The sequence below is a fragment of the Acinetobacter sp. AND/436 genome (assembly GCF_049546925.1).
GTDB classification, from domain to species: Bacteria; Pseudomonadota; Gammaproteobacteria; order Pseudomonadales; family Moraxellaceae; genus Acinetobacter; species Acinetobacter indicus.
The window spans coordinates 57,672-173,014 of the sequence record NZ_JBMXBO010000002.1 but is presented as its reverse complement, the minus strand read 5'-3'; the positions used below and the strand labels follow the sequence as shown (position 1 = coordinate 173,014).

The window sequence follows — 115,343 nt, the reverse complement described above, 5'->3', positions numbered from 1 at the left end:
GGATCTGATAAGACACTTCTGCCCATGCCTGTTGCAGGTCAGTACGTTCCAGCACCAAACCGTTTACCGCCAACTGGTCAGAATTGTTGACTGTACCGACAACCGCAATTGCATCTTTCAATGTCGACGCTGCAACTTCAGCTTGTAATGCTTCCCAATCTGCTTTGGTAATTTGCAGCACAGCACCAATTTCTTCAGCAAATAGACCTGCAACTGATTGATCTTCCAGTGCCACACCCAAGCGTGACGCAAACATCATCTCTGCAACAGTGGCCACCAAACCACCATCACCGATGTCGTGGTAGGCTTTAATCAGGCCACGGTTGTTCCAGTCTTGTACCAATGCGAAGAAGGCCTTGAAGTCATCGAAGCTGTCGACATCTGGTGTCACTGAACCAATCGCTTTGTACACTTGCGCCAGAATCGAACCGCCCAGACGGAATTGGCCTTTAGACAGGTCGATACGTACCAGTACAGATTCAAGATTTTTCAGTTCTGGTGTTAATGTCTTACGCACATCAGTCACAGGTGCAAATGCAGTGATCACGCCTGACATTGGCGAAGTGACAGATTTGTCTTCACCTTCGTCATTCCAAGTCGTACGCATAGACAGTGAGTCTTTACCGACTGGAATGGCAATGCCCAGTGCCGGACACATTTCCATACCAATCGCTTTTACGCCTTCGAACAGTGCCTGATCTTCACCTTTTTGTCCTGCTGCTGCCATCCAGTTTGCAGACAGTTTAATATCGCCAATCTGGTCAATTTTTGCAGACATCAGGTTGCTGATCGCTTCAGCTACCGCTAAACGTGCAGACGCTGCCGGGTTCAATAATGCCACTGGTGGACGTTCACCCATGGCCATCGCTTCACCGGTATAACCCACCAGGCTTGTGGTTGTTACTGCAGCATCCGCTACAGGCACTTGCCATGGGCCAACCATCTGGTCACGTGCCACCATACCGGTAATCGAACGGTCACCAATGGTGATCAGGAACGATTTAGAGGCAACGGTCGGGTTTTTCAGGACACGGTAAATCGCATCTTTCAGATCTGTCACTTGAGCTGCATCAAAATCATCGCCTTTACGCTCGATGCTTTCATATGAACGGCTCATACGTGGTGTACCGCCCAGCATCACCTGCATTGGCATATCCACTGGCTTGTTGCCAAAAAGTGGATCTTCAACGGTTAAATGACGCGCTTCAGTCGCTTCACCCAGTACCGCAAACGGACAACGTTCACGCGCACAGATCGATTCAAACAACGCTAGAGATTCTGGACGGATTGCCAGTACATAACGCTCTTGTGCTTCGTTAGACCAGATTTCCATTGGCGACATGCCTGGCTCAAGCGATGGAATCTTACGTAAATCCAGTACCGCACCGAGCTCATGATCGTTGACCAGTTCTGGCATTGCATTTGAAATACCGCCCGCACCAACGTCATGCACCGATACGATTGGGTTTTCATCTTCCATGCGCCAGCAGGTATCAATTACTTCCTGGCAACGGCGTTCCATTTCCGGGTTTTCACGTTGTACAGAAGCGAAGTCCAGGCTCTCCCCCATGGTACCGCTGTCTACAGAAGACGCTGCACCACCACCTAAACCGATCAGCATGGCTGGACCACCAAGCACGATCAGAAGATCGCCCGGTTGAATTGCATCTTTTTCGACATGATCCGGACGGATGTTCCCGTAACCACCAGCAATCATGATTGGCTTATGGAAGCCTTTGACTTCGCCATTGACGTTTTGTTCAAAGGTACGGAAGTAACCGTTTAGCGCAGGACGACCAAATTCGTTGTTAAATGCTGCACCACCGAGTGGGCCTTCAATCATGATTTGCAGCGGAGAGGCCATACGCGATGGCTTGCCGTAGTTATCTTCCCATGGCTGTTCAAAGCCTGGAATGTTCAGGTTCGATGTGGTGAAACCGGTTAAACCTGCTTTTGGCTTACCACCACGACCGGTTGCACCTTCATCACGGATTTCACCACCTGAACCGGTTGCCGCACCGGCAAATGGAGCAATTGCGGTTGGGTGGTTATGGGTTTCCACCTTCATCAGGATGTGAGCCGCCTGGCTCTTGTATTTATAAACGTATTGACCGTTTTCTTCTTGCGTTGGGTAGAAACGCTGGGTATCAAAACCTACAATCACCGATGCGTTGTCTTTATATGCTGACAATACATCTGTTGGTGATTCTTTATAGGTGTTCTTGATCATCTGGAACAAAGACAACGGCTGAACTTCGCCATCAATGGTCCATTCTGAACCGAAGATTTTATGACGGCAGTGCTCAGAGTTGGCTTGCGCGAACATCATCAGTTCGATGTCGTTCGGGTTACGGCCCAGTTTGGTGAAAGCTTCAGTCAGATAATCAATTTCATCTTCAGACAGTGCAAAACCAAATTCGTTATTGGCTTTAACCAGTGCTTCTTTGCCCTGCCCCAGAATATCAATCGAGTTTAACGGTTTTGGTGCGGTTTCCACGAACAGTGCGGCTGCATCTGCAATGTCAGTAAATACGCTTTCGGTCATGCGGTCATGCAAGATCTGTAATGCTTCTTTAGAAAGCGCTTTTACGCCTTTTAGAGTAAACAGCAATCCGCGCTCCATACGGTGCACCGGAATATTACAGTTGGCAAAAATATCCGTCGCTTTGGATGACCACGGCGAAATGGTACCGACACGTGGGGTCACTAAAATTTGGACTTCGTCACTGGCAGGCTGACGTAATTCAAAAGATGCGCCATCATTTAACAGCTCTAAAGCTGATTGTTGCTGCTGCTCGTTGAGCGCTTGGTCAAACAGATAGATCCATTGGCTATCGAAAGATTGAACAGAACTAATTGACGATAAACGTGATAATAGTTGAGTTTTCTTAAAAGAAGAATGTGCAGGTGCACCGGCCACGATAAACATGCTGATTTTGGCTCCACGGGCAGATCTTTTGGACCTCGCCACAATGTGACTTGAAGAGAGCGCATATTCTACTGTGAAATGAGCCAATCAGCTAGAGAGGATTTGATAAATCTGACAGCGAAACGATCAGAGTTTTGATAAAAAGCTGTTTATTTCCAGTCAAAAAAATTGAACCGGCCGCGCAGCTTATCATATTTTGTTTCATATCGAGTAAAACTGTATTGATAATTTTTTGCATCAGAAAAATTGTCTTATTTTTCAACAGTTCTATAAGCATGATGAAAGCTAGTCCTAGATTGTCTGAATAGCCTGCTGCAGAACCAGAAATTAAATTTTTTGTACGAATTAATCATCCTGAAAGCTGAGTACTCATATCCACCCGAAGAGAGCGTTGCTGTCATCCGCTCAGGATCCCTTTGGTCTTTGCCTTTGTGAACCTTGAACCCTGAGACTTCACCCTCTTAGATGGGATTTTTACGTTCAATATTTCTATTATTTTTCGTCCTGTATTCTCTTGAGTTTAACTTGATTTATTCACCTAAAAGAAAGAATGAAAATATGCAAATCCAACCCTTATAATCTCATACCACGAATATGTCACAAGAGTTTTTTCCATTATGTATTTCACTTCCTAATATCAGGGATAATCTAGTAGATAATATATAGATATTCTCAAGGAAAAAGCCCTATATAAATATCCACCCTAAAATTATCATTAGATTTCTTTCATAAGTCATTTTTTACTCAGCTCCAAGTTATAAATTCCAGCAATTAGATTGAATCTTAATGCTAGTCTTTTGCCTCGATTGCGATATCGCTCAGCAAGAATTTTGAAGGTTTTCAAACTGCCAAATACATGCTCAATTCCAATTCTTCTTTTATTGATTTCCTGATTATAGATTTTTAGTTCGGAATCCAGTTTACAGCGCTTCTTTGCTTTTAATGGCAACAAGCTATTTGGATACACTGTATAAATTCCCTGATAACCCTTATCCGCAAGGATAAATGCACCTGCAGGAATCTGATTCAAGTTACGTTTGAAGAGTTCGAAATCATGTACGGCACCACGACTCGTACATAAACTCAGGATTTTTTGAGTTTGATAATGAATGATGGCCTGTACTTTGAAGGTGTGGGTCTTTTTCTTGCCGCTATAGCTTTTCTTCTGTTTTTTTAGGCCTTTGGATTGGAATTTCTGTGGCATCCACGATCACAACATTCCAATCGATGCCTTCGCCCTCGGGTAAATCTTTGGATAAATTAAAGAGATTGGACCGAATCAGGCAGTCTTCAACATGACGGACAATTCTTGAGGCTGTGGGCTCTGACACGCTATAACTTGTTGCGACATGGAACAATGTTCGGTATTCACGCCAATAGCTTAGACAGAGCAGAACCTGGTCTTCCAGGCTTAACTTGGGCGGTCTGCCTTTGGCAGGGACATGTTTCTTCAATTGCTCAACCATTAAATCAAAGGTTGACCATGAGATGCCCGTGTATCGCTTGAACTGAGGATCAGAAAGCTTGTTTGAATCGATGTATTTCATCTGCAGATTATGCATGAATGCCAAGAAATCTGGAGTGCAAATATCAACCAAAAAGAAGATCGTTTTTTGATTTATGAAAGAGATCTATTGCATCTATTTGATAAATGATTACTTACCTTTCATAAAAAAAACTTGTCAATAATATGAAGAAATAACATTTAAAATAAATTTCATCCAATTCATTCTACAAGAATTGGTTTAAAATATAAGCTTTGACCAACAAGTAAAAATCGAAAAAATATGAATTTTTAATTTTTGTTACTTTTTTTAACATTTTAAATTAACGCAAACTTCAACAAGTTTTAATCCAATCTATAAATTACTGTAATCCCTAAAAAAAATATTCATATATTTGACCCTGCAAAATCATAGTTTTTTATCTAAAAATCACCCCTATATCAGCAAAAAACCTTACTTCCCACTGACTTCATCAGTGAATTTGATGGTTTTATGTTAAGCTCTAGCTCAATTGCTGAGGCAAGGTCCATTTTTGGACTCACCTACGTACATCTTTTTATGCTGTGGATCAAATATCGGCTAGATATTTAAACACCAGATTTCTCATTTTCTGCAGCTTTATGCTCTGCCTGTTTTAGAGCCTTAGTCCGTCACCAAAAGATTTGTTTTTTAAAATAAAGGTGCCTCGCTTAAGGAGTAATTATGTTTCAATTCACTAGTACAACCACTGTACTATTGATGGTGCTTTTTTACGGCATTACCTTTGTACTGTCGTTACGTATTAAACAAAAAAATGAAAATGTCGATGGCTATATGGTCTCGAATGGTTCTATTGGCTTTGGTATGTCTGCGGCCAGCATGACCGCAACTTGGATTTGGGCAGCGTCATTCTATGCAGCTGCCTCTTCAGGTTATAAATACGGCGTTTCCGGTGCCTTGCACTACGGCCTCTGGGGCGCGCTGATGATTTTGTTTATTTATCCTTTTGGTAAGCGCTTTCGTGAGTTGGCACCCAATGCACATACGCTGGCAGAAATTATGCATGCCCGCCATGGCAACCAGAGCCAGATGATTTTGGCAGGTTCCAATATTGTGGGAAGTGTCATCAGTTTGATGGTGAATTTTACTGCAGCAGGTGCCTTGGTCGAAATTTTATCTCCCCTAAGCTTTGTACATGGCGTCTTGATCACCGGGATTGGTGTGCTGTCTTATACCCTCTGGTCTGGCTTCCGTTCCTCTGTATTTACCGATTTTGGCCAGCTGGTGGCGATGATCGTGGCGGCGGTGATCATTATCCCAACGCTGTTCTTCACTTTGGGCGGACCGTCCCTGTTTCAAACGGGTATTCACAACCTGCAGCCTGAACAGCTCGATTTCTTCTCTAAAACTGCATTTCTAGAACAAGGTGCGCCTTTCTTCGTCGCAGTCCTGGCGTATACCATCGGTAACCAGACCATTGCCCAGCGTTTATTTGCGGTACGGGAAGACTTGATTAAACCCAGTTTTATTACGGCGACGATTGGTTATGCCGCGATTGTGATCGGGTTGGGGATGCTCGGCTTACTGGCCTTGTTTGCCGGAATTCAACCGATTGATGGCAACTTGAATAACCTGATTCCACAAATGGCAGCGACGTATCTCTCTCCATTTATGGTGGCCCTGTTATTTATCATGGTGATCGGTGCGCTGTCTTCAACGGCTGACTCGGATCTGTCTGCGTTATCTGCGATTGTGATGACTGACATTTATGGAAAACAGATTGCCAAAAACCAACCTAATCCCAAGAAAATGCTGTTTATTGGTCGTATAACCATGATTGTCGCCACCATGCTTGGGATCATTATCGCCACTTTAAAATTTGACATTTTATCAATGCTGATTTTTGTGGGTGCACTTTGGGGGTCTATTGTATTTCCGGTAATTGTCAGCCTGTATTGGGACAAAGTGAATTCTCGTGCCTTTAACTGGTCGGTCGGGCTCGCCTTCGTCAGCTTCCTGATTGTCCGTTTTGAATGGATTCCAATCCAGGGCTTGATTGCGCTTGGCTTTGAGCTACTTGCAACCCTGGGTATTGGTGTGGTGCTGGGTCTGATGACCTTTGGTTTCTTCGGCAAAAAAGTCGGTTTGGTGGTGGGTATCTTGGCCAGTATTGGCTTCATGCCATGGACCATCGGCTTCTTGCGTGAATACGGCACCTTATTAAGTTCACTGACTGCTTATGGCAGTAGTGCTCTGGTCTGTACTGTTCTGACCTTGGTCTACAGTAAAGAACGATTTGATTTTAAACAAATCAACAAGATGGTGATTGAATTTCACCAGCTATCTGAGAAAAGTAAATAAGGAGATTTCAGATGACTAGTCAATTATTGACCCTATATGTACTTTTTTGGCCGTTGATCGCAAGCCTGGTCTTGTTCACAATTTGCTTGAATGTCTATAAAGATGCACAACAAGCCAAGGAAACTGGTGAAGGGCTGGTGTAATTTTAACTCTTCATGAAAAAGCAGGCTCATTTGGCCTGTTTTTTTATGGCCGTTTCATATTGTTTGAATCACTTGTCTATATTGAGGAGCAAGATTTTTTCTGCTTTTCATTCCCATGACAATTCATGTCGCCTCACTCTAGTACTGGGCTTGGTTTTTTGGCATGATGCAAAGCAGTAAATAATTGAATAATGATAAATGACACAGATGCGTTGGTTAGAACTGCTTTCGACAGTTCGGATTGGTAGTAAAAAGCAAAGTACTGAACAGGCGCGTAGCCCGTTTCATAAAGATTATGACCGTATTATTTTCTCGCAGAGTTTCCGGCAGCTGAACCGCAAAACCCAGGTCCATCCGCTTACCCAACATGATGGTATTCATACCCGCCTGACCCATTCGCTGGAAGTGTCCTGTATTGGCCGTTCACTGGGGATGCTGGCAGCAGAAAAAATCAAGGATCAACTGCCTCCGTGGATTACCCCGGCCGATGTCGGCGCGATTATTCAAGCCGCCTGTCTGGCGCATGATATTGGCAATCCGCCTTTTGGTCATGCCGGTGAATATGCCATTCGTGAATGGTTTGATGATGCCTCGCATACCGACTTTTTAAAGGACCTAAGTCCGGAACAGGAAGCCGATGTACGCCAGTTTGAAGGCAATGCCCAAGGCCTGCGCCTGCTGACCAAAATTGACTATCATCCGCATGATGGCGGTATGCGTCTGACCTATGCCACCTTGGGTGCCTATTTAAAATATCCGTGGCTGTCGAAAACCATGGCCTCGCAGGGCAATCGTCCGGCCAGTCAGCGCGCCAAATTCGGTTGCTATCAGGCAGAAAAAGACATTCTGAAACAGATTGCCGAACAGCTCGGCCTGATTGAAATCGGACCTTATCGTTATTGCCGCCATCCGCTGACCTATTTACTCGAAGCCGCAGATGACATCTGCTATGCGCTGATTGATCTGGAAGATGGCATTATCCTGAACATGCTCAGCTATGATGAAGTCGAGCCGATTTTCCTGAACCTGATTGGCGATTATGGCATGCCGGAAGAACTGTCTTTGGACAGCACCACCTGGCAGCAGAAAATTGCCGCGCTACGTGGCCGGGTCATGAAACGTCTGGTCGATGAAGTCACCAGTGCCTTTGCCAAGCAGCATGACCAAATTCTTTCGGGCCAGCTGAAAGGGACCTTACTGCAATATTGCTCGGCCGATATTGAAATTGGCATTAACCGGGCCAAAGAACTGGCGCGTGATAAAATTTTTGAACATCCGCAAAAAGCCGGTCTGGAAATTATTGCCCATCAGAGCCTGCAAAGTATTCTGGATGCCTTTATTCCGCTGACCACACCGCATAAAACCTTAAGCTTTAAAGAGCAGCGGCTGATGGCGATTTTGCAGCGTTCCGGTGCCCATTTTGGTCCAGATCACTATGACAATATCATGCAGGTGCTGGATATTATCTCAAAATTCTCGGATCATCAGGCGTATAACCTGGCGCAGGAATTACAAGGCAATAAAGCCGGATTCTTTTAAGTACAGCCTGCCGTTTTGGGAGAACCTCCAAAACTGCTTTATACTTTTGCGCGTGCTGACATTGCTTGTGCAACACCCCGGCCCATCGGCTGTATATCGCAGAGCATCACAGAAAAGTGGATGACTTCAAGATGCAGACGACAGGCTCGGAACTGAAAAATTTAACCGAATAGAAGTGAATAAACTGAATGATTGGATGTCTGATTGGTGAGGTGTTTGCCCTCGAAGCCCCTACGGTCTTATTAAATGTCAATGGTGTGGGCTATGAAGTCGATACACCGCTGTCTACATTTTGCCAATTACAAAAAGGCCAGAAAGTCACCTTATGGACCCATTTAGCAGTCCGTGAAGATGCTCAATTGCTATATGGTTTTCTGGATGCGCAGGAAAAAACCATTTTCCGTACTTTATTAAAGGTCAACGGTGTTGGTCCGAAAATGGCTCTCGGCATTCTGTCAACCTTAAGCGTCGATATGCTGATTCACACGGTTGAACATGAAGATATTAACACCTTGGTCAAAGTACCGGGTGTCGGCAAAAAAACCGCTGAACGACTGATGATTGAATTGCGTGACCGTTTTAAAGCGATGGCTGCCGGCAATGCACCAAGCAACACCAGCAGCGCACAAATCCAGTTTATGGGCAACTCTGCCGTGGCCGAAGCCGAAGCTGCGTTACAATCCTTAGGCTACAAACCACAGGAAGCACAAAAACTGGTTAGCGCAGCCAAAGGTGACTTTACTGAAGCCAGCGACATTATCCGGGCAGCGTTAAAATCGATGAACAAATAGATAGCTCTATTTCATCTCAAGGCCAGCATGAGATACGCGAAAATGTCATTCGCAACTGTTTCAGGCAGGAAGCATTTGCATAAAAATGTTTCTGCGATATAGTCGAGACGAATCATCTTTTGACGAGTTTTGCGAATGACGATGGTTTTGCTTACTTTTGCCGAATGAGAAATATATTTCGCAAGGTAAGGCCAACCGCAGGTTATTCCCGAAATTTAATTTTCTTGGAACATCCGTCAAAAAGGCTTTTGACGTCTGCCCCATTAAACTGTATTTACCTGAAGTTTACATAATATATGCAAGACCGTCTTATCAGTGGTTCTGAAAAACCCGAAGATCAAATTGATCGCGCCATCCGCCCCACCTCCCTCGATGACTACATCGGTCAACCGGTGGTGCGTGAACAAATGGAAATCTTTATTGGTGCAGCGCGCGGCCGCGGCGAAGCCCTCGATCATACCCTGATTTTCGGCCCACCGGGCTTAGGTAAAACCACCCTAGCCAATATCATTGCCCGTGAAATGGGCGGCAACCTGAAATCGACTTCGGGGCCTGTGCTTGAACGTGCCGGTGACTTGGCAGCCATGCTGACCAACCTTGAAGAAGGCGATGTACTGTTTATTGATGAAATTCATCGCCTGTCACCAGTGATTGAAGAAATCCTCTATCCGGCGATGGAAGATTACCAGCTGGACATCATGATTGGTGAAGGCCCGGCAGCGCGTTCGATCAAACTGGACTTGCCGGCATTTACTCTGGTCGCCGCCACCACGCGGGCCGGTCTGCTCACTTCGCCGCTGCGTGACCGTTTCGGGATTGTGCAGCGTTTAGAATTCTACTCGGTGGAAGATCTGACCCATATCGTAAAACGTTCTGCCAGTTTAATGGATGTCCCGATGACCGAAGAAGGCGCGGCAGAAATTGCCCGCCGTTCCCGCGGCACACCGCGTATTGCCAACCGCTTGTTGCGCCGGGTACGTGACTATGCCCAGGTCAAAGGCACCGGCGAAGTCACCCATGCAATGGCCCAGCGCGCTCTGGATATGCTCAATGTCGATAAAGATGGCCTAGACACCTTAGACCGTCGCTATCTGTCGATGTTACTGGAACGTTTTGATGGCGGACCTGCCGGGGTTGAAGCACTGGCCGCAGCCATGGCGGAAGATTCAGGCACCTTGGAAGATGTGATTGAGCCTTATCTGATTCAGCAAGGTTATGTGATGCGTACCGCACGTGGCCGGATTGCCACCAATATGGCTTATTTACAGTTTGGCATGACCCCACCGGAACCCAAATAACAACCATCCCGGACCTTCATTGCCTGTGAGGTAATGAAGGTCTTTGATAAATAACAACTTGAATACATACTCGAACAACAATAATGATGACCGAACAACAACTAATTCAACACCTTCAGCAGCATTTTGATGAGCTGATAGAGCAATTGCAGCCAATCCGCCCCCTACCTTATGGCAAACCATTCCAGTTTTTCAGTGAATCTGAACTGAACTATCTGAACCAGCTTTTGCAAGGCGATCTCAGTCACTGGCTGAGCTTCGATTTTAAAAATGAACGCGGCAAAATCATTGATGCAGATCAAGCTGGCATTGAACAGATCGACCTGCATCGGCATGGGCACTGGTCTATCGACGCCATCCATTTTGATCAGCTATGCGCCATCCACTGGATTAGCCTGTATTTTTCCGAAGAACTTAAACCCTTTATTGAAACCTATACCCAACCATCCACTTCAGTAAAACCGAAACAGAAGCTTGCCCTGATTCTGACGTTACTGGCCGTGCTGGGCGGAATTGGTAGTTATCTGCTTCAAGACGCTGTAGGAATTGTCTTATCTGTGGCGGCATTCTTTCTTAGTATGATCTGGTATGGCTTACTCCAGCTACGACAATATTTTGCCAATAAACAGCCGCAGCAGTTTGAGCGAACTTTCGTGATCAGCAGCTATTTTGCCTTGCATCTACGTGATTATGCGGTGGAACGGCTGTACCTCGATCATCCGGACAGTGCCTAAAACCGCACTGGCAACAGTGCCTAAAACAGCACTGGCAACAGTGCTATCAAAATTGCCAATGACCAAGCACAGGCGGCATGGCAAAAAAAGGCATAAATCACGTGTCAATTCACCTAATTCAACCTGTACCGAACGATAAATATCCAATCTCGGCTCTACATTCTTTATACCTTTGCCACTGGATTTGACACCTTGTGCCATAGGAGCAAAAAGTCATTATGCTAAACTGCAAAGCCAACCCAGTCGGGCATTTGACAGAACCTCAGACAACTTCAATCCAGTTCTGTACGGCCCTTCCAGACCAAAACTGAAAATTGTAATGGAACAGTATCATGGCGAATAAATTTGAATTTCAAATTCGTATCTATATGGAAGACACCGATGCAGGCGGGATTGTATACCATGCCAATCATATTCGTTTCATGGAGCGCACCCGGACCGAATGGCTGCGTGCTTCCGGCGTCGATCATTATTGGCATCAAAACGACTATAACTTTGTCGTGCATAAAATTAATGTCAAATATATGCGTCCAATCTTAATGGATGATCTGATTACTGTTACAGCAAGTGTTGTTTCGTGTAAAGCAACGTCATTTGTATTGCAACAAAATATTTATCGTGGTGAAATCATGCTTGCTTCTGGTGAGGTGGAATTGGCATGTTTAAGTTCTGAAATGCGTCCACGTCGCCTTCCGGATGAAATTCGTGGCCTGATTCTAAAAGAGCTAGGACAGGACCAAGACTAAAAACTTATGGCACTACGTAACTATGGCAACACAATTAGAATCATCTCTACAAGTCTCTGATCTTATTTTGCAGGCAAGCCCTGTGGTACAACTGGTCATGTTGGTGCTGTTACTGGCCTCCTTGTATAGTTGGTATCTGATCGCCAAGTTACATCTCAGTTATAAAAAAGCCCAGGCCGATGATGATCATTTCCAGAAAATCTTCTGGTCTGGTGCTGAATTAAATACGCTATATAACAACGCCCAACTCAATTCCAAACGCACCGGCCTGGAAGATATTTTCTATCAGGGTCTGGGTGAATTTCTCAAATTGAAAAAACGTCATGCCCCGACTGCACAAAGTCTAGAAGGTACCGAACGTATTTTACGTGTCGGTTTAAGCCGTGACCAAGGCCAACTGGAACAAGGCTTAGGCGCGCTGGCCAGCATTGGCTCTGTGGCACCGTATATTGGTTTATTTGGAACCGTGTGGGGCATTATGAATGCCTTTATTGGCCTGGCCGATGTCGATCAGGTAACACTGGCTACCGTTGCACCGGGGATTGCCGAAGCGCTGATTGCCACCGCAATTGGTTTATTTGCCGCAATTCCAGCTGTACTGGCCTTTAACCATTACACCGCCAAAGGTGAAAGCCTCTATTCAGACCGTGCCTTGTTTGCTGAAGAGATGGTGGCCTTATTACAACGTCAGTCTTTGGGTTCAGCACGGGAACATGACTAATGGCCATTCAACGTTCCGGACGCTTCGAGCGTATTAAAAAGCCCTTAAAAAGTGATATGAACGTGGTGCCTTACATCGACGTGATGTTGGTGCTGCTGGTCATTTTTATGGTCACTGCCCCAATGATTACCAGCGGCATCAATGTCGATTTGCCGCAGGCCAATGGCAATCCGATTGAATCCAAAGATGCGCCAGCTGTGGTCAGTCTGGACAAAGACGGCCAGTATTTTCTGAAATACAAAGCCCAAAACTCCAGTCAGCCGCTAACACTCAGTGAACTGACTGCCGTATTAAGTGAAGCACAGCAACAGGCGCAAGCAGAAAATAAAGAACTGCATGTGGTGATTGAAGGTGAAAAATCTCGTGCGTATGGCGAAGTCATGGCCCTGATGAGCAGCCTTCAGGACGCCGGTTTAACTCAGGTTGGCTTACTGACTGAGCCATTAAAGTAAATGATGAAAAGATTGCAAAAACCACCGTTTCAGCAAAAGGCACTGGCGATTGGCTTCACGCTCGGCGTGCATGTCATTGCCGTGGTGGGTTTACTTTATCTGGGCATGAGCCAGCCACCGGAACCACCCAAACAGATTCGGACCGTGCTGATTAAACCGGAAGATTTACCCCCAGTTACTCGTGAAGAAACCGAGTTTGCTGAGACCGCACATAAAAATGTAGCAGCCGAGATTCAGCAAACCGCGACTCCGGTTGAAGATGCCCCGGTAATTCCGGTCGCACCGCCAGCTGCGCCTCACCCAGAACCGGCCAAAGCACAACCAAGCAATACTGCCGCACAGCAACAGGCCGAACAGCAAAAACGCCTAGAGGCTCGTGCGCAGGCGGAAGCAGAAAAATTACAGGCACAACAGGCCCAGCGCGCCAAGGCAGAAGCTGAACGTAAAGCCCAAGCCGCTGAAAAAGCCAAGGCCACTGCACAGGCCAAAGCCGAGGCAGAAGCCAAACGCCGCAGCGAAGCTGAAGCCCTGCGTAAGGCAGAAGCAGCAGAAAAAGCCAAACTTGATGCACGTCGTAAGGCGGAAGCGGAAGCCAAACGTAAAGCCGAAGCGGCAGATAAGGCCAAGGCGGATGCGGCAGCCAAGGCGAAGGCAGATGCAGAGGCGAAACGCAAAGCCGATGCTGAAGCCAAACGCAAAGCCGAGGCTGCGAATAAGGCCAAAGCAGAAGCAGCAGCCAAAGCCAAGGCTGAAGCGGAGGCCAAACGCAAAGCCGAAGCAGCTGAAAAAGCCAAAGCCGATGCAGCTGCGAAAGCCAAAGCCGATGCAGAGGCCAAAGCCCGCGCTGAAGCAGAAGCCAAAGCTTCGGCGGCCAAACAGGCGGCTGAAGAAGCGGCACAAAAGAAAGCTGAAGCCAAACGGATTGCCTCTACAGCCAAACGCGATTTTGAAAACAAGATCCGTCGGGCCTGGGATATTCCGGTCGGCTCTTCTGGCAAAACTGCCACGGCACGGGTTACGCTGACCGACAGCGGTTCGGTAGCCTCGGTGATTGTGAACTCCAGTGATCCGGACATGAAAGCCAGTGTCGAGGCCGCGGTACGTGCCGCTGCACCCTATCCAATGCCTTCGGACCCGGATGCACGCCGTGAAGCACGCAGTTTTACCTCCAGCTTTACTGCCAAATAAGCTGACTCGCCATCCTGTCAAAAGCCGGGATGGCCTGTTATTTTTCAGTTACACTGCACAACAAGCGACAAAATTTTATTCACTTTTCACAGTGTTATAACAGTTTGGTCATAATTCTCTGCTTTAAATCTCAAATAAGCATGGCATTATGTAGAACAATCACATCAACAAGAATTATGTTTTGAGTAAATAGCGAATGATGGAAATGAAGCCTAAACATCTACTTTACTTGGCAATTTTTACCGCTTTGGGTCCAATAATGGTCTCTCAAACCCATGCCCAGCTACATCTGGAAATTGCCAAAGCACCTGCAGAAGCCCCGAAAATTGCCATCATTCCGTTTAGTAATGATCAAAGCATTTACCCGATTGTTGAAAATGACCTGAACCGTTCCGGCAAATTCACCAGCTCATCAAAAAACTTGCCGGCAAGTGCAGCAAATAATAGTCCTAATGCCGCTGCCTGGCAGGCCGCCGGTGTACCTTATGTGGTGACTGGTACCAGCAAGCCAACCGCAGATGGTGGCTTTGAAATTCACTATCAGCTGTATGATGTGCAAAAGCAGCAGTATTTATTAAACGAATTACTGACTGTACCGGCTTCACGTACCCGTCAGGCTGCGCACATGATCAGTGACACCATCTATGAAGCACTGACCGGTATTAAAGGCGATTTCAGTGGTCGTATTGCCTATGTCTTGCGGAATCCGGCCACTCCGGAGCAGCGCTATACCCTGCAAATTGCCGACACCGATGGTGAACAGCCAAGAACCATTCTGACTTCACGCGATCCAATCTTGTCGCCGGCCTGGACGCCAGATGCCAAGAAAATTGCCTACGTGTCCTTTGAAACCAAACGCCCTGCGATTTATGTTCAGGATTTATCTACCGGTTCACGTGAAAAACTGGCCAGCTTCCGTGGCTTAAATGGCGCACCAAGCTTCTCTCCAGATGGTTCACGCATGCTGTTTACTGCTTCAATGCACGGCAATCCGGAAATTTACGAGATGGATCTGGGCACGCGTCAACTCAAGCGCATGACCAATGACAGCGCCATTGATACAGAAGCACGCTACGCACCCGATGGTAAATCGTTTATTTTTACTTCAGATCGTGGCGGCTCAGTGCAAATCTATCGCTATGACCTGAACACGGGCAGCAGCAAACGTCTGACCTTCCGCGGCGCATTTAATGCGCGTGGTACTTTAAGTGCCGATGGTAAAAAACTGGCGCTGGTTCATCGTCCAAGTGGCAGCAATTATAAAGTTGCGATTCAGGACATTAATACCGGCATTACCAATATCCTCACCCCAACCAGCCTGGATGAATCTCCAAGCTTCTCACCAAATGGACAGATGGTGGTCTATGCAACCCGTGAAGGTGCGCGTGGCCTGCTGTCCATTATGTCTTTAGATGGTCGTTTCCGTATGAATTTGCCAAGTGAACAAGGTGAAGTGCGTGAACCGGCTTGGGCACCAAAATAAGAGCAACTGAACAACCAAGTTTCATGGAGATGAAAATGAACGCAGTAAAATTATTTGTATTGCCTGTACTGGCCTCAGCGCTGGTGATGACTGGCTGTGCCAACCGTAAGCCTGCAACCGATGTTCAAGCAGGACAAACACCGACCTCTTCAACCACGGTCAATACACAAGGCTTAAGTGATGATGCAGCCTTGAATGCACAAAACCTGGCCGGTGCATCTGCCCAAGGTGTAACTGAAGCCAATAAAGCATTCTTGGCAAAACGTGTGGTGCACTTTGACTATGACAGCAGCGAACTGTCGAATGAAGACCTACAAACCCTACAGGCACATGCACAATTCCTGATGGCCAATGCCAACTCGAAAGTCGCGCTTACAGGTCATACCGATGAACGTGGTACTCGTGAATACAACATGGCCCTTGGTGAGCGTCGTGCCAAAGCAGTCGAAAGCTTCCTGGTCACCACCGGCGTGAATCCGGGTCAATTGGAACCGGTCAGCTATGGTAAAGAAATGCCGGTTAACCCAGGTCATGATGAAAGTGCCTGGAAAGAAAACCGCCGTGTTGAAATCAACTACGAAGCGGTACCACCTTTACTGCGTTAAAATTGCATGATTGAGCAGAGTTGCTCAATATAAAAAAGCGCTCCATCGGGCGCTTTTTTAATACTCAAACACAAGAGCTGAGCCAAATTCTATTTAAGGTGCATCTGCCTGTGCATCTTCTTCATCTTTGGCGGGTTGCATCGACTCAATCATGTCGTGCTTGTTAAATTTCTTGTACTCTGGTTTTGCTTCATACCCCTTCCAGGCCTCTTTGACCTTGTCGGCGCTAATTTCATCTAAACTAATGCCTTCGCTTGGGGTTGGAGTCGCATCAAACTTTAACGTTGTCATATGTGTGCTCCTATATACTGGTTGATTCTGTTCCTTCACATCAACATAGCACTTTCTAGCAGACTTGCAAGGGCAAAATCACGTCAAATAGTTGAGTTTAATTTTTCTTTTAAGCTGTTCTCATCTAAAATATCGGACAAAGCTTTTTTGATCATGCCCGATCGATTCTTATTCGGAGTTTTCCTATTATGTCTTATCGCACCCTGTCCCAATTTCTACAACAACAAAGCGGAAATTTAACCCCTGAACTTGCACAGGTGATTGAGACCATTGCCAATACCTGCAAAACTATTGATCAGGCTTTACAAAAAGGCGCCTTGGCTGGGGTTCTGGGCAGTGCACAAAATGAGAACGTGCAAGGCGAAGAGCAAAAGAAACTCGATGTCATTTCCAATGATTACCTGATTGATGCCTTACAGAAACATCCCAATGTCGGCGGTTTAGCCTCAGAAGAACTGGATGAATTCACTCCGGCACAGGAAAATGGCCAATATTTAGTGCTGTTCGATCCGCTAGATGGTTCAAGCAACATCGACATCAATATGTGTGTCGGCACCATTTTCTCGATTCTTCCGGCAAAAAATGCAGTGACCCAAGCAGCTGATTTCATGCAGGCCGGTGTTCACCAGGTTGCTGCCGGTTATGTACTGTATGGCCCATCAACCATGATGGCCTTAACCGTCGGTGCAGGTGTAGTGTTCTTTACCTTTGACCCGGAAACTCAGGAATTCCTGCTGACTTCGGAAAATATCCAGGTGGCAGCCGACACCAAAGAATATGCAATTAATGCCTCTAACCAGCGTCATTGGGAAGCACCCGTTCAACGTTATATTGATGAACTGCTAGCAGGTAAAACCGGTCCGCGTGAAAAAGACTTTAACATGCGCTGGGTGGCCTGTATGGTGGGTGATATTCACCGTATTCTGTGCCGTAGCGGGATTTTCATGTATCCATATGACCTGAAAGATCCGAAAAAAGCTGGCCGTTTACGTTTAATGTATGAAGCCAACCCGATGAGTATGCTCATGGAACAAGCCGGCGGTGCGTCGACAACAGGTCGTGTACGTATTCTGGAAATTGAACCGACCGATCTGCATCAACGTGTACCAGTGATCATTGGTTCTAAAAACGAAGTTGATCTTGTTACTGGCTACCACGCTTAATTTTTTCTGATAACACCTGTGGGTCTGTGCTCACAGGTGTGGATGTTCTCCATGCCTACCTTATTTCTCGAATCGAAAGATAATCCTAAAATTAAGCACCTACGTGGCTTGATTGAACAAAACAGCTACCGTAAAAAACAAGGTCAGACTGTGCTTGAAGGTTCGCACCTTTGTCTGGCATGGTTAGAACAAAACCGGAAAATTAACGCGATTTTCACCACCGAAAATGCCCTGAAACATCCTGATCTGAACGATATTCTGGACCAGTATCAGGGTACGGTGTTTGTAATTGGCGAGTCTTTATATAAAGATTTAAGTACCTTGGGCACCACCCTTGCCTGTCTGGCTATTGTCGATTTGCCAAGTTCCAGTCAGGCGCTTGACTATCAGGCCGATACCTTAATCTTGGAAAATGTCCAGGACCCGGGCAATGTCGGCACCCTGCTACGCTCGGCTGCTGCAGCCGGCATCCAGCAAATTGTCTGCACCAAAGGCTCCGCCTCGTTATGGTCACCACGGGTATTACGTGCCGGGATGGGTGCGCATTTTTCTTTGCAGACCTTTGAAAATATCCAGCTCGAGGAGATTCTGGAACAGTTTAAAATTCCGGTCTATGTCACCAGCTCACACCGTTCCACCAGCCTGTATGCCAAAGACTTAAGCCAGCCATGCGTATGGATTCTCGGTAATGAAGGTCAAGGTGTATCGGATTACGCACTAGCACATGCCGAAGCCGTTACCATTCCACAACCGGGCGGACAGGAATCTTTAAATGTCGCGATTGCCGGTTCAGTCTGTTTCTTTGAAATGGTACGTCAACGACTCTAATACGTTAATTTATATTAAATAGGCTGGCCCTATTAAAAAAATAGATTACACTAGAAAAATAATAACTTGTAATGTCAACCGAACCATTATTTTTAACGTTAATAGTGCCATGAAGTTAAAAATAATGGTGGGTATCCAATGACAGGATTTTCCATCTCTATGGATTTAGCACCCAAAAAGTCTCAACCTGAAAGTTTGAGTACTCTGAAGAGTACGGCTGAACAACGCCTGAAAACTTTTATGCACGAGGTCACCGGGCGCGCCTTAGTGATGATGGAAAGTGCCACTCAGGGACAGCATGGCATCGCGATGGATCTGGTTCAGGAAGCCTTTATTTCCCTGCACAAATCCTATGCCGATAAAAGCACAGATGAGTGGTATCCACTGTTCCACACCATTTTAAATAACAAATTACAGGACTGGCGACGTAAAGAAGCCCGTCGTGCACAACCCTTTTCATTTTTCCGCAAAGTCAGCCTGGATGACGATGATGTCGAACAAAATGATCTGGTCGATGAACGTGCACTCAATCCTGCTGAGTTTTTGGACCAAGCCATGACTGCTGAAGAAATTCAGGAGGCAATCGCCAAACTTCCAGTGCGTCAGCAACAAGCGTTTATGCTGCGGGCCTGGGAAGGGTTCGATACTCAGACTACTGCCCAGATTATGAATTGTTCTGAAGGCAGTGTAAAAACCCATTATCATCGTGCTATTCAGGCTTTACGCCAGACTCTGGCACATATGAATCCATATCTGGGAGGATCATCCGAATGAAACAAGATGATTTCTTAAAACAAGTGACTTCCAAACTTGATGGACTCGCCCACCACCACAAAGACAAAGCTGTGGTGATGAATCATGTTCTGGATCAGATTCAGGATAAGCAGACATCACGCTATGGCCTGTGGAAAATGTCCGGTTTTGCACTTGCGGCTGCCATTGCAGGATTCGTCATTTTACCAAATTCGGTAGAAATGACCGCGCAACCGCAAAATCAGGTGGTGGCTACGCCAAAACTTTCACCACAAATGATGGAAGATCTAGAAATGTTATTGGTGCTGGGTGAGGATAAAGTTCAACATGGCAGCTAAACGTTTAGCATTCGCCTTCTGTGCGCTGGGCTTTTTGCAAACCAGCTTTGCAGGCTTTGAGCGTTTCTGGATTTTCTCCAAAGATGCAGACACAAAAATTGTTGAAAGCTGGGAAACCCTCTCAGATGAAGAACAATTGGCCTTAATCAAACGTTATCAGAATTTAAAAGAACTGCCGTCCGATAAAAGTGCTTCTTTGCAACAGCGTATGGACTGGTTTATTCAGCTACCCGATGCAGAAAAGCAGAAAATGCGTGAAACCTGGCAAAAAATGAGTACCCAGGAACGCAAGGAACTCGGCCAAAGAATGCAGAAGGCCACGCCTGAAGAACGCGTGCTGATTCGTGAAGAATATATCAATAAATATATCACGCCGACAGAATACTAAGCGATTAAGCCACACATCAACCCAGTGCTGGTCCATAAAAAAGCCTCTTATCAGAGGCTTTTTTACATTCACTGGATTTATGATTTATGATTTAAACTGACGGCGTACACGATATACCGCCATGCCCAATAAACCAAATAATCCAGCAAGCCCTAGACTTCCACCACCGCTTCCTTCAGTATTGCTGTTTTTCGCGGTATTGATCAGGCTGATGGTCGCCTCATTAGACAGCTCCTGTTCAGCATCAAATACTGTGTATTTCAGCTCATAATCAAACGGGCTATAGCTGTTACGCACCTGAATCTGCAGGTTTCCGCCATAACAAGTTTCACGCACATAATCCCCTGGACATGGACCACTCCGGTCTGCCGTGACCAGTACACTTGAAGGTACATTGGTTAAACGGATTGGCAATTCAAGTCCATTGCTATCGGTATAAAAGGCCGGTTTATTTTGTCCAGACAGCAGTGTATTGACAGGTCCATCGCCATCATCACTGTCATTTTCCAGCGGATTGACATTAATTTTCAAATCCGAACCGTATTCAATGGTGTAGCGGTCGGCTTTGGCAATCGGTTTGATGTTCATGAATTTTGCCTCAAGCAAACCACTCGACTGAACACTTGGATCCGTCACCGAAGTAATGGTGTAGGCACAATAGGCAGAATCAATATTCTGGGTCACCTGATCATCGACACGATAGAACAGAATCCGTTTTACATCGGCATCCCATTCGCATTTCAGGTTTGGATCATGCAGCAGTTTACTGCGGTCAAAGGCCGCATCTTCTAAACCACCGCCAATGCCATAGACTTCTGTACTGATATTAAAGTGTTCCGGTTTTAGTTCCAGCAACTGTGCCACGCTACCATCGGCATTTGGTTCATCATGCTTGAGGGCTAATGCAAATGGATCGATATAAATAGTCCGATATTTCTGTTTTTCCTTGGAAAATTTAAGCAAATTTTCATAGTTTTGCAGATCTGCCTGATGTTGGGCCAACAGCTCTTTATTTTTCTCTGGTGCCTGAACCAGCGCTTTTAAACGGTCAATCTCCTGCTGATAGCTGTCAAACAAGGTCACATGCGACACGTTTTTCAGATTGACAATATCTGCTGCGGTCATACGCATGAGTTCAACCGAACCAATTTCACAGCTGTTTTTCTGTTCTGGATCTAAAATCAGGGTGCCATCAGTCACACGCTGTAAACCACGCTGATCTGACACTTCACAGCCAAATCCTTCGACATTGACCAGGTCCGCATCATTGTCCAGATTTTTTGGATAATATAACGGCAGGAATAAGTTATAGGCTGAAGCCGGCTGCATTGGATAGAGCACATCACTTAACTGCTTGCCACTTAAATTCACCGAGCTCATTGAGTTTTCTTCTGTGCTCGCGAGCGTTTCCGGCAGGTCACATACCCCCTGCTCTACACTTTGTGCATTCGGGAAAATTAGCGCATTGCGTGATGAGCTGATATTCGGTTGCCGCTCGGTTAAATTGCCATTATTCAACGCATAACGGCATGATTTTCCGGTATTAAATGCCAGCACATTAAATCTTAATACTTTGATGCCTGAATCATCATAATAGAAGGTGCTGGCGGCCTCATTTTCGACAATGGTATTGTTATTTAAACTGAAGACCGATTGCGTACTGAGGCGGTGCTCCGGGCCATTGGCCAGGTTAAAAATATGCCCCTGCGTTAAGTTCGCTTTATTTTTAGCCACTGTGGTATTGGTTAAAGTCAGACGCGGCTTGCCACAAAAATCAAAGCTACTCAGGCTGTTGCTGTTGCCATTTTGAATGACACTGCTTTGCTGAATGGTGATATTGGCCTGGGTATCTGCTAGATTTGCCGTACAGTCCATCGCCAGCACACTGCCGACACTGGCGCTGTTCCCCTGAATCAGGCTATTCACCACCGTAATTGGCTGTTCCTGATTATGGGCAGCAATATACAGTGCACCACCCCGCGCTGCCTGCGAATCCAGAATTGCGGTATTGGTCAAGGTCAACGGTCCGGCAACCAGTAAAGCCCCGCCCAGCCCATCGCTATAGCCATTTTTAAGGGTCAGATCGTCAAACATGACATTGGCCTGACTGTCGAGCGTATTAACAATACGATGCAGCCCCTGGCCGTTAATAATGGTCTGATGCGGTATCAGCGCCGGATAACGGTGGGTAATAGGATCTTTCTTGCTGTAATCAAGCGGTGTTGCGCCCATAATCCGCACATTGGACTGCGGGCGTAATTCAGCATTTAACTTGTATTCACCCGCTTGCAGACGGATATAATCCACTGCAATATAGTTGGTATTGCCGACACTACAGCCCCCAAAGGCTTTGTTCTGTTTGGCCGCCACCAAGGCTTCACGTAGCGAACATTTATCCGGGTTTTCACCATTTTCATCGGCAAATGTAGTGACATAAATAGTACGGTCTTCTGCGGCCATTAATGACATGGCACTGACAATCATGACTCCCAAGAGTGCTTTTTTATAATTTTTCATTCCCTTTCCCTGTTTTTATTTTTTACGGCGCCAAGCTACCAGTAACATCAATATGAGTACGCCATAGCCAGCCACTGCTCCGCCAGATGTTTTAATTTTGTCACTGTCCATGTGGTTTTCAGGTGCCTGAATCACTTGTACACGAATTTCTACATATGGTTTGGTGGTATTAAAACGTGTACTGGTGGTCACCAGTTTAATTTTAAAAACATCTGCGCCATGCCAGGCAGAATCCGGGGTATAAATAATCTTGCCCTGCTCATCAATCGTCAGTTGACCCTTGGAACTGGTCTGGGTCTGCTCAATCTGCACACAACCGGCCTGCCAGGCTTTCCCAGTCGGATTGCTGCTAAACAGACTGTCACAGAACTCGGCTGGTACCAGATCACTATCACCAATTAAATCGCTGACCGACATTTCGGCAATTTCACCGGCCAGAATATCCCGACCAATGAGACCTGAGGCATCAGGTACGGTAATTTCAATTGCACCACGGTCACACAAGGTATTATCCGAAGCTCGGTTCACCCCGCGCTGATCTGCCGAGGCACAAGTAACCTGCTCAGTGGTACCCACTTGTGCATAGCCTTTGTTGACGATTGGAGAGTCAGCCAGAGCCTGGTAATTCAGTAAAATACGTGGGCGGATATAGCCCAAGAACTGTTCTTCTTTAACCTGATACGGGCAGAATAAGGCGTCCTCATCTTCACTCAGCACTTTACAGGCGCCTTCCAGGATATTCCCGCTAAAAATATGGCTACCCTGCCAGATCTGGTTCGGGTAATTGGTATCACCCAGTCCACATTCTTCAGAGACCAGATTGTTTTGCAGCACGCTTTGATCGGCTGCCTCTTTGCTACAGTTAGCAGACTGCGCCGTCACAGGATGTGGATTGGCCAGCAGAATACTGTTGGCAATATAGCCTTTTCCTGCCGGGGCTTCTAAACGTACCCCTGCGCTATTGCCCATTAAAGTGACGTTATTGACCCCGATATTGTCTCTCAGGTTCAGCACATAGCCTTCATTGCGGTTAAAGGTCGTACTGCTGATGGTATTGGCAGCGGCCAGCAGCTTGAGATTTTCGACATCTTCTGTAGGTAACTGGGTGTAGAGGTTGGCAGATGCCAGATCGCTGGTTTTGTTGTCGCTAAACACCGCTGCATAAATCCGGAAGCTTGGCAGTCGGCTATAGATGGCGCCACCCTCGGTGGCATGGTTGTGCTGGATTAAACTGTTTTTAATTTCAATAAAGGCTGGCGCGATATTTTCTCCCACTTCAGCCAGATTATAGATGGCACCGCCCTGGTTGGCTCGGCCCTGACTCAGCTTGACATAATCCAGCACCAGGTATTCATGGTTCAGAATCAGGCCGCCCTGATTGGGACGGCAACTGTCGCTGCCACAGCCTTGCAGACTGACTTCGCTCAGGTTGACCTGAATACGTTTATCATCACTACTTTCAATATGAAAAATACGTTCATTACCGGCCATTTCGATAATGGCATTGTTCAGGCCTTTGATATTTTTTTCTTTCAGGCCGGTGTCATAGGTGGTTTTAATGCTTAAGGGTTGGGTGATTTTTAACTGCTGATTAAGTTTATAAACGGCGTGTTTTTCTAACAGAATGACATTGGAGGAATTTTCGCCACCGCAGCCATTATGGCCTTCTTCCGGCAACCCCAAATTAATATACTCGACTGCTTCGCGCAGTGAACATTCTTTATCATTGGCTTGAATATCTTCAGTGATGGTGACAACAATATTGCTACTATAAGCATGTCCCGCAATAAACAGCATACCAATGCCGATGCTCCGCTTGAGCATAAGCTTACTCCTTAACCTATTTATTCATTTTTATTTTTAAGTTGCAGCTTCCTTGCAACTAAGACTTATTTTGAGTGTAATTTGTCATAGCTAGAGTAATTACTCAAGTTTTTTTGTATTTTACCGATATTCGTCAATTAATGCGTAGATCTGACGCAAATTCGCACCGCTCAGTTTGGTTTTTTCGCCTTTTAGCAGCTGAATCAGTTGTTGCAGGCTTTGTAACAGCATTGAAGTCTGCTGCGGACCATGTAACAGCAAGTAGTCAATAATCTGCTGATCAATCTGAATACCTTTACGTTGCAGCACCGAAGTTACCAAAGCCTGACGGTCGGCAAACAGGCTGCCAGTCGGCACTTTCACACTCACAGCCTGAGTTAAACGGGACTGTAAATCGGGCAATTCCAGTTTCAGTTCAATCGGGGCAAAACGTGATGAAAACACCAATTGCCCGCCCATTTCATTGCTGTAATTGATTAAATGAAATACCGCGCGCTGCCAATGCGGCACGCCGCTAATCGCTTCAATATCATCCAGACAGACCAGATCAAAATGATCTAAAGAGGTAATGGCTTCGGTCGGGGCATCCAGAAGTTCCAGCAAAGAGACTTTAATCGCGGATTTGCCAATTTCCAGATAAGAATCGCAAATCGCCGAAAGCAGATGGCTTTTGCCTGTACCCGCACCGCCATAAACATAAAAACGGTTGACCAGCCCCGCATGCAACTGTCGTACTGCGTCAATTACATGGCCCCAGCCCGGACCAGAAAAATCACTGATTCGGGCATCGAGTTGAGGTTCTATATCAAGCTGCAGTTGACGCATATACAGAATAGGCCTTCGTTAAACATCTTTAGGATCAAGAGGATTCATCTTACTCGATTTTTCAGTCTGTTGCAGTGGCTTTGTCTGATCTTTCTCAAGATCAATATCGACATCCACCTGATCAGTTTCTATGCTGATACTGCCCGTTTGCTGGTCATGATGAATGATAGCCGTCGACTGTCCATACCACTGACTACGTTCATAGCAATCCCTGGCATGACGTAGCAAGACCACAATTACCGCGGCAACCGGCAAGGCAATTAGCATCCCGAGGAAACCGGCCAGTTGCGCACCGGCCAGTACGGCAAACACCACTGCTACCGGTGACAGTCCGATTTTATCGCCCAGTAAAAATGGTTGCAGTACATAGCCTTCTACCGCCTGACCAATCATAAACACCACCAGCACCAAGAACAGTTGCATCCAGTCGATACCAAACTGCAATAAGGTGGCAATGACCGCAGCAATAATCCCGACCGCAAAACCTAAATATGGGATGATACTGGCCAGACCTGCCACCATCCCGATAATCAGGCCAACGTCCAGACCAATCAGTTGCAGACCGGTGGCATAGACCACACCTAGGAGGATCATCACCAGGAACTGACCTTTGACAAACGCGCCTAATACGTTATGGCATTCATTCACAATATGCAGGGTGCTGCGCTCATACGGACGTGGAATTAAACGGCGCAGACTGTCCAGCATACGGTCCCAGTCGAGCAGAAAATAGAAGGCAATAATTGGAATTAAAACAATGGTCCCGCCAATCTGGATAAAGTTCAGACCGGACTGCGCCACCCGTAAAATCATGGCCTGAATGCTGTCGGCGCTGTAATTGGTCTGCACATAGTCCATGATAATGGTTGACATATGCGTGGTATCAATTTCCATCTCATCGACATTAAAGGTTTCAGAAATCCAAGGCAAAAAGGTGGTATTGATCCAGTTAATTCCGACCGGAATACTGTCGCGGGCAATCATCAGCTGTTTCCAGACCAGCGGAATGATGTACCAGACTGCCACGGTCAGTAGAATCCCGATTCCGACAAAAACGATGCTGATGGATAACCAGCGCGGCACCCCAACCCGATATAAAGTATCAACCAGTGGACTGAACAGATAAGCCACAAGAAAGGCGACAATAAATGGAATAACGACCGGCTTGAGTAAATATAAAATCCAAAAAATTAAAGCTATCCCGGCAAGGATAAAAATGCGACGTAAAGTACGATCTGCCATAGAATCTCGCCTTTTTGCAGTGTAATCGTTATATAAAGTAAAATATTTTAATAAAGATAGCATTTTAGCGCATAAATAACATAAGAGTTTCGTATATTCGGGTTATAATCCCCCGCGCGAATGCGGAGACTTCATTATGAGCAACTCAACTTCTAACCCTACCCCTGGTTTAAGCTATAAAGATGCTGGTGTCGACATCGAAGCCGGTGACGCGTTAGTCGATCGAATTAAATCTGTTGCGAAACGCACCACTCGTCCTGAAGTAATGGGCGGATTAGGCGGCTTTGGCGCACTTTGTAAAATTCCTAAAGGTTATGAAGAACCTGTTCTCGTATCAGGCACAGACGGTGTTGGTACAAAATTACGTTTAGCCCTTAATTTAAACCGTCATGACACTATTGGTCAGGATCTGGTGGCCATGTGTGTGAACGACCTGCTGGTTTGTGGCGCAGAACCACTGTTCTTCCTCGACTACTATGCAACGGGTCACTTAAACGTTGATGTTGCAGCCAATGTAGTTACCGGGATCGGTCAAGGTTGTGAGCTTGCGGGCTGTGCACTGGTTGGCGGTGAAACTGCTGAAATGCCAGGCATGTATGAAGGCGAAGATTATGACCTTGCAGGTTTCTGCGTAGGCGTGGTTGAGCAAAGCAAAATTATTGATGGCTCTAAAGTCAAAGCGGGTGACGTTCTGATTGGTGTTGCGTCTTCAGGTGCACACTCAAACGGCTATTCTCTGCTTCGTAAAATTCTAGACGTGAAAAACGTTGACCTGACTCAAATCGTAGATGGCCGTCCGCTGGCAGATGCAGCGATGGAACCAACCCGTATTTATGTCAAACCGATTCTTGAATTACTTAAATCTGTTGATGTTCACGCAATGGCGCACATCACCGGTGGCGGTTTACCTGGTAACTTACCACGCGTACTTCCAAATGGCGCGCAAGCGGTGATTAACGAATCATCTTGGGAATGGCCAGAACTGTTCAAACTGCTGCAAAAAGAAGGCGGTGTTGAACAATTCGAAATGTACCGTACCTTTAACTGTGGCGTTGGTATGGTATTGGCAGTGGATGCAGCAGATGCAGACAAAACTGTTGAATTGCTGAACCAGTTAGGCGAAAAAGCCTGGGCCATGGGTCACATTGTTGACAATGCAGAATCTGTTGAAGGTGCTGACGAAAAAATCCGTGTGATTTTTGCGTAATTGTCTATGTTGAAAATTGCTGTACTTGTTTCAGGCAGTGGATCGAACTTACAAGCCCTGATTGATGCCCGTCTTTCCGGACAAATTGTCGGGGTCATTTCCAACAAACCTGGAGCCTATGCGCTGGAACGTGCCCAAAAAGCCGGTATTGCCACTGCGGTAATTGAACACAAGCAATACCCAGACCGTGAAAGTTTTGATGATGTGATGCATCAACAGCTTTTAGACTGGGAGGTTGATCTGGTGGTGCTGGCAGGCTTTATGCGCATTTTAAGCGCCAAGTTTGTTAAAGCCTGGGAAGGGAAAATGCTGAACATTCACCCTTCTCTGCTGCCGCATTACAAAGGCATGCATACTCATCAACGGGTGTTAAACACGGGTGATGTCTATCATGGCTGTACGGTACATTATGTGACTGCCGAGCTGGATGCCGGTCAGGCGCTGGCCCAAGGGGTACTTACTGTATCGCATCAGGACAGCGTGGAAAGCTTGGCCAATCGTGTGCATGTGCTGGAACATCTGATTTATCCGCAAGTGGTGGAATGGATTTGTAGTGGTACGCTGCAGCACACACCAAACGCGGTGCTGTATCGTGGTCAGGTGTTAGCGCAACCGCTACAGTTCTGTCAGCGCTAAAATAAAAAGTAATATCTATAAAAAAACGCATCCTCGGATGCGTTTTTTTATGACCTGATTTTTCCCAAAAGTAATCTTAAGGTGCCTGATCCTGTAATAAGGATTTAATCATCTGTGCCACTTGCTCAGGCTGTTCCAGTGGGAACATATGACCGCCCGGCGCAACATGAAAAGGAATCCCGAATTTCTTCTCAATTTGCTGTGGAAACTTGCGGGCCAGAAACGGACCTTTCTCGGCCACTACCAATTGTGCCGGCACCTTCAGCTTGGCCTGTGGCAACCACCATAAAGATGGATTGGTACGGAAAATCTGTACTTCATCCATTTTAGGAATGGTAAGCGTCACCCCACCACGTACAAGATCTTCTGTCAGTGCATGGTCGATATAAGCCTGAAAACAGTCCGGATCAAAATCTTGATAAAAGCCTTTGGGTCTGAGCAGCTCGGCCGCCTGCTGACGTGACTCCCAATGATCACGGCGGCGTTTAGACAATCCCGCCGGTGACATTTTATCGAGGGCTTTCAGCTTCAACAGTTTCGCTACATGCATGACTAGCGCTTCTTTGCCCATGATCATTGGCGGATCAAGCATGATCAGCTGGGAAAACAGTTCCGGGCGTTGCTGCGCGGCCTGAAAACTCAGCACCGAACCAAGAGAATGACCCAGTGCAATCACCTTACGGCCTTGTGCCTGCCGCACAATACTGTCAATCACCTGCTGGGTCAGACTGTTCCAATGATTGTCGATTGGATAACGTTTATCTGGCCCGAGCAAAGGCACATCAATCATGTCATAATCATCTTGCAGATGCTGAAACAGTTTTTGATAGACCCGTGACGGTACGCCATTGGCGTGAGCAAAATGGATTAATGGTTTCATTGTAATTTGGTACTTTGTTCAGATTGAATCTGCTGCGATACAGCGCTGGCCATCCCCTGACCCACCGCAGTGCCCATACGACCCAGCATCGAATCCAGCGGATTATATTCAATGGTATAGTTGACGGTTTTGTCGACTTTTAATTCACGTTTTAACGTATTCATACTGCCCAGACGGTCAATAATACCCAGTTTCAACGCCTGATCACCGGTCCAGAATAAACCGGAAAACAAGGTTGGATCATTGGCTTTTAACTTGTTGCCACGGCCCTGTTTGACTGCAGTAATGAAATGCGCATGCACATTATCCAGCACACCCTGAACATGGGCTTTTTGTGCCGGATCCACCGGTTGTGTCATCGACAGCAGCGCCTTATTTTCACCGGAGGTCATGGTGCGATCTTCAACACCCAGCTTTTGCATTAAACCACTAACGCCATAATTCGGCATAATCACCCCAATCGAGCCAACCAGACTGGATGGATTGGCAATAATTTCATCGGCAGCTGAAGCAATATAATAAGCGCCTGAAGCGCCGGTATCGCCAATCACCGCATACAGTTTTTTATCCTGATGCTGCTGTTTTAAATACTGGATTTCCTGCCAGATTTCATCGGACTGAACCGGTGATCCGCCCGGTGAATTAATATTTAGCACCACCGCCTTACTGCCGCTTGCTTCATAGGCTTTACGCAGTGATTTAATGGTATTTTCACTATTGACGCTCTGTTTATCCGCTGCGATGGTGCCCACAATATCGACCACGGCAATATGCGAACTGCTGGTCACGGCCGTAGCAGAATTATTGCTACAGCTTTTACCCATAATCACCAGCAGAATAAAAATATAGGCAAAGGTCAGGAACTTAAAGAAAATTCCCCAGCGTCTGGCGCGGCGCTGTTCTTCAACAGAGGCTAAAACCGCTTTTTCCAGTAACTTCCATTCGTTTCCTGTCGGTTGTTGTGCTGTGGGTGGATGGCTATTCTTGATTTCATTTTCTGGTTTAGGCGGCCAATCGGACATAAAAACAATCCAAAACTCGAGTTAATTTTCCTCCATTATATACGCCGAAAAACTGATTGCTGTCTAAATTGAATGTTTTCCCCTATAATATTTTCATTTTTAACCTTTTCTTTAGATTTCACTATACTGAATGACTGATAAACTCGCCCCAACGACTATCTCTCGTTTACTTCATTTTGTCAGTCGACAACCCCTCAGCCTTTCACGTTGGGCGGCCCGCGTGTTGGCGGCATTTTTGAATGTCTTTCAGCTCAGCAAGACCTCTCAGGTCATTCGCCTCAATTTAAATATTGCCCTGCCGCATTTAGATACGACCCAGCGTGAACAGCTGGCGCGTCAGGCCATTCGCAATGAACTCACCTCTTATTTTGAGTTTTTTAATATCTGGGGCGCAGAAAACCACAAGAATATTTCCCGCATTCATCAGGTGCATGGCGAACAGCTGTTACATGAGGCACTGGCTGCGCAAAAAGGCGTGGTACTGATTGTGCCGCATTTTGGCACCTGGGAAATCATGAATGCCTGGGTGGCGCAGCACACCGAAATGACCATCATGTATAAACCGGTGAAAAATCCATCGGCTGATGAGTTTGTCCGTAACGCTCGCAGCCGTGAACAGGCCAATCTGGTGCCGACCAATGACAGCGGTATTCGTCAGATTTTTAAGGCACTGAAACAAGGCGGAACCACGGTAATTCTGCCGGACCACACCCCGCATTTGGGGGGTGAAATGATTCACTATTTTGGTCTGCCACTTGAATCCAGCAACCTGAGCGCCAAGCTGATTCAAAAAACTAAAGCCGCTGCCCTGTTTCTGTATGCACTGCGCAATGAACAGCAAGGTTTTGATATTTTCATTGAAGCCATGGACGCACGGCTCTACGACTGTTCTGCCAATGAAGGCACCGCAATGATTCACCAGAAGATTGAACAGCTGATTGCCCAGCATCCGGAACATTATCACTGGAGTTATAAACGCTTTAAGGCACATCCAGCCTTAAGACGGATTTATGATATTCCTACGGATGAAGCCTTGGCGTTAATTCAAAATACCAAAGCTAATTCCGCTTAATCACGCCGCAGCCAAACCCGCATATGCCGATACGGTAGCACCTCATTCTCAGTGGGATAAAACTGGATGCTACCCTGCTGCGCGGTCTGCCATAAGGGAATTTTTAAGGCGTTCAGTCGGGCTTTTACCTGCGTGCTCGGATGGCCATAACGGTTATTCAGCCCCGCCGATGCAATTGCCAGTTTAGGCTCCAGCTGTTTTAAAAACTGGTAAGATGAACTGTGCCGGCTACCATGATGGCCAAGCACCAGCACATCCACTTTTAAATCCGGATAATCCTGTAATAACTGATATTCAGTCGGCCAGCCTGCATCACCCATCAATAAAAAGCGAGAATAAGGCTGAGCCTGTGCAAACTCGACCAGCAGCACACAGGAACTTTCATTTTTCTGCTGTTCTACAGGATTTAACTGCTCCGGTTTCGGAGAGAGTACCTGTATCTGGATGCCCGGCTGCCACTGCCATTGCTGTCCTTGCTGGCAATAGTCAAAATGGCTATGAGGATTTACTTCAAGCTGAGCATTGGCATAGACCTGTTGCACCTGTAACTGTGGCTTTAAGGTCTGATAAGCGCCGCTATGATCCTGATCCAGATGGGTCAACCATAAATAATCTAACTGCTGCACGCCTTTGACACTTAAAAAGGCTGGATAATCTGCCGGCCGATACTCCATTTCTGTTCATCATAATGACCGCCCATATCAATCATCATGCTGTGTTCACGATAGCGTAAAAAGATTGCCTGCCCCTGCCCAACATCCAGCACAGTAAGTTCCACCTGCCGAGAAAACTGATCCTGAAACAGCAAAGGCAACAAGCACAGCGCTGACCAGGCTTTAGGCACTAGACCTGCGGGAAGAAATAAAATCATCAGTCCCAGCACCAGACTCAGCAGCATCGGTGGGCTCAGCGCAACCGGAATCAGTTGCGGCACAAACAGCAAATCCAGCAACTGCAAACAACCCAATAACAGACTTAGCGCCAAGTCATTGAGCTGAAACAGCAACTGGCTCAGCGGTTCCGCCAGATAAAAACTTAAACCGGCCAGAATATCCAGCGGTACAGTCACCAGACCGATCCAGGGAATGGCCAATAGATTACTCAGCGGCGCAATCCAGGCAATCTGCTTGAAGAAGATGATCATCAGCGGAAACAGCGCAATAAAAATTTTCCATTGCGATTCAAATAACAGCCGGAAGCCCTGCCACAATTTCTGCATCAACGTCTGCTGCGGATGCACCGGTTGTTGCCGGAGGGTCTGGTAAATCCTTAACAGCACAAAGCAGGCGCCATAAGACAGCCAGAATGCCGCCGACAGCACACTCAACGGATCAAGCAGCAGCAATAACGAAGCACTACCAATCAGCAAAGACAGCGGCTGTATCGGCTGCTTTAGCAACAGGCAGGCGCCTGCCACCAGACAAATCAGTAAAGTCCTGAGCGCAGGAATTTCAAACCCAACATAGGCACAATATACAAATACACAGCCCATAAACGGCAGCAACAGCAGATAACTTCGGGGCAATTGCGCATATAATTCGGGCCAATAGCGAGTGACCAGGCGCTGCAGCACAAAACACAGCATGGCGGCAAAAATCAGCACATGCGGCCCGGAAATCGCCAGCAAATGACTCATCCCGAAACGCTGAAACTGCTGCTCGGTGGCTTCATCGAGTAAACTTTTATCGCCAGTCAGCAGTGCCAGTATTAAGCCGGGATGCTGCAATGCCTGCTGCTGGATAAAGTCACGAATCTGTAAACGCTGTGTTTCGATCCACAATTTAAATTGCGGCCAGAGTTGCTGATGCTGTCTTAAATGTGCCCCAAATCCCAGCCGATACAGTTCCGATTCAGTCAGTTCCACAATCGACTGGACCTGAAAGCCGCTCATGATATTTTGCTGGAGATACCACTGCTCTACATCAAACGCACCCGGAACGGCAAAACTGTGCGCCGGCAAGGTCTGCCCCTGTAAACGATAATAACGCCCCAGCTGTAGTTCCTGTTCAGCCGGCAGCAAGGCCAGCCATTGCACCGGCTGGCTATGCCGGTTCAGCACCTGAACCGGTTGCCGGAGCTGGCTGCTACCCAGCTGATTGATTTGCTGGACATAGACCACCACCTCTGCCGGCTGGCGGGTCAGTTCACGAAATATCAACCGCTCTTGCAACTGGTTTTGGGCAAAATTCAGCCCCAACAAAAATGTAATGACAAATGCCACACAGGTATTAATCAATTGGATGCCCAGATGGGACCAATGTAAAGCAGCTATTTGCTGTAAAAGCAGGATAATCAGTAACAGGCCTGACAACCAGAGCGGGAAATCCAGCATCGGCCATAGCGTTTTGCCCATACAGGCAATACCTACAATCCAGCCGGCACCCATGATTTTGAACATGTCGTTTTCTGTCTTATTTTTATTTTGAGCAAGCATAAAGCCCACCGGAGTGGGCTTCAAGGGTCATTGATCTGATAATCGGGTTTTAGTCGGGTACCCAGATGCCATCCTGCATATGCAAAATGGTATCGGCCGATTTGGCCAGCTCTTCATCATGGGTCACAATTAGCATGGCCATATTAAACTCACGGCGCAGCTCGCGTAACAGCTCAAAAATCTTGATGGCGGTTTTACGGTCCAGGTTCCCGGTCGGTTCATCAGCCAGCATGACTGCCGGCTTGGTGACAATGGCACGCGCCAAGGCCACACGCTGACGTTCACCACCCGACAGTTCACCCGGTTTATGGGTCAATCGATGCGATAAGCCCACCCGATCCAGCAGATATTCGGCCTGCTGTTTGACTTCTTTAAAGTTGCTTTCCTTACGCAGCATCAAGGGCATTGCCACATTTTCCAGCGCACTAAATTCAGGTAGCAAATGGTGGAACTGATAAACAAAGCCCAGATATTGGTTACGCAAATAACCACGCTCAGCTTCGCCTAAATTGTCAAAGCGCTGGCCATTTAAATAAACCTCGCCCTGACTTGGACGATCAAGCCCGCCAAGGACGTGCAGCAAGGTACTTTTACCTGAACCACTGGCGCCGACAATCGACACAAATTGTCCCTGTTCGATTTTTAAATCGAGGCCGCGCAGTACATCTACTGTGGTTTTGCCGTCAGTAAAATGTTTAGTGACCTGTTTGGCTTCTAGTACAGTTTTATTCATAACGAAGCGCCTCTGCAGGTTGAATTTTCGCCGCGCGTAACGCCGGATAAATTGTGGCCAGGAAACTTAAAATTAAAGACAGGCTGACAATGACCACGACATCTTGCCATCTTAAATGCGATGGTAAGTAGTTAATGAAATAGGCATCAAACAGATTCAAGCCCAAAACATTGTTCAGCCAGGCAATAAAACCACTGATGCTGGAGGCAAAAATAATTCCAAGAATCGCGCCGGAGACTGTCCCGATCACGCCAATCACGGTCCCTTGCACCATAAAGATTCGGGTAATCGTGCCCGGAGATGCACCCAAGGTCCGTAAAATTGCGATATCGGCTTTTTTGTCAGTCACCACCATCACCAGAGATGAGACAATATTAAAGGCTGCGACCAGAACGATTAAGAACAGTAACAGGCTGACCATGGCCTTTTCCATCTGAATCGCACTGAACAGGTTACCATGGGTATAGGTCCAGTCTGAAGCATAGAAATTGGCTGGCAGTTCACTCACAATGTCGTTGGCAACGGTAGGTGCGGCAAAAATATCGTCCAGCTTCATGCGTACGCCTTGTGCGCCATCCGGCAGACGTAACAGAGTCGAAGCATCATTCAGGGCGATATAGCCCATCATCGAATCAACTTCGGCACCAATGCTGAAAATCCCCACAATGGTAAAACGTTTAAAACGTGGCACCACACCGGCCGGTGATGGCGTTGCTTCAGGCAAGACCAAAGTAATACTGTCATTTAAACTGAGGCCCAAGGCATCGGTCATTTGCTTGCCCAGCACAATCCCAAACTCGCCTTTTTTCAGGTTATCAATGCTGCCTTCCACCATATGCTGATGAATAATCGAAACTTTCTTCTCATATTCCGGCTCGATACCGGTCACCATAATGCCGGAAACCTGACCGTGTGCGGTCAACATCCCCTGTAATTGGGTAAACGGTGCAGCACCTGTAACATGCTCATGTTGCTCAACTTTTTTTGCAAGTTCAGGCCAATCTGTTAAAATCTGGGTAGATGAAACAGTCGCTTGCGGAATCATCCCCAAGACCCGGTTCTTCAATTCACGGTCAAATCCGTTCATCACAGATAACACTGTAATCAGAACAGCAACACCTAAAGTGAGACCGATCATTGAAACCAGAGCAATAAAAGAAATAAAGTGATTACTGCGCCGAGCGCGCGTATATCTCAACCCTATATATAGCGAGATTGGTTTAAACATACCATCTAGTCCGAGGTAATACATTATGGAAAATTTACAGCATCAAAACGCTCAAAATGAACGTCGCGTGATGTCACGTATCGATGCTGCGTTGAGAATCAACTATCAGCTTATTTCTGATCAAGTTGCTCTTAATGATCCTTACGATCCTAATTTTATGTTGCCGCGTTATTTTCTACTACTCGCTGAATTAGATCAATTTGATCATGCGCTTAACTACGAATTAGAACAATTATCTGAAAAAGATCAACAAATTGCTCGAATCTTATCCTTATTCAACCAAAAATTAAACCTGATTACCGGTTCTTTATACGATGCAATTGTACAAAGCATGTTACCTGTACCAGAACAGGTCAACTTTTCCGAAAGCGGTTTAAGCTTCTACAGCGAGCGTGAAATTGCCGATGGCAGCTATATTCACGTGACCTTAAGTCATCCGGAAAATTTCTTTCATATTGCTGCAACTGCCCAGGTGGTCTATAGCAATGCCGAAGATAATGGCCGCTATCGTACCGGGGCCTATTTTATTACTTTACACCCGCAAGACCGCAGCAAACTGGCCGAAGTCATCCAGCAGTGTCAATCTAAATAAGTTTCAGGATGTGCCTGTTTACGTGCCAACGCCCGGCTTGCACGTAAATCATGGAAGAAATATAAGAACAAGCCAAACAATAAGACCAAAGCTCCGATCAGCACTGTCAAGCTCAGGGCTTCCTGATTCAGAAATGCACCAATTAGCAGGGCCAGCATTGGGGTCATGACAGTGGTCAGTGACAATGTGGTCGCCTGAATATTCTGTACCAGCTTAAAATAACAGAACATGGCAATCAGTGAAGCCATCACCACCGTATACAGTAAAGAGAATAAAGCCTTGGTTTCCGGAATTTCAGTCGGTGCATAAGGCCAGATTATTGGCAACATCAAAATTGCCATCAAGGTTGAAATCAGGATTGAACCAGTGGCCTGTGCCACAGGTTCCACCTTGGCATTTACTTTTTTGACCCAGAAAATGGACATGGCATAAATCAGCACGCTCAGCAGCATCAGACCAATCCCGACCGGCTGTACATGCTGGTTTTCTCCGCCCAGACAGATAATACCCAGTCCCAGCACTGCAACCAGCATCCCGAACCATTGCAGTTTTTTCAGACGCTGCTGAAAGGCAAAACGCCCGATCAGGCCGGCAATAATCGGTGCCAGACCAAACATCAGTGCAATCATGCCTGAACTTAAATAGCTGGTGGCCAGATAGGTAAAAATCTGGGAACCAAACAGGCTGCAGGAACCGGCCACATAACTATGCAATGCCGTCTGATCAACCGGAAAACGCACTTTGAGCAGCAACAAAAAGATAAAGGCCAGCGGCAAGGCAATAAAAAAACGTAAAGCCAGCGCCCACAGCATATGCAGATCCGACACACTCCAGACAATCGCCAGCGGTGTCGAGGCCCAGATAAACACCAGCAGCATATAAGTCAGGGCAATATTATTTTTTGAGGGCATGTAATTCAGCTGGTTTTACGTTTTTGTTTTTGAATGGTCTGATCCAGACTGCTGGAAAATTCGCGTTTATCGCGCTCAGAAATTGGTGGTGGCCCACCGGTCTGTACGCCAGCGCCGCGTAGAGTATCCATAAAATCACGTAAATGCAGCCGCGCTTTAACATTGGCGGTGGTATAGATTTCACCACGCGGATGAATTGCAATACCACCCTTTTCAATCACCTGCGCTGCCAGTGGAATATCTTGAGTCACCACAATATCGTTGGCATGCATCCGCTCAACAATTTCCTGATCGGCCGCATCCGCCCCACTCATGACCTGCAAGGATTTAATTCGCACCGATGGGGTAATGCCCACATTCTGATTGGCCACAAAAATTACTTCGAGCTGATAGCGATCAGAAGCCCGGATAATCACATCTTTTAAAATTCTTGGTAAGGCATCGGCATCCACCCACAGCTTAAATGGCAGCACTTTCAATTCCGGCAATTTTGATGCCCCTAGTGTAGCAAAATTCACTCAACGCCGTGGTGGGAAATACAGGCTTTTTCACCAAGATGATGCTGGAGTAATAACACGCTGGATCAGCTGATTTTGCTTAAGCTGCTTGAGCTCATCCTTTGACTTTTCTCATCATTTCGGGCATTTTCAAAGGAGAAATCGGCACCCAGACTTGAAAAATTTAAAATACCCTCGATTAAATAGATTAAGGCCACTCGACATTCTCTTAACGTGCTTATGAAAAATCAGAACAGACCAGACATTATTACCATTGAAGATCAAAGTTTTGGCAGCCATGTAGAGCATTGGACGCTGCTCACCGATCAGCCGAATGTTGATGTTCCCAAATGGTTAGGTCAGGCACTGGATGCACCCATCATGCCAATGGGGCTATGCGCACAAGAATGTGATATGGATGACAGCACCTGGCTGATTCAGGGTCCGGTCAAACAGCCGATTCAACTGGCGCAGGTCATTGCCGTAGAGGCCAATCAGCCGAAAGCGGTTAAAACGGCCTTTCCATGTTTTGAAAGCCCGTATAAAACCCCGGTGACCATTGAACGGATTATTAGCTGCCCTTCCAATACCCAGGCGGTTCTGGGATTAAATCTGGGTGAAAACACCACGGTCTATGCCTTTGACAGTCTGTATAGCGTCAATCACCACCAGTACCAAAAAGACCAGACTTATATCGCGCATCTGAATGGTTGGGCTTACGAGCTGGAAGCCGTGGCAGAAGATGAGCAACTGATTGTTGATGATCCGGCCTCGATTAAACATCACCGTGCCTTAAATGATATTCTGGCGGCCAATAATGGTGTTGCCCCGGCCAATTTGCAGGAACAGATTGATGCCTGGGAGCCAAAATCTGAAGAAGATAAAGCCCCGGTGACCGTGAATTTCTCCAAAATGGTGGCCTATTTATATGGTGAAGTCTTAGGACAGGAAGATGAAGCCTGGTTCCAGGGCAATGTGGTCGGTAAAACCCAAGCGCAATTTATGAATCAGGATTACACCCTGTATGATGTCTGCCTGATTCATGAAGACAACCAGCCAGCCACTTTAATCCGTATTGCGACCAAAGAACCCAAGTTTGCTGATTTTGAAATTGGCCAGTTCATTCGCGGCAATATCTGGATTCAGGTCAGTATTTACGCGAAAAAACAATAATTTATATTTAAAGAAAGACCTGCTTCAATATGAGCTTTCAGCTTGAAGCAGGTCTTTTTTGTATCTTTTGAATTTATTTGATTATATTTTATCCACAGTTTTATTCTAAATAGCACTATTTTAAATTCAAAAATCACTTATTTATCCACAGTTTTAAATTTTAAAGCTTATTATTTAATCTCTATTGATTTTCATAGACTTAGATTAAATCTGTTTAAAAATTGAATATTGAATAAATCCGGTCAACAGAATGAAGAGATGATGTTCTGATTTTAAATCGGCTGAAAAGTTTATTAAGGAAAATGTATTTAGTACTTTATTTAACCAATTTTTTATGTTAATAATATGTGACAAATCGAAAGTATCAACGATAAATAGATCACTGGAATATAATATCTATGAAAATCGTGCAAGAAGAAAACTTACAATCTGTTGAACATCAAATGGGTCAGCGTTATCGTCTGGATAAAATGTCCTGCCTGTTTTTTGTTCTGGGCATGATGATTTCTGCCTACCTGCTGCATCAATTTATTTTTTAATCCGTATTCCATATCCCATAAAAAAGCCCATCCTGATGATGGGCTTTTTCGTATACGCTGGATTAGCCGTTGCGTTTGGCAAAGTCATCCATAAAGTTAACCAGTGCCTGAACACCTTCAAGTGGCACGGCATTATAAATGCTGGCACGCATACCACCAACTGAACGGTGACCAGCCAGATTCAACAGATGATTGGCTTCCGCTTCTTGCAGGAACTGTTTTTCCAGATCGGCATTGGCCAGCGTAAATGGTACGTTCATGATCGAACGGTTGGCTTCAACAATCGGGTTGGCGTAGAAATCGCTTGAATCGATATAACCATAAAGCAGTTTGGCTTTTTCAAGGTTGGTCTGATGCATGGCATCAACCCCACCATTTTCCAGTAACCATTCAAAAACCAGACCGGATAAATACCAGGCATAGGTCGATGGCGTATTCACCATTGAACCATTTTTTGCCTGATCTGAATATTTCAGGATGCTTGGAATTTCCGGCTTGGCCTGATCCAGTAAATCTTCACGGATAATCACCAGGGTTAAACCTGCCGGGCCAATATTTTTCTGTGCACCCGCATAAATTAAACCAAACTTGCTAACATCTAGCGGTGCAGACAGAATGCTAGATGAATAGTCACACACCAACGGCTTGTCGGTTTCAGGAATGCTGGCAAATTGCAGACCACCAATGGTTTCATTGTCGGCATAATGCACATAAGCTGCATCTGCAGATAAATCCCACTCGCTTTGCGCGCTAATCGCATGTTTACCATCAATCTGAATACCTGCGTTCACGACATGAATATCGCCATAACGCTGTGCTTCTTTTAATGCTTTTTCAGACCAGATACCGGTATGGATATAATCGGCCTTGTTATTTTTACCGAGCAGGTTTAATGGAATTGCCGAGAATTGTAAGGATGCCCCACCCTGCAAGAACAGTACTTTATAGTTCTCAGGAATGTTCATGAGTTTGCGTAAATCGGCTTCTGCTTTTTCTGCAACCGCAACATAATCTTTGCTACGATGGCTCATTTCCATGATCGAAAGGCCTTTGCCGTGCCAGTCCAGCATTTCTGCTTGAGCTTTTTCTAATACGGCAGTGGGTAATGCAGCAGGGCCAGCACAGAAGTTGTACGCGCGCATGATTTTTCCTTGTCAAGGTGAAACACAATAAAATAGGCATTTAACCACATCTTGCTCGGGCTTGCACAAAATTATTTCAATCTTGGCACGCAGATACAGTCGAAAAATCAATATAGATTCACAAGATAATTTGAAATTTTCCAGCAGATTGGAAACCTATCTCACTCTATATCTAGCCCAATGTGGATGACCTCTTTCTATTACTTAAATACATTTTGCACTGATCTTGAATATATATGCAGTAATACGCAGCGATCTGGTAAAGCTTAGTAAAATGTAGTGATTAAGAGTGCACTCACTCACCAAATACCTGAATATTCAAGTTGCGGATTTTACTGCTACCGCCCGGCTGGTCAAAGCTGACGTCATATTGCACCAGATTTTTCGGATATGCATATTCATAGCTAATCTTGTACTGACCCGGCTGATTACTACCGGTTTCAATACTTTTGGTCATCAGGGTACGCGATTTATATTCGCCTTTTGGAATCACCTTGGCAAAGCGTTTCATGACTTTCTGGTTGTCCTGAAAATGGCTTTTGAGTTCTGGTTCGAGATGATTCAGAAACTGCTCGAACTCGCCATCACGTAAATTGTCATAGGCCGCCTGTGCCACCTGCTCTTGCTGCGGACTCGGGTTTGGAATGGCGTCCATGGCTTTTTGACCCAGCTGATCACATCCGGCCAAAGCCAGAACACTCAAGCCCATCCATAATTTAAGCTGCATATTGGGTTATTCCTGTACGGTACTGTGTAAAAAAGGACGCCGAAGCGTCCTTTTCATGAGAAGAGAAATTATTCTTCAGCCGGTTTTTCATCCTGCTCAGCAGATGCTGCATCGGTCTCTAGCGTATCTAAAGCTGTATTTTCATCAGCTAAATCTTCAGAAAATTCATCTTCTTCCACGGCTTCAATCGCTTCTACACCCACCAGCGTTTCGTTTTCACCTAAACGGATTAAACGTACACCTTGCGCATTACGACCGGTTTCCGCCACTTCCGAAGCACGGGTACGTACCAGCGTACCGCCATCCGAAATCAGCATCAATTCTTTCGAAGCATCAATGGCCACCGCGCCGACCAGTTCACCGTTACGTTCAGAGGTCTTGATTGCAATTACACCCTTACCACCACGTTTTTTGGTCGGGAAGTCATCGACCGGAGTACGTTTACCATAACCATTGGCGGATGCACACAGCACTTCACCGGTTTCTGGTACCACGACCAGCGATACAATCCGGCTCACAAAATTGCTGTCGGTTGCATCATCTTCGCTATCGGCTGTATCGTCTTCGGCTTCTTCCGCTTGCGCTGCCCCAATGGTGACACGCATACCACGCACACCCTTGGCTGAACGGCCCATGGCACGAACATCAGTTTCAGCAAAACGGATCGCCTTACCTTCATTCGAGAACAGCATGATTTGCTGTTCGCCATCGGTAATCGCCACGCCAATCAGGGTGTCTTCTTCGTTCAGTTCAATGGCACGTAAACCGTTAGAACGCACATTGCTGAACTGCTCCAGCTCGACACGTTTAACCGTACCAGACGCTGTTGCCATAAACACATAGAAGTTTTTGCGCAGATTTTCAGCCTGCTCGGCAAATTCTGCAACAATTTCATCATCCAGGTCTGTGGCTGACAGCTCTAGGCCCAACTGTTTTAACTGAACACGTAAGGCATCCGACAGATCATCACCATCTGCCAGTTCTGCAAATGCGGCTTCAAGTTCGGCATAATGGCTATCAATTACTTGATTTTGCTGCAATTGTACTGAGTTAGCTTTCACAAAACTACGGAAATCGGCCAGACGCTCTTTGAATTTCTTCGGTGCATCAATTACTGGCAGAATCGCGGTAATGGTTTCATTGGCATCTAATGGCAACAGGTTGACCATTGGACGGCCTTTCGAACCACGTGAAGCTTGTGGCACTTCAAATACTTTCAGGCGATAGACCTTACCGACATCGGTAAAGCACAGTACGGTCGCGTGGTTCGAGGTGACAATCAGATGCTGGATATAATCATCTTCTTTCATGCTTGTGGCAGACTTACCACGACCACCACGGCGCTGAGCCTGATAATCGGACAATGGCTGAGTCTTGGCATAACCGGATTGTGAAACGGTTAACACCACCTGCTCTTCAGGAATTAAATCTTCACGCGAGAAGTCGATGCGGGATTCAACAATTTCAGTGCGACGTGCATCGCCATATTGCTGCAATACCAGCGCCAGCTCTTCACGAATCACCGCCATCAATAAATTAAAGTCATTTAAAATAGCAGTGTATTCAGCGATTTGCGCCAGAATTTCAGAATATTCTGCATGTAACTTGTCTTGTTCCAGACCGGTTAAGCGGTGTAAACGCAGTTCCAGAATCGCACCGACCTGCGCTGGAGAAAGACGATAAACATCTCCATCCAAACCAAATGGACGGCTTAAATCTTCACCTTCAATTTCATCCGGGCGAATAGACACGGAACCGGCTTTTTCCAGCAATGCCACCACACCACCAGCGGCCCATTCGCCAGCCTGTAAACGCTCACGCGCTTCGGCCGGGTTGGCAGAAGTTTTAATGGTTTCGATGATGGCATCAATATTCGCCAAAGCAACGGTCAGACCTTCCAAGATATGACCGCGTTCACGTGCTTTGCGCAGTTCATACATGGTACGGCGAGTCACCACTTCCTGGCGGTGACGGATAAACGCAGCAATGATGTCTTTCAGGTTCATCAGTTTTGGCTGACCGTTGTCGAGGCAGACCATATTGATACTGAACGAGTTTTCCAGCTGCGTATTCAGGAACAGGTTATTGACGATGACTTCGGCATTCTCACCACGTTTCAAGTCAATCGCAATTCGCATACCGTCTTTATCGGACTCGTCACGTAGCTCCGAGATTCCTTCCAGTTTTTTCTCTTTAACCAGTTCAGCAATACGCTCAATGGTTTTGGCCTTGTTGACCTGATACGGAATTTCAGTAAAGACAATGGTGGTACGACCGGATTTCTGGTCTTCTTCAAAATGATATTTACCACGGATATGCAAACGGCCTTTACCGGTACGGTAAGCATCGACAATACCCGATTTACCGTAAATGATGCCGCCTGTCGGGAAGTCTGGACCACTGATGTGTTCCATCAGGCCTTCAATGCTGATATTTGGATTATCGGCATAGGCCAGGCAGGCATTAATCACTTCGGTAAGGTTATGCGGTGCCATGTTGGTCGCCATACCGACGGCAATACCGGCAGAACCATTCACCAGCAGGTTTGGAATACGGGTTGGCAGAACGTCAGGAATACGCTCCGAGCCATCGTAGTTATCGACCCAATCTACGGTATCTTTTTCCAGATCGGCCAGGAGTTCATGGGCCAGCTTGGTCATACGTACTTCGGTATAACGCATTGCGGCCGCACTATCGCCATCAATCGAACCGAAGTTACCCTGACCATCCACCAGTTGATAACGCAGACTGAAGTCTTGCGCCATACGAACGATGGTTTCATAGACTGCAGAATCGCCGTGTGGATGGTATTTACCGATCACATCACCCACAACACGGGCAGACTTTTTGTAGGCTTTGTTGTAGTCATTGCCCAATTCGTGCATTGCATAAAGCACACGACGATGAACAGGTTTTAAACCATCTCGTACATCTGGCAATGCCCGTGACACAATCACGCTCATTGCATAATCGAGATATGAATGCTTGAGTTCATCCTCAATGGCAATCGGTCTAATTTCCGATACGCTCATGCATACTCCTTGTTATACAAGCAGATTTCTGCCCGCATTTTATATCGTAAATTTGGCAAAAAATTTAACTCAAAACTTGAGTTAAAAAACGAAAATTTAGCTGGGAATTATAGCATAAATAGTCCTATTTTTGTGCCATCCCGTTCATCTTAATCTCGTTAATTTTCTAATGTTTAATGATTAAATTTTAACTCATTTTCAAAAAACCGAATTTGTAGAACTTGATTCACTTTTTATCAGAATAATCCAGCCCCGGATTTTGCATTTCCCATTAAAAAAGCACGTTAACCTGCCCCAGATTAACGTGCTTGATCCCAGCAAAGCGATGTTTTAATTGGGCTGGTTGAGTACTTTCCGGTAAGTCATGACCGCAACCACCAGCAAAATAGGCAATAGCATCTCTACGCCTTCTTCAATGGTCATAATAATGACTTCGGTATGCTGCATCAGCTTGATATTAAAGTCTTCATTTAAAGTCGAGCTGGTACGGTCCAACAGCTTGCTCAAACCACCACACAATACCGTTAAGGCAATAAACAGGTAGGCAATATTCGGATTCGACTTAAATTGACGAATGACCTGCACAAAAATCTTGGCCAGATTAAAAAATACGAAAATAATTGCCAGCAGCAAGATAAAACCTAACAGCTTATCCATAAAAGGGATTTCTGCACTGCGATAAAAATTGGTTTTAATAAAGCTGTCATCGAACAGACGTTTATGAAAATCCATTTCCCTTAAGCCCAACAGCGCAGCGCCCAAAGCGGTAAAAATACGTGTCTTTAACTTCAGCTCTGTATTCAGCACACACAGTACAGCCAGCAAATACCAGAGCCAGGCACTAAAGGTCTCAAACGGTCCCGACTCGCTAAACAGGAATTGAGTCACTTGAACAGGTGCAAATAAGGCGGTATGAACACAGACACCAATATAAATGCCGATCAGCAGAAAACTGATGAATAAGATGTGAGCAGTTTTGGACAGGGACATTACAACGCGGGATAAAAAATGAAAGGCGAATTCTATCACTTTTCATTCAAATGAAACACAAATCTTTTATAAGGCACAGTCATCCTTATTTTCAGGCCTAAAAAACGCCCCTGAACAAAACAGCAAAGTAAAAACTTTTACTGCTTGCGCAAGAGCGTCTTTTTAACCGAAGTTCAGGAATTAGATTTTAGAAACCAATTCTGGAACTACAGTGTTCAAGTCACCTACTAACCAGTAGTCAGCTACTGCATTAATTGGTGCTTCTTCATCTTTGTTGATCGCAACGATCACTTTAGAATCTTTCATACCGGCCAAGTGCTGGATCGCACCTGAGATACCCACAGCGATGTACAGATCAGGGGCAACGATTTTACCTGTTTGACCAACCTGCATATCGTTTGGAACGAAGCCCGCGTCAACCGCTGCACGAGATGCACCTTGTGCTGCACCCAGTTTGTCTGCCAGTGGATCAAGTACTTTGTGATAGTTCTCACCTGAACCTACACCACGACCACCTGATACTACAATACGTGCAGCTGTTAATTCAGGACGTTCAGATTTCACGATTTCTTCGTTCACAAACTTAGAAATACCTGCATCGCCTGTAGATGCCGCAGCTTCAACCGCAGCTGAACCACCTTCCGCAGCAACCGCATCAAATGCTGTACCACGTACAGTACCGACAACAATTGCTTCTGAAGATTCAACAGTTGCAATCGCGTTACCGGCATAAATTGGACGCTTGAATGTATTTGGACTATCTACTGCAATAATGTCAGTAATCATGCTGACATCCAGCAATGCTGCAGCGCGAGGTAAAATGTTTTTACCTGTTGTTGTAGATGCTGCAAGGATATGGCTATAGCCTTTACCCAATTCAGCAACCAGTTTTGCGACATTTTCAGCCAACTGATTTGCATAGGCAGCATCATCAGCCAGTAATACTTTGCTCACGCCCGCAACTTTAGCTGCCTGATCAGCAACTGCTTGCGCGCCAGAACCAGCAACCAATACAGTGATATCACCACCGATTTTTTGAGCTGCAGCCACAACGTTTAACGTTGCACCATTTAGTGCTTTGTTGTCGTGCTCAGCGATAACTAAAATACTCATGATTTATATCCTTCTGTATTAGATCACTTTCGCTTCATTTTTTAATTTTTCAACAAGCTCATCTACAGACTTCACTTGTACGCCCGCTTTACGTTCAGCTGGTGACTCAACTTTTACAGTTTTCAGTTTAGTCCCGGCTGATACACCGTAATCTGCAGGAGACTTGGTATCCAGCGGTTTTTTACGCGCTTTCATAATGTTTGGAAGTGCCGCATAACGTGGCTCATTCAAACGCAAGTCAGTCGTGATGATTGCTGGCAGTGATAATTCAACAGTTTGTAAACCGCCATCGATTTCACGTGTCACTTGTACTTTATCGCCGTCTACTTTCACTTCAGAAGCGAATGTACCTTGACCTGCGCCCAGTAAAGCACCCAACATCTGACCCACCTGGTTTGAGTCATCATCGATTGCCTGTTTACCTAAAAGGATCAGTTGTGGCTGCTCTTGCTCAACAACACCTTTTAAAATTTTAGCCACTTCAAGTGCGCCAATTTCATCTGCAGTTTCAACTAAAATACCGCGGTCAGCACCAAGCGCCATAGCAGAACGGATTTGTTCCTGCGCTTCTTTAGGACCGATAGAAACAACAACGATTTCTGAAACTGTTCCTTTTTCTTTTAGACGAACCGCTTCTTCCACGGCGATTTCACAGAATGGGTTAATTGACATTTTAACGTTAGTAAGGTCAACCCCACTATTGTCCGGTTTAACGCGAACTTTAACGTTGGCATCAACCACACGTTTTACAGCAACAAGAGCCTTCATGTAATCCTCGGCTGTTTTAGTAAATGTAAAAGATGAGAAAAGTTAAGATAACTCTTCACTTAAATTTTTGTAGGTGTCTTATCTTGCAATGGGTTTGGCATTTCGGTCAAGTCTCAATTGCCCAAGAAGCTGTAAAAATGCGTAAAAATAGCTGAACGTTGCGTTCATACTTTTTTCATCCAGCTTAACCCAGCTATATTTCAGCCAGATTAAGCTATATTTTAACCATTGATTTATATTATCTTTTTATCTTATGTATCACATCAGTTGTTCTGATTAAGTAGCCAGCACAATAAAATGAATTATTATTCATTTTTTAACATAGCAGACCGAAACCTGGCTAATTTGATGTCATTTAGGATAGCAGTTTGTATCCCCTGCCAGACTTTGGTCTAAGATGACCATCGGTTCATTTCTGTTTTTGTAACAATTCTCTTTTTCACGCTCTTCATATAAAAAAGCATGTCGACCTAGGACATGCTTTTTCTAAATTTCACAGCTTAATTGACCATTAACCAGCTGGCTGCCAGCGCCAGTAAACCACCAGATGTACCATCAATCCACTTCTGTTTACGTTCATCCAGCTGGGTTTTCTGGGTGATTTTGGCAAAGATCAGACTTAATGCGCAGTACACAATAAAAATTAGCCCAATAAAAATGCAGGACAATAACAAGCCTTGAGTAACGGTATTTCCAGTTTTATCAATAAACTGCGGCAAAATCGCAAAGTAAATCAGCATGCCTTTCGGATTCAACAGTGCCGTAAAAAATCCTTTGCGCACCGGATGACTGCTGCTGCGACTTTCAATCGCCAGCTTTTTCTTGCTCAATACCGACTTGAATAAACCCACCGCCAAATACAGCAAATATGCGATACCTAACCAGCGAATCGCTTCAAATAATAGCGAAAAGGACACGATTATCGCGGCAATTCCCAACGCCACCAGAATCGAATGCACTAGATAACCACAACATACACCGACTGTGGCCATCATGCCTGCTTTTGCATCTTTACCCATCACTTGCGACAAAATGAATAACATATCCGGCCCCGGCGTAAAAATCAGCGGCAACACAGTCAATGCAAAAAGTACCCATACAGACATTTCCTTTTACCCGTCTTACTTGAGAAAGTGAAAATTAGTATCTGCGAAACGCTATAAAATAGGATTTCAAATATTCTATAATCTAAATAATTTTTCAAATTATCTTCTAATTTATGAAGCAATATCCAAAGTCTGTTCGAATAAAACTGGATCGCATCGACAAAAATATCATTCGAGCTTTACAGAACAATGGCCGCATTCAGAATAACGATTTGGCCCGTGAAATTGGCCTGTCGCCGTCCTCCTGCTTAAGACGGGTGAAAATTTTAGAAGAAGCCGGAGTAATCCAGAATTACACTACGGTGGTGGACCCGCATAAGATTGGGTTTCAACTGATTTTATTTTCCCGGATCTGGCTGGTCGGGCAGGATGCCGAAACTATTGATACCTTCATTGAGGCGATGAAAGAATTACCGCAGGTGATGGAGTGCTATATTATTTTGGGGGAATGCGATGCCATGCTGAAAGTGGTGATGCCCGATTTAGAAAGTTATCGTAAATTTCAGTCCACCCATTTAACCAAAAAAAATGGCATCACCAGTGTCAAAACCGATTTGCCAAGTCAAATTATTAAACAGAGTTTTCAGCTGCCGCTGGAAGATTTATAAGCCTAGTTGGCGATTTTGAAGATTGTTAAGTTGCAGCACGCAAGATAACCTTCTCTTGCTATGCTGCACGCAGTACTTATATTTAAGCCTGCTGACCATCCAAAAAGTCGCGGTGCACGTGGCTTAAATCAATCAGGTCATATTCAGCCAGATTAAACACTTTCCAGACCTGCATAAAATCTTCAGTTGCATCGACGGTTTGGGTCAATTGCTGGCTTTCCTGCCACTGACGATCGGAAATCCATAAATAGCCTTGACCTGTTTCCGTATGAACCGCCTGCACCTTACCTTGTGCGTTAATGCCTTGAATCACGGCCTGTTCAGGTAAAATGGCCTGCATAGCTGGCAGGTTAATTTCCACAAAGTGTTTCACCTGTCTTAAACCATAACCGGCAAAAATTTCTTTTTGCGCCGGACTCAGCTGTTCATATTTTTGTTGAATATCCGAAATCATATCTATGCCTTTACATTTTTCCCAAATCATCAATCAGGTTGGGTCCTTGGAATTTTTGTGCTCGTTCTGAATATTACTCGAGTCAAAAATTAACCCTCTTTATACGCCATCTCCACCTTTATTTTTATTCTACAATGGTGGCACATGCTCATGCCTGACACCTCTATTCTAGTCTTTCACCCGTGAATTGAAAGTCCTTTTCACTTGCCTCAATTCAGCCCTGCTCTTTGCGCTGCGCCCTTGGATGAGCCTGATCATAAACCTGCGCCAAATGATCAAAATCGACATGAGTATAAATTTGCGTGGTGGTCAAATTACTGTGCCCCAACATCTCCTGCACCGCACGCAAATCACGGCTATTGGATAACATGTGGCTGGCAAAACAATGTCGCAATAAGTGCGGATGCAAATCGACATTGACACCAGCACGCTGGGCCTGCAACTTGACCCGGTTTTCAATTTGCCGCGCACCGAGTGGCTGACCTTTTTCCGTAATAAACAGCTGCGCATCCGGGACAAAATCACCCTGCCACAGCGGATAAATCTGTAGCCAGCGCATCACACTGTCTTTGGCTTTAGAACCAAACGGTACCACCCGGGTTTTATTGCCCTTACCGGTAATCCGCAATAACTGCCGGTTAAAATCCAGATCTTTAATTCTTAAGCCCTGTACTTCCGCCAGGCGCAATCCACTGGAATACAGCAGCTCTAAAATCGCTTTATCACGGACCCAGAGCTGTTTTTGCCGCTCTGACTCCGGCTCTGGCTGATCTAAAATCTGCTGTACCGTTTCAATATCGACCATGCCCGGCAAAGGACGTGGCTGACGTTTTAACTGAAAATCATCAGCCGGATTAAACGCCAAATAACTCCCCTGTTCAGCCCATTTCATAAACTGGCGAATAGAAGACAACATGCGCTGCAAACTGCTGGAACTCAGCTGCTGCGCTTCGACCTTATACGCCAGAAACTCACGTAAGTCAGCGGTTTCCACATCGGCCAGCGGCATGTTTTTCTGCTGACAAAAATGAAGGAAATCACCAACATCACGTGCATAAGCATGCAAAGTATGTGCCGACTGATGCTGGATTTCGCGTTGTTTCAGCCACATCTCCAGTAACTGTTCAGCACTTAACTTCATCACACCATCCTATGTTCTGGTAAAAAATTGTCTTTTAAAAAGTAGCTTTGCAAAAATAGTCGTGTAAAAAACGGTTGATCTCCCCGGCGACACGTTCAGCCTGCGAGGATGCAAACCAGTGATCAGCATCGGGCATAATCACCAATCGGGCATTCGGCAACTGCCGGGCCAGAAACTCACCAACGGCAACCGGACTCAATTCATCCTGATCGGCCCAAAGCAATAACACCGGCAGATCAATACTGGCCAATTGTTCCGGATGATAATAGGTCTGATCTTCCACAAACCACTGCGGCAGCTTGGCCCATTGCAGGGGTTCAATCTCACGCCAGTCTTTGGCCTGAAACGGAGTTAAATCCAGTCCGCCCGAAGTAGCCATTAACACCAAGGCCCGAAGTCTATTCGGCTGCTGCAATGCAGCGGCTATGGCCAACACTCCGCCCATCGACTGGGCAATCAGAATGCTGTCCTCTTCAATCTGACTGATCACCCGCGTTTTCAGATCGGCCAGACTCTGAATGCTGGCATCGGCTTCTACCCCATCAAAACCGGGATAAGCAATCACGGTTTTCCGGGCCGATGCTGGCAACCGGGCCATTAACGGCTGCCAGAATTGCTGACTACCTGAGGCACCCGGCAGAAAAACAAGTTTATGCATCATCATGGCTCTGCAGGCAAAACTCAAATCATCCTAACATAAAAAAGCACCGTGAATAGAACGGTGCTTTTGTATAGGAGATAGTCAGATTAGCCCTGGAAATAACGTAAATCCAGACGGCCTTCATAGACATTGGCAGTTGGACCGGTCATCCAGACCACATCGCCTTCTTTCCATTCGATCTGTAACTTGCCACCCGCCAGCTCAATTTCAACTTTGCTGGCCAGTAAGCCACGGCGCATCCCGGAAACTGCTGCCGCACACGCGCCCGTACCGCAGGCCAGCGTTTCACCGACACCACGTTCAAACACACGTAAACGGGCATGCTGTTCATCCAGAATTTGCATAAAGCCGGCGTTCACGCGCTGCGGGAAACGCTCATGCGATTCAATTTGTGGACCTAAACGTGCGACATCAGCCGTCAAAATATCCTGCACAATGGTCACGGCATGCGGATTACCCATATTGACCACATCAATGCTCAGCTTCTCTTCATTGGCCAGCATCAGGTCATATAAGTTATCCGGTTCATCAGCAATAAACGGAATTTCTTGCGGCAGGAATTTCGGCTGCCCCATATTTACCCGCACCCAGCCATTTTGACCCAGTTCCGGCTCAACAATCCCGGCTTTGGTTTGCACCTTGATTTTGGTTTTGCTGGTCAGCTGGCGCTCATGCACAAAACGCGCAAAACAGCGTACGCCATTACCACACTGCTCGACTTCTGAGCCATCGGCATTAAAAATACGGTATTTAAAATCGGCATTCGGAACATCAGGTGGCTCAACCACCAGCAACTGGTCAAACCCGACACCAAAGTGACGGTCGGCCAGACGCTGAATGGTCAGACTATCGAAATAGGCGCGCTGGCTGATTAAATCAACCACCATAAAGTCATTGCCCAGACCATGCATCTTGGTAAATTCTAAAAACATCCTGATTTACTCCTTAAGGCAATAAACGCTCACGTTCCCAGAGTGATTCAATGGTTTCACGTTCACGAATCAGATGTGCCTGATCACCATCGACCATCACTTCTGCAGCACGGCCACGGCTGTTGTAGTTGGAGCTCATCACAAAACCATAAGCGCCGGCACCCAGCACTGCCAGTACATCGTTTTCCTGAATGGCAAGATCACGCTCTTTACCAAGGAAATCACCTGTTTCACAGATGGCACCGACTACATCCCACTGTTGGGTTTCGACATCGGTACGTGGCGTCACCGGCTGAATGTCCATCCACGCTTCATATAAAGCAGGACGAATCAGGTCATTCATTGCCGCATCAATAATTGCGAAATTACGGTGATTGGTCGGTTTGAGTAAATCGACTTTGGTCAGCAGCACACCGGCATTGGCGGAAATACTACGGCCCGGTTCCATATACACTTTCAGGCCCAGTTTTTCTAAAGCCGGGCGCAGTGCATTGGCATATTCTTCAACCGATGGCGGAGTTTCATCTTTATAGGTCACGCCCAAGCCACCACCAATATCAATGTGTTTGAGTGTGATGCCCATCTGTTTCAGCTGCTCGATCATCAGCATGACCCGATCCAGCGCATCAACAAAAGGCTGGGTTTCGGTCAGCTGTGAACCGATATGGCAGTCAATCCCGACAATGTCCAGATTAGGTAATGACGCTGCATATTGATAGGTATCAAATACACTATCTGATGGAATACCGAATTTGTTTTCTTTTAAACCGGTTGAAATATAAGGATGGGTTTTGGCATCGACATCCGGATTCACACGTAAAGAAATTGGCGCTTTAACCTTCAGTTCAGCCGCCACTTTCTGAATCCGATCCAGCTCTGCATAGGATTCAACGTTAAAGCAGGCAATGCCCACTTCCAGTGCTTTTTTAATGTCAGCTTCGGTTTTGCCTAAACCTGAGAATACAATTTTCGAAGCATCGCCACCGGCTTTCAACACGCGCGCCAGCTCGCCGCCGGTCACGATATCAAAACCCGCACCGAGCTTGGCCAATACATTCAGCACCGCAATATTGGAGTTTGACTTGACCGCAAAACAGATTTGATGGTCGATAAAGCCAAAAGCACGATCCATATCTAAATAATGCTTTTCAAAGGTTGCTTTTGAATAAACATAAAGTGGTGTGCCAAATTGCTGCGCCAGCTGTTGTAAAGAACATTGTTCGGCGTGCAAAACCCCATTGATGCGGGTGAAACTCATGAATGTATCCTTTCTATGAACGTTAAGGTGTCGTCGTGGAATTCGAAGCTACAGGTGCAGCAAACTGTTGCTGTACCGGTGCAGGTGTCGGCTCTTCAGGATGTTGCTCTGAATCGACATTGGGATATAACAGATATTTGGCACGTTTGTCGTAATTTGGATCACTCGGCAACTGTAAAGCTCCCGATTGACCACAACCGACCAGTACAAAACTGGCTGTCAATAAACTGATGCAGCAAATGACAGAACGCATCTGACCACCTATTTAAAATTTTCCATGAAGTATAACGCGATCACTGCTGTGACCAAAGTGTTAAACGCTAGAGATTAGCTTGTGCCATAAAAAAACGCCAGTTGGACACTGACGTTTTTTGTTGTGCAATGGCTTATTTCTGTTTTGGCTTATAGAAACCGAAATAGCCAATCAGCAGAATCACAAACCAGATCGGACTGATCATTAAGGCTTGCAAGGTATCTGGCTCCAGAGACAGCACATAGATCATACTAATAAAGAAGATGATCACCATCCAGCAGGTGAACAGGCCACCCGGCAATTTAAAAGTCGACTGGGCATGCAGTTCCGGACGGGTTTTGTAATAGACAATATAGCTCCAGATAATAATCAGCCAGACGCAAATAAACAGAATGGTCGAAAGCGTGGTCGCCAACGTAAAGGCTTTCACGGTATCGGGTACAAAGTATTGTAACGCTGCACCCAACAGCAGACACACCGCCGAGAAATACAGTGCATTGGCCGGGACTGCACGTTTATTTAAACGGCCAAAGGCTTTAGGACCCTGCTGCTCACGTGACAGGCCAAACAGCATCCGGCTGGTCGAGAATACACCACTGTTCATGGACGACATCACTGAAGACAGCACCACCAGGTTCATGATAATCGCCGCGGCCGCAATGCCCGCCTGACTGAACAGGTTTACAAACGGCGAGATATTCGGATCAATCTGGTTCCATGGCGTCACCGACATCACAATTAATAAGGCCAATACATAGAAAATAATGATACGTACCGGAATCGAGTTCACTGCTTTCGGCAGGTTTTTCTCTGGATCTTTGGTTTCAGCCGCTGTGGTACCGACCAGTTCTACCCCAACAAAGGCAAAAATCGCAATCTGGAAACCGGCCAAGAAGCCCATAGTACCTGTCGGGAACAGGCCGCCATGACTCCAGATATGTGTAAAGGATGCGACTGTGCCGGCATCTGAGGTAAAACCGGTAAAAATCATCCATAAACCGACTGCAATCAGCACAATAATGGCAATAATTTTAATCAGCGCAAACCAGAACTCCATTTCACCAAACAGCTTCACGGTCACCAGGTTTAAGCCCATAATGAAGACAATAGCTGCAATACTGATCATCACCCCTTCTTCAGGCGTAAACGGCATCCCGCCATTAAAGAATTGCAGGTAATAAATAATCGCCGACAGGTCTGCAATCCCGATGGTGATCCAGCACAGCCAGTAGGTCCAGCCGACGAAATAGCCGGCCCACGGGCCAATTAGGTCGGTACTGAAATCAATAAAGGATTTATATTGCAGATTGGACAGCAACAGTTCGCCCAGCGCCCGCATCACGCAGAACACCATAAAACCAATAATCATATAAATAATCAGGATCGATGGCCCGGCCAGGCTGATGGTTTTGCCTGAGCCCATGAACAATCCTGTTCCAATGGCGCCACCAATGGCAATCAGCTGTAAATGCCGGTTAGATAAGCTTCGCTGCAGATCGCCTTTTTCTTGTGACGAATTTGTATTTTGATACGACATTATTGAATTCGACTTCAGTGTTAACCACGACAAACTAACGTAAAAGAAATCAGAAAACAAAAAGAAATGCCGCTTCATCTATATTTTCTGCGGAATAATTAAATTTAATTTATTTTTCTTATAACAAAAAGTTATCAATTTATCCAAAGGGAGGATTGACAAGGTTTATATCAATTTTCTTGTCAAAACATAAATTCTGTGTAACAAATAAAAATGCAGCACGCAACTATATCTCTTGCTCAGGATGAGCATGGCATATCAATTGCTTATATAGAAAACAAAATATCTATTTTGAGACATAAGAAGAAACAATGATGCAAGATTTACAAACACTCATGGAAACCCTTAGTGGCTGGGTCTGGGGCCCATATATGCTGGTGCTGATTGTCGGTACCGGGATATTCCTGACCTTCCGCCTGCTGTTCTGGCAATTCCGGATGCTGCCGTTGGCCTTTAAACAGGTTTTTGGCAAACACCCGGACAAACATTCCGGCGATATTTCCCAATTCGCCTCCCTCATGACCGCACTTTCTGCCACCATTGGTACCGGTAATATTGCCGGTGTGGCCACAGCCTGCGTACTCGGTGGTCCGGGCGCCGTATTCTGGATGTGGATGACCGCCCTTTTCGGGATGGCGACCAAATATGGTGAAGGTGTTTTGGCAGTCAAATACCGGGTAAAAAACGAGAAAGGTGAAATGTCCGGTGGTCCAATGTATTACATTGAACGCGGCCTGAAATGGAAATGGCTGGCGCTGATTTTCGCCTTTTTCGGTGCAGTGGCCTCCTTCGGGATTGGCAGCTCGGTGCAGTCCAACACCGTAGCGCTGGCCGTTGAAAATGGCTTTGGCCTGGAAACCTGGATTACCGGCGTGATCATTACTGTATTTTCAGCCTTGGTGATTCTGGGCGGGATTAAGTCCATCGCCAAAGCCTCTTCGGTTATTGTGCCAATTATGGCCGTTGGTTATGTGGCCGGCGGTTTGGTCATTATCCTGAATAACCTTGAACTGGTGGTGCCAGCGCTCAAAATGATTGTCACCTATGCCTTTACCGGTGAAGCTGCCGCAGGTGGTGCGATTGGTGCCGCGATCCGTTATGGTGTTGCGCGCGGGGTCTTCTCCAATGAAGCCGGTATGGGTTCTGCCCCAATTGCCGCCGCTGCCGCCAAAACCGACCATCCGGCACGTCAGGGTCTGGTTTCAATGACTGGTACCTTTATTGACACCATTATTGTCTGTTCAATTACCGGTATTGTGCTGGTCATGGGCTTTATTATGGCCGGTCAGTCTTTTGGTGATCAGAACGGTGCGGTACTGACCATTAGCGTATTCGACAAACTGCTGCCGGGAATCGGGGGCTGGGTGGTGACTTTCGGAGTCATCTTCTTTGCCTATTCGACTATTTTAGGCTGGAGCTATTATGGTGAAAAATGTGCGACCTATCTGCTCGGTGAAAAATTTGTACTGCCGTATCGCCTAATTTACATTGCGTCGGTGTTTATTGGCTGTGTCGCAACCCTAGATCTGGTCTGGCTGTTTGCCGATACCTTTAACGGGTTAATGGCGGTACCGAACTTGATTGCCTTATTGCTGCTGTCGGGTGTTATTGCCAAAGAATCGAAAGATTTTATTGCACGACGCAAATCCGGCGAACTTTACTAAACCGTTTAGACAAAACTACAAGATTAACCACCTGCGGGTGGTTTTTCTTTGCCGCTGTATCAACAATTTGAAAATCGGCATTTCCTCTGTATGCTGTGGGGCAAGATTTAAAAAACACATTCCAGACGTTTATTTATGGCAAAAGCAAAAAGTGTCTATCGCTGTGAACAATGCGGCGCAGATCATCCTAAATGGGCTGGTCAATGTTCAGACTGTGGTGAATGGAACTGTTTAACCGAAGTCAGCATTGCCCCTGCGGTGACCCATCGTGCCCAGCCACGTATGGGCGGCGGCTATGCCGGTCAGGCTTCAACTGTGACCACTTTAAACCAGATTTCAGTCTCTACCGAAACCCGCCTTGCCACCGGTATTGGCGAATTTGACCGGGTACTTGGTGGTGGTCTGGTCACTGGTTCAGTGGTGCTGATTGGCGGTGATCCCGGAATTGGGAAATCGACCATTTTGCTGCAAACCGCGACCCATATGGCCGCCAGCAACAGCGCTGCCTTATATGTCACTGGTGAAGAATCCTTATCACAGGTGGCCTTACGCGCGCAGCGTCTGGATTTACCGACCGATCAGCTCAAGGTGATGGCTGAAACCTGTGTGGAACGGATTTGTGAGGTGCTGGCCCAGCAACGTCCCGCAGTGGCGATTCTGGACTCCATCCAGACCTTATATACTGAAACCTTGCAGTCTGCACCGGGCGGCGTATCGCAAATCCGTGAATCGGCGGCGCTCCTGACCCGTTTTGCCAAAAATAGTGGCACAGCCTTGTTTATTGTCGGTCATGTGACCAAAGAAGGTGCATTGGCCGGGCCACGTGTGCTGGAACATATGGTGGACTGTGTGCTGTATTTTGAAGGTCAGTCCGATTCCCGCTACCGGATGATTCGTGCGGTCAAAAACCGTTTTGGCGCGGTCAATGAACTGGGCGTGTTTGGCATGACCGATAAAGGCTTGCGTGAAGTGGCCAATCCGTCAGCGATTTTCCTGAGCCGTTATGATGAAGCCATTCCCGGCTCAATTGTGATGATTAGCCGCGAAGGTACACGACCGCTGTTGGTGGAAGTACAGGCACTGGTCGATGATGCACATGGTCAGCCGCGCCGGGTCGCACTTGGCTTAGAACAAAACCGGCTGAATATGCTACTGGCGGTGATGCATCGCCATGGCGGCGTGCAGACGTCCGGTCAGGATGTCTATGTCAATATTGTCGGCGGGCTGAAAATTACCGAAACCGGCTCCGATCTGGCGGTGCTGCTGGCCTGTGCTTCGAGTATTCGCGGCAAAGCCCTGCCCCAGCAACTGGCGGTGTTTGGTGAAGTCGGTTTATCCGGTGAAATCCGTCCGGTGCCGAATGGTCAGGAACGTCTAAAAGAAGCGATTAAACATGGCTTTAAATATATTATTTTGCCACGTGCCAATGCACCGCAAAAAGCGATTCCAGGGGTGCAGGTGATTGCGGTGGCCCGTTTGCATGAAGCCCTGAGCGAGGCCATGAGTTTAAGTGAAGAACTGCACTAGAGCCTTTGCCCTATTTTTTGAGCTTTTCATGTGAAAAAAGCTGAATTCTGTATTGAAATTCGGGACAAATGCCTGCATAAATACAGGGCGATAAATTTCTTTTTTTAAATAGGAAAAATTGATGGAAGTTCGACAGCGTGGTTTGATGGCTGGTATTTTAACAGCTGCCCTCTTGGTTGCCCCTTTAGCAGCCGAAGCAAAACGTGCCGGTGGTGGTAAAAGCCATGGCATGAGCCGTTCAGCAACACCAACTCAATCTTACCAACAGCCTCGTCAAGCTACTCCTGCACAACAGCCCGCTCCAGCTACTGCGCCTGCGCAGCAAAAATCTGGTCCGGGTGTCGGTGGTATGGTCGCTGCGGGTGTTGCAGGTGCTGCGATTGGTGCAGTGGCTGCCAATGCCTTAGCAGATGATCAGCCAGCCAGCCAGGCACAGGCTCAACAGGAGGAAGAAGGTGGAATCCCAGGCTGGATCTGGATTCTCCTCGCTGCAGCAGTCGCCTTCTTCATTTTCCGCAAGATGGGCGCAAAAAAAAAATTAGCAGCCAATAACCCGTATGCGCCAAATAACGGTGCCAATAACGCACCGTTTGGTCAATCTGCTGCTGCACCACGTGCCGGTGGCGATAACACCAATATCTTTGGCCAGAACGTCGGTGGTTCAGCCCCAACCAACAATGCGCCATTTGGTGCAGCACCAGTGAATAACGCTGCCTTTGGTACCGCGTACACCAACAGTGGTAACCAGTTACCAGATGGTACGGAGCCAGCAGCCTTTCTGCGTGTTGCACGTCAGCGTTTTAACCATATTCAGTCTATGAATACGGCTAGCAATATTGCTGAAATTCAGCGTTATTTAACCCCTGATCTGTACCAGTCGATGTATCAGGACATCATGGCCAATCAGGATCAGGATGTGGCTGAGTTTTCTAACCTGAATGCGATGGTGGTCGATTCTGCTACTGAAAATGGTCAGTATGTAGTGAGTGTGCGCTTTACCGGTACGGTGAGTGAAGATTTAAACAGCTTGCCACAGCCATTCACTGAAATCTGGCATTTTGTTAAGCCAGCAGGTTCTAGCCAGGACTGGTTGGTTGCGGGTATCCAGCAAGAACACTAATTAAACCTAAGATCAAAAACAGCGGCTTCGGCCGCTGTTTTTGTTTTTGCACCGCCTGCGGAATGTTATTCATTTAGTTGCTTTATTTTGTCCCCAACCGATTATCTCGAGGGATGGAAAGACCTAGAGATGTGATACAGCGATCATCTCTATAAGACGGTATGTCTGCTCTGCGCCATTCAGTACGTTCCTACGTATTTTCGCTTGATCTTACAATATCGCTCTTCACTAACAGACTGCTGATAAAATTCACCCATTAAAAAAAGCCCCGACCTGCGGAGCTTTTTCATGTTTAATTTACAGCGCGTACTGCGAGCTTATTCTGGTAATGGAATAAACTGTTTATCACTGTTTTGCACTTTACGCTCACCAACCACCACTTGCAGCTCTAAAGACTGTTCTTCACGTTCAATCAGGATATTCACCGGCTGGTTCGGTTGCTGCAGCGCCACATAATTAATCAGGTGTGATGTTGAGCTAATCTCTTCATCATTCACTTTCAGGATTTTATCGCCACGGCGAATACCGGCTTTGGCCGCAGGACCATTGGCCAAGACATCTGCCACCACCACGCCACTTTGTTTTGGCTCCAGAATATTCTGTTGCTGTACCGGCAATAAGCTAATACCTAACCAGCCACGTACCACGCGACCATCTTTTAAAATCGAGTTCAGTACCTGCTGACAGACCTGTGCCGGAATAGCAAAGCCAATGCCCAAAGAACCGCCCGATTGCGAGAAAATTGCGGTATTAACCCCAATTAAGTTCCCGGCCACATCAATTAGCGCACCGCCGGAATTCCCCGGGTTAATGGCAGCATCAGTCTGAATAAAGTCTTCATAGGTATTAATGCCTAAATCCGAACGACCGGTCGCGGAAATAATCCCCTGAGTGACGGTTTGGCCTACCCCAAACGGGTTACCAATCGCCAGCACCACATCACCGACTTCATTGCCACTGAGTTTAAATGGTAAAACCGGTAACTGATCCAGCTCAATTTTAATTACCGCCAAGTCGGTATCCGGATCGGTGCCGACCACTTTTGCCTCGGCACGACGGCCATCATGCAAGGCCACCACAATCTGATCGGCCTGGGCAATCACATGGTTATTCGTCAAAATGTAACCATCGGCACGTACAATCACCCCGGAACCGAGGCTGTTTTCATTAGGTCCCTGGCGATATTGTTCCGGTAACTGATCACCAAAAAATTCACGGAATGCCGGATCATTAAACAAAGGATGATTAGGCTGCTTGATTTTCTGGGTGGTAAAAATATTGACCACGGCCGGTGCTGCTACTTTTACGGCAGCACTATAAGACACCACCCCGCCAGTACGGGTGGTATCAATCAGCGGTTCTACTTTTTCAGCAGGCATTTTCACCCCATCCGGGGCAACGGGAGCTTTCGGTTTTTGAAACTGTTGCCAGCCCAAAAAGCCAATAATCACAATAATAAGTAACACCCAAGGTAACCATGTAAAGGTCCGGCGCACAGCTCTATCCTCTAAAATTTTTTAATTCATTGATGACTAAGTAATTTATGACCTATTGTAAAGCGAAATACATAAGGAAACATAAAAATCACTAAAGAGTTTTGTGCTGCTTTAGTTACAATTCAAAATATGTTTTGATGACAACAAAATTTAAGGCTTTTGAGAGATTTATGGCTAAGCTGCATGACCTGATCCGCTGGTGTGATCAAACCTTAAAATCAGCCGAGTTTAAAGACTATGCCCCAAACGGCTTGCAAATTGAAGGCAAACCGGAAGTCAAAAAAATTCTGTGTGCGGTAACTGCATCACAAGATGCAATTGAAGCCGCCATTGCCGAGCAAGCCGATGTGCTGCTGGTGCATCATGGCTATTTCTGGAAAGGTGAACCCTACCCGATTACCGGAATGCGCGGTAAACGCATTAAAAGCCTAATCCAGCATGATATTTCACTGGTAGGTTATCATTTACCGCTCGATTCACATCCTGAACTGGGCAATAATGCGGCCATTGCTGATATTTTGGGACTGGAGCAACTGGAAGCACTGGACCCGAGTGAACGTCATCCAATTGGCAATATTGGCTATTTAAAACAGGCCATGTCACCAGAAGCGTTTAAAGCCCTGTTAAGTGAAAAACTGGGGTTTGATACCATTCATTTACCGGCCAATCCAACCGAAATCCGCAAAGTCGGTTTCTGTACCGGCGGCGCGCAGGATTATATTCATAAAGCCGCAGCGCAAGACTGTGATGCCTATATTTCTGGCGAAGTGTCAGAACGTACCTTTTATGAAGCCAAAGAACTGGGCGTCCATTATTATGCCTGTGGCCATCACGCGACTGAACGCTACGGTGTACAGCGTTTGGGACAGGCGCTGGCACGCGAATTTAATCTCGAATATGTCTATTTCGAATTGAATAATCCGATTTAAAACTTGGGAGATGAATTGAGGCTGGCTTATACGTATAAATTAAGGATTTATTGTGTAATGTTATTTATAAGCAATGCGCAATTTTGTTGAATAATCTATTACAATAAGCCGACTTAAACTCAAAACCCAGCATAAGCAAGGAATTGAAAACATGACAACGATTACTTTACCAGCATTACCATATGGTTACGAAGATCTTGCGCCGCACATCAGCAAAGAGACTTTAGAATTTCACCATGACAAGCACCACAACACCTATGTTGTGAACCTGAACAACCTGATCGCAGGTACTGAGCTTGAAGGTAAAACTTTAGAAGAAATCATCAAGGCAAGTGCTGGCGATGCTTCTAAAGCAGGTATTTTCAACAATGCTGCACAAGTATGGAACCACACGTTCTACTGGAACTGTATGGCGAAAAACGGTGGCGGTAAACCTACTGGCGCAATTGCAGCAAAAATTGATGAAGCTTTCGGTTCATACGAAAAATTTGCTGAAGAATTTGCAACTGCTGCTGCAACTCAATTCGGTTCAGGTTGGGCATGGTTAGTAGCTGACGACGTAAACGGCAAATTGTCAATCATGAAAACTTCAAATGCAGATACGCCAATGGCGCACGGCAAAATTGCAGTATTAACGATTGACGTTTGGGAACACGCTTACTACATCGACTTCCGTAACGCACGTCCTAAGTACATCTCGACTTTCCTTGAAAGCCTGGTGAACTGGGATTATGCCAACGCGAAACTGGCTGGCCAACCAGCAGGCGTAGAAAAATAATTTTATTTTTCTGTGTAAAAAATCACCCTTTATGGGTGATTTTTTTATTTTTAGGAAATAACTGCATAAATCTAAGGCAAATGATTCATTTGTTTAAATAATCTGGTTGACGACCGGCGCATTCCTCCCTAAAATGCCCATCAGATTCTCCAATAGCTCAGTCGGTAGAGCGACGGACTGTTAATCCGCAGGTCCCTGGTTCGAGCCCAGGTTGGAGAGCCATCTAATCTCCCATAGCTCAGTCGGTAGAGCGACGGACTGTTAATCCGCAGGTCCCTGGTTCGAGCCCAGGTGGGAGAGCCAAGATTCTAAAAACCCACTCCAGTTGAGTGGGTTTTTTTATGGCGTTTAGATTGGGGGATTCAATGAGAATCATCATCCTAAAATAGCCCCTACCTGTACCACGGCACCCTGCCCGTCATAGACCAGTAAAAGCCACACACCAAGCTTTCTGCTTCCAAACGCCTTCATTCGTTTATTTTTAATTCAGTTAAACTGAAAAACTACATTTTTTCAGGCCGCGGACTTGACCACCTGCCCTTTGCCGCCTAGAATGCGTTTCAGATTCTCCCATAGCTCAGTCGGTAGAGCGACGGACTGTTAATCCGCAGGTCCCTGGTTCGAGCCCAGGTGGGAGAGCCAAGATTCTAAAAACCCACTCCATTTGAGTGGGTTTTTTCTTTATACAAGTATGTGTTGTGTTCAATAGCGCTCAGTCGACTTTCTTCTTTATTGGCTGCCTGGCCACACTGGTGCTGATGCTGCTGGTGGCGGCCTCCTATTTGCGCCCCAAACAGAAATATTTTCCGAAAAAAGTCATTACCCCGTTTGAAGCCAAGATGTTTGCCCGCTTAAAGCAGGCTTTTCCCGAACATCATATTCTGGCTCAAGTTGCTTTTAGTGCGTTAATTACCAATAGTAACTACAAGATCCGTTCCCGCTTTAATCGCAAGGTCACCGATTTTGTTTTGCTGGATCAGCAGATGAATGTGGTGATTATTATTGAACTGGATGATCCCACTCATATTGGCAAAGAAAGCGAAGATGCCGAGCGGGATGCCATGTTGCTTGAGGCGGGCTATCAGGTGATCCGATACACGGAGATTCCGAGTATCAGACAATTGCAGCAGGATATTCTTTAATTAAGGCGCTACAGCTTCAGAAGCTGCTGGGTTTGCATCGGCTTGTTGTTGAGCTTGTTGCTGCGCCTGCTGTTGTTCAGCCGCTTCACGCGCTTTAATCCGCGCAATCATCTCTGCCTGCTGCTGTTTATATTTTTCCTGATTTTTCGCATCGCTGTTGACAGCCAGAAACGCCATACTGACCAGAAAAACAGGAATCAGCAGACCTAAACTGGCCAACAGAATAATCTTTTTGGTATTGGGTGGCTGATTCGGTCGTTGCTGTTCAGGCGCGGTCATGAGAGAGTCCTCTGTCAGATGCATCAAAATGACGCTCAATATAACAAAATCATTTTCGAGGACAAAGCCTCTGTTGATGTTTGCTTGAACCTGAAGATACAACACAGCCGCCTGTACGGCTACAGACGGCTGCGTTACAGATCACGTCAGACTGCTCATCTCTCCGATTAGAGGTTCAGCTGAATCTCGCCAAAAACCTGAGTTAAACAGGCCAGATGATCAAAGCCCTGTTCTGGTGTATCCTGCATCCGCCAAGCCACATAGCCATCCGGACGTACCAGCACGGCACCGGCATCGGCAATTTCCGATTTTTGCTGCCAGGTGGCATAGACATCGCGATGTTCACGTGAACCAATCTGAATCACATCCAGATAGTCCAGCCTTAACCGGGCCGCTGCCGCTTTCCATGCTGCACCCGATAAACCGGTCAGTAGCGTAAAGCGCCCTTTACCGACAATATCCAGGGTGGAATGTTTATAGCCCTGCGCATCAATCAGCCAGGTATGCGGTAGTTTGGCACCCGGGCGTGTGGTGGCTTGCAAATACAGCTGTGGGTCCTGTACAAAGATTTCTTCATCTGTTTCTGCCAGCACGGCATTGGACAGATAACGCTGGTTCAGCTCCACCCCTTGAGCATTAAACTCATAATGTTTAATCGCCAGCGCCTGATACAACTTTTCCCGAATCTCGGCCGCTTCCGGTGTTTCCGCAAAAATCCGCTGCAACATCTCGGCTTGGGTCTGCACACCCTGATCAAAGCCAAATACTGCTTTTAAATGCTTATAGTCAAAACGGGACTGGTTGGCACGTGCCACAATCTGTTTGCCCACCGGCGCCCGTTCATCGCTATAAGAGTCCAGTAGCGCTGGCTTGGCCCAGCCTTTAAGCACATAAGCCAGCTTCCAGCCCAGGTTAAACGCATCCTGCATACAGGTGTTGGAACCTAAACCACTCGATGGCGGATGACGATGTACCGCATCGCCACCACAGAACACACGCCCCACCGAATACTGGGTGGCCCAGGTCTGATTGACATACCAGTAAGATACTTTTTCAATTTCGACCTGCTGCACCTCTTCACCCACAAAGGTGTTCAGTCGCGCCCGAACCTGGGCTTCGGTGACTTGCGGTTCGCCTTTGCTGATATCAAAGCCCCAGCCCATAATCCATTCATTCCAGGGCTGAATGGCACGTAGCAATCCCATGCCCAAGTCACCAAAACTGGCTTCCGGATTCACAATCCATTGTAAAATGGCCGGACGATGCGCCACGTATTTGGACAGGTCGGCTTTAAAAGTGACGTACACGGTTCCGGCACGCGCCATCACTCCTTCTAAGGGCAGCTTCAACTCTTCGACAATTTTCGAACGCGCCCCATCCATACCAATTAAATATTTGGCTCGCAGGCTAAATTCAGTTTGGGTCACCCGATTCAGGAAGGTCGCGGTTACGCCGTGCTCATCCTGAGTATGTGATAAATATTCGGTATTGAAGTTATAAATCGCACCGCGTTCGGCCGCATTCTTGACCAGCAGTGCTTCCATTTTCGGCTGGATCAGATCGACAAAGGGACATGGACTGCCTTTGATGTAATCGCCATGACGTTCATCGCCCGTGCCCCAGCAGCTCATCCGGGCAATTTCTTCCCCGACCAGACTGGTGGTGAGTAAACTTTCGCCCATCTGCTGCCACGGCGTGGCAATGGCTTTGACCTGCTCTTCAATGCCCAAGTCACGCAGAACTTCCATCGCACGCTGATTGGTAATATGCGCACGCGGACTGTTGGCCAGCCAGTTAAACTGGGTAAACAGCTGTACCCTGATGCCATAACTGGCCAAGGCCAGCCCTAAAGTAGAACCCGCCGGCCCCGTACCAATCACCAGCACATCAGTATCATAGTGTGTAGACATTCCGGACTCCTTTCACCGCTGTATCTGTTGCAGAATATTTGTATGCAGTGTAATCCGCTCCATCCAGCCCGCCTATTTCTATGCGTATAAACGATAGTGCTATTGGTTTTAGCTCTAGTCAGCTGCTGGATAAAACACATCGACTCATGTGAAATGCAGTTCAGACTGTGTTGGGTTACACTAGGGCGATGATCTGCACGGTGGATGAAAGTCATGGAATTACGGCATTTACGCTATTTTGCAGCGGTGGCAGAAGAACAGAGTTTTACCAAAGCAGCCGATAAACTCTTTACCGCCCAGCCCTCTTTAAGCCAGCAGATTAAGGATTTAGAAGAAGAAGTCGGGGTTCGTTTGCTGGATCGCTCCGCGCGGCAGATTCAACTGACCGATGAAGGCCGGGCCTTTTTACCTTATGCCTTGCAAGCGATTGAAAACGCCAAACTTGCAATTGCCGCAGCGCGTCAGGTGGCGCATCAGAAAAACAACCAGATTCATATTGGCTTATTGAACGTGGCCGAGCTGAAAGTGCTGCCGCTGATGCTAGAACGCTTAAAACAGGCCATTCCCAATCTGCAGATTCATATCCAGAGCCTGACCTGTCTGGAGCAGATTCAGCGCCTGAAAAATGCTGAGCTGGATTTAAGCCTGACCCGCTATGCCATTCAGCAGGATGATTTTGTCGATCTTCCCATTTTGTCAGAGAAAATCTATCTGGTGTCAGGGCAAAAATCTGCACCGACCAAGTCGCGGATGAGTGCTGAAGCCTTGCTGCAACAGCGGCTGATTATGTGCGAGCAAACCGCTTCTCCGGTGTTTTATGAACAGGTCACCCGGCAGGTGCCGATTGAACAGATGCCGGCCGAGCAGTTACTCTGGGTCACCAATGTATTGCAGCATATTAATCTGATTAATCTGGGGATGGGCTACAGTTTTGTGCCGGAATATCTGCTGCGCTTTCTGAATGAGCATGTGGCGATCATTGAAACCGATTTTGAAGTTCAGCCGCTCCATCTATATGCCAATTACCGTAAAAATAACCATAATCTGGCACTGCAGCTCATTACTCAGGAACTGGCCAAACTCGAAATCTCGGTCACTGAGAGCTGATCAGCCCCGATCTTCCGGACTGATCAGCGAGTTTTAGGAGGACATTATTGCGCAGGCATGTGGGTTTGAATAAAGCGCACCAGCTCGGCATTTCTCTGCACAATGGCCTGGGTATGCGAGGCACCCGGGACCAATTCATATTCAACCGTCGTCCCCATCTCTCTTAAGTTATCTACCAGTGCCGTGGTGACAGCTGCCGGCACAGCAGTATCTGCTTCACCCTGAATCACCATAATCGGTGTATCCAGCTTTTTGGTGGCCGGCTGGTTAATGGCCAGGAAGCGCTTAATGGTTGCATTGTCCTGGAAATTTGCCGTCAGCCCCGGATAATCAGCCACAGCAAGACCACTATTTTCAGTAAAGGCATCTATATCTTCTCTAAAGGACTGCATCAGCTCGTCCAGACATTGGCCATTTTCACCATTGTTGCCTTCGGCTTCTGGCACAATATCCTGCGATTCCGGCTGGAAGATGCTGAGGTAATTAAAGTCCGGTTCATAGGCTTTAATGCCGACCGCGACATAGGCAGCATAGGCCATCAGTTCTGCATAGACATTACGGGCCGTTCCAACCGGATACAGACCAACACTCTCTGCCAGCTCCAGATCATGAATGGCCGCCGGCGCGACTTCCGCAATGATATAACCCAGACTCGAAGCCGGTGCTGCTGCCACTGCACCTTTATAATTGGCATCCTGATTGGCAAATTCCGCAGTACCTAAAGAGGCATGACCACCCTGTGACTGCCCCACCGACATCCAGGCACCATGCATGTGTGCACCCAGATCTTCTTTTAAGGCGCGTACTGAATAAATAGCAGACTGGGCCGCACTTTCTAAATGTAAATACGGATGAATGCCCGGCGTGCCCAGCCCTTCATAATCTGGCGCGACAATCACATAGCCTGCGGCCAGTAAACTTTCCGCCATGGCCTTAAAACGCGGATTTAAACTGTTGCGACTCGGTGCACAATGATCAGCAATGCCCACTGTTCCATGTTCCCAGACCACCACACGCCAGCCATCTACCGGACGAGGTGCGGACGGATAAAATACCATGGCGGTAGCTTCTGTTTTCTGGTCACGTACATTTGGCATTTTATAGGTCATGACCCGGATGATCACACCTTCAATACCATCTTGGGTATAGGCAGCATCAGATACAAAAGTTTTGTCACGGATAAAGTTAAAGTCATTATCATCGCCACCACATGCTGTAAATAACAGCGCCGAGGAGCAGGTTACCGCCAATAACAGTTTTTTAAATGTCGTTGTCTCTTGAATTCCTCTTTATCTTCTTGTTGTTAAGTACTCAGCCTGAGTTCTTTGAATTAAGCATAAAAAAAGCATCCTGCTCGGATGCTTTGTTGGCTTTTTGCAAGATCAGACCAAATGCATAAACCTAGAGAAGTGCAAGAAAAATTCCGGCAAAAATCATCAGCCCAACCCAACGGTTATGCCGAAAAGCCCAGAAACATTGCTGCGGATTGCGGTCTTTGGTTTTGTGCCATTGATAGATAAAATCCAGTGCCACCGCAGCCAGTGCCACCAGACCAAATGGCATGAACAGATTTTCGATCCACAACGCCGCGCCAATCAGGAGCAGACTGATCAGCTGCAAGGCAGAAATAATCTCAATATCATAACGGCCAAATAAAATGGCGGTCGATTTCACCCCAATTTTGAGATCATATTCGCGGTCAGTAATCGCATATTGAGTGTCATAGGCCACAGTCCAGGCCAGGTTGCCAAAGTACAATAACCAGCAGGTTAAATCCGGGGTTGCACCCACCGCGGTATAGGCCATAGGAATAGACCATGAAAATGCGGCGCCCAGAAATACCTGCGGTAAATGAGTATAGCGTTTCATAAACGGGTAGATAAAAGCCAGAAATAACGCCCCAAACGACCAGTAAAAGGTTTCAAGCGGCAAGAACAACAACAGGCAGGCACTGGCAGCAACCAGCACCAGAAACACCATCACCGCTTCTTTGGCGCTAATGATGCCGGTGGCCAAAGGACGGGTTTTGGTGCGCTCAACATGGGCATCGACTTTACGGTCGGCAAAGTCATTAATGGCACAGCCTGCCGCACGCATAAAGATCACACCCAGAATCATTGGAATCAGCACACCTATGGTCGGTGTTCCCTGAGCAGCAATCCATAAGGCCCACATGGTTGGCCAGAACACCAGTTCGGTGCCAATCGGCTTATCAAAACGGCATAAATAGTAATAGGCTTCCAAGCGCTCACGCCAGGTAATTGAATGTGCAGTTGCCATGACTGTCCTTAACCACGTTGCTGTTGAAAAGAAGAATGTAGAAATTGCTCAAAGCTGGGCAAGAAACTTTCTTGCACAATAAATTTACAACCATGCCAAGTATAGCAGCTCTGTCTGGTCCAGCCTTCGGGCAATAAAATCACCCGGCGCTCACAGGCCGGATTGGTACGTTGAAACAAAAACCGGCCAATCGGCTTTTTACCAATATGCTTGAACAGGCGTGCTTTTTTTTGCAGGCTTAAAATCGGAAAAATACTTTTGGCTTGAACCCAGGGCTGCTCTTCACAGCCATATAAATAGCTTTCCCGCACCCAGGAGGTATGCTGATGCGGCATGCCCAGCCATTTGGCATCTTCAAAGCTCAGGCGCTGGAAACTTTCGCGCAGTGGCTGTACCTGAAACTGGCCACCGGCCAGATCGGTTAATTGTTGTGTCAGAGAGCCCGGTGCATACAGCCATGTCTTCAATCCTGCAGGAATGGTCTGATCCTGAAATTGACAGGTCTGCTGGCCGCGCATCACTTATTCCCCTTTTATCGCTTGGCCTAGTGTAACTGAAATCTGTTACTAAACCATGGGCTTTTCAGCCAAAAAGCGCAAATGTCATATTCACTATCAATCTACCTCACCTAAATGAATATGAAGGCCATAAAAAAATCCGCGACAAGCGCGGATTTTCTGAGCATGAATCTGAGGTCAAATTACAGGCTGTAGTACATGTCTAATTCAACTGGGTGAGTAGTCGTGTTCAGACGACGAACTTCTTCAGTTTTCAGCTCGATATAAGCATCGAGCATTTCTTTTGTAAACACGCTACCTTTTAACAGGTAGTCATGGTCAGCGGCCAGTGCTTCCAGCGCCATTTCAAGGCTGTGAGCAACGGTTGGAATTTTTGCTTCTTCTTCCGGTGGAAGGTCGTACAGGTTCTTGTCCGCAGCTTCACCTGGGTGAATCTTGTTCTGGATACCGTCAATACCCGCCATTAACAGTGCCGCGAAACCTAAGTACGGGTTCATCATTGGATCTGGGAAACGTGCTTCAATACGTTTGCCTTTCGGGCTAGACACGTAAGGAATACGGATAGAAGCAGAACGGTTACGCGCTGAGTAAGCCAGCATAATCGGTGCTTCGAAGTGCGGAACCAGACGCTTGTACGAGTTAGTCGAAGGGTTAGTAATCGCATTCAATGAACGGGCATGCTTGATGATACCGCCAATGAAGTACAGTGCCATTTCAGACAGACCAGCGTATTCATCACCCGCGAACAGGTTTTTGCCGTCTTTAGAAATCGACATATGCACGTGCATACCTGAACCGTTATCGCCTACCATTGGTTTAGGCATAAACGTCGCAGTTTTCGCGTATTGGTGCGCTACGTTCCACACCGCATATTTGAACTGTTGCACTTCGTCAGCTTTACGCACCATGGTGTTGAAGCTCACACCAATCTCTAACTGGCAAGATGCAACTTCGTGGTGATGTACTTCTACACGACCTGGGCCCATGATCTCTTCGATTTTTGCACACATATCTGCACGCATATCGTGGTGAGAATCAACTGGAGGAACCGGGAAGTAACCGCCTTTAACGCGTGGACGGTGGCCAGAGTTACCAGACTCGTAGTCTTTACCTGTAGACCAAGCCGCTTCTTCAGCAATTAAAGTGTGGCGTGCGCCAGACATATCGATGTCCCATTTCACTTCGTCAAATACGAAGAATTCTGGTTCTGGGCCAAAGAATGCAGTATCACCAATACCGGTAGACTTTAAGTAATCTTCTGCACGGCGAGCAATCGAGCGTGGGTCACGTTCATAACCCTGACCTGTAGATGGTTCGATGACATCACAAGTCACGACAACTGTTGGTTCCGCAAAGAATGGGTCGATGAAACCAGTTTCAGCGTCTGGACGTAAAATCATGTCAGATGCTTCAATGCCTTTCCAACCAGCAATTGAAGAACCATCAAACATTTTACCGTCTTCGAAGGTATCTTCATCGATACTGTCTGCAGGGTAAGTTACGTGCTGCTCTTTACCCTTAGTATCAGTAAAGCGGAAATCGACCCATTTTGCACCACTTTCTTGTATGAGTTGAAGGACCTTGTTCGCCATGCTCATTTTGCTCCAATGATATTTTGTTGCACACCCAAGTGCGTGTTAGTAGTTGGCAGTTATTAAGCAATTACCGTACCAACTTTTAAAAGCAAAGTTAAAATATTGAATTTCTTATGAGAAATTAAGATTTAGGGATTTTGCTTTGTGCCTATTATACTAGGGCTATACTGAAATGCACCATATTCAAGCACTCTTTGCGATTTTTCCTGCAAAAGATTTCTCGTGTGTATCAAAATAGTGCAAATAATCAGGTTTCATTTTAACACAGCTTAATAATACTGCTGTTTATTTCGCCAATTTCGCGCTTCATGCAATTTTTCTAATGAATTTCAGACTGGATTAATTGAGTGATTTATAGATAAAAACTCTTTTTTCCAGTAAAAATCAGATTTTCATTTATTTCTGCTTATTTTTTCTTCAAGTGCTTTTCTGTGCGCTTTTCGCAAGTCGTGCTCAGCTAAATTTTTATGCCCATTTTAAAATGCGCCATTTTGGTGAATCTGCGTCATTATGCATCATTTTAGGGGTTTGGCAGCAAGAGGGGTCAACATCACAGCGGACACGTAAAAGCCACAAGCTGAATGCAGCTCAGCCATAAACTTAAAAGATTTCATCTGTATAAAAGCTATTCTGCTTGAAAATGTTCAGCCGCACATGTTTATTTTTTGCTATGATGATTTGCACTGCGTTTTCCCCGCATTTTTTCGCTCGAAAAATAGCCGTGTTGTGACCTCCCTCCACTTTGGAAAACCAGGCATTTCAGGGAATTCTTCAAGCACAGTCAGGTGCATAAATTTTGACAGGTTAAGCTCATGCTTTTGATGATCGATAATTACGACAGCTTTACTTACAACATCGTCCAGTATTTTGGCGAGTTAAATCAAGAAGTTAAAGTCGTTCGCAATGACAGCGTCACATTAGAAGATATTGAGCGATGGCAACCGAAGTATTTGGTGATTGGTCCCGGTCCGTGCTCACCATCTGAAGCAGGCATTTCCATTCCAGCGATTCAGCATTTTGCCGGCAAAATCCCGTTATTGGGCGTATGTCTGGGCCATCAGAGTATTGGTCAGGCCTTTGGCGGCAACATTGTACGGGCCAAAAAAGTGATGCACGGCCGTTTATCGGATATGTATCACAGCGATCAGGGTATTTTCAGCAATTTGCCCTGCCCGTTTTCTGCGACCCGTTACCACTCGCTGGTGATTGATCAGGCGACCTTACCAGAATGTCTGGAAGTCACCTGCTGGACCAATGAAGCCGATGGTTCCATGGAAGAAATTATGGGCGTGAAACATAAGACATTGCCGGTTGAAGGCGTGCAGTTCCACCCGGAATCCATTTTGAGCCAGCATGGCCACAAAATCTTCCAGAACTTTTTAGAAATTTATGCCTAATTTGAACAAAGTGAACACCATGAATATTCAACAAGCTTTAAATCATATTACAAAACAGATTCACCTGACTCAGCCACAAATGGAAGATGTGATGCGTGCCATCATGTCGGGCGAAGCCACCGATGCACAAATTGGTGCCCTGATGATGGGCCTGCGCCTGAAAGGTGAAAGCATTGATGAAATTACCGCAGCCGCGCGCGTGATGCGTGAGTTCGCGATTAAAATTGACGTTAGCGATATTCCGTATCTGGTCGATATTGTCGGTACCGGCGGTGATGGCCAGAACCTGTTTAACGTATCGACGGCGTCCAGCTTTGTGATTGCAGCCGCTGGCGCCACCATTGCCAAACATGGTAACCGCGGCGTATCGACCAAATCAGGTTCCTCTGACCTACTGGAACAGGCCGGAATTAACCTTGACCTGAACATGCAGCAAACTGAACGCTGTATCCGCGATATGGGCGTAGGTTTCCTGTTTGCGCCGAACCATCATAAAGCCATGAAATATGCAGTTGGCCCACGTAAAGAACTGGGTATTCGCAGTATTTTCAACCTGCTCGGCCCGCTTACGAATCCGGCCGGAGTTAAACGTTTTGTGATTGGCGTATTCTCCAGCGAACTCTGCCGCCCGATTGCTGAAGTGATGAACCAGCTGGGTGCTGAACACGTGCTGGTGGTGCATTCACGTGATGGTCTGGATGAAATCAGTCTGGCATCTGCCACGACCGTAGCAGAACTGAAAGATGGGGAAATCACCGAATGGACCATTACTCCAGAAGAAGTGGGCATTGAATCGCAAACCCTCACCGGTCTGGTGGTGGAAAACTCGGCAGAAAGTCTGGCCCTGATTAAAGATGCACTTGGCAAAAATAAATCTGAACGCGGTGAAAAAGCGGCCAACATGATTGCCCTGAATGCCGGCGCCGGGATTTATGTGTCTGGTCTGACCAAAACCTATCAACAGGGTGTGGCACTGGCGCATGACATTATTTATGGCGGTCAGGCACTGGAAAAAATGGGCGTACTGGCCGAATTTACCAAAACCTTAAAACAGTACGAAGCTTAAGACGGCAGGATAAAATCATGGTGGATATCGCAAATACCATTTTAGGTAAAATTGTTGATCGCAAACAGGAAGAGTTTGCTGCACGTCTGAAACAGCGCAGTCTGAATGATCTGGAACAACTGGCCCAGGCCGCCACACCGGTGCGCGGTTTTGCCCAAAGCTTGAAAAGCAAACGTCCGGGCGTGATTGCAGAAATAAAAAAGGCCTCGCCATCTAAAGGGATTATTCGTGAAAACTTTAATCCGGCTGAAATTGCCCAGCAATATGAAGCTGCCGGTGCTGCCTGTCTGTCTGTACTGACCGATGTCGATTTTTTCCAGGGCGCTGATGAAAATATCGCGCTGGCCCGCAACCATTGCAGCCTGCCTGCACTGCGGAAAGACTTCCTGATTGATCCTTATGGTGTGGTTGAAGCTCGTGCGCTACATGCCGACTGTATCTTGCTGATTGTAGCCTGCCTGTCAGACCAGCAACTGGAAGAAATGTCGAAAACCGCATTTGAACACAATCTGGATGTACTGGTTGAGGTTCATGACGAAGAAGAGCTGGAACGCGCTTTGCGTTTAAGTGATCGCTGTCTGCTTGGCGTGAACAACCGTAATTTAAAAACCTTTGATGTGGATTTAAACACCTCATTGCGTCTGAAAAAATTACTCGATCCAGCACGTTTACTGGTAACCGAAAGCGGTATTGCCACCCCGGCAGATGTCAAGATGATGCAGGAGCATGACATTCATGCCTTCCTGGTCGGTGAAAGCTTTATGAAACAACCGTGTCCGGATCAGGCCTTTAGCGAGCTGTTTGGTACGCCGCAAAAGGTCTAAGTCTTGGTGCAGTTCAGGAGGCAGGTTTATCCTGAACTGTGCAATTGCACTGCCCTACTTTCATAGGGCGGTCATCTTCCTATATCGCCCCATCTTAACATCTCTCATTTCAAGCCAGATGCAGCGCCAAGCTGAATCCGTTTCAGTTCAAATCAGGCGTAATTCAGACTATACTGGATTGAAATTTTATCCTCCTATTTTCGATTATGAGCAAACACGATTCTTCGCTATCGAAAGAACAGTTTAAATTACTCAAAGACTTTAAAAAGCAGATCAGTAATCCGCATCCGCGCGTAGAGCCGGCAGCGCCGGCCATCAAAACTGCCGAACAGGAACAGGCCGAAGATTTTGAGCTGTTTCAAAAAGAAATGCGTGGGGTCCAGAAAATGGATCATGGCAATATCGCGCAGGTGAACCAACCGACCAAGAAAAAGCTGGATGCCCAGACCCTGGCTAAACGCGCAGCCGCCGAAGGCCCCATGCAAACTGATGAGACCATTTTGTCGGACACGCAAGCCATGCTCAATCCGGTGGGCAGTCAGGCCAGTTTAAGCTACCGCATTGCCACCTTGCAGCATAAGGTGTTTGAAGATTTAAAAGCTGGCAATTTGCGCTGGTTTGAAGCGGTCGACCTGCATGGCTGTACCGTGGAAGAAGCCCGGGTGGCCGTGCTGCAAATTATCCAGATGGCCAAAGATGAAAACCAGAACGTGATTAAAATTGTGCATGGGAAAGGCCCGGAAGCCATTTTAAAAACCTATGTCAATGGCTGGTTACGTCAGCATCGTGATGTTCTGGCCTTTGTCAGTGCACCGGAAAAACAGGGCGGCACCGGTGCGGTGCTGGTTCTGCTAAAACGTGCAGAAAAGAATCCAAAGTTTAAACAATAAGCGGATTTTTCCTCAAAAGCAGGCATTGTTGCGGTTTTCTGCTACAATGCCGTCCTTGTTCAATATCAGTGTAAGTGAACACGTCTTATGTCTATGCAGCAATCCTACGCAAACATTCTTACTGCCGTTGGTGAAGATTTAAATCGCCCTGGTCTCAAAGATACGCCTATGCGTGCTGCTAAAGCATTTTCGTATTTAACCTCGGGTTATAGCCAGACGTTGGCTGAAGTGACCAACAACGCCGTGTTCCCGTCTGATAACCGTGAAATGGTGCTGGTCAAAAATATCGAATTCTATTCGCTATGCGAGCATCACCTGCTGCCATTTTATGGCCGTGTGCATATTGCCTATTTACCGGAAGGCAATGTTTTGGGACTGTCTAAATTTGCCCGTATTACTGAAATGTTTGCGCGCCGTTTACAGATTCAGGAAAACCTGACCCAGCAGATTGCAGAAGCCGTGGCTGAAGTGACCAAAGCCCGCGGTGTTGCGGTAGTGATTGACTCTGCACACATGTGCATGATGATGCGTGGTGTTGGCAAGCAGGAATCGACCACACGTACCGTGTCATTTATTGGTGACTTTAAAACTGATAAAGATGCACGCCGTGAATTTTTAAGTGCCGTACCTGAAAGTTACTAAACCTAAATAATGCTGGAGCCTCGACATCTGTTGGGGCTTTTTTATGTCCTGTTTCTTATACTACCGCTGGTTTCCCTATTATTTTAAGGAATGCAAATGTCTTCAATTTATTTAGCCGGTCAGGGCCTGACCCAAAGTGAATGCAGTGTCGACTTCCCGCGTCCGGATCGTTTGGTCAAAGGCAATCCCAAACGTGATACCTATAGTGCCTATGAACATCCCAATATGAGCTGTGGCATCTGGCAGTGCGAAGTCGGCGCCTGGAATATTGTCTTTGCTGACAATAAACAGGAATTCTTTAATGTGATTGAAGGCGTGGTGCGTATTCATGACCAGCACGGACAATATATTGAAGTTACCGCCGGTCAGGCCGGAATTATTCCACCGGGTTTTGTCGGTACCTTTGAAGTGGTTGCAGCAGTGAAAAAATATTATGTGGTGGTTGAGGCCTAAAATACCGCTTGAGCTTTTTGATGTTTTGGCTGGTTTTATCTTGCTGCTTTGATATAAAAAACGCCCGACAGTTTTGGGCGTTTTTTCATGCCTGGATGAGACTTAAAAGGCTTATTTGGCCAGATAGACCTGATTACGTCCGGTATTTTTGGCGCTATATAAGGCTGCATCTGCGGCATCCAGAAAACGCTGATAATCCGGATGGCCATCATACTGCACTGCGCCAATACTCACGGTAAATTTAAAACTCTCACCTTCAGCAGAACGGATTGGGGTATCTTCAACCCGGCGACGGATGGTTTCGGCAATCATCTGGGCCCGGTTCCAGTCACTATCGACCAGCAGCAATAAAAACTCTTCCCCACCAACCCGGAAAGCATAATCACTGCCCTTGCTCGATTCCAGCAGCACTTCGGCCATAAACTGCAAGGCCAGATCACCGGCGGCATGGCCATAGCGGTCATTAATCTCTTTAAAGAAATCGGCATCAATCGCCAGTAGACTTAAAGGTGAGCGGTTTTTGCGCGAGAACTGGATTTCACGAATCAGGATGGTATTTAAATAACGCCGGTTTAACAGCTGGGTCAGCGAATCATTGCCCGTGCCGATATATTCCGCCACCTGAAACAGCTGATCGACCAGATGCTGGATTTCGCGGTTTTTACAGCGAATCTGCTGAATCAGTAACAGCTTCTGCTGCTGATTGGAAGTGTCCAGCAGCTGCTGGTTCAACTGATCCACCTGATAAATCCGCTGGATAATAAACTCGACCTGCTCGGCGCTGGCAAAAGCATAGGCTGCTTTATGAATGAACCACAGGCCAAATTCAGATTTGGAGAGTGGCGGATGAAACAGCTGTGACTGGTCAGAAAAGGCTTTAAACATCAGCTCATTTTCCCAGTCCAGCAGACAACCGCGCTGGCGGTCTTTTTGCACGGCCACATCCTGCATGGCAGAAAACAGGCGGTAGGTGTGTTTCATATCATTATGAATTTCCACCTTGGCCTCATAAGTGCGGCACATAATTTCCGCGGCCAGGCTCAGCACCTGGGTCATATAATCGGCAGCAGCCAGTACATCGGCCTGCGGGGTTTGCAGAAAAAAGGCAAAACTTTTGCGCTGGATTTCGCGGATACCGCGAATAATCAGCCAGGAGGGAACGCCAATACGCGCATGCACTTCCCCAACTTTCAGCTGCTTGGCGACAATGGCTTTAAAATCCTGCTTGAACGGAACTGCAAAACTGTCCAGCAGCCATTGCTGCAAGGCATTTTTCAGGCGGCTACGCACCAGTTCATCAGACAGGAAATAAGAGGCTTCCTGCTCCTTCATCATCTGTCGATAAAATTCGGCCACCAGCACCGTGACATGCTGTTGAATGAACTCGAAGCTATAGCTTAAATCGGTTTCAGAAAATTGCCCGCAAATCGCCTGCCACTGCGCTGCAAGTTCCTCTATACGCTCTTGGTTCATACAACCGCCTCACACAGATGAATTACAGCGCAGATTTTAACGCAGCTGTCACATAAGACAATTCTTTTGTGAATTAAATGAATATTCACTTAATAACAATCTGGATTTTCAAGCCTGACTTCACGACTTCAGCTTAAAAGAACCAGGCATAACCAAGACTGGTCTGATGCCAGTCCTGTTGATCCTGCTGCTGATATTCCCAGCCCAGACGAATCGCATGCTGCGGATTCAGCACATATTGCAGCTGGCTGTGCAGTCTCAAATTCCATTGCTGGGCATCTTCCCAGTATGGCAATTCCACTTGCAGCACACTATTCAGCTGCCGACTCCAGATATTCTGGCAGCCCAAGGTGGGTCCGACACCCACGCGCCAGCCACGACCCAGTGCTTTACCGGCCTGTAGATGGTTTTGTAGCTGGGCATAGCAAATATGCTCACGGTCGGCACTGGCCCAGCTATAGCCCATCTGGACCTGTAAATTGGCTACACCATGCTGTTCCTGAGTGCTGAACTGACCATGCTGATCGAGCGCTTCCTGGGTCCAGCCCAGATTAAAACCCCAGGACAATGGTGTTTTAAACGGCGTAATCGGGTTATAGGAGTTCACCGCCAGCACATCGAGCTGACTCAGTTTTAGGGTTTCATCCCGATATTGCAGCGCACCCTGTAAAAATAGCAATTGAGTCCCGGTGCGAAAACCACCTTGCGGATCGAGCAGATCATGATAGGCTTGCCGATGCCCCAGTTCGATAAAGGACTGTCCCTGTACTTCACCGGTACTTAGCGTCAGGTTACGCGCATGATGGCCCTGGCTTGGATCAACGTTTGGGACGTCCGGCGCGCGGCGCTGCTTGTCGACCTGAAGCTGGCTGCGCAGGCTGAGTAATTGGCGTAAACGTGGCTGGGCAAAACCGGTTTCGACCTTGCGGGCTAAAAACTGCAGGTACAGATCATCGTAGGCCATTTCCAGTATTTTGGCCTGCTCTAATGCGGTATAAGACTGTAATAACGTATTTAAATCGGCAGATTCGGCAAAAGCCAGCTGATGTGCAGCTTGCGCCAGGTCTGTACCATGCTGGCGGGCTTGAGCCAGTAACTGGGTTTCTAGCGCCGGGCGATACACGGTGTCTTTGACCAGATCTGAATCTGCCAGCGCCTTGATGGTTTCAACTGGAATCGACGCCACTTTAAACTGTTGCTGTAAATTCAGCTCTGGACGGACCAGATCAATCAGGCCCAATAAACGATAGGCACAGTTATCACTGACAAAATAATAGGGAAAGCTGACGTGCTTCATTTCCCAGATATGTTCCACCAGAAAACGGGTTTCATCCGGGCTTAAATCCAGCTCGTATTCCCATAAATCGCGGCTTTCCAGATCACCATATTCCTTAACCTTGCGGTAATACGGCATGAGGGAATATTCACCCGGATACTGTCCGGTCAGACCTTTCCAGGCATAGGACCAGCTTTGCTCACCCGGCACTGTGGCCGCATAATTTACCGCATAGGAAATCAGGTTCAGTTCCTGCTGATCTTTCGGGTCCAGTCGCAGCAAGGTATGCCCGAACATGGAGCTGGGATTGCCCATAAAATCGGTGGCATAAATTAAAGTGGTTTTGTATGGACGAATCTGGCCAATCCATTCATCCAGTTCCGGACAGGCCACGGCAGCCAGTTCCGTCTGTGGAATATTCAGTTGTTGCACCAGCCAGCGGCTACGTGCCGGAAAACGGCATTGTACCGATTGATTTGGCTCGGCCTGCTGAAACAGCGCTGCAATATGCGCCTGTAATTCCTGATTTAAATCGGGTGTTTTGGCCTCTGTTAAAAAATAGCCGGCATAGCTGACAGTACTCTGCCCGGAAGTATTGGCATACATTAAGCGTTGCCAGGTATTTTGCTGTGCCAGTTGCTGCTGTTCAGCACGCTGGATATACAACTGTGCCGGCGTTGAAGATTCAGGAGAAGACGTCGCGGCATACGCCACAGGAGATAACAAAGCAGCACATACAAAAGCAAGAGGTTTCATTCAGCAGATCAATTCTTATTCGGTTCTTATATAGAGAAAAACCCTGCCAGAAGACAGGGTTTTATGGGATGCTTAATTAGACGTAGGCTTTTAAGATGTCGTCTTGTGCCATCACTGACTGTAAAGAAGCCAGCACTTCAACAGAAGTCTGGTTGTCAGCTGAATAAATTTCAGAGAAGTTTTGTTTGGTCACTGCAAAGAAACGTGCTTTGTCTTCTGCTTTAATGCTCAGTAATTCAGCCAGTACGTTCAGGCTTTCACCCTCGCCTACAGCCATATCACGCGCCAGCGTTTCGGCATTTTCATTGGTAAATGTCACCACTTGCGCAGTTACAGTACCAGTACCGCTACAGCCTAAAGTACCGAAGGTAATACCGAACAACTGGTTTGCAAAAATACCATTGGTTGTAGCAGCTAAAATTTTAGGCACTTTACCAGACTGACCTGCCCAAACTTGAGAACCAATACCACAGCCGGCATCAGCGTCTGCAAATGCTGCTGTTGAACCTGCTGCCAATACTGCTGCCAAAGCTAATTTTTTTAACATAAAAGTCTCCAGAATTTATTATCTGAGTTTGTTATTGTTTCACAATGTGTAATTTTTATTACACTGTTTAAAGATAACGCATCCGCCAGCGAACACAAAACACTTTATACCAAAGTGGAAAAATTATTTTTCTATATCCTTTAAGTGCGTAGGTTTCAGTTGCCAGATGCCATTCGGCTGACGATCGCCCAGAATTTTCAAGACCAGCACCAGACTCAGCAATAACAGCAGATACCAGGACCCCAGCTTGCCCCAGCCAACCATATGCCAGCTGTCGACCTGACTTGGATACAGCCAGATCTGGTAAAAAGTACTGATATTTTCTGCAATCCAGATAATAAAGGCCAGTAACAGCAAGACCGGTAACATCGGCAGCTTCATCCGGTGATGCTGCAATTCAAACTGGATACGGGTTTTCCAGAATATCAGCACGCTCCAGGCAAACAGCACATAGCGGATATCCGGCACAAAAAACTTGCTCATAAAATTAATATAAGACAGCACCGCCAGACTCAGCATATTGGCAAAACCCGGCAAGCGAGTAAAAGATACCCGATACAAACGCAAGGACCGGGCAAAGAAACTGCCGACGGCCGAATACATAAACCCGGCAAACAGCGGCACGGTCATAATTTTAAATACGGCCGGCTGCGGATACTGCCAGGACGCAATCGCCGGATGGGTCAGAAAAATTTCCATAATCATCGCCAGCAGATGAAACAGCGCAATGACTTTGGCCTCGGCCCAGGATTCCAGCTTGAGATACAACAGTAAAATCTGGATAAGGACCGCATAAAACAGCAAATAGTCATAACGGAAAAAACCGTAATAGTCCTGGCTACCCAGACTGGCGGTAAAAGCAAAAGCAATCAGCAATAAAATTCCAAATAAGGCAGCCGAAGCTGCCTTATAAGCGAATTCAAAACCTGATTTTAAAATTGTGATCAAGGCTGAATCCTAATATTGTTGCATCTTCTTAAAGGTACTTGGCACTGTATTCATGCACCGTATCAATAAAGACTTTCGGATTGGCCGGATCAACCCATTGGGTAATGCCATGTCCAAGGTTGGCAATATAGCCAGTTTTTTCACCATGCGCATAGGCATCATCCAGCATGGCTTTGGTCGCCTTGGCAATTGAGTCCGGGCTTCCATATAACGTGGCTGGATCCAGGTTGCCCTGTAAGGCAGCACGGCCATTCACGGTTTGGCGCGCCACATTTAATGGCGTGGTCCAGTCCAGACCAAAGGCATCGGCACCGGTGGCCACCATTGGCTCCAGCCATTGACCGCCGCCTTTGGTAAATAGAATGACCGGAATTTTACGGCCATCTTTTTCGCGTTGCAGACCCGCTACAATCTTTTGCATATAGTTCAGCGAGAACTCGATATATTCACGATGCGCCAGTGCCCCACCCCAGCTGTCAAAAATCTGTACCGCTTGTGCGCCAGCATCAATTTGCGCATTCAAATAGTCAATCACGGCGACTGCCAGACGGTCGAGCAAGGCATGCAGCACTTCCGGCTGGGCATACATCATCTGCTTGGTAAAGCGGAAATCCTTGCTTGAACCACCTTCAACCATATAAGTCGCCAGCGTCCACGGACTGCCGGAAAAACCAATTAACGGCACCTGTCCGCCCAGAGCTGAACGAATGGTCGATACCGCATTCATGACATAGTCCAGATCTGACTTGGCATTAAAATTCGGCAGATTGGCGACATCCTGCTCGGTACGCACGGTTTTATGAAACTTCGGACCTTCACCAGCTTCAAAGTACAAACCTAAGCCCAAAGCATCCGGTACGGTTAAAATATCGGAGAATAGAATGGCTGCATCCAGCTCATAACGGCGCAAAGGCTGTAAGGTCACTTCACAGGCAAATTCGGTATTTTTGCACAAGGAAAGAAAATCTCCGGCCTTGGCACGGGTTTCACGATACTCAGGCAGATAACGTCCTGCTTGACGCATCATCCATACCGGCGTGGTATCTACGGGTTCACGCAACAAGGCACGTAGAAAACGATCATTTTTTAAGGCCGTCATTTACTTTCCTAACTTCGACTGAATCTTGCATCCATCATATCAAAAAGGCAGAAATTTTAATAACTTCTTTAGTCCTTTAAAAATGCCGGACTGTAAAAGATAAAAGTGATATTTACACAAAACAGATACTGCATCTCCTCATTTTTTCTGTAATACTTGTGTAGTTTTTAAAATGTAAATGAATAATTCTTAAGGTTGACTTACATGTTCGTTCGCACAGTACTCGCCATGAGTTTAAGTTGCATGTTTGCTGGTACAGCCCTGGCTGCAACCACTGCTGAACAGCCGTTGAATCCTCAATTGATTAGCGATACAGCGGTTGAAGATCCGATTGATCCGCTTGCAACAGACGCATCAGCGGCAGTCGTACCTTCAGAAGTTGAAACGCAAATTACGCAACAAGAAGAACAAGATTTAAACAAGGCTTCAGCGACCCTAGAAGACCTGCAAAATGCCGAAGATACCCAGGCTGATATCGGCAGTGCACCGACAACTGCTGCGCCTGCAACAACTTCAGCCAACACAGCGCCAGCCAAAGCCTCCTGGACTTTAGATGGCCTGAACAATGCCAGCTGGTATGAAAATATTGGCAAAGGCCAGTTCCCGGTCTATGCGCGCGCGCATGTGATGCTCAATAATGCTCATGCTTCTCCGGGTGCGATTGATGGAACCAGCGGTAAAAATACCCTGAAAGCGATTGCCTCTTTCCAGCAGATGAACGGGATTAAACCGACTGGTGTGCTGACGCAGGAAACCTGGGATGCTTTAATTGCCCGTCAGGGTTCAAAACCGGCTTTCGTGGAATACACCATTACTGAAGATGACCTGAAAGGTCCGTATGTGAAATCAATTCCGGGCGATTATGCACTGCAAGCCAAAATGAAAGGCCTGCACTATACCAGCGTCACTGAAATGCTGGGTGAAAAGTTTCATATGGATGAGAACTTCCTGAAAAAGCTCAATCCAAATGCCAACTTTAACAAAGCCGGTCAAAAACTGATTGTGGCCAATGTGCGTAATGACCTGCCGGAAGATATCCATCTGATTGTGGCGCATAAAGGTGCTAAACAGCTGTATCTATTTAACAGCCGCAACCAGATGATCGCATCATTCCCGGCCAGTATTGGTAATACCAACACCCCTTCACCAACCGGGACTTATAAAGTGACTGGTGTGGCACCAAACCCGTGGTACAGCTACTCGCCAAGTAACTTTATCCAGGGCAAAAACATGAAGCCACTGTCCTTACCACCAGGTCCAAACGGTCCAGTGGGGAATATCTGGATTGGTCTGAGCAAAAAATCCTTTGGTATTCACGGTACGCCAAACCCGTCGATGATTTCTAAATCCTATTCGCATGGCTGTATCCGTCTGACCAACTGGGATGCCAACGACCTGGGCAGTAAAGTCCGTTCAGGGGTTACGGTTAAATTCCTCGAATAATCTGCTTATACCCCATAAAAAGCCTGCCGATGCAGGCTTTTTTGATTACGGAGGTTTGAATCTATGACGTTGCGAATCTGGAACGATATGTTGCATTCCATGCCTAGAACAGGCACCAGGTAAAACACTAAGATAGCCTCAAGCTCAAAAAGAATTAGAGGATTATCTGATGAACGCCTACTTACATCGTAGTGAAGAACGTGGTCATGTTAAAGCCGGCTGGTTAGACACCAAACACAGCTTTTCATTTGGCAGCTGGTACAACCCGAAATACATGGGTGTGAGTGTGCTTCGTGTGATTAATGATGACCGGATTGCTGCCCACAATGGTTTTGGTACCCATCCGCATGACAACATGGAAATTTTAACCTGTGTACTGGATGGCACCATTTCACATAAAGACAGCATGGGCAATGAACGGCATATCAGTGCGGGTGAATGGCAGCTGATGAGCGCCGGAACCGGGGTTCAGCACAGTGAAATCAACCAGGGCGATGTACCAGTGCATATGCTGCAAATCTGGATTCATCCAAATGTGCGTGATGCAGAGCCAAATTATCAGCAAATTAAACTCGACCCACGTGAACAGCCGAACCAATGGCACCTGATTGTTGGCCCGAACGAACAGGCTCCAATGCATATTCGCCAGCAGGCTGAAGTGAAAACCGCGGTACTTGAAGCCGGCCAAAGCCTAAACGTACAGGCGACCCAGCAGCTCAACTATGTGCATGTGATTCGTGGTGAAGTGCAGATTGGTGAACATACGGTTAAAGCTGGTGATGCACTGTTATTCGCGGAACATGCGGATATTCAGGCAACCGAAGAAAGCCAGATGATCTGGTTTGACTTACCGGGCAAATAAACCCGTCCTTCTCTCCCAAGGGCCATGATGATTTTGGCCCAATAGCCGCTCCATTGAGCGGCTATTTTTATGTCTTAAAGCCGGCCTTGATTGACTTTTACCTGAGTGTGAACAGTCTGTTTAAGCTGCACCCTTTGCAGCAACTCAAATACCATTTATGAAAATAAACTGAATAAAATCGGCCGATTGCCTGTAACCCGATAAAACTCTCAAAACTGAAACTATTTACATTCTCATTGGTAAAAACACTCTACATGAGAAAAATTCTCAGTTATAATAACTGCATAAAAATCATCCTGTGAATTGACCATGAATGCTTACACTGCAGCTCAGGCCAATGTCTTGACCATTCGGCAACTGAGCAAACAATTCGGCTCTCGTTTTGCGGTGCATCAGGCCAGCTGGTCTGCACAGCGCGGACAGATTCTCTGCCTGCTGGGCCATTCTGGCTGTGGCAAAACCACCATGCTTCGTCTGATTGCCGGATTAGAAACCCCAAGCAGTGGCTCAATCCAGCTTGAACAGCAAATCCTGTGGAATGAACAGCAACAGATTCCAGCCGAAGCGCGCAATATTGGTCTGGTGTTTCAGGACTATGCCCTGTTTCCGCATTTAAGCGTACTGGACAATGTCATGTTTGGCCTGAAAAAACTGCCCAAAGCACAGCGTCAGGCGGTGGCCGAGCAGGCGCTACAGCATGTTTCGATGCAGCATCATCTGCACAGCTATCCTTATACCCTGTCTGGTGGCGAGCAGCAGCGCGTGGCCCTGGCCCGTGCCCTGGCACCTAAACCGCAGGTGCTTTTGATGGATGAACCTTTTTCCAATCTCGATCATCGCCTGCGCGACCAGATCCGGCAAAATACCATCGAGATTCTGAAGCAGACTGGCACCACTACAGTCATTGTCACCCATGATCCGGAAGAGGCGCTGCAAATTGCCGATCAGATTATCCTGATGCATCAGGGCGAAATTATTCAGATCGGTACGCCGAAAGCCCTATACCGACAGCCAGCCACCTTATTTGCCGCCCGTTATTTTTCTGCCCTGAATGAAATTCCGGCGCAGCGTGTCGCGCAGCAGTTACAGACCTGTTTTGGCACACATCCCATCAGTGAAGCGCTGGTGCAGCACCAAGAGCCAATCCGCTGCTGTTTCCGTCCACATCAGGTGCAGGTGTTTAGCCAGCCGACAGCCGGCGCAATCCCGGCGACGGTGCTGTCCTCCAGCTTTATGGGCCATGCCGAACAGTTACGCCTGCAACTGGACCCCGAAAACATTATTCTGGCGCAGGTCAGCCCGGCACAGACCGCTTATCAGGGACAGGTTTATGTGCGCCTCGATCTGCAGCAGTGTTTTTTCTTCGCTCAAGATTCACAGCCGAAAGCCCATACAACCACCACGGCTGAAGTGGCCAACGCTTTTTAAATTGACAATAAGGAATGAAAAACGATGAAAGTAACAATCAAAATTCCACTGCTGGCCAGCGGCCTGCTGGCGCTGAGCGGTCTGGCGCAAGCCGCGCAGGTAAACCTGTATACCACGCGTGAACCGGTGCTGATTCAGCCCTTATTGAAAGAATTTACCGAAAGCAGCGGCATTAAGGTCAATACCGTATTTATTAAAGATGGTCTGCTGGAGCGAGTGAAAGCTGAAGGACGCCGTTCACCGGCCGATGTGATGCTGACCGTCGATTTTGGCAATCTGGTGGATCTGGTCGAAGCGGACCTCACCCAGCGCGTGAATTCCAAAGTATTAAATAATGCCATTCCGGCCAATTTACGTGCAGCCAATGGCCACTGGTATGCCCTGTCAATGCGTGCCCGTGCAGTCTATGCCTCCAAAGAACGTACGCCGCTGAACGCCATTCATTATGAAGATCTGGCCAATCCGCAATGGAAAGGTAAAATCTGTATCCGTTCGGGTAGCCATCCCTACAATACCGCGTTAATTGCCGCCTATATTGCCCATCATGGTGAAAAAGCGGCAGAAACCTGGTTACGCGGCGTTAAAGCCAATCTGGCGCGTCCAGCCAGTGGCGGTGACCGCGATGTGGCGCGCGATATTCTGGGTAAAATCTGTGATATTGGTGTGGCCAATACCTATTATGTGGGCACCATGCGCAATGGCAATGCTGAACAGCAGCGCTGGGGCAATGCCATTAATGTGGTGTTACCGCGCTTTAAAAATGGCGGCACCCATGTCAATGTTTCAGGTGCAGTTGTAGCCAAACATGCGCCAAATCGCAAAGAAGCGGTACAGTTACTGGAGTTCCTGGCCTCAGATCAGGCTCAGGCCATGTATGCACAAAGTGGTTATGAATATCCGGTCAAACCAGGCGTGAAGATTGATCCGATTATCGCCAGTTTCGGCAAGTTAGATATTGATTCACTGCGTTTAAGTGAGATTGCTCGCCATCGTAAGGCAGCCAATCTGCTGGTTGATAAAGTCCAGTTTAATCACTAAACCTGAATCATCAGATAGCGCGGGCAGACTGCTGCTCGTGCTATCAGTCTTGTGTCCATGTCCAGCCTGTTGATCCCCCGATGACCCAGAAAAAATCTCCTGTAACTGCACTTTTTTCACTCAGTGGCCTGTTTACCCTGCTGGCCTGTCTGCCTGTGCTGGCTTTGCTCTGGACGGCCTTACAGGGCAATAGCGAGATTTGGGACCATCTGCTGCAATATGTGATTCCTCCCACCCTGATTGAAACCGGCCTGTTGCTGTTTGGTGTCGGGATTCTGACGATTCTGATTGGTACCGGCAGTGCCTGGCTGGTCACGGCCTATCAATTCCGTGGCCGTGGTTTTCTGGACTGGGCACTGTTACTGCCCTTGGCCGTACCGACCTATATTATTGCCTATAGCTATATTGATATTTTGCATCCGATTGGTCCTGTGCAGACCCTGCTGCGGGACTGGCTTCAGCTAGAAATGCAGCAGCTCTGGTTTCCGAATATCCGCTCGCTCTGGGGCGCGATTTTTCTGCTTAGTTTTGTGCTGTATCCCTATGTCTATTTAAGCACCCGTGCCATGTTCCTGATGCAGTCAGCCAGCCTGATTGAAGTAGCGCGCAGTCTGGGATTAAAACCGGAACAGGTATTTTTCCGGGTTGCGATTCCGCTGGCTCGCCCGGCCATTGCGGTTGGTGCCAGTCTGGCCCTGATGGAAACCATCAATGATATTGGTGCCACCGAATTTCTGGGCATTAAAACCCTGACCCTGTCAATTTATTCGACCTGGACCAACCAGTCCGATCTGGCCAGTGCCGCCCAGATTGCAATTTTTATGTTGCTGATCATTAGCCTGCTGGTACTGGTAGAACGGCTGGGGCGACGCAAACAGCGCTATATGAACTCGGCCCAGCGTAGCCGGCTGATGCCCGCCCAGCCAGTGACCGGCGCCAAAGCCTGGCTGCTATTCGGCCTAGGGCTGATTCCGGTGATTATTGGTTTTCTAATTCCGATCAGTCATTTACTGGTCGAATCTTATCAGCGTTTACAATATGCCGGTTTCTCTGAATATCTGCTGCAAGCCTCAATCAATACGCTTACCTTAGCCAGTATTGCCACTTTTGTGACCATGCTGATTGGCTTTATGATTGTGAGTACCGCACGGTTTAGCCGAAGCAGCTGGCTAAGCCGGGTTGCCAGTTTGGGCTATGCCATTCCGGGCACCGTACTGGCCATTGGCCTGATGCTGTCTTTGGGCGCGATTGATCACGCCGTAGCGGATTTTCTGGAATTCCAGCTTGGTCTGGATACCGGCCTGCTGTTTTTAGGCACCAGTTTCACCTTAATTTACGCCTATGCGGTACGCTTTCTAGCCATTTCAATTGGCGGGATTGAATCGGGGTATAACCGGATTCATGGCGTTTTTGATGATGCCGCACGTAATCTGGGCCAGAGCAAAGGCGGGATTCTGACCCGTATCCATTTGCCTTTATTACGTCCTGCACTGATTTCAGCAGCCTTACTGATTTTTGTGGATTGTATGAAAGAGCTGCCGGCCACATTGTTGCTACGTCCGCTGAATATGGAAACCCTGGCCACGCAGTTATATGCCGAAGCCTCACGTGGTACCTATGAAGAAGGCGCAATTGCAGCCTTATTGATTGTTCTGGTCGGACTGATTCCAGTGATTTTACTGGCACGGTTGGGGAAAACTGTACGTTAATCTGAACTAGATGAACTGGCTAAACTCTGCTTCAACATTGAGTGCAAGTTTAGCCTTCTCTCTTTTTATAGTGAAAATCGTTTAAAGAGAATAGCCTTATAAAATAGAGATACACTTTTGATTTTTAATAAGCTTGGGATAAAGAATTTTATTCAGAAATAGTTTAGGCAGATAGTGCTTAGAATATTATCCTTAAATCCAATTATTTTTTTTATTATTCAATAATAACTAAGAATCAAGAATTAAAAACCAATTATTCATCCGTTTAAAAAAATAAAACGGACAATAAAATATTTGGATTGTTAAGAGAAAATGCACGTATCTCAATTACAGAAATTGCGCAGAAAACCCGAAATTCCCGGGCCACGGTTCAAAAGCGAATCGAGTACATGGAAGCGACTAGCATCATTACCGGCTATACGGTACGCATTAAACCGAACCTGAATCCGCAGCTTATTCAGGCCTGGATGAGTATTATGGTGGAAGGCAACAAGGCACAGGCCGTCATCAAGGAGCTACGTCTCGATCCGGCTATTCAGACCTTACATACGACGAATGGCAAATGGGATTTACTGGTAGAAATCCAGTCCGACAATTTGGTGAATTTTGATTTAATTTTAAGTCGGATCAGAAGTATTTCAGGGATTTATAACAGTGAAACTAATATATTACTGTCAACCTATAAAATTTAAATAATTGATTTTAATCTTCATCTGTCGCATATACATTGCGACAGGTGAAAGATTATCGATGATTATTTTATAGAAAAGCAATCTATATAAATATTCGTTTTTCATATTTTATGGATTTTTATTTTTAGATATTCGAAGCAAAATAATATATCTTAAAGGTATTTATAAAATATGTTTAGCTCTCCTCTTTAAAATAAATCAGCTCCATATAAAGAATATAAAAATAAAACGGAGCGCAATAAAAAAAGCCCTGACAATGTCAGGGCTTTTTGAATTTGGCGGAAGCGGTGAGATTCGAACTCACGGAGGACTCACACCCTCGTCGGTTTTCAAGACCGGTGCATTAAACCACTCTGCCACGCTTCCAATGGCGGCTATCATATAAAGAAAATTTTAACTTGGCAAATATTTTTCCAGGTTTTCGCAACCGACTGTACAAAATAAAATCAAAATCGTTTAATTTGCTGAATTTTCAAACTTTTCATAGCGAATGTCGACAATATACCAGTGTTTTGCACCTGATGGCGTCTGCACTACTGCTTCATCATCCACACTTTTGCCCAGCAAGGCGCGCGCCATTGGCGAGTCAATTGAAATATGTTGTGGATGATGATCATAAATTTCATCAACCCCGACAATTCTTAGGGTTTTCTGCTCGCCATCATCATTTTCAATATCGACCCAAGCGCCAAAATAGACCTTGCCCTCCTGTTCAGGTGAAAAATCAATAATTCGCAGCTCTTCCAGCCGCTTGCCGAGGTAACGTACCCGACGGTCAATCTTGCGCAGCAGCTGCTTGTTATATTGGTAATCGGCGTTCTCCGAACGATCGCCGAGACTGGCCGCCCAGTTCACTTTTTTGGTAATTTCAGGGCGTTCTTCATGCCACAAATGCTGAAGTTCCGCGACCAGTTTGTCATGTCCACCACGGGTAATTAAGCTCGATTTCATGGCCTTTAACAGCAGAAAAATGAGCCTGTAGCTTACCAAAAACTGCTGCCTTCTCCCCAATTACTCCACTTTTAAAGTTTATAAAATATTTTTCCCAAATAGAATCATTTACTTATGAAACAGTTTTTTATTTTTTTATGGACAAAATTTGACAACTCAAATTTTGGTCTTTATTATGCGCACATCTTTTAATTGTGATCATTTTTTAACCTGTGTGGCGTAGCCACATTTTTTATCTTTCATCCCATGTCATTTTGAATGACGTCATGAGTGCCCACCCTCTTATTGAATTTATCAAACTTGAAAAAGTCTGAGGCCTTTTGCCTCCTGCTTTGTAGGGCATAAATTACTTGTAGCGGAGACAACATGCACAGTAGTTCAACTTCTGGGTCGAGGCTTGGCCTTCACTCTTTTTTCAACTCTCTCCCTTTAAAAGTCTTAGTATTAAGCAGTGCGTTAATTCCGTTTCATAGTATTAATGCAAGTAAAGCAGCGTATCAGTTTGATCGCGTGGTCAATCACAACAAATTGACCGTGGTTTCTGTTTCGAATCCGACCACCGTGTTTCAGAACAGTCAGCATCTGCATGGCTTTGGTTATGACCTGGTGCGTAACTATGCGCATAGCCTGAATGTCAAACTCGAGTTTAAAACCGTACCCGACAATGCGACAGCGTTGCAATGGGTGGCGTCAGGTAAAGCCAACTTTGCCATGACCACTGCCAGTATTCAGAGCATTGAAAACAAGCATCTGACCGGTTTTTCGGCCACCTGTGGCGATTTAAACACCTTGCAGAAAAATGGCCTAAACAGCAATTTAAACTGGGTATTTAAACATGCCGATGATCCGCTGAGCCAGACCGCCAGTGCCTTTGTCTGCCGTGGCAAACAAAGCGGTGCCATCAACCAGCTGGCCTCGTTCTATAACCAGAATGTGGTTAAGCAGGAATCCTGGAATACTATCCAGCGTGACTTAAGCAATCGCATGCCTTTATATAAGGCCAGCTTCCAGCGCACTGCGCAGCAGTATGATCTGGACTGGCATTTACTGGCGGCCATTGGTTATCAGGAATCGTACTTAAAGCCGAACTCTGTTTCACCAACCGGTGTTCGTGGTTTGATGATGCTGACCAACAGCACAGCCAAAGCCATGGGCGTCAGTAACCGTACCGATCCAACCCAGAGCATTCAGGGCGGTGCCAAGTATTACAACCTGATGCTGAACCGTTATAAGCATATTCCGTTTCCAGACCGTAACTGGTATGCACTGGTGGCCTATAACATGGGTCCGGGTGCCGTGAGCCAGATTCAGAAGCGTATTCAGGCCACCGGTAAAAACCCGAACAACTGGGTCAACCTGTATGCTTACTTAGACGGCAATAAAGCCAAGAACGGACGTTATCGTCAGGCCTTACAATACGTGACCCGTATCCGTGCCTATCTGGAACACATCAAGACCACGCCGCAGCTGGTGAATATTTAAATGCTTCACCGTTGATCTTCAAGGCAAAAAAAAGCTTACCTTCGGGTAAGCTTTTTTGTGTCGGGTCACAATCAGGTGGTTTGCGCCAAAACGTTTTTGAACAGGTCTTTTTGCTCTTGGCTTGGTTTTGCAGTTTGCAATGCCATTAATTGAGACATATCGCCTTGTACTTTGATTTTACCGGTCATGAAGGCTTGCATGGCTGCAGCCATATCAAACTCCAGGAACACTTTACGTAAGGTCTCAGCATCCATATTCAGGGTTGTTTTTGCATTTGCAGACAATCCTTTCTGGATTTTGCCACCGTCTAAAGCTAATTCTGTATTGCCTGAAGCATCCGTAACAACCAAATTAATTGCAAGATTCGCAAGTGCAGGTGGTAAATTTAAGTCACCAGCTTGAGCCGTCAGGTTCTCTACGGTTGCAAACCAATCATCAGATAAAAAAGCAGGCATGATTATTCCTCAATTTATTTGTTCATTTGTGTCGCCTGTCCAGACAACATTTTTGTGAAGCAATGATGCTTGTGACCTGTTATAGCATGTAATCATAAAAGATGGCTAAGATTTTTTGTACGATGCGTTCAAATTTTATATTTTTAATACAATATTGAAATAATTCAAATATATAAAAAAAGCACTGAACTGAAGTTCAATGCTTTTTTTGACTATTTAGTCAGCTGCATAGCCTAAATTGACCATGTTGATGCGGTTGGACTGACCATCTTCATTCTCGTGCGAATAACTGCCTTTAAAGTCAAACTCGCGCTCGCTATCGAGTGCTTCAAAGTCAAACAGCTCGCGGTCTGCCAGTTGCGATGGTGATACATTTTGCAATGCACCAAAAATACTGTGCAGACGTTTTGGATGGGCATTGTCCCATTCACGCAGCATGTCATTGATAATCGCACGTTGCAGATTTTCCTGCGAACCACACAGGTTACATGGAATAATCGGGAACTGGCGCATTTGCGCGTATTTGATGATGTCTTTTTCTTCCACATAAGCCAGTGGACGAATCAGCATATTCTTCTTGTCGGAAGATAACAGCTTCGGTGGCATCGCCTTTAAGCTGCCGCCATGGAACAGGTTCAGGAAGAAAGTCGCCAGAATATCATCACGATGATGCCCCAGTGCCACCTTGGTTGCCCCAATTTCCTGGGCAAAGCCGTACAGTGAACCACGACGCAGACGCGAACACACTGCACAGTAGGTTTTGCCTTCCGGGGTCAGACGCTTGGTAATACTGTAGGTATCTTTTTCCAGAATATAATACGGGATATTATTTTCTTCCAGATAACGCGGCAGCACATCTTCAGGGAAGCCCGGCTGTTTCTGGTCCAGATTCACCGCCACCACATCAAAATGAATCGGGGCAATACGTTTAAACTGCAACAGAATATCCAGTAAGGTATAACTGTCTTTACCACCCGAAATACACACCATGACCTTGTCACCGTCTTCGATCATCTTGTAATCACGAATGGCATGACCCACCTGGCGACGCAGCTTTTTCAGCAAACGGTAATACGCAGAGCTGGTTGGCAGTTCTGGTTTAAAATTAAATCCTTGATCGGACTCAACTGGCGAGAACATAGACGAGATTTACCCATAAAAAAAATACCGCGCAATTTTAGCCGATTCAGTCCCGGCACGCATCAAAAGAATGTAATTTCCTGCTTGTCATTTTTTGTCATCTCGCTGTCTTTATTTTTATGCTAATTTGAACGTTTGCGTTCATCTTTTAAGCAAGATGCTTATCTTTTGGACTTTTCCACAGTTTTCCACAAAAGCTGTGGATAACTTTGTGGATTTAAAACAACTTGACAAGGTCACTTGCCTGCAATTGAAGGCTTCTATTTAAATTGATCATTTTTTAATCAATTTTATTTATAATTAAAATCAATGGTTTAAGTGTGTCAAGCAGACCAGAATAAAAAAAAATAAATATTTTTTTTGATTGTTCTGTCAGCAAACAGGGCTTGATTTTTACAAAGTAAACAGGGAAATAAATGTAAAGACTCTTTTCATCAATGTTTTTTTTGTTAAACTCAAACCACCTGTTTGGGGACAGTATGAACTTCGTTACCATAATGAATACGATAATGTATAAAAGATTACATTTTAAACAACTGGCTTTTTGGGGATGTGTGACGCTGCTTGCGGTTGCATCGCACAGTCATGCCGGACAGATTTATGTCTATAAAGACAATAATGGCTCTACCCTGCTGACCAATCGTAAAAGTTCAGACCAGTCCCTGAAAAAAGTCAAAGTGACGTATTATCCCGACAGCAATATTCATCGTTATAGCAACTGGGGCAGCTCTGAAGCATCGGTCTTACCAAGCTATAGCCGCAATAAAAATACCTTTGACCATATTATCCAGCAGGCCGCGCAGCGCCACGGTATTTCGTCTGGGCTGATTAAAGCCGTCATGCACACCGAGTCCGGCTTTAATGTCAATGCTCGCTCTCCGGTCGGGGCCCAAGGCTTAATGCAGCTGATGCCGGCCACTGCCAAACGTTTTCAGGTTTCTAATGCCTACGATCCTTATGAAAATATTATGGCCGGGGCCAAATATCTGGCCTGGTTACTAAAACGTTTTAACGGTAATACATCCTTAGCATTGGCCGGTTATAATGCCGGTGAAGGCAATGTCGCCAAATACGGTGGCATTCCGCCCTTCCGTGAAACTCAGGACTATGTGCGCCGCGTGACCAGCCGTTATCACAATCTGTATGCCGGTGGTGTCAGCAGTAGCGATCAGGGACCGTTACTGGCCCAATCCAATACGCTTTCTTCTGGTTCGCATTTAACTGCAGCCCAGCCTGCACGCCCATCGCGTGAAATTATTGTTGCCGCAGATGGCAGCTTTACCGATGCACCGGTCCGCTCCTATGCCACGGCACATGCCTCTGCTGCAGCCCGAATCACCATTTCGGACTAAGATGATTTTTTGTTGATTTTCACGATTTTTTCTTGAATTTTTAATACATTCACCGCATATTTACTTGCATGATTTATGAATCAGATTACATTTTCATTTTAAGAGGATTTACTCAATGATGCGGATTGGTTTGTTCTTGCTAACCAACCTCGCGGTACTGGTTGTAGCTGGCATTATTTTGTCACTCTTCGGTGTCGGTAGTTACCATGGCGCGGGTGGCTTAAATCTAGGCAACCTGTTGGTCATCTGTTTTGTCTTCGGTATGGTCGGTTCTTTAATTTCCCTGTTCATGTCTAAATGGATGGCGAAAAAAACCACCGGTACAGAGCTGATTGACCCGAATGCCCCACGTAACCAGGCTGAAGCGTGGTTATTAAATGAAGTTGCACAATTGTCGCAACGTGCTGGCATTAAAATGCCAGAAGTGGGTATCTTCCCTTCTTATCAGTCGAATGCCTTTGCAACCGGCTGGAACAAGAATGATGCTTTGGTGGCGGTTTCAACCGGTCTGCTGGAGCGTATGAACAAAGATGAATTACGTGCCGTACTGGCGCACGAAATTGGTCACGTGGCCAATGGTGACATGGTTACGCTGGCGTTAATCCAGGGTGTGGTCAACGCCTTCGTGATGTTCTTTGCCCGTGTTGCCGGTGATTTCATTGATCGTAACGTATTTGGCCGTGAAGATGGCGAAGCGCCAGGCATTGCCTACTTCGTGATTACCATTGTGCTGGATATCGTGTTTGGTATTCTGGCTTCGGCCATTGTGATGTGGTTCTCGCGTCAACGTGAATACCGCGCCGATGAAGCGGGTGCCCGTCTGGCTGGCAAACAGGCCATGATTTCTGCCCTGTTACGCTTACAGGCCGAATCTGAAATGCCAGATGCAATGCCAAAAGAAATGAAAGCCTTCGCGATTTCTGCCGGTCAGGAACAAGGGTTTAGTCTGGCAGCGTTATTCCAGACCCACCCGACCATTGAACAGCGTGTGGCGGCATTACAGCAGTTAAACCTGCCTTAATAATAATGCCCAACCGTTAAATAGACAAAAGCCTCCATATGGAGGCTTTTGTTTTTATGTGTGATAGATACTGGTTGGAATGATGACAGCTTACTTAAAGATTTAAACCCTGCATCCACTGCCAGACCCATTGCAGCCCGGCCAAGGTCGCCACCACCAGAATGATCAGGAACAACAGGCCTAATAAATCAGGAAGATGAATCCACAGCCAGGCCACCACAGGATTACGCCAGAATGCCGAATATTGCTGCTTCTGCTCCAGTTTTTCATGCAAGAAAGGATGCACCACATGATGGTCACTCTGGATATCATATTCCTGCCGGATATGATCATGCACAATATCCAGCGCCTTACGGCTAGGGCGAATAAAAATATCAAAAATCGTCCCGGCAATCGGAATAAAGCCCACCACCGCATCCATAACCGCCAGCTTCATGACCGGATTCAGTTTGGCTTGTGGCACGCCGACCTGTTTGGCTTTATAAATTGCATAACAGGTCAGCACAAAACCGGCCAGATCGCCGGCCACCGGAATGGTACTTAAAGCCGCATCAGCGCCCACGCCCTGTTTGGTAAACGGAATCCGCACCACCGAATCCATCATATTGGCAAACTTGGCCAGATCACGCTCCAGGCGAATCACCTCTTGCCGGGAAAGTTTGGGTTTGGTGCTGTGCAGTTCTGTCATGAATCAACCTGATTTTTATCTATTTATGTCATGTTTTTACTATACTCGAGCGCGCTGCTCAAACGTTTTACTGCTTTGTAAATACAGGCTAAAACAACAGCTGTGAGGCAATAAACAGATAAACCACCACCCCGCTGGCATCGCAAATTGAGGTCACCAGAGGTGCCGACGCACTGGCCGGGTCCAGTTTCAGCTTATTGAGAATAAACGGCAGGCTCATGCCAACCAGACAGCCCATCAGCACAATGCCCAGCATACTTAAGGCCAACACCACCGCCACCATCAAATCGCCACGCACATAACCCAGTACCGACACGGCCAGTGCCATGGTGCCACCTAAACAAAGCGCCACCAGACTTTCCCGCCCGAGCAGATAGAACCAGTCACGAAAATGCACATCGCCGGTGGCTAAAGCACGGACCATTAAGGTCGCCGATTGCGCCCCGGCATTCCCGCCACTACCGACCAGCAAGGGCAAGAAGAACACCAGCACAATATGCGCGGCAATAATCTCTTCAAAATGGGCAATCCCAAAACCGGACAGCAAACTGCCAAACACCAGAAATACCAGCCAGAACACGCGCTGGCGATATAAAGATAAAATTGGTGCATTTTTCAGGCTCAGGTTGGGCAAGGATTCAATCGCACCGGATTTTAAAATATCTTCAGTAGTTTCGGCCTCGACAATGTCCATGGCATCATCATAGGTGACAATCCCGACCAGACGCTGCGCCTGATCAACAATCGGCAAGGCCAGAAAATCATAATGCGCCAGCTTCCAGGCAATCTGTTCCTGATCTTCATCGACCTGGCCCATCACCAGATCCGTGGTCATGAGATGCTGCAGCTGTACCTCTGGCGCGGCCTGAATAATCTGCCGTAAGGACACCACACCGAGCAGATGCTGTAGCGCATCTACAATATAAATCAGGTACAGGGTTTCCCGGTCTGCCGCCACCTGACGCAACTGTTCAATCGCCTGCTGGATCGTCAGCTCTGGGGATAAAGTCACAAAATCCGAACTCATGATCGCCCCGGCAGATTCTTCCGGGTAAGCCGCCAGCTGCTGAATTTGCTGACGTTTTTCCGGGGCCAGCTCGGCCAGAATCCACGGCTGTAGCGTCGGACTCAAACCTTTAAACAGGTCGGTCCGGTCATCTGAATGCATGGCACTCATCAGCTGCAACAAATCGGCTGGGTCCAGCTGTTCGGCAATTTGCGCCTGCACAGTTTTTGGCAAAAACTCAAAGATCAGCGCGGCCTGCTCCAGGGTGGGAATCAATCGAACCTGCGCTTGCAGCGACAGCTGTTCAATCCAGACCGCCAAATCGGCCGGATTCATATGCGCAATCAGGGTCTGTACCCGCTCTGGATGCTGCTGCAAAATGGCCTGTTCCAGTGCCTGAAGTTCAAAAGGATTCAGCATAAACTCTCATCATTATTCTTGGTTATTTTTTAAAATGTAAAGTGATTTGCACTGCATCTGCGTGCTGCCGCAGTGTCCCTGAAGCAGCAGCATTTTTCTCTGTATAAACCCGGCGGATCAGGCCTGTTTCAGTTTAAAGATCGAACGCACCAGTACATACATAAAGGGAATAAAGATCAGCACCAGAACCGTACCGAAAATCACCCCACCCAGCACACTCACGCCAATTTCCTGACGGCTGACCGCACCGGCACCAAAGGCAAATACCAGTGGAATGACCCCGGCACCAAAGGCCAGCGAGGTCATCAGAATAGGACGTAAACGCAGACTGGCCCCTTCCAGTGTGGCTTCTACGGCACTGCGCCCCTGCTGCTGTGCCATTGAAGCAAACTCGACAATCAGAATCGCATTTTTACAGGACAGGCCGATGGTGGTCAGCAGCGCAATCTGGAAATAAATATCATTCGGGAAACCGGCCAGGTAGCTGAACAGGATATTACCACCAATGCCCAGTGGAATCGCGCTCATCACCGCAGTTGGAATGGTCCAGCTTTCATACAGCGCTGCCAGACACAGGAAGATAAAACCAATTGATACCAGATACAGCAATAAAGCCTGATTGCTGGACTGCTTTTCTTCAAAGGACAAGCCGCTCCAGGCCAGATCGACACCGTCCTGCTGGTCAACCAGCTGCTGAATATCCTGCATGGCCTGACCAGAGCTGGCACCGGCTGCGGTATCGGCTTCCATTTCCAGTGCGGTATAGCCCATAAACCGGTTCACCACTTCTGGTCCGCCGCCCCAGCTCAGGGTAGAGAAATTACCAAACGGCACCATCTGCCCGTTGGCATTACGGACCGACCAGGCCTGCAAATCTTCCGGGGTGGCACGGAACTCGGCATCACCCTGCATAATCACCCGTTTAATCCGGCCACGATCAATAAAGTCATTGATATAACTGCCGCCCCATGCCGCCGACAAGGTGCTGTTAATCGCGCCTTGGCTCAGGCCATTGGCCATGGCCTGTTTCTGATGAATATTGACATTCAGCTCGGCTTTTTCCGGATTGGATTTTTTATCCAGATTGGCAAAGCTGGAATAACGGTCGGCCTGACTGCGCAGGCTCTGGAATTGCTGCTCCAGATAATCACGGCCCTGCCCATTTAAATCTCGCAGCCAAAACTGCAGGCCATCGGTCTGGCCTAAACCGCGCACCGAGGCCGGCATCCCAATCATAATCTGCGCATCTGGATGACGCTGGAAATGCTGCATGGCCCGCTCACGAATTGCCTGCGCAGCATTGTCACTGCCCGGACGATCATCCCAGTGTTTCAGCGCAATAAAGCCCTGCCCCAAGTTCTGGCCAGTGCCGGAGAAGTTACGGCCATAGCGAATCATCACCAGATCAACATTGGCCTGTTCCTGTTCAATAAAATAGGCACGAATCGTTTCACCAACTTCACGGCTTTTTGACAGTGGTGCGCCTTCTTGCAACTTAAATTGCACCGTGAGCATGCCCTGATCTTCACTTGGAATAAAGCTGGTCGGCAAGGCTCGATAGAACAAGGCAAATACCCCGATTAAAGCCACAAAAATCACCAGACAGATGGTGCGATGTTGCAGGGTCCAGCTTGAAGAACGCAGATAATGCTGTTTCAGATTTTCCAGTTTCTGATTAAACCAGGCGGCCCATCGGGCGGTTTTCTGCTTTGGCTTTAAAATTAAGGCACATAAGGCCGGGGTTAAAATCAGTGCCACCAGCAAAGATAAGGACATCGCGGCCACCAGGGTGATGGAAAACTGACGGTAGATGACCCCGGTCGAGCCACCAAAAAATGCCATCGGAATAAACACCGCGGTCAGCACCAAGGTAATCCCGACCAGTGCCCCGCTAATTTCCTGCATCGACTGGATTGCCGCCTGTTTGGCTGAAAGCTGCTGCTCATGCATCAAACGCTCAACATTTTCTACGACCACAATCGCATCATCGACCAGCAGGCCAATCGCCAGTACCAGCGCAAACAGGGTTAAGGTATTGATGGTCATGCCCAGCACATACAGCACTGTCAGGGTACCTAAAATCACCACCGGTACGGTGATGGTCGGAATTAAGGTAGCGCGCCAGTTCTGTAAAAACAGGAACATCACGATCACCACCAGAATAATCGCTTCAATGAGGGTTTTTACCACCTCTTTCATCGACTCCTTCACAAACGGCGTATTATCGCGTGGATAGACAATCTTGTAGCCTTCGGGCAACTGTTTGGAGAGATGATCAATTTCCTGCTGGATTAAAGCCGATGTCGCCAGTGCATTGGCGCCAGAGGCCAGGGAAATGCCCAGCGCAGCTGAAGGATAGCCATTAATCGTATTAAAGGACTGATAATTTTCTGCCCCCAGCTCGACCCGTGCCACATCTTTTAAATAAACAAAACTGCCGTCCTGGGCCGACTTTAAAATTACATTTTCAAATTCTTCGACAGTTTTTAAACGTGAACCGGAGGTGACTTTGGCATTTAAATACTGATCGGTTGCGGTGGGTAAATCGCCAATACTGCCGGTTGCCACCTGGGTATTCTGGGCTTCAACAGCGGCCCGAATATCGCTTGGCATTAAGGCATACTGTTTCAGTTTTAAAGGATTCAACCAGATTCGCATGGCATATTGCGAACCGAAGACATCCACCTCACCCACGCCTTCAATACGCGCCAGATCCTGTTCCAGATGGGTCATCATATAATCGGACAGTTCAATATTGGAACTGTGACCAGCGCTGTCATACAACCCGATGACCATATGGGTATCACCCAGAGATTTGAACACATTCACGCCTTGGCGCTGTACATCTTCAGGCAAACGGTTAATGGCGCTGTTAATCGCATTTTGCACCTGCACCTGTGCGGTATCTGGGTCTGTGCCATTTTCAAAACTGATACTGATACGGCTGCGCCCCGAAGAATCACTGCTCGAGCTAAAATACAGCAGATGATCTAGCCCTCGAATCTGCTGCTCCAGCACCTGGGTCACGCTCTCCTCCACTGTTTCTGCCGAAGCTCCAGTATAAGTGGCACTCACGGTAATGCGGGGTGGTGCAATATCTGGATAACGCTCGACCGGCAAACCTAAAATGGAAAAAATACCAAACGCCATGACAATAATGGCCAGGACTCCAGCAAAAATAGGACGTTCAATAAAAAATTTTGACAGCATAAAACAGGATCACTTTTCGGTGGCAGCGTTGTTATTTAAGTCTTGCTAGAGCATCAAATTTATCAGCAAAATCAGAAAGCTTAAAAGGGTTTCTCAAATTACCACAGCTAAATAGATCTTCTATGACGACCTATCAAAAAATGCAGTTTTGTCACAAAAATATGCTTGTTTCTCCATCATTCCTCACATATTTGGCTTATACCCTCCCAATTTTGGGATAGCACCTAAACTCATCTAATTTCTATACTGCAGACATGACAATTTGAATAACAAGGAATTCGTGATGAAAAAAACTTTATTATGCTTAACTTTAGCAGGCTTACTCAGTGCATGTGGCGGTTCAGACAATGATTCTGGTAGTTCTGCTCCCCCACCTTCAAGCTCCCTAAAAACTGGGATACTGACCGATGGACCTGTGAGTGGCGCAACGTATACAATTAATGGCGTTTCTAAACGTACAAATGCTCAAGGGGAGTTTGAATATCAAGAAGGTGATGAAATCACTTTCCATATCGGAAATATTGAAATTGGCACAGTAACTGGTGCTGATCGTATTACCCCTGTGGAGTTAGCCGATGATGTACCAACACGAACAAATTTACTTATTTTTTTTACAATCTTTAGATTCTGAGGGTGATCATGACGATGGTATTCAAATCCCTGACTCAGTGAGTCAACTCCCTGCAAACTCAATTGACTTCTCTAAACCAACAACAGAATTTATTACAAGCTTTCAACCTGTTCTACAAACAATAGAAGTTTTTAAAGATAAAGTCGTAGTTAGCGCAACAGAAGCACAAGCTAACTTTAACAAAACACTACTCAAAGATATCGTTGGGGTTTGGTACGCAAAAAATGCTGAATCAGAAATCGTACTTCAAGTAACCTCAGACGGGAAATACCTGATTGGTGAACCTATTGTTAGCTCACCATCTGATAGTGCGAATGGCATGGAGTACGGTGAGTTATCGGTGAATGCTGTTGCTGGAGAGTTATGGGCGCAATCTTCAATTGATACAAATGAAGATTGGGGCTTAAATGATTTTGGAAAAAAACGTGATATGAAAATATCATTTGATGGTACACAGTTAAAAATTTCTGAAGCTCAAAACCTTAATGAAAGTGCAACATTTACTAAAGTCCCTCAAAACAATTCGAGCATTGCAGGTGCTTGGAACTCAAGTTCAGGCAAGCAACTATTTGTTTTCAATCCGGATAATAATACCTATATCATGGTTGATGCTGTTGGGGACGATCAAGTGGAAGTTGGAGAAACGCCTTGTGGTGGACCAGGTATCGAATATGGTAAATATCGTGTTCAAGATGGAAAGTTATTCGTAGATAATATCCTGATCGATACAAATGGCTGTGCAGGCTTATCTAACAATAGTGCAAACTCAAGCTCTGGTCTACCAGTCACGGTTAATACGACATCACTTACACTCCACGAACCAAATGAAGGTACATTTATACTCACAAGACCCAATATAGAAGGTGCTACCACAAGTAGCGCAAGCCAATTCTATAAAGATATTGCCGGCTCATGGGAACTTGATCGTGGCGAGACCAATGCGATTGTATTGCATATTCTTCCGGACGGTCGTTATGCCATTGGCGAAGCATATCCTTCTGATGAAACCGGATTTACCGGTATTGAATTCGGCAGCCTGAACTGGGACTCTGTCACCACTGGCCTGAACCCAAGTATTATGACAGACACCAACGGCGATTATGGACTCTCTCATCCGGATGAGAATGGTCAATATCGTTTAAACTATAATGGTAAAGATCTGGTCGTAACCGAAACTCGAAGTGATGGCGTAGCGAACTTTACCCGAATTGAACAATCTACAGGTTTGGTTGGTACCTGGGCATTAAATGAAACCCACCTATTTGCTTTCTTTGAGTCAGGCCACTACTTCCTTTTAGATCTACAAGGCGATAATGATTGTGCTACCCCTGGTATTGAATATGGCAAATATTCAACAACAGCGAATACGCTTGCAGTAACTGCAAACTTATTTGATACCAATGGATGCGGCGGGCTACACGACTCTACTAATGGTAATATGATCAATGCGACCTACAGCATTTCGGGAACAAGCTTAACCCTTCATCCTCAAGGTGAAGACCCTGTGACTTTCCAACGCAGCAAATAAGCTGTCGAATCAACCTGTCTAAGTTTAACTTAGACAGGTTTAATCAATATGCTCAAAGTGAACAGTGCAACCCATCAACAAATGCATCAATTCAATCTGCGATGTACACCCGGTTTTTTCATAAATATTCTTAAAATAGGTACGCACCGAGCTTAACGTCAGCTTGCAATGCTCTGCAATCTCTTCAAATTTATAACCATTAATCAGCACCTCACATAACTCAATTTCCCGGTTTGACAAGTGATATTGCTGTTTTAAAAAATCTGCAGCTAAATAATATTTTAGCTCGGTTTCAGTCACAAAAACAGCGACATAGGCCTGTTCTGGTAGTCCTTCAGTATTCTTTAGCTGGCTTAAATTAAAAGGAATCACCGTTAGCATTAAGGTACTCTGATCAGCTGCTGTCAGCTCAATCACCCCGCCTGGTTCTTTATTCCATTGACTTAAGTCCGAACCAGCCCCCTCAATGAGCTGATCGAGTTTGGCCTGAAAACCGCGTCCTACCTTTAAACGATTATAACGGTCCAGCTCAATCAGACTGGAGCGATTGAGTGTTTCCTGAGCTTTACTGTTGGCATAAATTAAACAGGACTGCTGATCGAGTAGCAGCACGCCTGTTTTTAAGTGATCTAGAATATGACCTAAAGCCAGTTTCTGCTGCTTGGCCTGACAAAGCTGCCGATGAATTTGTAGTGCCCGGCGTAAATGCTTACCGATCCGCTTAAGAAATTCATGCTCTTCCGGACTATAAGGCTGAGCATCGGGCACCCGGTGAATACCCAAGACCGCCCAACGATGTTGCCCCTGATCGAGTAAAACAGCTGCGATATGACAAATCCCGGTTGGTTCCAGACAGCGCTCATAAAAGATATATTCATCTGTGCCCGGCATCTGGCCATACGACTGCAAGTTTTGCTCAATGGTATCCCCCACCCCGGTTTGCTGCCATAACGGCGCATGCAGTTTCATATCAATGACTTTAATCCGTTCATCCTGATAGGCATCAATACAGGCTTGCGGAATATTATAAGTATGCACAAAGTCATAACTTGGACTTAACTGGTCCAAAGCGGTAAAAATCGCGGTTTTACTGTTGGTGTAGTGCACAATGGCTTCAATTACTTGCGGCCATAAACGCGTATCCATCGCGGCATCATAAATTAACCCAATGATCTGGTGTTCTTGTTCTTTCATCTCTCCCCCAGCTTAATCATTAAGCCCTACCAATTTAATACAAAAGCTCATCATACATTTAATTATTTTTGAACCATTTATCTATTTCTTACTTTTTTATGCATTAAGTTTAGTTTTACTGCATTGTGTTTTTTATTGACCTGCATATAAAAAAATCCCCGCAATTGCGGGGATTTTTATGATCGAATGACCAGCAGATGTATTACATCATGCCGCCCATACCACCCATGCCGCCCATGTCAGGCATTGCTGGTTTTTCTTCCGGGATTTCAGTGATCATGCACTCAGTTGTGAGCATTAAGCCCGCAACAGATGCAGCATGCTCAAGTGCAGAACGGGTTACTTTCGCTGGGTCAAGAATACCCATTTCAAGCATGTCGCCGTATTCACCAGTTGCAGCGTTATAACCGAAGTTACCTTCACCATTTTTCACAGCGTTGATCACAACAGATGGTTCATCACCTGCGTTTGCCACGATTTGACGAAGCGGCGCTTCGATTGCACGGCGCAGGATGTTGATCCCTACGTTTTGGTCATCGTTGGCACCTGTTACACCGTCAAGTGCTTTGGCAGCACGTACCAGTGCAACACCACCACCAGCAACCACACCTTCTTCAACTGCAGCGCGAGTTGCATGAAGCGCGTCGTCTACGCGGTCTTTTTTCTCTTTCATTTCAACTTCAGTTGCAGCACCGATCTTGATCACTGCTACACCGCCTGCCAATTTAGCAACGCGTTCTTGAAGTTTTTCTTTATCGTATTCAGAAGTCGATTCTTCGATTTGCGCACGGATTTGTTGAACACGCTCAGCGATTTGGCCTGCGTTACCCGCACCATCCACAATCACGGTGTTTTCTTTAGATACAGTTACTTTGTGTGCAGTACCTAAGTGTTCAAGCGTTGTTTGGTCTAACTGCATACCGATTTCTTCAGAAATCACAGTACCGCCAGTTAAAATCGCGATGTCTTGCAGCATTGCTTTACGACGGTCACCGAAACCAGGTGCTTTCACCGCACATACTTTGATGATGCCGCGCATATTGTTCACAACAAGCGTCGCAAGCGCTTCACCTTCAACATCTTCAGCGATAATTAATAGTGGCTTACCTGTTTTTGCAACCGCTTCAAGAACCGTAATCAGTTCACGGATGTTGCTGACTTTCTTGTCTACCAGCAGGATGAACGGGTTTTCAAGTTCAGCAGTCAATGTATCTTGTTTGTTGGCGAAGTATGGAGAGATATAACCACGGTCAAACTGCATACCCTCTACAACGTCAAGCGCATCTTCAAAGCCTGAACCTTCTTCAACAGTAATGACGCCTTCTTTGCCCACTTTTTCCATTGCTTGTGCAATTAAAGCACCTACAGTGGTGTCAGAGTTTGCAGAGATCGAACCGACTTGTTCAATTGCTTTCGAATCAGATGCAGGTTGTGCAGTTGATTTGATTTCAGCCACTAAAGTTTTCACCGCGATGTCGATACCGCGTTTCAAGTCCATTGGGTTCATACCCGCAGTCACTGACTTGATGCCTTCGTTCAGGATGGCTTGCGCCAATACAGTTGCAGTTGTGGTACCGTCACCTGCAATGTCATTGGTTTTAGAAGACACTTCACGAACCAGTTGCGCACCCATGTTCTCGAACTTGTCTTTTAACGTGATTTCTTTCGCAACAGAAACACCATCTTTAGTGATGTGCGGTGCGCCGAAAGAACGGTCGATCACCACGTTACGGCCTTTAGGACCTAAAGTTACTTTCACTGCATCTGCAAGAATGTTGACACCCGCAATCATTTTGCTACGAGCTGAATCACCAAATTTTACGTCTTTAGCTGACATGATTTACTCCAATTTTAAATCTTAACTAAATCTGATAACCATTGAGTTAGTGAGAAATTAGCCTTCTAAAACAGCTAAAATGTCAGACTCTTTCATAATAAGCAGTTCTTCACCGTCTACTTTTACAGTGGTGCCGGCATAGGTACCAAACAATACTTTATCGCCAACTTTCACATCTAATGCACGTACGCCATTGTCTGTGATTTGACCATTACCAACTGCAATGATTTCACCCTGAGCAGGTTTTTCAGCAGCAGAACCTGGCAATAAAATGCCGCCAGCAGTTTTTGTTTCTTCTTCGACACGACGAATTACTACACGGTCATGTAATGGACGAATGTTGCTCATAAATAACTCCATCAGACTAAGTCTTCGTTAGATAACTGATGACGACTTATTTATTCCTTTGGTCATCATCAAAATGAATTTTAGATGTCACTTTTGTGGGGATGGAAAAAAACGCTTCAAGGGGAAAAATGAAAAAAAATCTGTTTTTTGTCTTTTTTTTCGCCAGCCATCAGACCACTGTCGCTTTATTCCCCATATTTCTAATACGGTTCAAATTTTTGTGTGCGTTCATTAAAAAAATAGGCCTGAATTTCACCGCTGTCATGAATCACATTAAAGCTGTTATTAAAACGACGATGCAGACGATAAGACAGCGCCGTGCCGGCATGAATATCCAGCACCGGATGACTGGCCTGCAAATGATAAATCTGGTTTAAATCATAGACTGCAGACTGATGCAGATGACCATGCAACAGCCCGAACAGGCCATGCTGACTCCAGCTTTCCAGCGCCATTTTGCCAAGCATTGGACAGTCTTTTACCCCATGCGGATCATCCGGCGGGGTATAAAACGGTTGATGCGCAGCAATCAACTTGATTTTATGCACCGGCGCCGCGGCCAGAATCTGATCGACCAGCTGGATTTGCGCCAGCGAAATATGCCCGCGGGTATGGTAACGCCGCCGGATACTGTTTAAACCAATCAGAAAAAAATGCTCGGTTTCCAGCACAGTTTCCATCTTGCCAAAAAACAGCTGATAACGCGCAAATGGATTGACAAAACGGGTCCATAAATCGAATAGCGGAATATCATGATTGCCCGGCACCACCAGATACGGCCGCTCCAGGCTGTCGAGAAACTGCTTACAGTCATAAAACTGTTTAAAACGCGCACGCTGGGTTAAATCACCACTGACCACTATCGCTTCAGCCTGATGCTCCAGGCAAAATTGCCGGATGGCTGCCATGCAGACCGGCTTTTCGGTGCCAAAATGCAAGTCAGACAGATGCAGAATCATAAGGCACCATCATATTTAAGGCATTTTTTTCCACTGTGACTATTAGCGGTGGTCGCATCCGGACAATTTCACCATCAATGGCCACCTGCATGGTTTTTAGTTGTGCATGAATCACCACCTGATCTGCAGCAAAAGTATATACATCGGGCGCTTGTTCAATTTCCCCTTTCACCAGCTGCCATAAAATTTTAAACAAGGTCAACTTATCGCTTTTCGCCACCACAATGCCGGCCACCTTGCCCTGTGCCACCGCTGCAGCAATACGTAAATTCATCTCCGACAATTGCAGCTGGTTATTGCCAAAAAATACCAACGGAGTTTTCACTGGAAACAGCTTGCCATCCACTTCAACTTTTAATTTCAGTTCCTTGCGATGACGAATCAGCACATCCAGACCGGAGGTATAGGCATGTAAAGGAAAACGGCCCAGATAGCGGTTATACAGCTCCCGTTTCTGGATAAATAAAGGATACAGCCCTAGGCTGGCATTGTTTAAATAGATACGTTCATTGATCCGCGCGATATGCGCCTTGCGTGGCCGGCCGGTTGCAATCACATGCGCTGCCTGAATAATATCCACCGGAATATCAAATACCCGGGCCACATAGTTAAAGGTACCTAAAGGTAAAATGCCCATGGGAATATCGGTATGAAGCAGTTTGGCGGCCACGGCATTCAAGGTGCCATCTCCTCCTGCAGCTACCACCACGCCATAATTGTCCGGGTCCTGATGACGTAAAAATACCTGCGCCATTAATTCATCAAAACTAGAATACTGTTCGATATCAAAGGACTGGATTTCAAAACCGTATTGGGAAAAAATCTGAATCAGCTCTTCATACACCTCGGTTTTATGGGTCGCATGAAAACCTGATTTTTTGTTATACACAATAGACAATGGCTTGAATTGTTCAGACATTTTGTCCACATCTTTAAAGCATTTGTTCTAATTTCAGCCAATTAAGTGGAAATTTAAAGCACCTTTATGTAAAAATCGAATTACCACCATTTATTTAATCAATAATGATTCTCAGAAAAAATTTAGATATAAATTATTGTTTTAAAAAGAAATAAATAAATTAAATAATATACATAAATATAAAAAATAAATAAGATACCCCCTTATTTAAACATTATCTTTTTGTTTTTTATAAACTTATTATTTATATTGCATTAACTACCAAAATAATTCCTTTAGTCCTTTAGTCTTATTTTTTTCGTCATTTTGTGCTTTAATACAGCCACTTTTTTTTCATATTTCATCTGAGCGGTTCATTTCATCTCTCAGATTGTACTTTGTACAACAGTTTGTACACATTTTAGATAGGCCTCACCATGACCCAAGTGAACGCACCAGAATTCGTTCGTCACCCTAAGCTTATTGCTTGGGTGGAAGAGATTGCTAAATTAACAAAACCAGCAAAAATTGAATGGTGTGACGGTAGCGCAGAAGAATATCAACGTTATATCGACTTGATGATCGCTAACGGCACAATGCAAGCGCTTAACCAAGAAACTCACCCTGGTTCTTATCTTGCAAACTCTGATCCTTCTGACGTAGCTCGTGTTGAAGACCGTACTTACATCTGCTCTGAAAACCAGGAAGATGCCGGTGCGACCAACAACTGGGAAGCGCCTGCAGTAATGCGCGAAAAATTGAACGGTTTATTTGACGGTTCAATGGCAGGTCGTACGCTGTATGTGGTTCCATTCTCAATGGGTCCACTCGGTTCACACATTGCACACATCGGGATCGAGTTAACTGACTCTCCTTATGTTGCAGTCAGCATGTCTAAAATGGCTCGTATGGGTAAAGCTGTTTATGACGTATTAGGTACAGATGGCGAATTCGTTCCATGTGTACACACTGTAGGCGCTCCGCTTGCCGAAGGTGAAAAAGATGTTGCATGGCCTTGCAACAAAGAAAAATACATCGTGCACTATCCAGAAACACGTGAAATCTGGTCTTACGGTTCAGGTTACGGCGGTAACGCATTGTTAGGTAAAAAATGCCTGGCATTACGTATTGCATCGTTCATGGGTCGTCAACAAGGCTGGTTAGCTGAACACATGCTAATTCTTGGCGTAACCAATCCTCAAGGCGAAAAACACTACATCGCAGCGGCATTCCCATCTGCATGTGGTAAAACCAACTTCGCGATGCTGATTCCACCAGCAGGTTATGAAGGCTGGAAGATTGAAACTGTAGGTGACGATATTGCCTGGATCAAACCAGGTGAAGATGGTCGTCTATACGCAATCAACCCTGAAGCTGGTTTCTTCGGTGTAGCACCTGGTACAAACACCAAAACTAACCCGAACTGTATGGCGACGCTGCACAAAGACGTGATCTATACCAACGTTGCTGTAACAGACAACGGCGAAGTATGGTGGGAAGGTCTTTCTAAAGAAGCACCTGCCAACCTGACCAACTGGAAAGGTCAACCACACACTGGTGAAGAAAAAGCAGCGCATCCAAACGCGCGTTTCACCGTATCTGCAGGTCAATGTCCTTCAATTGATGCTGACTGGGAAAATCCAGCAGGTGTTCCAATCTCTGCATTCATCTTTGGTGGTCGCCGTGCAGACACAGTGCCTCTAATTTCAGAAGCATTTGACTGGGTTGATGGCGTGTATAAAGCGGCAACCATGGGTTCTGAAACCACTGCAGCTGCAGTTGGTCAACAAGGTATCGTTCGTCGTGACCCATTCGCAATGCTGCCATTCGCAGGTTACAACATGGCGGACTACTTCTCTCACTGGTTAGAAATGGGTGAGAAAGTGGGCGCGAAAGCTGAAGCTGCGGGTAACAAACTGCCTGGTATCTACAACGTGAACTGGTTCCGTCGTGATGCTGAAGGCAACTTCGTATGGCCTGGTTTCGGTCAAAACATGCGTGTACTTGAGTGGATCATTGACCGTTGTGAAGGTCGTGCAGACGCTGTAGACACTCCAATTGGCCGCGTTCCAACTTACGAACAGCTGAACTGGACTGGTTTAGATTTCTCTAAAGAGCAGTTTGAAACTGTGACTGCACAAGACAAAGATCAATGGATCAAAGAACTGGAAAGCCACACTGAGTTATTCAATAAACTGGGTGATCGTTTACCAGAAGCATTGAAAAAACGTCAAGCTGAGCTTTTAGAAGCGGTTAAATCTGCTTAATTGCTGATTAACATGAAAGAGGTCGCGAAAGCGGCCTTTTTTATTGCCTGCCTATACACGCTACATTTTACCGGCAATAAATTTCAACACATCATTGAGGAAAGCAGTCGTCCCCAGGTCAGGCTTTTATGGCATACTTGAAAGTATAAATTAGAGATCATGAGCCATAATAGCGATGAACAATACTTATAAACTTTTAGGACTTGCCTGTACGGTTACCCTGCTCACTGCCTGCCAGAGTGGGCCACGCGAATTTAATGGCAATGTCGGTTATCAGATCGAAAGCCGCACTGACAGCACAGCCACCTTGGCTTACACCCTTGCAACACGCAACAATCAGCAATTAGATGAACAGCGCCTACAACGTGCCTGCCAGAAAGTGCTGGCCAGCAATAAAGTCTTTAAATTAAATATTCTCAGCGTCAATGAAATTGCCAACCCGGCGGCCGGTAATAATCTTACTGCTCCAGGACGTCAAATTGGCGATACCCGTGCCACCTTCAGCCTGTCGAATACCCCTGGCCTGCACAGCAGTGAAAATCCGGCCACACGTGATGCCCTCACTGCCCGCCCAAGCACTTTAACTGTGGTGCGCTATACCTGCTCTTAAGCTTCTGCAAGCCAATAAAAAAGACGCTGTTTACAGCGTCTTATAAAAACTGACATTACGAAATTCGGGCGACTCATCTAAATCGGGCCAAGTGGTGGCACTACGCTCATCCAGCTTTTCATATTTGGGATGGCTAAAGTTTTTCACCCGGCTGTCCGCCACCCACACTTCTGGGGCAAATTTTAAAAACTCATCCAGGAAAAAACGGTTGCATTGATCGTACAGCACATCCGCTGCGAGTAGTACATCAACCTGCTCGGCTTTGTAGAGATCATCCAGATATTCCAGCTCGACGCCATTAAGTTCGGCATTGGCCCGACAGGCATCCAGACTGACCTGATCAATATCACAGCAGATCACCCGCTTGGCACCTGCCATTTTGGCAGCAATCGCCACCACACCTGAACCTGCGCCAAAATCCAGCACCACTTTATTTTTCACATGATGTGGTTCAGCCAGCAACCACTGCGCCATGGCCAATCCTGAGGCCCAGCAGAAAATCCAGTACGGCGTATCATTCCAGATCCGGCGGATCACTTCATCATCGAGTTTATCGGTGGGAAAAACCGGCGGAATCAACCAAAGTGAAATCGGTGTTTCAGGCAATTGCTGTGCCTGCAGTTCACAATGTGGAATCACATCATGCAAAGCACTTAATAGATGTTCAGGGGCTTTAGGAAATTGAAAGGTGCAGCTCATTGGGTTTTTATTCTTTATGTATTTCAGCAAAAATCTGATGTTAGAGGTTTTACCCTCATCCCAACCTTCTCCCTGAGCCGTATACGGCGCAAGAGAAGGAGTATCCATTATTTTTACAATGAATTTTCCCTCTCCTGAGCAAGATTTAAAGCACTGCTTTTAAATCGAAGCGCAAGAGAGGGTCAGGGAGAGGTCAATTTATTAACCCAAAGCCTTCTCAGCCGCTTCTACGGTTTGACGAATCAAGGTTGTAATCGTCATCGGACCAACACCACCTGGCACTGGTGTGTAAGCAGAAGCGATGTCTTCGATACCAACGAGTTGGATATCACCAACACCGCCGCCTTCACGTGGGTGGAAGCCCGCATCAACGACCACTGCACCTGGCTTAATCCAGTCTTTCTGAATCAGTTCAGCTTTACCAACTGCGCCCACAATAATGTCTGCCTGCTTCACGAATTCAGCCAGGTTTTGTGTGCGTGAGTGACAGGTGGTTACAGTTGCATTGGCTTCTAGCAGCATCGCCGACATTGGTTTACCCAGAATAGCCGAACGACCAACCACCACTGCATGTTTACCCGCGATTTCGATGTTGTTTTCTTTCAGAATAGTCATGATGCCCGCTGGTGTTGCCGAACCATAGGCCGCTTCACCCATCGCCATACGACCATAACCCAAACAAGTCACACCATCGACATCTTTTTCAAGTGAAATGGCATCGAAGCAGGCACGCTCATCAATTTGTGCCGGTACCGGATGCTGTAACAGGATACCGTGTACATCAGGATTGGCATTGAGTTTTTCAATTTCAGCCAGTAACTGCTCAGTGGTGGTTTCCTGTGGAAGCTCGATTTTTAAAGAGTCCATACCGACACGGCGGCAGGCATTCCCTTTCATACGTACATAAGTTGCAGATGCACCGTCGTCACCTACCAAAATAGTCGCCAGAATTGGGGTACGACCTGTTTTCGCCTTTAATGCTTCTACGCGTGTTAACAAGTCAGCTTCAATTTGCTTTGCTAATGCACGACCATCCAAAACTAATGCCACGGCACATCTCCAAATGTTGATAGGAATCAATTTTGCAAATAATACATGATAATTTAGGCAATTTTCTTTCATATGCCGAATTTATGTGCATATGCGCGATTTATAGTATTGTTTTTTTTCCAGAGCTTGCTAATATGTGCATCACCAAGACGTGGCGGGGTGGCAGAGTGGTCATGCAGCGGACTGCAACTCCGTGGACGCCGGTTCGATTCCGACCTCCGCCTCCAATCTTGGTAAAAATGCCCGAGTGGTGAAATCGGTAGACACAGGGGATTTAAAATCCCCCGCCCTCAAAGCGTGCCAGTTCGAGTCTGGCCTCGGGCACCATTTTAACAGATCTTAAAATGGTGCAGTAAAGAATCCAGCGTCAAGCTGGTTTTTTTATGCCTGCAATTTAGCTTCTGCGTTGACCCTGTCCATGACCCCACAACAGCCCCTGCTTTTTCTACAACAGCTACAACAACACCATCCGGCTGCATTTAAACGCAATTTTCTGCTGTATGGCGCAATAAAAATCAAAGGCATGCTGGATGAGTGGAAAGAAATCCTCCCCTGGGTGCTGGCCCTGCTGATTTTTATTCCGCTGTCGATGGTCTTTGCAGATGCGATTCAGCAGCACTTGCCACAGTTTGATGCCGCACAAAGCAAAAGTATGGCAATTTTAGCGCTCATGTTGCTGTTGATGCTCACGACACCCTATGTGATTTACCAACTCAAACACAGTGCAGCGGCCTTATATCGCATGCTCCGCCATACCCCAATCAAACTGGCGATCGTGATTTTAGTGCAGGCACTGAATGTCTATTACTGGCAAAGCGTGCTATTGCAAGGGATACTGTTCTTTTTTGCCCTGAGTTTTGGCTTTGTACGTTTTTATAAAGAAAACCTGTTTCGTCATGAGGCTACACCAGAACAGCAATACTGTTTGCAGCAGATTCGCCGTGCAGCGTACTGGTCATATCGTCAGCTTCGTAATACCCACCTAAAAATGTACTTTTATCCCAAAAGTTCGGCACGCTATGCAGACCTGGCGGTACAGCGGATGAAATATGCCAATCTGCATCAGCAGATCATGCAGGTTGAACACAAGTTTGCGCAGCAGATTAAATTTATTGATCTGGACAGTTATCTCAACGAAATCAGCCAATAAAAAAACCGGGACAATCCCGGTTTTTTATAGAAACAGGGTTTAAGCACTGGCCGGCAGGTCTTTAATTTCCACCAGAGCCGGCGTGTATTGCAGACGGTGATAACGCGCATCATCCAGTTGATAATCTGCTGCTTTGACCGTGTTCACGAATTTCCACTCGGCCAGCATCTCATCTGCCGTAAAGCTGACGGTCAGATAACCTCGCTGATTCAGGTTGCAATAACTCAGCTCATCAATCAGGGTATTAAAGGCAAATTCAAATTCGTATAG

104 protein-coding genes, 6 tRNA genes and 2 pseudogenes (2 of these 112 cut by a window edge) are annotated in these 115,343 nt (G+C 46.4%); 56 read left to right on the top strand and 56 right to left on the bottom strand.

Annotated features, from left to right (window positions below):
• The 3 genes from purL to ACPEPR_RS02585 all read right to left on the bottom strand — a co-directional run.
• On the bottom strand, positions 1 to 2,929 hold the 5' portion of the coding sequence (purL, locus tag ACPEPR_RS02595) for a phosphoribosylformylglycinamidine synthase (RefSeq protein ID WP_423561880.1). It extends 905 nt beyond the left edge of the window; only the first 2,929 of its 3,834 coding nucleotides appear in the window; its start codon is at positions 2,927 to 2,929; its stop codon lies off the left edge, out of view.
• Positions 2,930 to 3,662: 733 nt separating this feature from the next.
• Positions 3,663 to 4,133, bottom strand: a complete 471-nt coding sequence (locus ACPEPR_RS02590; RefSeq protein WP_104470204.1) for a transposase family protein — start codon at positions 4,131 to 4,133, stop codon at positions 3,663 to 3,665.
• Complete coding sequence (locus tag ACPEPR_RS02585) at positions 4,081 to 4,476, bottom strand: transposase family protein (protein WP_423561879.1); 396 nt, start codon at positions 4,474 to 4,476, stop codon at positions 4,081 to 4,083. The genes ACPEPR_RS02590 and ACPEPR_RS02585 overlap by 53 nt, the downstream gene beginning before the upstream one ends.
• Positions 4,477 to 5,136: 660 nt before the next feature.
• Here ACPEPR_RS02585 and ACPEPR_RS02580 point away from each other — a divergent pair.
• The 12 genes from ACPEPR_RS02580 (at position 5,137) to pal (ending at position 16,474) form a co-directional block, all read left to right on the top strand.
• Entirely contained in the window at positions 5,137 to 6,774 is a 1,638-nt protein-coding gene (locus tag ACPEPR_RS02580; RefSeq protein ID WP_423561878.1) for a sodium:solute symporter family protein, read from the top strand.
• An 11-nt stretch (positions 6,775 to 6,785) separates the two neighbouring features.
• Complete coding sequence (locus ACPEPR_RS02575) at positions 6,786 to 6,917, top strand: putative transporter small subunit (protein ID WP_005176614.1); 132 nt, start codon at positions 6,786 to 6,788, stop codon at positions 6,915 to 6,917.
• A 198-nt stretch (positions 6,918 to 7,115) separates the two neighbouring features.
• Positions 7,116 to 8,456 carry a deoxyguanosinetriphosphate triphosphohydrolase gene (locus ACPEPR_RS02570; protein ID WP_005176613.1) on the top strand — a complete coding sequence of 447 codons (1,341 nt, stop codon included), beginning with the start codon at positions 7,116 to 7,118 and terminating at the stop codon, positions 8,454 to 8,456.
• A gap of 188 nt (positions 8,457 to 8,644) precedes the next feature.
• Positions 8,645 to 9,247, top strand: coding sequence for a Holliday junction branch migration protein RuvA (gene ruvA / locus ACPEPR_RS02565; protein ID WP_016660012.1), 603 nt, complete (start codon positions 8,645 to 8,647; stop codon positions 9,245 to 9,247).
• A 296-nt stretch (positions 9,248 to 9,543) separates the two neighbouring features.
• On the top strand, positions 9,544 to 10,545 hold the full coding sequence (gene ruvB, locus ACPEPR_RS02560; protein WP_005176611.1) for a Holliday junction branch migration DNA helicase RuvB: 1,002 nt from the start codon (positions 9,544 to 9,546) through the stop codon (positions 10,543 to 10,545).
• 86 nt (positions 10,546 to 10,631) lie between these two features.
• A complete protein-coding gene (locus tag ACPEPR_RS02555) occupies positions 10,632 to 11,279 on the top strand; it encodes a hypothetical protein (protein WP_180048565.1) in 648 nt (215 codons plus the stop codon).
• Between the two features lie 332 nt (positions 11,280 to 11,611).
• Entirely contained in the window at positions 11,612 to 12,025 is a 414-nt protein-coding gene (gene ybgC, locus ACPEPR_RS02550) for a tol-pal system-associated acyl-CoA thioesterase (protein WP_005176609.1), read from the top strand.
• 22 nt (positions 12,026 to 12,047) lie between these two features.
• Positions 12,048 to 12,746, top strand: a complete 699-nt coding sequence (gene tolQ, locus ACPEPR_RS02545) for a protein TolQ (protein ID WP_005176608.1) — start codon at positions 12,048 to 12,050, stop codon at positions 12,744 to 12,746.
• A complete protein-coding gene (gene tolR, locus ACPEPR_RS02540) occupies positions 12,746 to 13,198 on the top strand; it encodes a protein TolR (RefSeq protein ID WP_005176606.1) in 453 nt (150 codons plus the stop codon). The genes tolQ and tolR overlap by 1 nt, the downstream gene beginning before the upstream one ends.
• Before the next feature lie 3 nt (positions 13,199 to 13,201).
• Complete coding sequence (tolA, locus tag ACPEPR_RS02535) at positions 13,202 to 14,386, top strand: cell envelope integrity protein TolA (protein WP_423561913.1); 1,185 nt, start codon at positions 13,202 to 13,204, stop codon at positions 14,384 to 14,386.
• Positions 14,387 to 14,585: 199 nt separating this feature from the next.
• The gene (gene tolB, locus ACPEPR_RS02530) at positions 14,586 to 15,869 is read left to right on the top strand and encodes a Tol-Pal system beta propeller repeat protein TolB (RefSeq protein ID WP_373366853.1); all 1,284 of its coding nucleotides are present in this window, start codon (positions 14,586 to 14,588) and stop codon (positions 15,867 to 15,869) included.
• 35 nt (positions 15,870 to 15,904) lie between these two features.
• On the top strand, positions 15,905 to 16,474 hold the full coding sequence (gene pal, locus ACPEPR_RS02525) for a peptidoglycan-associated lipoprotein Pal (protein ID WP_423561877.1): 570 nt from the start codon (positions 15,905 to 15,907) through the stop codon (positions 16,472 to 16,474).
• Between the two features lie 93 nt (positions 16,475 to 16,567).
• On the opposite strand, the gene ACPEPR_RS02520 is transcribed toward pal, so the two are convergent.
• Positions 16,568 to 16,765, bottom strand: coding sequence for an NF038105 family protein (locus tag ACPEPR_RS02520; RefSeq protein WP_005176594.1), 198 nt, complete (start codon positions 16,763 to 16,765; stop codon positions 16,568 to 16,570).
• A gap of 188 nt (positions 16,766 to 16,953) precedes the next feature.
• Between ACPEPR_RS02520 and ACPEPR_RS02515 the strand changes: the two genes are divergently transcribed.
• From ACPEPR_RS02515 to ACPEPR_RS02495, 5 genes are all read left to right on the top strand, one after another.
• Positions 16,954 to 17,928 (top strand): class 1 fructose-bisphosphatase, encoded by a 975-nt coding sequence (locus ACPEPR_RS02515; protein ID WP_075167770.1) that lies wholly within the window; start codon positions 16,954 to 16,956, stop codon positions 17,926 to 17,928.
• A 51-nt stretch (positions 17,929 to 17,979) separates the two neighbouring features.
• Entirely contained in the window at positions 17,980 to 18,756 is a 777-nt protein-coding gene (locus ACPEPR_RS02510; protein ID WP_168369657.1) for a TrmH family RNA methyltransferase, read from the top strand.
• 159 nt (positions 18,757 to 18,915) lie between these two features.
• Positions 18,916 to 19,530 (top strand): RNA polymerase sigma factor, encoded by a 615-nt coding sequence (locus tag ACPEPR_RS02505; RefSeq protein ID WP_423561876.1) that lies wholly within the window; start codon positions 18,916 to 18,918, stop codon positions 19,528 to 19,530.
• Complete coding sequence (locus ACPEPR_RS02500; protein WP_005176587.1) at positions 19,527 to 19,847, top strand: hypothetical protein; 321 nt, start codon at positions 19,527 to 19,529, stop codon at positions 19,845 to 19,847. The genes ACPEPR_RS02505 and ACPEPR_RS02500 overlap by 4 nt, the downstream gene beginning before the upstream one ends.
• Positions 19,837 to 20,235, top strand: coding sequence for a DUF3106 domain-containing protein (locus tag ACPEPR_RS02495; protein WP_005176585.1), 399 nt, complete (start codon positions 19,837 to 19,839; stop codon positions 20,233 to 20,235). The genes ACPEPR_RS02500 and ACPEPR_RS02495 overlap by 11 nt, the downstream gene beginning before the upstream one ends.
• An 84-nt stretch (positions 20,236 to 20,319) precedes the next feature.
• Here ACPEPR_RS02495 and ACPEPR_RS02490 read toward each other — a convergent pair whose 3' ends face one another.
• The 4 genes from ACPEPR_RS02490 to cxpE all read right to left on the bottom strand — a co-directional run bounded on the left by ACPEPR_RS02490 (position 20,320) and on the right by cxpE (position 26,643).
• Positions 20,320 to 22,752, bottom strand: coding sequence for a CSLREA domain-containing protein (locus ACPEPR_RS02490; protein WP_168399162.1), 2,433 nt, complete (start codon positions 22,750 to 22,752; stop codon positions 20,320 to 20,322).
• 15 nt (positions 22,753 to 22,767) lie between these two features.
• Positions 22,768 to 24,576: a rhombotarget A gene (gene rbtA, locus ACPEPR_RS02485; RefSeq protein ID WP_423561875.1), complete on the bottom strand. Its 1,809-nt coding sequence runs from the start codon at positions 24,574 to 24,576 to the stop codon at positions 22,768 to 22,770.
• Positions 24,577 to 24,696: 120 nt separating this feature from the next.
• The gene (gene hda / locus ACPEPR_RS02480) at positions 24,697 to 25,401 is read right to left on the bottom strand and encodes a DnaA regulatory inactivator Hda (RefSeq protein ID WP_005176580.1); all 705 of its coding nucleotides are present in this window, start codon (positions 25,399 to 25,401) and stop codon (positions 24,697 to 24,699) included.
• A gap of 18 nt (positions 25,402 to 25,419) precedes the next feature.
• Positions 25,420 to 26,643: a chloramphenicol efflux transporter CxpE gene (gene cxpE / locus ACPEPR_RS02475; RefSeq protein WP_005176578.1), complete on the bottom strand. Its 1,224-nt coding sequence runs from the start codon at positions 26,641 to 26,643 to the stop codon at positions 25,420 to 25,422.
• Between the two features lie 136 nt (positions 26,644 to 26,779).
• Here cxpE and purM point away from each other — a divergent pair, with 136 nt between their 5' ends.
• Together purM and purN are read left to right on the top strand one after the other, a co-directional pair.
• On the top strand, positions 26,780 to 27,850 hold the full coding sequence (gene purM / locus ACPEPR_RS02470) for a phosphoribosylformylglycinamidine cyclo-ligase (protein ID WP_005176576.1): 1,071 nt from the start codon (positions 26,780 to 26,782) through the stop codon (positions 27,848 to 27,850).
• 6 nt (positions 27,851 to 27,856) lie between these two features.
• Positions 27,857 to 28,486: a phosphoribosylglycinamide formyltransferase gene (purN, locus tag ACPEPR_RS02465; RefSeq protein WP_016660003.1), complete on the top strand. Its 630-nt coding sequence runs from the start codon at positions 27,857 to 27,859 to the stop codon at positions 28,484 to 28,486.
• A gap of 76 nt (positions 28,487 to 28,562) precedes the next feature.
• Here purN and ACPEPR_RS02460 read toward each other — a convergent pair whose 3' ends face one another.
• Both ACPEPR_RS02460 and sppA read right to left on the bottom strand, forming a co-directional pair.
• Positions 28,563 to 29,366 carry an alpha/beta fold hydrolase gene (locus tag ACPEPR_RS02460; protein WP_423561874.1) on the bottom strand — a complete coding sequence of 268 codons (804 nt, stop codon included), beginning with the start codon at positions 29,364 to 29,366 and terminating at the stop codon, positions 28,563 to 28,565.
• A complete protein-coding gene (sppA, locus tag ACPEPR_RS02455) occupies positions 29,363 to 30,388 on the bottom strand; it encodes a signal peptide peptidase SppA (RefSeq protein ID WP_016660002.1) in 1,026 nt (341 codons plus the stop codon). Before sppA ends, ACPEPR_RS02460 begins: the two co-directional genes overlap by 4 nt.
• Positions 30,389 to 30,518: 130 nt before the next feature.
• On the opposite strand from sppA, the gene ACPEPR_RS02450 reads away from it, so the two are divergent.
• A complete protein-coding gene (locus ACPEPR_RS02450) occupies positions 30,519 to 31,460 on the top strand; it encodes a lysophospholipid acyltransferase family protein (protein ID WP_160243428.1) in 942 nt (313 codons plus the stop codon).
• Here the strand turns inward: ACPEPR_RS02450 and ACPEPR_RS02445 are convergent.
• From ACPEPR_RS02445 to ACPEPR_RS02435, 3 genes and pseudogenes are all read right to left on the bottom strand, one after another.
• Positions 31,457 to 33,858: pseudogene (locus ACPEPR_RS02445) on the bottom strand (DNA internalization-related competence protein ComEC/Rec2). The gene ACPEPR_RS02450 and the pseudogene ACPEPR_RS02445 sit on opposite strands and share 4 nt — an antisense overlap.
• A gap of 85 nt (positions 33,859 to 33,943) precedes the next feature.
• Positions 33,944 to 34,627, bottom strand: a complete 684-nt coding sequence (lolD, locus tag ACPEPR_RS02440; RefSeq protein WP_005176563.1) for a lipoprotein-releasing ABC transporter ATP-binding protein LolD — start codon at positions 34,625 to 34,627, stop codon at positions 33,944 to 33,946.
• The gene (locus tag ACPEPR_RS02435; RefSeq protein WP_005176562.1) at positions 34,620 to 35,855 is read right to left on the bottom strand and encodes a lipoprotein-releasing ABC transporter permease subunit; all 1,236 of its coding nucleotides are present in this window, start codon (positions 35,853 to 35,855) and stop codon (positions 34,620 to 34,622) included. Before ACPEPR_RS02435 ends, lolD begins: the two co-directional genes overlap by 8 nt.
• 25 nt (positions 35,856 to 35,880) lie before the next feature.
• Between ACPEPR_RS02435 and ACPEPR_RS02430 the strand changes: the two genes are divergently transcribed.
• A complete protein-coding gene (locus tag ACPEPR_RS02430) occupies positions 35,881 to 36,447 on the top strand; it encodes a PilZ domain-containing protein (RefSeq protein ID WP_005176561.1) in 567 nt (188 codons plus the stop codon).
• Here ACPEPR_RS02430 and ACPEPR_RS02425 read toward each other — a convergent pair.
• Positions 36,435 to 37,358, bottom strand: a complete 924-nt coding sequence (locus ACPEPR_RS02425; protein WP_005176560.1) for a DMT family transporter — start codon at positions 37,356 to 37,358, stop codon at positions 36,435 to 36,437. The two genes, ACPEPR_RS02430 and ACPEPR_RS02425, sit on opposite strands and share 13 nt — an antisense overlap.
• A 5-nt stretch (positions 37,359 to 37,363) precedes the next feature.
• Entirely contained in the window at positions 37,364 to 37,831 is a 468-nt protein-coding gene (locus ACPEPR_RS02420; RefSeq protein ID WP_423561912.1) for a YaiI/YqxD family protein, read from the bottom strand.
• A 264-nt stretch (positions 37,832 to 38,095) separates the two neighbouring features.
• Here ACPEPR_RS02420 and ACPEPR_RS02415 point away from each other — a divergent pair, with 264 nt between their 5' ends.
• Together ACPEPR_RS02415 and ACPEPR_RS02410 are read left to right on the top strand one after the other, a co-directional pair.
• Positions 38,096 to 39,028, top strand: a complete 933-nt coding sequence (locus ACPEPR_RS02415; RefSeq protein WP_075168247.1) for a hypothetical protein — start codon at positions 38,096 to 38,098, stop codon at positions 39,026 to 39,028.
• Positions 39,029 to 39,426: 398 nt separating this feature from the next.
• The gene (locus ACPEPR_RS02410) at positions 39,427 to 39,567 is read left to right on the top strand and encodes a hypothetical protein (protein ID WP_005176552.1); all 141 of its coding nucleotides are present in this window, start codon (positions 39,427 to 39,429) and stop codon (positions 39,565 to 39,567) included.
• Positions 39,568 to 39,629: 62 nt separating this feature from the next.
• Here ACPEPR_RS02410 and serC read toward each other — a convergent pair whose 3' ends face one another.
• From serC to ACPEPR_RS02375, 7 genes are all read right to left on the bottom strand, one after another.
• Entirely contained in the window at positions 39,630 to 40,709 is a 1,080-nt protein-coding gene (gene serC / locus ACPEPR_RS02405; RefSeq protein WP_045795159.1) for a 3-phosphoserine/phosphohydroxythreonine transaminase, read from the bottom strand.
• A 295-nt stretch (positions 40,710 to 41,004) separates the two neighbouring features.
• A complete protein-coding gene (locus ACPEPR_RS02400) occupies positions 41,005 to 41,436 on the bottom strand; it encodes a DUF3887 domain-containing protein (RefSeq protein WP_160241500.1) in 432 nt (143 codons plus the stop codon).
• A gap of 68 nt (positions 41,437 to 41,504) precedes the next feature.
• Entirely contained in the window at positions 41,505 to 44,468 is a 2,964-nt protein-coding gene (gyrA, locus tag ACPEPR_RS02395) for a DNA gyrase subunit A (protein WP_423561873.1), read from the bottom strand.
• Between the two features lie 330 nt (positions 44,469 to 44,798).
• The gene (locus ACPEPR_RS02390; RefSeq protein ID WP_104470341.1) at positions 44,799 to 45,458 is read right to left on the bottom strand and encodes a hypothetical protein; all 660 of its coding nucleotides are present in this window, start codon (positions 45,456 to 45,458) and stop codon (positions 44,799 to 44,801) included.
• 180 nt (positions 45,459 to 45,638) lie between these two features.
• Positions 45,639 to 46,571, bottom strand: a complete 933-nt coding sequence (locus tag ACPEPR_RS02385) for an FAD-binding protein (RefSeq protein ID WP_005176532.1) — start codon at positions 46,569 to 46,571, stop codon at positions 45,639 to 45,641.
• Positions 46,572 to 46,589: 18 nt separating this feature from the next.
• Entirely contained in the window at positions 46,590 to 47,339 is a 750-nt protein-coding gene (locus ACPEPR_RS02380) for an electron transfer flavoprotein subunit beta/FixA family protein (protein WP_005176529.1), read from the bottom strand.
• Between the two features lie 500 nt (positions 47,340 to 47,839).
• Positions 47,840 to 48,445, bottom strand: coding sequence for a LysE family translocator (locus ACPEPR_RS02375; protein ID WP_423561872.1), 606 nt, complete (start codon positions 48,443 to 48,445; stop codon positions 47,840 to 47,842).
• 113 nt (positions 48,446 to 48,558) lie between these two features.
• Here ACPEPR_RS02375 and ACPEPR_RS02370 point away from each other — a divergent pair, with 113 nt between their 5' ends.
• Positions 48,559 to 49,053 carry an Lrp/AsnC family transcriptional regulator gene (locus tag ACPEPR_RS02370; RefSeq protein ID WP_423561871.1) on the top strand — a complete coding sequence of 165 codons (495 nt, stop codon included), beginning with the start codon at positions 48,559 to 48,561 and terminating at the stop codon, positions 49,051 to 49,053.
• An 82-nt stretch (positions 49,054 to 49,135) separates the two neighbouring features.
• Here ACPEPR_RS02370 and ACPEPR_RS02365 read toward each other — a convergent pair whose 3' ends face one another.
• The 7 genes from ACPEPR_RS02365 to ACPEPR_RS02335 form a co-directional block, all read right to left on the bottom strand.
• The gene (locus ACPEPR_RS02365; RefSeq protein ID WP_034597425.1) at positions 49,136 to 49,507 is read right to left on the bottom strand and encodes a hypothetical protein; all 372 of its coding nucleotides are present in this window, start codon (positions 49,505 to 49,507) and stop codon (positions 49,136 to 49,138) included.
• 214 nt (positions 49,508 to 49,721) lie between these two features.
• On the bottom strand, positions 49,722 to 50,648 hold the full coding sequence (locus ACPEPR_RS02360) for a tyrosine recombinase XerC (protein WP_075167151.1): 927 nt from the start codon (positions 50,646 to 50,648) through the stop codon (positions 49,722 to 49,724).
• A gap of 34 nt (positions 50,649 to 50,682) precedes the next feature.
• Positions 50,683 to 51,306 (bottom strand): alpha/beta fold hydrolase, encoded by a 624-nt coding sequence (locus ACPEPR_RS02355; RefSeq protein WP_164844958.1) that lies wholly within the window; start codon positions 51,304 to 51,306, stop codon positions 50,683 to 50,685.
• 89 nt (positions 51,307 to 51,395) lie between these two features.
• Entirely contained in the window at positions 51,396 to 52,241 is an 846-nt protein-coding gene (gene dapF, locus ACPEPR_RS02350; protein WP_016659990.1) for a diaminopimelate epimerase, read from the bottom strand.
• 13 nt (positions 52,242 to 52,254) lie between these two features.
• Positions 52,255 to 53,499 (bottom strand): diaminopimelate decarboxylase, encoded by a 1,245-nt coding sequence (gene lysA / locus ACPEPR_RS02345; RefSeq protein ID WP_016659989.1) that lies wholly within the window; start codon positions 53,497 to 53,499, stop codon positions 52,255 to 52,257.
• A 22-nt stretch (positions 53,500 to 53,521) separates the two neighbouring features.
• A complete protein-coding gene (lptM, locus tag ACPEPR_RS02340; RefSeq protein ID WP_016659988.1) occupies positions 53,522 to 53,752 on the bottom strand; it encodes an LPS translocon maturation chaperone LptM in 231 nt (76 codons plus the stop codon).
• A gap of 133 nt (positions 53,753 to 53,885) precedes the next feature.
• On the bottom strand, positions 53,886 to 55,289 hold the full coding sequence (locus ACPEPR_RS02335; protein ID WP_075174816.1) for an amino acid permease: 1,404 nt from the start codon (positions 55,287 to 55,289) through the stop codon (positions 53,886 to 53,888).
• Positions 55,290 to 55,603: 314 nt separating this feature from the next.
• Here ACPEPR_RS02335 and ACPEPR_RS02330 point away from each other — a divergent pair, with 314 nt between their 5' ends.
• From ACPEPR_RS02330 to ACPEPR_RS02320, 3 genes are all read left to right on the top strand, one after another.
• Complete coding sequence (locus ACPEPR_RS02330; protein WP_045795220.1) at positions 55,604 to 56,953, top strand: alanine/glycine:cation symporter family protein; 1,350 nt, start codon at positions 55,604 to 55,606, stop codon at positions 56,951 to 56,953.
• 135 nt (positions 56,954 to 57,088) lie between these two features.
• Entirely contained in the window at positions 57,089 to 58,480 is a 1,392-nt protein-coding gene (gene radA / locus ACPEPR_RS02325) for a DNA repair protein RadA (RefSeq protein WP_016659986.1), read from the top strand.
• Between the two features lie 121 nt (positions 58,481 to 58,601).
• Positions 58,602 to 59,600, top strand: a complete 999-nt coding sequence (locus ACPEPR_RS02320) for a Tim44 domain-containing protein (RefSeq protein ID WP_005176505.1) — start codon at positions 58,602 to 58,604, stop codon at positions 59,598 to 59,600.
• Between the two features lie 317 nt (positions 59,601 to 59,917).
• On the opposite strand, the gene ACPEPR_RS02315 is transcribed toward ACPEPR_RS02320, so the two are convergent.
• Positions 59,918 to 61,096, bottom strand: a complete 1,179-nt coding sequence (locus ACPEPR_RS02315) for a trypsin-like peptidase domain-containing protein (RefSeq protein ID WP_005176504.1) — start codon at positions 61,094 to 61,096, stop codon at positions 59,918 to 59,920.
• 170 nt (positions 61,097 to 61,266) lie between these two features.
• Here ACPEPR_RS02315 and ACPEPR_RS02310 point away from each other — a divergent pair, with 170 nt between their 5' ends.
• The 6 genes from ACPEPR_RS02310 (at position 61,267) to ACPEPR_RS02285 (ending at position 63,945) form a co-directional block, all read left to right on the top strand.
• Positions 61,267 to 62,025, top strand: coding sequence for a Nif3-like dinuclear metal center hexameric protein (locus ACPEPR_RS02310; RefSeq protein WP_005176501.1), 759 nt, complete (start codon positions 61,267 to 61,269; stop codon positions 62,023 to 62,025).
• A 151-nt stretch (positions 62,026 to 62,176) separates the two neighbouring features.
• Complete coding sequence (locus tag ACPEPR_RS02305; protein ID WP_005176500.1) at positions 62,177 to 62,803, top strand: superoxide dismutase; 627 nt, start codon at positions 62,177 to 62,179, stop codon at positions 62,801 to 62,803.
• A gap of 146 nt (positions 62,804 to 62,949) precedes the next feature.
• Positions 62,950 to 63,025: transfer RNA gene (locus ACPEPR_RS02300), tRNA-Asn, on the top strand.
• Between the two features lie 5 nt (positions 63,026 to 63,030).
• A tRNA-Asn gene (locus ACPEPR_RS02295) sits at positions 63,031 to 63,106 on the top strand.
• A 263-nt stretch (positions 63,107 to 63,369) separates the two neighbouring features.
• Positions 63,370 to 63,445, top strand: a tRNA-Asn gene (locus tag ACPEPR_RS02290).
• 56 nt (positions 63,446 to 63,501) lie between these two features.
• Positions 63,502 to 63,945, top strand: a complete 444-nt coding sequence (locus tag ACPEPR_RS02285; protein ID WP_005176498.1) for a DUF2726 domain-containing protein — start codon at positions 63,502 to 63,504, stop codon at positions 63,943 to 63,945.
• Here the strand turns inward: ACPEPR_RS02285 and ACPEPR_RS02280 are convergent, their stop codons facing one another.
• Positions 63,946 to 64,224, bottom strand: a complete 279-nt coding sequence (locus ACPEPR_RS02280; RefSeq protein WP_045795172.1) for a hypothetical protein — start codon at positions 64,222 to 64,224, stop codon at positions 63,946 to 63,948. It lies immediately after the preceding gene.
• 167 nt (positions 64,225 to 64,391) lie between these two features.
• Entirely contained in the window at positions 64,392 to 66,134 is a 1,743-nt protein-coding gene (locus ACPEPR_RS02275; RefSeq protein ID WP_286422075.1) for an FAD-dependent monooxygenase, read from the bottom strand.
• Positions 66,135 to 66,347: 213 nt separating this feature from the next.
• Between ACPEPR_RS02275 and ACPEPR_RS02270 the strand changes: the two genes are divergently transcribed.
• The gene (locus ACPEPR_RS02270) at positions 66,348 to 67,241 is read left to right on the top strand and encodes a LysR family transcriptional regulator (RefSeq protein WP_016659982.1); all 894 of its coding nucleotides are present in this window, start codon (positions 66,348 to 66,350) and stop codon (positions 67,239 to 67,241) included.
• A gap of 44 nt (positions 67,242 to 67,285) precedes the next feature.
• On the opposite strand, the gene ACPEPR_RS02265 is transcribed toward ACPEPR_RS02270, so the two are convergent.
• The 4 genes from ACPEPR_RS02265 to glnA all read right to left on the bottom strand — a co-directional run bounded on the left by ACPEPR_RS02265 (position 67,286) and on the right by glnA (position 71,637).
• The gene (locus ACPEPR_RS02265) at positions 67,286 to 68,491 is read right to left on the bottom strand and encodes an alpha/beta hydrolase family protein (RefSeq protein ID WP_423561870.1); all 1,206 of its coding nucleotides are present in this window, start codon (positions 68,489 to 68,491) and stop codon (positions 67,286 to 67,288) included.
• Between the two features lie 151 nt (positions 68,492 to 68,642).
• Positions 68,643 to 69,521 carry a 4-hydroxybenzoate octaprenyltransferase gene (gene ubiA, locus ACPEPR_RS02260; RefSeq protein WP_104488826.1) on the bottom strand — a complete coding sequence of 293 codons (879 nt, stop codon included), beginning with the start codon at positions 69,519 to 69,521 and terminating at the stop codon, positions 68,643 to 68,645.
• An 8-nt stretch (positions 69,522 to 69,529) separates the two neighbouring features.
• Positions 69,530 to 70,039, bottom strand: a complete 510-nt coding sequence (locus ACPEPR_RS02255) for a chorismate--pyruvate lyase family protein (protein WP_016659978.1) — start codon at positions 70,037 to 70,039, stop codon at positions 69,530 to 69,532.
• 182 nt (positions 70,040 to 70,221) lie between these two features.
• A complete protein-coding gene (gene glnA / locus ACPEPR_RS02250) occupies positions 70,222 to 71,637 on the bottom strand; it encodes a type I glutamate--ammonia ligase (RefSeq protein WP_171301053.1) in 1,416 nt (471 codons plus the stop codon).
• Between the two features lie 809 nt (positions 71,638 to 72,446).
• Between glnA and ACPEPR_RS02245 the strand changes: the two genes are divergently transcribed.
• From ACPEPR_RS02245 to ACPEPR_RS02220, 6 genes are all read left to right on the top strand, one after another.
• The gene (locus ACPEPR_RS02245; protein ID WP_005176479.1) at positions 72,447 to 73,031 is read left to right on the top strand and encodes an anthranilate synthase component II; all 585 of its coding nucleotides are present in this window, start codon (positions 72,447 to 72,449) and stop codon (positions 73,029 to 73,031) included.
• Positions 73,032 to 73,050: 19 nt separating this feature from the next.
• A complete protein-coding gene (gene trpD, locus ACPEPR_RS02240; RefSeq protein WP_016659977.1) occupies positions 73,051 to 74,097 on the top strand; it encodes an anthranilate phosphoribosyltransferase in 1,047 nt (348 codons plus the stop codon).
• A 17-nt stretch (positions 74,098 to 74,114) separates the two neighbouring features.
• The gene (gene trpC / locus ACPEPR_RS02235; RefSeq protein WP_005176475.1) at positions 74,115 to 74,921 is read left to right on the top strand and encodes an indole-3-glycerol phosphate synthase TrpC; all 807 of its coding nucleotides are present in this window, start codon (positions 74,115 to 74,117) and stop codon (positions 74,919 to 74,921) included.
• Between the two features lie 206 nt (positions 74,922 to 75,127).
• Entirely contained in the window at positions 75,128 to 75,811 is a 684-nt protein-coding gene (locus tag ACPEPR_RS02230) for a Smr/MutS family protein (RefSeq protein ID WP_016659975.1), read from the top strand.
• A 93-nt stretch (positions 75,812 to 75,904) separates the two neighbouring features.
• Positions 75,905 to 76,453 carry a GTP cyclohydrolase I FolE gene (gene folE, locus ACPEPR_RS02225; RefSeq protein ID WP_005176473.1) on the top strand — a complete coding sequence of 183 codons (549 nt, stop codon included), beginning with the start codon at positions 75,905 to 75,907 and terminating at the stop codon, positions 76,451 to 76,453.
• A gap of 96 nt (positions 76,454 to 76,549) precedes the next feature.
• Complete coding sequence (locus ACPEPR_RS02220; RefSeq protein ID WP_005176472.1) at positions 76,550 to 76,906, top strand: cupin domain-containing protein; 357 nt, start codon at positions 76,550 to 76,552, stop codon at positions 76,904 to 76,906.
• Between the two features lie 111 nt (positions 76,907 to 77,017).
• Here ACPEPR_RS02220 and ACPEPR_RS02215 read toward each other — a convergent pair whose 3' ends face one another.
• The 5 genes from ACPEPR_RS02215 to hemE all read right to left on the bottom strand — a co-directional run bounded on the left by ACPEPR_RS02215 (position 77,018) and on the right by hemE (position 83,005).
• A complete protein-coding gene (locus tag ACPEPR_RS02215) occupies positions 77,018 to 78,379 on the bottom strand; it encodes a diguanylate cyclase (RefSeq protein WP_423561869.1) in 1,362 nt (453 codons plus the stop codon).
• Between the two features lie 133 nt (positions 78,380 to 78,512).
• Positions 78,513 to 80,411, bottom strand: coding sequence for a DUF4105 domain-containing protein (locus ACPEPR_RS02210; protein ID WP_286422939.1), 1,899 nt, complete (start codon positions 80,409 to 80,411; stop codon positions 78,513 to 78,515).
• 76 nt (positions 80,412 to 80,487) lie between these two features.
• Complete coding sequence (locus ACPEPR_RS02205; protein WP_005176467.1) at positions 80,488 to 80,958, bottom strand: DUF3015 family protein; 471 nt, start codon at positions 80,956 to 80,958, stop codon at positions 80,488 to 80,490.
• 123 nt (positions 80,959 to 81,081) lie between these two features.
• The gene (locus ACPEPR_RS02200) at positions 81,082 to 81,906 is read right to left on the bottom strand and encodes a DUF817 family protein (RefSeq protein ID WP_168395004.1); all 825 of its coding nucleotides are present in this window, start codon (positions 81,904 to 81,906) and stop codon (positions 81,082 to 81,084) included.
• Between the two features lie 28 nt (positions 81,907 to 81,934).
• Positions 81,935 to 83,005 (bottom strand): uroporphyrinogen decarboxylase, encoded by a 1,071-nt coding sequence (hemE, locus tag ACPEPR_RS02195; RefSeq protein WP_005176463.1) that lies wholly within the window; start codon positions 83,003 to 83,005, stop codon positions 81,935 to 81,937.
• A 204-nt stretch (positions 83,006 to 83,209) separates the two neighbouring features.
• On the opposite strand from hemE, the gene ACPEPR_RS02190 reads away from it, so the two are divergent.
• The 6 genes and pseudogenes from ACPEPR_RS02190 to ACPEPR_RS02165 form a co-directional block, all read left to right on the top strand.
• Positions 83,210 to 84,448 (top strand): L,D-transpeptidase family protein, encoded by a 1,239-nt coding sequence (locus tag ACPEPR_RS02190; protein WP_168395000.1) that lies wholly within the window; start codon positions 83,210 to 83,212, stop codon positions 84,446 to 84,448.
• 169 nt (positions 84,449 to 84,617) lie between these two features.
• Complete coding sequence (locus ACPEPR_RS02185; RefSeq protein ID WP_005176460.1) at positions 84,618 to 85,310, top strand: pirin family protein; 693 nt, start codon at positions 84,618 to 84,620, stop codon at positions 85,308 to 85,310.
• A gap of 309 nt (positions 85,311 to 85,619) precedes the next feature.
• The gene (locus ACPEPR_RS02180) at positions 85,620 to 86,738 is read left to right on the top strand and encodes an ABC transporter ATP-binding protein (protein WP_168394998.1); all 1,119 of its coding nucleotides are present in this window, start codon (positions 85,620 to 85,622) and stop codon (positions 86,736 to 86,738) included.
• Between the two features lie 24 nt (positions 86,739 to 86,762).
• Positions 86,763 to 87,776: an extracellular solute-binding protein gene (locus tag ACPEPR_RS02175; RefSeq protein ID WP_016659966.1), complete on the top strand. Its 1,014-nt coding sequence runs from the start codon at positions 86,763 to 86,765 to the stop codon at positions 87,774 to 87,776.
• 80 nt (positions 87,777 to 87,856) lie between these two features.
• Positions 87,857 to 89,485, top strand: a complete 1,629-nt coding sequence (locus tag ACPEPR_RS02170; protein ID WP_005176455.1) for an ABC transporter permease — start codon at positions 87,857 to 87,859, stop codon at positions 89,483 to 89,485.
• Positions 89,486 to 89,757: 272 nt separating this feature from the next.
• Positions 89,758 to 90,177, top strand: a pseudogene (locus tag ACPEPR_RS02165) (Lrp/AsnC family transcriptional regulator); the annotation flags it as partial.
• Between the two features lie 276 nt (positions 90,178 to 90,453).
• On the opposite strand, the gene ACPEPR_RS02160 reads toward ACPEPR_RS02165, so the two are convergent.
• Together ACPEPR_RS02160 and greB are read right to left on the bottom strand one after the other, a co-directional pair.
• A tRNA-Ser gene (locus ACPEPR_RS02160) sits at positions 90,454 to 90,543 on the bottom strand.
• Positions 90,544 to 90,633: 90 nt separating this feature from the next.
• Positions 90,634 to 91,128, bottom strand: a complete 495-nt coding sequence (greB, locus tag ACPEPR_RS02155) for a transcription elongation factor GreB (protein WP_005176376.1) — start codon at positions 91,126 to 91,128, stop codon at positions 90,634 to 90,636.
• A gap of 366 nt (positions 91,129 to 91,494) precedes the next feature.
• Between greB and ACPEPR_RS02150 the strand changes: the two genes are divergently transcribed.
• Positions 91,495 to 92,610, top strand: a complete 1,116-nt coding sequence (locus ACPEPR_RS02150) for a transglycosylase SLT domain-containing protein (RefSeq protein ID WP_005176374.1) — start codon at positions 91,495 to 91,497, stop codon at positions 92,608 to 92,610.
• Positions 92,611 to 92,681: 71 nt separating this feature from the next.
• Here ACPEPR_RS02150 and ACPEPR_RS02145 read toward each other — a convergent pair whose 3' ends face one another.
• Both ACPEPR_RS02145 and ttcA read right to left on the bottom strand, forming a co-directional pair.
• Positions 92,682 to 93,065, bottom strand: coding sequence for an SCP2 sterol-binding domain-containing protein (locus tag ACPEPR_RS02145; protein WP_016659963.1), 384 nt, complete (start codon positions 93,063 to 93,065; stop codon positions 92,682 to 92,684).
• A gap of 216 nt (positions 93,066 to 93,281) precedes the next feature.
• A complete protein-coding gene (gene ttcA, locus ACPEPR_RS02140; protein WP_005176370.1) occupies positions 93,282 to 94,205 on the bottom strand; it encodes a tRNA 2-thiocytidine(32) synthetase TtcA in 924 nt (307 codons plus the stop codon).
• A 509-nt stretch (positions 94,206 to 94,714) separates the two neighbouring features.
• Here ttcA and ACPEPR_RS02135 point away from each other — a divergent pair.
• Both ACPEPR_RS02135 and htpX read left to right on the top strand, forming a co-directional pair.
• Positions 94,715 to 95,557, top strand: a complete 843-nt coding sequence (locus ACPEPR_RS02135) for a lytic transglycosylase domain-containing protein (RefSeq protein ID WP_168394996.1) — start codon at positions 94,715 to 94,717, stop codon at positions 95,555 to 95,557.
• 115 nt (positions 95,558 to 95,672) lie between these two features.
• The gene (gene htpX, locus ACPEPR_RS02130) at positions 95,673 to 96,578 is read left to right on the top strand and encodes a protease HtpX (protein ID WP_005176364.1); all 906 of its coding nucleotides are present in this window, start codon (positions 95,673 to 95,675) and stop codon (positions 96,576 to 96,578) included.
• A gap of 94 nt (positions 96,579 to 96,672) precedes the next feature.
• Here the strand turns inward: htpX and ACPEPR_RS02125 are convergent, their stop codons facing one another.
• The 3 genes from ACPEPR_RS02125 to ACPEPR_RS02115 form a co-directional block, all read right to left on the bottom strand.
• The gene (locus tag ACPEPR_RS02125; protein WP_005176362.1) at positions 96,673 to 97,266 is read right to left on the bottom strand and encodes a DUF4112 domain-containing protein; all 594 of its coding nucleotides are present in this window, start codon (positions 97,264 to 97,266) and stop codon (positions 96,673 to 96,675) included.
• Positions 97,267 to 97,354: 88 nt separating this feature from the next.
• On the bottom strand, positions 97,355 to 98,692 hold the full coding sequence (gene mgtE / locus ACPEPR_RS02120) for a magnesium transporter (protein ID WP_005176359.1): 1,338 nt from the start codon (positions 98,690 to 98,692) through the stop codon (positions 97,355 to 97,357).
• Positions 98,693 to 98,809: 117 nt separating this feature from the next.
• Positions 98,810 to 101,902 (bottom strand): multidrug efflux RND transporter permease subunit, encoded by a 3,093-nt coding sequence (locus ACPEPR_RS02115; protein ID WP_423561868.1) that lies wholly within the window; start codon positions 101,900 to 101,902, stop codon positions 98,810 to 98,812.
• A gap of 283 nt (positions 101,903 to 102,185) precedes the next feature.
• Between ACPEPR_RS02115 and ACPEPR_RS02110 the strand changes: the two genes are divergently transcribed.
• Both ACPEPR_RS02110 and ACPEPR_RS02105 read left to right on the top strand, forming a co-directional pair.
• Positions 102,186 to 102,533, top strand: a complete 348-nt coding sequence (locus tag ACPEPR_RS02110) for a hypothetical protein (RefSeq protein WP_423561867.1) — start codon at positions 102,186 to 102,188, stop codon at positions 102,531 to 102,533.
• Positions 102,478 to 104,061: a hypothetical protein gene (locus tag ACPEPR_RS02105; RefSeq protein WP_423561866.1), complete on the top strand. Its 1,584-nt coding sequence runs from the start codon at positions 102,478 to 102,480 to the stop codon at positions 104,059 to 104,061. The genes ACPEPR_RS02110 and ACPEPR_RS02105 overlap by 56 nt, the downstream gene beginning before the upstream one ends.
• 39 nt (positions 104,062 to 104,100) lie before the next feature.
• Here ACPEPR_RS02105 and ACPEPR_RS02100 read toward each other — a convergent pair whose 3' ends face one another.
• From ACPEPR_RS02100 to ACPEPR_RS02080, 5 genes are all read right to left on the bottom strand, one after another.
• Entirely contained in the window at positions 104,101 to 105,255 is a 1,155-nt protein-coding gene (locus tag ACPEPR_RS02100) for a LuxR C-terminal-related transcriptional regulator (protein WP_423561865.1), read from the bottom strand.
• A gap of 202 nt (positions 105,256 to 105,457) precedes the next feature.
• Entirely contained in the window at positions 105,458 to 107,092 is a 1,635-nt protein-coding gene (gene groL / locus ACPEPR_RS02095) for a chaperonin GroEL (RefSeq protein ID WP_127798938.1), read from the bottom strand.
• A gap of 57 nt (positions 107,093 to 107,149) precedes the next feature.
• Positions 107,150 to 107,440, bottom strand: a complete 291-nt coding sequence (locus tag ACPEPR_RS02090) for a co-chaperone GroES (RefSeq protein ID WP_004810787.1) — start codon at positions 107,438 to 107,440, stop codon at positions 107,150 to 107,152.
• A gap of 200 nt (positions 107,441 to 107,640) precedes the next feature.
• Entirely contained in the window at positions 107,641 to 108,399 is a 759-nt protein-coding gene (locus tag ACPEPR_RS02085; protein WP_423561864.1) for a metallophosphoesterase family protein, read from the bottom strand.
• Positions 108,380 to 109,318 (bottom strand): diacylglycerol/lipid kinase family protein, encoded by a 939-nt coding sequence (locus ACPEPR_RS02080; RefSeq protein ID WP_423561863.1) that lies wholly within the window; start codon positions 109,316 to 109,318, stop codon positions 108,380 to 108,382. Before ACPEPR_RS02080 ends, ACPEPR_RS02085 begins: the two co-directional genes overlap by 20 nt.
• A 416-nt stretch (positions 109,319 to 109,734) precedes the next feature.
• Between ACPEPR_RS02080 and ACPEPR_RS02075 the strand changes: the two genes are divergently transcribed.
• Entirely contained in the window at positions 109,735 to 111,564 is a 1,830-nt protein-coding gene (locus ACPEPR_RS02075; RefSeq protein WP_104470892.1) for a phosphoenolpyruvate carboxykinase (GTP), read from the top strand.
• Between the two features lie 175 nt (positions 111,565 to 111,739).
• Entirely contained in the window at positions 111,740 to 112,174 is a 435-nt protein-coding gene (locus ACPEPR_RS02070) for a hypothetical protein (protein ID WP_005176335.1), read from the top strand.
• Between the two features lie 30 nt (positions 112,175 to 112,204).
• Here ACPEPR_RS02070 and ACPEPR_RS02065 read toward each other — a convergent pair whose 3' ends face one another.
• Together ACPEPR_RS02065 and folD are read right to left on the bottom strand one after the other, a co-directional pair.
• The gene (locus tag ACPEPR_RS02065) at positions 112,205 to 112,873 is read right to left on the bottom strand and encodes a class I SAM-dependent methyltransferase (protein ID WP_034597408.1); all 669 of its coding nucleotides are present in this window, start codon (positions 112,871 to 112,873) and stop codon (positions 112,205 to 112,207) included.
• A 201-nt stretch (positions 112,874 to 113,074) separates the two neighbouring features.
• Positions 113,075 to 113,923, bottom strand: a complete 849-nt coding sequence (gene folD, locus ACPEPR_RS02060) for a bifunctional methylenetetrahydrofolate dehydrogenase/methenyltetrahydrofolate cyclohydrolase FolD (RefSeq protein ID WP_005176331.1) — start codon at positions 113,921 to 113,923, stop codon at positions 113,075 to 113,077.
• A gap of 153 nt (positions 113,924 to 114,076) precedes the next feature.
• On the opposite strand from folD, the gene ACPEPR_RS02055 reads away from it, so the two are divergent.
• The 3 genes from ACPEPR_RS02055 (at position 114,077) to ACPEPR_RS02045 (ending at position 115,073) form a co-directional block, all read left to right on the top strand.
• Positions 114,077 to 114,150 (top strand) — tRNA-Cys (locus tag ACPEPR_RS02055).
• Between the two features lie 14 nt (positions 114,151 to 114,164).
• Positions 114,165 to 114,250: transfer RNA gene (locus ACPEPR_RS02050), tRNA-Leu, on the top strand.
• Between the two features lie 91 nt (positions 114,251 to 114,341).
• Positions 114,342 to 115,073: a hypothetical protein gene (locus ACPEPR_RS02045; protein WP_168381646.1), complete on the top strand. Its 732-nt coding sequence runs from the start codon at positions 114,342 to 114,344 to the stop codon at positions 115,071 to 115,073.
• A gap of 39 nt (positions 115,074 to 115,112) precedes the next feature.
• Here the strand turns inward: ACPEPR_RS02045 and ACPEPR_RS02040 are convergent, their stop codons facing one another.
• A protein-coding gene (locus ACPEPR_RS02040; RefSeq protein ID WP_423561862.1) for an alkaline phosphatase D family protein crosses the window boundary here: on the bottom strand, positions 115,113 to 115,343 show its final stretch. Its footprint extends 1,539 nt past the window's final position; the window shows 231 of its 1,770 coding nt (coding positions 1,540-1,770); its start codon lies beyond the right edge, outside the window; its stop codon occupies positions 115,113 to 115,115.

What these genes read in the sequence shown, in the direction of transcription:
- ACPEPR_RS02590 (WP_104470204.1), bottom strand. Translation starts at nt 4,133, where the DNA reads ATGCCACAGAAATTCCAATCCAAAGGCCTAAAAAAACAGAAGAAAAGC.
- ACPEPR_RS02585 (WP_423561879.1), bottom strand. Translation starts at nt 4,476, where the DNA reads ATGAAATACATCGATTCAAACAAGCTTTCTGATCCTCAGTTCAAGCGA.
- ACPEPR_RS02580 (WP_423561878.1), top strand. Translation starts at nt 5,137, where the DNA reads ATGTTTCAATTCACTAGTACAACCACTGTACTATTGATGGTGCTTTTT.
- ACPEPR_RS02575 (WP_005176614.1), top strand. Translation starts at nt 6,786, where the DNA reads ATGACTAGTCAATTATTGACCCTATATGTACTTTTTTGGCCGTTGATC.
- ACPEPR_RS02570 (WP_005176613.1), top strand. Translation starts at nt 7,116, where the DNA reads ATGACACAGATGCGTTGGTTAGAACTGCTTTCGACAGTTCGGATTGGT.
- ruvA (WP_016660012.1), top strand. Translation starts at nt 8,645, where the DNA reads ATGATTGGATGTCTGATTGGTGAGGTGTTTGCCCTCGAAGCCCCTACG.
- ruvB (WP_005176611.1), top strand. Translation starts at nt 9,544, where the DNA reads ATGCAAGACCGTCTTATCAGTGGTTCTGAAAAACCCGAAGATCAAATT.
- ACPEPR_RS02555 (WP_180048565.1), top strand. Translation starts at nt 10,632, where the DNA reads ATGACCGAACAACAACTAATTCAACACCTTCAGCAGCATTTTGATGAG.
- ybgC (WP_005176609.1), top strand. Translation starts at nt 11,612, where the DNA reads ATGGCGAATAAATTTGAATTTCAAATTCGTATCTATATGGAAGACACC.
- tolQ (WP_005176608.1), top strand. Translation starts at nt 12,048, where the DNA reads ATGGCAACACAATTAGAATCATCTCTACAAGTCTCTGATCTTATTTTG.
- tolR (WP_005176606.1), top strand. Translation starts at nt 12,746, where the DNA reads ATGGCCATTCAACGTTCCGGACGCTTCGAGCGTATTAAAAAGCCCTTA.
- tolA (WP_423561913.1), top strand. Translation starts at nt 13,202, where the DNA reads ATGAAAAGATTGCAAAAACCACCGTTTCAGCAAAAGGCACTGGCGATT.
- tolB (WP_373366853.1), top strand. Translation starts at nt 14,586, where the DNA reads ATGGAAATGAAGCCTAAACATCTACTTTACTTGGCAATTTTTACCGCT.
- pal (WP_423561877.1), top strand. Translation starts at nt 15,905, where the DNA reads ATGAACGCAGTAAAATTATTTGTATTGCCTGTACTGGCCTCAGCGCTG.
- ACPEPR_RS02520 (WP_005176594.1), bottom strand. Translation starts at nt 16,765, where the DNA reads ATGACAACGTTAAAGTTTGATGCGACTCCAACCCCAAGCGAAGGCATT.
- ACPEPR_RS02515 (WP_075167770.1), top strand. Translation starts at nt 16,954, where the DNA reads ATGTCTTATCGCACCCTGTCCCAATTTCTACAACAACAAAGCGGAAAT.
- ACPEPR_RS02510 (WP_168369657.1), top strand. Translation starts at nt 17,980, where the DNA reads ATGCCTACCTTATTTCTCGAATCGAAAGATAATCCTAAAATTAAGCAC.
- ACPEPR_RS02505 (WP_423561876.1), top strand. Translation starts at nt 18,916, where the DNA reads ATGGATTTAGCACCCAAAAAGTCTCAACCTGAAAGTTTGAGTACTCTG.
- ACPEPR_RS02500 (WP_005176587.1), top strand. Translation starts at nt 19,527, where the DNA reads ATGAAACAAGATGATTTCTTAAAACAAGTGACTTCCAAACTTGATGGA.
- ACPEPR_RS02495 (WP_005176585.1), top strand. Translation starts at nt 19,837, where the DNA reads ATGGCAGCTAAACGTTTAGCATTCGCCTTCTGTGCGCTGGGCTTTTTG.
- ACPEPR_RS02490 (WP_168399162.1), bottom strand. Translation starts at nt 22,752, where the DNA reads ATGAAAAATTATAAAAAAGCACTCTTGGGAGTCATGATTGTCAGTGCC.
- rbtA (WP_423561875.1), bottom strand. Translation starts at nt 24,576, where the DNA reads ATGCTCAAGCGGAGCATCGGCATTGGTATGCTGTTTATTGCGGGACAT.
- hda (WP_005176580.1), bottom strand. Translation starts at nt 25,401, where the DNA reads ATGCGTCAACTGCAGCTTGATATAGAACCTCAACTCGATGCCCGAATC.
- cxpE (WP_005176578.1), bottom strand. Translation starts at nt 26,643, where the DNA reads ATGGCAGATCGTACTTTACGTCGCATTTTTATCCTTGCCGGGATAGCT.
- purM (WP_005176576.1), top strand. Translation starts at nt 26,780, where the DNA reads ATGAGCAACTCAACTTCTAACCCTACCCCTGGTTTAAGCTATAAAGAT.
- purN (WP_016660003.1), top strand. Translation starts at nt 27,857, where the DNA reads ATGTTGAAAATTGCTGTACTTGTTTCAGGCAGTGGATCGAACTTACAA.
- ACPEPR_RS02460 (WP_423561874.1), bottom strand. Translation starts at nt 29,366, where the DNA reads ATGAAACCATTAATCCATTTTGCTCACGCCAATGGCGTACCGTCACGG.
- sppA (WP_016660002.1), bottom strand. Translation starts at nt 30,388, where the DNA reads ATGTCCGATTGGCCGCCTAAACCAGAAAATGAAATCAAGAATAGCCAT.
- ACPEPR_RS02450 (WP_160243428.1), top strand. Translation starts at nt 30,519, where the DNA reads ATGACTGATAAACTCGCCCCAACGACTATCTCTCGTTTACTTCATTTT.
- lolD (WP_005176563.1), bottom strand. Translation starts at nt 34,627, where the DNA reads ATGAATAAAACTGTACTAGAAGCCAAACAGGTCACTAAACATTTTACT.
- ACPEPR_RS02435 (WP_005176562.1), bottom strand. Translation starts at nt 35,855, where the DNA reads ATGTTTAAACCAATCTCGCTATATATAGGGTTGAGATATACGCGCGCT.
- ACPEPR_RS02430 (WP_005176561.1), top strand. Translation starts at nt 35,881, where the DNA reads ATGGAAAATTTACAGCATCAAAACGCTCAAAATGAACGTCGCGTGATG.
- ACPEPR_RS02425 (WP_005176560.1), bottom strand. Translation starts at nt 37,358, where the DNA reads ATGCCCTCAAAAAATAATATTGCCCTGACTTATATGCTGCTGGTGTTT.
- ACPEPR_RS02415 (WP_075168247.1), top strand. Translation starts at nt 38,096, where the DNA reads ATGAAAAATCAGAACAGACCAGACATTATTACCATTGAAGATCAAAGT.
- ACPEPR_RS02410 (WP_005176552.1), top strand. Translation starts at nt 39,427, where the DNA reads ATGAAAATCGTGCAAGAAGAAAACTTACAATCTGTTGAACATCAAATG.
- serC (WP_045795159.1), bottom strand. Translation starts at nt 40,709, where the DNA reads ATGCGCGCGTACAACTTCTGTGCTGGCCCTGCTGCATTACCCACTGCC.
- ACPEPR_RS02400 (WP_160241500.1), bottom strand. Translation starts at nt 41,436, where the DNA reads ATGCAGCTTAAATTATGGATGGGCTTGAGTGTTCTGGCTTTGGCCGGA.
- gyrA (WP_423561873.1), bottom strand. Translation starts at nt 44,468, where the DNA reads ATGAGCGTATCGGAAATTAGACCGATTGCCATTGAGGATGAACTCAAG.
- ACPEPR_RS02390 (WP_104470341.1), bottom strand. Translation starts at nt 45,458, where the DNA reads ATGTCCCTGTCCAAAACTGCTCACATCTTATTCATCAGTTTTCTGCTG.
- ACPEPR_RS02385 (WP_005176532.1), bottom strand. Translation starts at nt 46,571, where the DNA reads ATGAGTATTTTAGTTATCGCTGAGCACGACAACAAAGCACTAAATGGT.
- ACPEPR_RS02380 (WP_005176529.1), bottom strand. Translation starts at nt 47,339, where the DNA reads ATGAAGGCTCTTGTTGCTGTAAAACGTGTGGTTGATGCCAACGTTAAA.
- ACPEPR_RS02375 (WP_423561872.1), bottom strand. Translation starts at nt 48,445, where the DNA reads ATGTCTGTATGGGTACTTTTTGCATTGACTGTGTTGCCGCTGATTTTT.
- ACPEPR_RS02370 (WP_423561871.1), top strand. Translation starts at nt 48,559, where the DNA reads ATGAAGCAATATCCAAAGTCTGTTCGAATAAAACTGGATCGCATCGAC.
- ACPEPR_RS02365 (WP_034597425.1), bottom strand. Translation starts at nt 49,507, where the DNA reads ATGATTTCGGATATTCAACAAAAATATGAACAGCTGAGTCCGGCGCAA.
- ACPEPR_RS02360 (WP_075167151.1), bottom strand. Translation starts at nt 50,648, where the DNA reads ATGAAGTTAAGTGCTGAACAGTTACTGGAGATGTGGCTGAAACAACGC.
- ACPEPR_RS02355 (WP_164844958.1), bottom strand. Translation starts at nt 51,306, where the DNA reads ATGCATAAACTTGTTTTTCTGCCGGGTGCCTCAGGTAGTCAGCAATTC.
- dapF (WP_016659990.1), bottom strand. Translation starts at nt 52,241, where the DNA reads ATGTTTTTAGAATTTACCAAGATGCATGGTCTGGGCAATGACTTTATG.
- lysA (WP_016659989.1), bottom strand. Translation starts at nt 53,499, where the DNA reads ATGAGTTTCACCCGCATCAATGGGGTTTTGCACGCCGAACAATGTTCT.
- lptM (WP_016659988.1), bottom strand. Translation starts at nt 53,752, where the DNA reads ATGCGTTCTGTCATTTGCTGCATCAGTTTATTGACAGCCAGTTTTGTA.
- ACPEPR_RS02335 (WP_075174816.1), bottom strand. Translation starts at nt 55,289, where the DNA reads ATGTCGTATCAAAATACAAATTCGTCACAAGAAAAAGGCGATCTGCAG.
- ACPEPR_RS02330 (WP_045795220.1), top strand. Translation starts at nt 55,604, where the DNA reads ATGCAAGATTTACAAACACTCATGGAAACCCTTAGTGGCTGGGTCTGG.
- radA (WP_016659986.1), top strand. Translation starts at nt 57,089, where the DNA reads ATGGCAAAAGCAAAAAGTGTCTATCGCTGTGAACAATGCGGCGCAGAT.
- ACPEPR_RS02320 (WP_005176505.1), top strand. Translation starts at nt 58,602, where the DNA reads ATGGAAGTTCGACAGCGTGGTTTGATGGCTGGTATTTTAACAGCTGCC.
- ACPEPR_RS02310 (WP_005176501.1), top strand. Translation starts at nt 61,267, where the DNA reads ATGGCTAAGCTGCATGACCTGATCCGCTGGTGTGATCAAACCTTAAAA.
- ACPEPR_RS02305 (WP_005176500.1), top strand. Translation starts at nt 62,177, where the DNA reads ATGACAACGATTACTTTACCAGCATTACCATATGGTTACGAAGATCTT.
- ACPEPR_RS02280 (WP_045795172.1), bottom strand. Translation starts at nt 64,224, where the DNA reads ATGACCGCGCCTGAACAGCAACGACCGAATCAGCCACCCAATACCAAA.
- ACPEPR_RS02275 (WP_286422075.1), bottom strand. Translation starts at nt 66,134, where the DNA reads ATGTCTACACACTATGATACTGATGTGCTGGTGATTGGTACGGGGCCG.
- ACPEPR_RS02270 (WP_016659982.1), top strand. Translation starts at nt 66,348, where the DNA reads ATGGAATTACGGCATTTACGCTATTTTGCAGCGGTGGCAGAAGAACAG.
- ubiA (WP_104488826.1), bottom strand. Translation starts at nt 69,521, where the DNA reads ATGGCAACTGCACATTCAATTACCTGGCGTGAGCGCTTGGAAGCCTAT.
- ACPEPR_RS02255 (WP_016659978.1), bottom strand. Translation starts at nt 70,039, where the DNA reads ATGCGCGGCCAGCAGACCTGTCAATTTCAGGATCAGACCATTCCTGCA.
- glnA (WP_171301053.1), bottom strand. Translation starts at nt 71,637, where the DNA reads ATGAGCATGGCGAACAAGGTCCTTCAACTCATACAAGAAAGTGGTGCA.
- ACPEPR_RS02245 (WP_005176479.1), top strand. Translation starts at nt 72,447, where the DNA reads ATGCTTTTGATGATCGATAATTACGACAGCTTTACTTACAACATCGTC.
- trpD (WP_016659977.1), top strand. Translation starts at nt 73,051, where the DNA reads ATGAATATTCAACAAGCTTTAAATCATATTACAAAACAGATTCACCTG.
- trpC (WP_005176475.1), top strand. Translation starts at nt 74,115, where the DNA reads ATGGTGGATATCGCAAATACCATTTTAGGTAAAATTGTTGATCGCAAA.
- ACPEPR_RS02230 (WP_016659975.1), top strand. Translation starts at nt 75,128, where the DNA reads ATGAGCAAACACGATTCTTCGCTATCGAAAGAACAGTTTAAATTACTC.
- folE (WP_005176473.1), top strand. Translation starts at nt 75,905, where the DNA reads ATGCAGCAATCCTACGCAAACATTCTTACTGCCGTTGGTGAAGATTTA.
- ACPEPR_RS02220 (WP_005176472.1), top strand. Translation starts at nt 76,550, where the DNA reads ATGTCTTCAATTTATTTAGCCGGTCAGGGCCTGACCCAAAGTGAATGC.
- ACPEPR_RS02215 (WP_423561869.1), bottom strand. Translation starts at nt 78,379, where the DNA reads ATGAACCAAGAGCGTATAGAGGAACTTGCAGCGCAGTGGCAGGCGATT.
- ACPEPR_RS02210 (WP_286422939.1), bottom strand. Translation starts at nt 80,411, where the DNA reads ATGAAACCTCTTGCTTTTGTATGTGCTGCTTTGTTATCTCCTGTGGCG.
- ACPEPR_RS02205 (WP_005176467.1), bottom strand. Translation starts at nt 80,958, where the DNA reads ATGTTAAAAAAATTAGCTTTGGCAGCAGTATTGGCAGCAGGTTCAACA.
- hemE (WP_005176463.1), bottom strand. Translation starts at nt 83,005, where the DNA reads ATGACGGCCTTAAAAAATGATCGTTTTCTACGTGCCTTGTTGCGTGAA.
- ACPEPR_RS02190 (WP_168395000.1), top strand. Translation starts at nt 83,210, where the DNA reads ATGTTCGTTCGCACAGTACTCGCCATGAGTTTAAGTTGCATGTTTGCT.
- ACPEPR_RS02185 (WP_005176460.1), top strand. Translation starts at nt 84,618, where the DNA reads ATGAACGCCTACTTACATCGTAGTGAAGAACGTGGTCATGTTAAAGCC.
- ACPEPR_RS02180 (WP_168394998.1), top strand. Translation starts at nt 85,620, where the DNA reads ATGAATGCTTACACTGCAGCTCAGGCCAATGTCTTGACCATTCGGCAA.
- ACPEPR_RS02175 (WP_016659966.1), top strand. Translation starts at nt 86,763, where the DNA reads ATGAAAGTAACAATCAAAATTCCACTGCTGGCCAGCGGCCTGCTGGCG.
- ACPEPR_RS02170 (WP_005176455.1), top strand. Translation starts at nt 87,857, where the DNA reads ATGACCCAGAAAAAATCTCCTGTAACTGCACTTTTTTCACTCAGTGGC.
- greB (WP_005176376.1), bottom strand. Translation starts at nt 91,128, where the DNA reads ATGAAATCGAGCTTAATTACCCGTGGTGGACATGACAAACTGGTCGCG.
- ACPEPR_RS02150 (WP_005176374.1), top strand. Translation starts at nt 91,495, where the DNA reads ATGCACAGTAGTTCAACTTCTGGGTCGAGGCTTGGCCTTCACTCTTTT.
- ACPEPR_RS02145 (WP_016659963.1), bottom strand. Translation starts at nt 93,065, where the DNA reads ATGCCTGCTTTTTTATCTGATGATTGGTTTGCAACCGTAGAGAACCTG.
- ttcA (WP_005176370.1), bottom strand. Translation starts at nt 94,205, where the DNA reads ATGTTCTCGCCAGTTGAGTCCGATCAAGGATTTAATTTTAAACCAGAA.
- ACPEPR_RS02135 (WP_168394996.1), top strand. Translation starts at nt 94,715, where the DNA reads ATGTATAAAAGATTACATTTTAAACAACTGGCTTTTTGGGGATGTGTG.
- htpX (WP_005176364.1), top strand. Translation starts at nt 95,673, where the DNA reads ATGATGCGGATTGGTTTGTTCTTGCTAACCAACCTCGCGGTACTGGTT.
- ACPEPR_RS02125 (WP_005176362.1), bottom strand. Translation starts at nt 97,266, where the DNA reads ATGACAGAACTGCACAGCACCAAACCCAAACTTTCCCGGCAAGAGGTG.
- mgtE (WP_005176359.1), bottom strand. Translation starts at nt 98,692, where the DNA reads ATGCTGAATCCTTTTGAACTTCAGGCACTGGAACAGGCCATTTTGCAG.
- ACPEPR_RS02115 (WP_423561868.1), bottom strand. Translation starts at nt 101,902, where the DNA reads ATGCTGTCAAAATTTTTTATTGAACGTCCTATTTTTGCTGGAGTCCTG.
- ACPEPR_RS02110 (WP_423561867.1), top strand. Translation starts at nt 102,186, where the DNA reads ATGAAAAAAACTTTATTATGCTTAACTTTAGCAGGCTTACTCAGTGCA.
- ACPEPR_RS02105 (WP_423561866.1), top strand. Translation starts at nt 102,478, where the DNA reads ATGATGTACCAACACGAACAAATTTACTTATTTTTTTTACAATCTTTA.
- ACPEPR_RS02100 (WP_423561865.1), bottom strand. Translation starts at nt 105,255, where the DNA reads ATGAAAGAACAAGAACACCAGATCATTGGGTTAATTTATGATGCCGCG.
- groL (WP_127798938.1), bottom strand. Translation starts at nt 107,092, where the DNA reads ATGTCAGCTAAAGACGTAAAATTTGGTGATTCAGCTCGTAGCAAAATG.
- ACPEPR_RS02090 (WP_004810787.1), bottom strand. Translation starts at nt 107,440, where the DNA reads ATGAGCAACATTCGTCCATTACATGACCGTGTAGTAATTCGTCGTGTC.
- ACPEPR_RS02085 (WP_423561864.1), bottom strand. Translation starts at nt 108,399, where the DNA reads ATGATTCTGCATCTGTCTGACTTGCATTTTGGCACCGAAAAGCCGGTC.
- ACPEPR_RS02080 (WP_423561863.1), bottom strand. Translation starts at nt 109,318, where the DNA reads ATGTCTGAACAATTCAAGCCATTGTCTATTGTGTATAACAAAAAATCA.
- ACPEPR_RS02075 (WP_104470892.1), top strand. Translation starts at nt 109,735, where the DNA reads ATGACCCAAGTGAACGCACCAGAATTCGTTCGTCACCCTAAGCTTATT.
- ACPEPR_RS02070 (WP_005176335.1), top strand. Translation starts at nt 111,740, where the DNA reads ATGAACAATACTTATAAACTTTTAGGACTTGCCTGTACGGTTACCCTG.
- ACPEPR_RS02065 (WP_034597408.1), bottom strand. Translation starts at nt 112,873, where the DNA reads ATGAGCTGCACCTTTCAATTTCCTAAAGCCCCTGAACATCTATTAAGT.
- ACPEPR_RS02045 (WP_168381646.1), top strand. Translation starts at nt 114,342, where the DNA reads ATGACCCCACAACAGCCCCTGCTTTTTCTACAACAGCTACAACAACAC.